General features: G+C 67.5%; 71 protein-coding genes. 37 read left to right on the forward strand and 34 right to left on the reverse strand.

Translation table 11 applies throughout. From position 1 onward, the window contains the following. Positions 1–229: 229 nt before the first annotated feature. The 6 genes from D578_RS0112540 to D578_RS0112565 all read right to left on the reverse strand — a co-directional run bounded on the left by D578_RS0112540 (position 230) and on the right by D578_RS0112565 (position 6,435). A complete protein-coding gene (locus D578_RS0112540; RefSeq protein ID WP_018950286.1) occupies positions 230–727 on the reverse strand; it encodes a GNAT family N-acetyltransferase in 498 nt (165 codons plus the stop codon). A gap of 369 nt (positions 728–1,096) precedes the next feature. Further along, the gene (locus D578_RS0112545) at positions 1,097–1,684 is read right to left on the reverse strand and encodes a chalcone isomerase family protein (protein WP_018950287.1); all 588 of its coding nucleotides are present in this window, start codon (positions 1,682–1,684) and stop codon (positions 1,097–1,099) included. After that, on the reverse strand, positions 1,681–3,024 hold the full coding sequence (locus D578_RS0112550; protein ID WP_018950288.1) for an MFS transporter: 1,344 nt from the start codon (positions 3,022–3,024) through the stop codon (positions 1,681–1,683). The genes D578_RS0112545 and D578_RS0112550 overlap by 4 nt, the downstream gene beginning before the upstream one ends. Position 3,025: 1 nt before the next feature. Continuing rightward, positions 3,026–4,282, reverse strand: coding sequence for a cyclopropane-fatty-acyl-phospholipid synthase family protein (locus D578_RS0112555; protein WP_018950289.1), 1,257 nt, complete (start codon positions 4,280–4,282; stop codon positions 3,026–3,028). Continuing rightward, positions 4,282–5,052: a DUF1365 domain-containing protein gene (locus D578_RS0112560; RefSeq protein WP_018950290.1), complete on the reverse strand. Its 771-nt coding sequence runs from the start codon at positions 5,050–5,052 to the stop codon at positions 4,282–4,284. Before D578_RS0112560 ends, D578_RS0112555 begins: the two co-directional genes overlap by 1 nt. Further along, positions 5,053–6,435, reverse strand: a complete 1,383-nt coding sequence (locus D578_RS0112565) for an NAD(P)/FAD-dependent oxidoreductase (RefSeq protein WP_018950291.1) — start codon at positions 6,433–6,435, stop codon at positions 5,053–5,055. Positions 6,436–6,569: 134 nt separating this feature from the next. Here D578_RS0112565 and D578_RS0112570 point away from each other — a divergent pair, with 134 nt between their 5' ends. From D578_RS0112570 to D578_RS0112585, 4 genes are all read left to right on the forward strand, one after another. Then, positions 6,570–7,364: a DUF3429 domain-containing protein gene (locus D578_RS0112570; protein WP_018950292.1), complete on the forward strand. Its 795-nt coding sequence runs from the start codon at positions 6,570–6,572 to the stop codon at positions 7,362–7,364. 24 nt (positions 7,365–7,388) lie between these two features. After that, on the forward strand, positions 7,389–8,042 hold the full coding sequence (gene folE, locus D578_RS0112575; protein WP_018950293.1) for a GTP cyclohydrolase I FolE: 654 nt from the start codon (positions 7,389–7,391) through the stop codon (positions 8,040–8,042). Positions 8,043–8,303: 261 nt separating this feature from the next. After that, positions 8,304–8,933, forward strand: coding sequence for a class I SAM-dependent methyltransferase (locus D578_RS0112580; RefSeq protein ID WP_018950294.1), 630 nt, complete (start codon positions 8,304–8,306; stop codon positions 8,931–8,933). A gap of 271 nt (positions 8,934–9,204) precedes the next feature. Next, complete coding sequence (locus D578_RS0112585) at positions 9,205–9,417, forward strand: YjfB family protein (protein WP_018950295.1); 213 nt, start codon at positions 9,205–9,207, stop codon at positions 9,415–9,417. Positions 9,418–9,642: 225 nt separating this feature from the next. Here D578_RS0112585 and D578_RS0112590 read toward each other — a convergent pair whose 3' ends face one another. Both D578_RS0112590 and D578_RS0112595 read right to left on the reverse strand, forming a co-directional pair. Then, a complete protein-coding gene (locus D578_RS0112590) occupies positions 9,643–10,281 on the reverse strand; it encodes a YceI family protein (RefSeq protein ID WP_018950296.1) in 639 nt (212 codons plus the stop codon). Then, entirely contained in the window at positions 10,274–11,053 is a 780-nt protein-coding gene (locus D578_RS0112595; RefSeq protein WP_018950297.1) for a CDP-alcohol phosphatidyltransferase family protein, read from the reverse strand. Before D578_RS0112595 ends, D578_RS0112590 begins: the two co-directional genes overlap by 8 nt. 145 nt (positions 11,054–11,198) lie before the next feature. On the opposite strand from D578_RS0112595, the gene D578_RS0112600 reads away from it, so the two are divergent. From D578_RS0112600 to D578_RS0112625, 5 genes are all read left to right on the forward strand, one after another. Further along, positions 11,199–12,203 carry a zinc-binding alcohol dehydrogenase gene (locus tag D578_RS0112600; protein WP_018950298.1) on the forward strand — a complete coding sequence of 335 codons (1,005 nt, stop codon included), beginning with the start codon at positions 11,199–11,201 and terminating at the stop codon, positions 12,201–12,203. A 39-nt stretch (positions 12,204–12,242) separates the two neighbouring features. Further along, positions 12,243–12,641 (forward strand): 6-carboxytetrahydropterin synthase, encoded by a 399-nt coding sequence (locus D578_RS0112605; protein WP_018950299.1) that lies wholly within the window; start codon positions 12,243–12,245, stop codon positions 12,639–12,641. A 5-nt stretch (positions 12,642–12,646) separates the two neighbouring features. Further along, positions 12,647–13,699: a glycosyltransferase family 4 protein gene (locus D578_RS0112610; RefSeq protein WP_018950300.1), complete on the forward strand. Its 1,053-nt coding sequence runs from the start codon at positions 12,647–12,649 to the stop codon at positions 13,697–13,699. Further along, positions 13,696–14,499: a hypothetical protein gene (locus D578_RS0112615; protein WP_018950301.1), complete on the forward strand. Its 804-nt coding sequence runs from the start codon at positions 13,696–13,698 to the stop codon at positions 14,497–14,499. The genes D578_RS0112610 and D578_RS0112615 overlap by 4 nt, the downstream gene beginning before the upstream one ends. Positions 14,500–14,659: 160 nt before the next feature. Continuing rightward, positions 14,660–15,319, forward strand: a complete 660-nt coding sequence (locus tag D578_RS0112625) for a hypothetical protein (RefSeq protein ID WP_018950303.1) — start codon at positions 14,660–14,662, stop codon at positions 15,317–15,319. Positions 15,320–15,426: 107 nt separating this feature from the next. Here D578_RS0112625 and D578_RS0112630 read toward each other — a convergent pair whose 3' ends face one another. Beyond that, positions 15,427–16,827: a sigma-54-dependent Fis family transcriptional regulator gene (locus D578_RS0112630; RefSeq protein ID WP_018950304.1), complete on the reverse strand. Its 1,401-nt coding sequence runs from the start codon at positions 16,825–16,827 to the stop codon at positions 15,427–15,429. Positions 16,828–17,259: 432 nt separating this feature from the next. Here D578_RS0112630 and D578_RS0112635 point away from each other — a divergent pair, with 432 nt between their 5' ends. The 10 genes from D578_RS0112635 to D578_RS0112680 all read left to right on the forward strand — a co-directional run bounded on the left by D578_RS0112635 (position 17,260) and on the right by D578_RS0112680 (position 29,068). Next, complete coding sequence (locus D578_RS0112635; protein ID WP_026289337.1) at positions 17,260–18,468, forward strand: efflux RND transporter periplasmic adaptor subunit; 1,209 nt, start codon at positions 17,260–17,262, stop codon at positions 18,466–18,468. A 129-nt stretch (positions 18,469–18,597) separates the two neighbouring features. Further along, a complete protein-coding gene (locus tag D578_RS0112640; RefSeq protein ID WP_018950306.1) occupies positions 18,598–22,875 on the forward strand; it encodes an efflux RND transporter permease subunit in 4,278 nt (1,425 codons plus the stop codon). Positions 22,876–22,906: 31 nt separating this feature from the next. Beyond that, positions 22,907–23,659 (forward strand): hypothetical protein, encoded by a 753-nt coding sequence (locus D578_RS0112645; protein WP_018950307.1) that lies wholly within the window; start codon positions 22,907–22,909, stop codon positions 23,657–23,659. Between the two features lie 602 nt (positions 23,660–24,261). Next, the gene (locus D578_RS0112650; RefSeq protein ID WP_018950308.1) at positions 24,262–24,702 is read left to right on the forward strand and encodes a sulfur globule family protein; all 441 of its coding nucleotides are present in this window, start codon (positions 24,262–24,264) and stop codon (positions 24,700–24,702) included. Positions 24,703–24,814: 112 nt separating this feature from the next. Continuing rightward, positions 24,815–25,459 (forward strand): ParA family protein, encoded by a 645-nt coding sequence (locus D578_RS0112655; protein WP_018950309.1) that lies wholly within the window; start codon positions 24,815–24,817, stop codon positions 25,457–25,459. A 51-nt stretch (positions 25,460–25,510) separates the two neighbouring features. After that, positions 25,511–26,098 (forward strand): DUF302 domain-containing protein, encoded by a 588-nt coding sequence (locus tag D578_RS0112660; protein WP_018950310.1) that lies wholly within the window; start codon positions 25,511–25,513, stop codon positions 26,096–26,098. A gap of 44 nt (positions 26,099–26,142) precedes the next feature. After that, positions 26,143–26,664, forward strand: coding sequence for a hypothetical protein (locus D578_RS0112665; protein WP_018950311.1), 522 nt, complete (start codon positions 26,143–26,145; stop codon positions 26,662–26,664). Between the two features lie 27 nt (positions 26,665–26,691). Further along, positions 26,692–28,257 carry a dynamin family protein gene (locus D578_RS0112670; protein WP_018950312.1) on the forward strand — a complete coding sequence of 522 codons (1,566 nt, stop codon included), beginning with the start codon at positions 26,692–26,694 and terminating at the stop codon, positions 28,255–28,257. Positions 28,258–28,353: 96 nt separating this feature from the next. After that, positions 28,354–28,497, forward strand: a complete 144-nt coding sequence (locus D578_RS16085; RefSeq protein ID WP_018950313.1) for a hypothetical protein — start codon at positions 28,354–28,356, stop codon at positions 28,495–28,497. A gap of 100 nt (positions 28,498–28,597) precedes the next feature. Further along, positions 28,598–29,068: a DsrE/DsrF/DrsH-like family protein gene (locus D578_RS0112680; RefSeq protein WP_018950314.1), complete on the forward strand. Its 471-nt coding sequence runs from the start codon at positions 28,598–28,600 to the stop codon at positions 29,066–29,068. Between the two features lie 124 nt (positions 29,069–29,192). On the opposite strand, the gene D578_RS0112685 is transcribed toward D578_RS0112680, so the two are convergent. From D578_RS0112685 to hisI, 5 genes are all read right to left on the reverse strand, one after another. Continuing rightward, positions 29,193–30,995 carry a long-chain fatty acid--CoA ligase gene (locus D578_RS0112685; RefSeq protein WP_018950315.1) on the reverse strand — a complete coding sequence of 601 codons (1,803 nt, stop codon included), beginning with the start codon at positions 30,993–30,995 and terminating at the stop codon, positions 29,193–29,195. Between the two features lie 89 nt (positions 30,996–31,084). Further along, positions 31,085–32,161: a nickel/cobalt transporter gene (locus D578_RS0112690; protein ID WP_018950316.1), complete on the reverse strand. Its 1,077-nt coding sequence runs from the start codon at positions 32,159–32,161 to the stop codon at positions 31,085–31,087. Positions 32,162–32,227: 66 nt separating this feature from the next. After that, complete coding sequence (locus tag D578_RS0112695; protein ID WP_026289338.1) at positions 32,228–32,875, reverse strand: DUF1007 family protein; 648 nt, start codon at positions 32,873–32,875, stop codon at positions 32,228–32,230. 2 nt (positions 32,876–32,877) lie between these two features. Then, the gene (gene cysS, locus D578_RS0112700; protein ID WP_018950318.1) at positions 32,878–34,290 is read right to left on the reverse strand and encodes a cysteine--tRNA ligase; all 1,413 of its coding nucleotides are present in this window, start codon (positions 34,288–34,290) and stop codon (positions 32,878–32,880) included. Further along, the gene (gene hisI, locus D578_RS0112705; protein WP_018950319.1) at positions 34,287–34,727 is read right to left on the reverse strand and encodes a phosphoribosyl-AMP cyclohydrolase; all 441 of its coding nucleotides are present in this window, start codon (positions 34,725–34,727) and stop codon (positions 34,287–34,289) included. Before hisI ends, cysS begins: the two co-directional genes overlap by 4 nt. A 242-nt stretch (positions 34,728–34,969) precedes the next feature. On the opposite strand from hisI, the gene D578_RS0112710 reads away from it, so the two are divergent. From D578_RS0112710 to D578_RS0112730, 5 genes are all read left to right on the forward strand, one after another. Then, positions 34,970–37,057, forward strand: coding sequence for a PAS domain S-box protein (locus D578_RS0112710; RefSeq protein ID WP_026289339.1), 2,088 nt, complete (start codon positions 34,970–34,972; stop codon positions 37,055–37,057). After that, positions 37,054–37,488 (forward strand): response regulator, encoded by a 435-nt coding sequence (locus tag D578_RS0112715; protein WP_018950321.1) that lies wholly within the window; start codon positions 37,054–37,056, stop codon positions 37,486–37,488. Before D578_RS0112710 ends, D578_RS0112715 begins: the two co-directional genes overlap by 4 nt. Before the next feature lie 32 nt (positions 37,489–37,520). Then, entirely contained in the window at positions 37,521–41,426 is a 3,906-nt protein-coding gene (locus D578_RS0112720) for an EAL domain-containing protein (RefSeq protein ID WP_018950322.1), read from the forward strand. Between the two features lie 84 nt (positions 41,427–41,510). Beyond that, entirely contained in the window at positions 41,511–42,491 is a 981-nt protein-coding gene (locus D578_RS0112725; RefSeq protein WP_018950323.1) for a M14 family metallopeptidase, read from the forward strand. An 18-nt stretch (positions 42,492–42,509) separates the two neighbouring features. After that, positions 42,510–43,298, forward strand: coding sequence for a sulfite exporter TauE/SafE family protein (locus tag D578_RS0112730; RefSeq protein WP_018950324.1), 789 nt, complete (start codon positions 42,510–42,512; stop codon positions 43,296–43,298). Between the two features lie 122 nt (positions 43,299–43,420). Here D578_RS0112730 and D578_RS16090 read toward each other — a convergent pair whose 3' ends face one another. From D578_RS16090 to motA, 4 genes are all read right to left on the reverse strand, one after another. Further along, positions 43,421–43,567, reverse strand: a complete 147-nt coding sequence (locus D578_RS16090) for a hypothetical protein (protein ID WP_018950325.1) — start codon at positions 43,565–43,567, stop codon at positions 43,421–43,423. Positions 43,568–43,728: 161 nt separating this feature from the next. Then, positions 43,729–44,787, reverse strand: coding sequence for a GTP-binding protein (locus D578_RS0112740; protein ID WP_018950326.1), 1,059 nt, complete (start codon positions 44,785–44,787; stop codon positions 43,729–43,731). A 1-nt stretch (position 44,788) separates the two neighbouring features. After that, positions 44,789–45,742, reverse strand: coding sequence for a flagellar motor protein MotB (motB, locus tag D578_RS0112745; RefSeq protein ID WP_018950327.1), 954 nt, complete (start codon positions 45,740–45,742; stop codon positions 44,789–44,791). A 19-nt stretch (positions 45,743–45,761) separates the two neighbouring features. After that, positions 45,762–46,616, reverse strand: coding sequence for a flagellar motor stator protein MotA (motA, locus tag D578_RS0112750; RefSeq protein ID WP_018950328.1), 855 nt, complete (start codon positions 46,614–46,616; stop codon positions 45,762–45,764). Positions 46,617–46,729: 113 nt separating this feature from the next. Between motA and D578_RS0112755 the strand changes: the two genes are divergently transcribed. Continuing rightward, positions 46,730–48,112: an HDOD domain-containing protein gene (locus D578_RS0112755; protein ID WP_018950329.1), complete on the forward strand. Its 1,383-nt coding sequence runs from the start codon at positions 46,730–46,732 to the stop codon at positions 48,110–48,112. A gap of 169 nt (positions 48,113–48,281) precedes the next feature. Beyond that, positions 48,282–49,847, forward strand: coding sequence for a PAS domain-containing methyl-accepting chemotaxis protein (locus tag D578_RS0112760; RefSeq protein ID WP_018950330.1), 1,566 nt, complete (start codon positions 48,282–48,284; stop codon positions 49,845–49,847). Between the two features lie 550 nt (positions 49,848–50,397). On the opposite strand, the gene ispG is transcribed toward D578_RS0112760, so the two are convergent. From ispG to D578_RS0112775, 3 genes are all read right to left on the reverse strand, one after another. Continuing rightward, positions 50,398–51,624, reverse strand: coding sequence for a flavodoxin-dependent (E)-4-hydroxy-3-methylbut-2-enyl-diphosphate synthase (gene ispG, locus D578_RS0112765; protein ID WP_026289340.1), 1,227 nt, complete (start codon positions 51,622–51,624; stop codon positions 50,398–50,400). 260 nt (positions 51,625–51,884) lie between these two features. Then, on the reverse strand, positions 51,885–52,994 hold the full coding sequence (locus D578_RS0112770) for a hypothetical protein (protein WP_018950332.1): 1,110 nt from the start codon (positions 52,992–52,994) through the stop codon (positions 51,885–51,887). A 54-nt stretch (positions 52,995–53,048) separates the two neighbouring features. Then, positions 53,049–53,903, reverse strand: coding sequence for a hypothetical protein (locus D578_RS0112775; protein ID WP_018950333.1), 855 nt, complete (start codon positions 53,901–53,903; stop codon positions 53,049–53,051). A gap of 162 nt (positions 53,904–54,065) precedes the next feature. Between D578_RS0112775 and D578_RS0112780 the strand changes: the two genes are divergently transcribed. Both D578_RS0112780 and D578_RS0112785 read left to right on the forward strand, forming a co-directional pair. Then, on the forward strand, positions 54,066–54,692 hold the full coding sequence (locus tag D578_RS0112780; protein ID WP_026289341.1) for a TIGR02281 family clan AA aspartic protease: 627 nt from the start codon (positions 54,066–54,068) through the stop codon (positions 54,690–54,692). 48 nt (positions 54,693–54,740) lie between these two features. Next, positions 54,741–56,072, forward strand: a complete 1,332-nt coding sequence (locus tag D578_RS0112785) for an MFS transporter (protein ID WP_018950335.1) — start codon at positions 54,741–54,743, stop codon at positions 56,070–56,072. Between the two features lie 289 nt (positions 56,073–56,361). On the opposite strand, the gene D578_RS0112790 is transcribed toward D578_RS0112785, so the two are convergent. Both D578_RS0112790 and D578_RS0112795 read right to left on the reverse strand, forming a co-directional pair. Further along, positions 56,362–59,550 carry an efflux RND transporter permease subunit gene (locus D578_RS0112790; RefSeq protein ID WP_018950336.1) on the reverse strand — a complete coding sequence of 1,063 codons (3,189 nt, stop codon included), beginning with the start codon at positions 59,548–59,550 and terminating at the stop codon, positions 56,362–56,364. Next, positions 59,547–60,803: an efflux RND transporter periplasmic adaptor subunit gene (locus D578_RS0112795; RefSeq protein WP_018950337.1), complete on the reverse strand. Its 1,257-nt coding sequence runs from the start codon at positions 60,801–60,803 to the stop codon at positions 59,547–59,549. The genes D578_RS0112790 and D578_RS0112795 overlap by 4 nt, the downstream gene beginning before the upstream one ends. Before the next feature lie 185 nt (positions 60,804–60,988). On the opposite strand from D578_RS0112795, the gene D578_RS0112800 reads away from it, so the two are divergent. After that, the gene (locus tag D578_RS0112800) at positions 60,989–61,543 is read left to right on the forward strand and encodes a copper chaperone PCu(A)C (RefSeq protein ID WP_018950338.1); all 555 of its coding nucleotides are present in this window, start codon (positions 60,989–60,991) and stop codon (positions 61,541–61,543) included. Between the two features lie 41 nt (positions 61,544–61,584). Here D578_RS0112800 and D578_RS0112805 read toward each other — a convergent pair whose 3' ends face one another. Together D578_RS0112805 and D578_RS0112810 are read right to left on the reverse strand one after the other, a co-directional pair. Further along, positions 61,585–62,442, reverse strand: coding sequence for a peptidylprolyl isomerase (locus tag D578_RS0112805; protein WP_018950339.1), 858 nt, complete (start codon positions 62,440–62,442; stop codon positions 61,585–61,587). Then, positions 62,442–62,738 carry a YciI family protein gene (locus D578_RS0112810; protein ID WP_018950340.1) on the reverse strand — a complete coding sequence of 99 codons (297 nt, stop codon included), beginning with the start codon at positions 62,736–62,738 and terminating at the stop codon, positions 62,442–62,444. Before D578_RS0112810 ends, D578_RS0112805 begins: the two co-directional genes overlap by 1 nt. Before the next feature lie 412 nt (positions 62,739–63,150). On the opposite strand from D578_RS0112810, the gene D578_RS0112815 reads away from it, so the two are divergent. From D578_RS0112815 to scpB, 5 genes are read left to right on the forward strand one after another with little or no spacing between them, the layout of a single operon-like run. Next, positions 63,151–63,765, forward strand: coding sequence for an L-threonylcarbamoyladenylate synthase (locus D578_RS0112815; protein ID WP_018950341.1), 615 nt, complete (start codon positions 63,151–63,153; stop codon positions 63,763–63,765). Between the two features lie 50 nt (positions 63,766–63,815). Next, the gene (locus tag D578_RS0112820) at positions 63,816–65,180 is read left to right on the forward strand and encodes a DUF945 family protein (RefSeq protein ID WP_018950342.1); all 1,365 of its coding nucleotides are present in this window, start codon (positions 63,816–63,818) and stop codon (positions 65,178–65,180) included. Positions 65,181–65,237: 57 nt separating this feature from the next. Then, the gene (locus D578_RS0112825; protein WP_018950343.1) at positions 65,238–66,458 is read left to right on the forward strand and encodes a tryptophan--tRNA ligase; all 1,221 of its coding nucleotides are present in this window, start codon (positions 65,238–65,240) and stop codon (positions 66,456–66,458) included. 15 nt (positions 66,459–66,473) lie between these two features. Further along, a complete protein-coding gene (locus tag D578_RS0112830; RefSeq protein ID WP_018950344.1) occupies positions 66,474–67,343 on the forward strand; it encodes a ScpA family protein in 870 nt (289 codons plus the stop codon). A gap of 26 nt (positions 67,344–67,369) precedes the next feature. Beyond that, positions 67,370–68,059 (forward strand): SMC-Scp complex subunit ScpB, encoded by a 690-nt coding sequence (gene scpB / locus D578_RS0112835; protein ID WP_018950345.1) that lies wholly within the window; start codon positions 67,370–67,372, stop codon positions 68,057–68,059. Between the two features lie 2 nt (positions 68,060–68,061). On the opposite strand, the gene D578_RS0112840 is transcribed toward scpB, so the two are convergent. Next, the gene (locus D578_RS0112840) at positions 68,062–68,871 is read right to left on the reverse strand and encodes an FKBP-type peptidyl-prolyl cis-trans isomerase (RefSeq protein WP_231364120.1); all 810 of its coding nucleotides are present in this window, start codon (positions 68,869–68,871) and stop codon (positions 68,062–68,064) included. Between the two features lie 258 nt (positions 68,872–69,129). Here D578_RS0112840 and D578_RS0112845 point away from each other — a divergent pair, with 258 nt between their 5' ends. Together D578_RS0112845 and D578_RS0112850 are read left to right on the forward strand one after the other, a co-directional pair. Then, positions 69,130–70,461, forward strand: a complete 1,332-nt coding sequence (locus D578_RS0112845; RefSeq protein ID WP_018950347.1) for a sulfite oxidase — start codon at positions 69,130–69,132, stop codon at positions 70,459–70,461. Between the two features lie 9 nt (positions 70,462–70,470). Beyond that, entirely contained in the window at positions 70,471–70,797 is a 327-nt protein-coding gene (locus D578_RS0112850) for a hypothetical protein (RefSeq protein ID WP_018950348.1), read from the forward strand. 110 nt (positions 70,798–70,907) lie between these two features. On the opposite strand, the gene rlmKL is transcribed toward D578_RS0112850, so the two are convergent. From rlmKL to D578_RS0112880, 6 genes are all read right to left on the reverse strand, one after another. Continuing rightward, a complete protein-coding gene (rlmKL, locus tag D578_RS0112855) occupies positions 70,908–73,130 on the reverse strand; it encodes a bifunctional 23S rRNA (guanine(2069)-N(7))-methyltransferase RlmK/23S rRNA (guanine(2445)-N(2))-methyltransferase RlmL (protein ID WP_018950349.1) in 2,223 nt (740 codons plus the stop codon). An 82-nt stretch (positions 73,131–73,212) separates the two neighbouring features. Continuing rightward, complete coding sequence (locus tag D578_RS0112860; protein WP_018950350.1) at positions 73,213–74,001, reverse strand: ABC transporter permease; 789 nt, start codon at positions 73,999–74,001, stop codon at positions 73,213–73,215. Further along, entirely contained in the window at positions 74,001–74,906 is a 906-nt protein-coding gene (locus D578_RS0112865) for an ABC transporter ATP-binding protein (protein ID WP_018950351.1), read from the reverse strand. The genes D578_RS0112860 and D578_RS0112865 overlap by 1 nt, the downstream gene beginning before the upstream one ends. A 133-nt stretch (positions 74,907–75,039) precedes the next feature. Continuing rightward, complete coding sequence (locus D578_RS0112870) at positions 75,040–75,486, reverse strand: DsrE family protein (protein ID WP_018950352.1); 447 nt, start codon at positions 75,484–75,486, stop codon at positions 75,040–75,042. A gap of 314 nt (positions 75,487–75,800) precedes the next feature. Then, the gene (locus D578_RS0112875; protein ID WP_018950353.1) at positions 75,801–76,247 is read right to left on the reverse strand and encodes a DsrE family protein; all 447 of its coding nucleotides are present in this window, start codon (positions 76,245–76,247) and stop codon (positions 75,801–75,803) included. 197 nt (positions 76,248–76,444) lie between these two features. Then, positions 76,445–77,134 carry an EamA family transporter gene (locus D578_RS0112880; protein WP_018950354.1) on the reverse strand — a complete coding sequence of 230 codons (690 nt, stop codon included), beginning with the start codon at positions 77,132–77,134 and terminating at the stop codon, positions 76,445–76,447. Between the two features lie 76 nt (positions 77,135–77,210). Here D578_RS0112880 and D578_RS0112885 point away from each other — a divergent pair, with 76 nt between their 5' ends. After that, a complete protein-coding gene (locus tag D578_RS0112885; protein ID WP_018950355.1) occupies positions 77,211–78,119 on the forward strand; it encodes an NAD(P)-dependent oxidoreductase in 909 nt (302 codons plus the stop codon). Positions 78,120–78,137: 18 nt separating this feature from the next. Here D578_RS0112885 and D578_RS0112890 read toward each other — a convergent pair whose 3' ends face one another. Together D578_RS0112890 and mltF are read right to left on the reverse strand one after the other, a co-directional pair. Beyond that, positions 78,138–79,439, reverse strand: a complete 1,302-nt coding sequence (locus tag D578_RS0112890; protein WP_018950356.1) for an NRAMP family divalent metal transporter — start codon at positions 79,437–79,439, stop codon at positions 78,138–78,140. Between the two features lie 244 nt (positions 79,440–79,683). After that, positions 79,684–81,237, reverse strand: coding sequence for a membrane-bound lytic murein transglycosylase MltF (mltF, locus tag D578_RS0112895; protein ID WP_026289344.1), 1,554 nt, complete (start codon positions 81,235–81,237; stop codon positions 79,684–79,686). Between the last annotated feature and the right edge of the window lie 113 nt (positions 81,238–81,350).

Below are 81,350 nucleotides of genomic sequence, written 5' to 3' on the forward strand. Positions count from 1 at the left end.
CAAAGACCCTCGTAGGATGCGGACGAGCGTAGCGAATCGCATCGCGTGGGTGGGGTATGCCCCCGCCGTGAGCGGTGCGTTTCGCAGGGCTCCACGCACCCTACGTTTGTGGGCGTTGCGGGGTGAGGGATGCTGCCGATTCGCGGATGAGTCGGCCCCCACAAAGACCCTCGTAGGATGCGGATGAGCGCAGCGAATCGCATCACGGGGAGCGTGGCCCCGGAATGAGCTATAGCGGATGCGCGGCCAGGCCGTGGTTGGGGCGGCTCCAGGGTTGGCTGGGTCGGGGGATCGGGGAGTGGATGCGGTGGAGCATGCGGCGGTGGGGGATGCCGGCATCTTCGAAGGTGTCGCTGATGACGAAGAAGTCGTGGCGGGCGTAGAAGCCGATGCGGGCGCTCTGGGCGTTCAGCCAGACCTCGCGCCAGCCGTGGCGGGCCGCGGCCTGGACGGCGCAGTCCAGCAGGCGCGAGCCGATGCCGTGCCCACGCCAGGGTTCGCGCACGGCCATGCGGCCGATCTGCCCGGAGGGCAGCATGCGCAGGGTGCCGACCGGTTCATTGTTGGGGCCGGTGGCTAGCCAGTGCAGGGCGGCGGCGTCCAGGCCGTCGAACTCCAGTGGTTCGGGCACGCCCTGTTCCGCGACGAAGACTTCGCAGCGAACCTGGGACAGTGCCTCGGTGTCGGCAGGCCAGGTGGCCTCCCGGAAGGCGATGCGATGTTGCATGGCAATCCTCCTCCGGAACGCTGTGAGGGAGAGCCCCAATCCGTACGCGAGCGGACGGGTGGATGAGTGGCTCCCCGGCCTCCCTGGCCCTGGGTCCCGGACGGTAGAGTCTAGTCCACGTTCGGGCAATCTTCCTGTGAGTCAGTTAGCGGATCGTGAGCCGCGCGAACGGATCACTGTGCATGAAACGGAGGTGCCTTTTGTCGTAGCGCGCGCCGCGCGGCCATCCATGGGCGCGTGCGGGTTGCAGGGCGGGGCGATCGCCACGGCGCTTCGCGCCTCGCGATGACGGGTGAACGTTTGGCGCATGGTTTGAGCCTGCGCTGCACTTGCGCGAATGCAACAGCGGGCAACCGGGATGCGACGGATTCAGCGTTGGCCGATCAGGGTGTCGCGGAAGCGGCGGGACAGGGGATCTTCCGGGTGCAGCCAGATGCCGAAGTAGGCCGTGGCGAAGTCGTGGCCGGGGACCTCGACCAGGAGCGTGCCGTTTTGCAGCAGGCGGGTGCCGTGGCCCGGGCGGTATTCCAGGGCGTAGCGGTCACCGGCCTCCATGTCGCGGTAGGCGGCGTTGAAGGTCTCGAGTCGGTCGGACAGGGCCGCAAGGGTTTCCGGAGTCTGCTGGTCTTCGAGCAGGCTGTTGCCGCTCTTGCGGAAGTCGTCGGCGCTGATGGCGCGCAGGTACTCCAGTTCCAGGCGTTTGGGCGCGTCGGCCGTCAGCACATCATTCGGGGCGATGGCTTCCGGGACGTAGAGCGCCCCGACGTAGACGCGGAAGATGGTGTAGCGATAGAGACGCCCGGCGCGCAGCGGGACGGTCGTGTCGTCGATGGTGACCGCGGCGGCAAAGCGGACGCCGTCAATCTCGGTCGTGGCGCTGGCGGGTGCGGCGATCAGGAGCAGCGCAAACAGTAGGGATGTGAACAGGGTCCCGCGGCGGGTGGCGTGGTCATTCATGGGGTGGTTCCTCCGGGCTGGGCGGAAGGTACGGCGCGTTCGCGCACGTGGATGCGTTCGCGCAGGGCGTGCTGGGCGTCGGCGTCGATGGGGAAGCGCCAGATCAGGGCCATCGCCGCCAGCTTGAACAGGACCGGCAGGCCGGCGTAGGCCAGGGCCAGCACCAGCAGGGCGGTGGGGCCGTTGTCGCCGGCGGCGGAGAAGCCGGCCAGGCCCAGCAGCGGGAAGCTGAGGCCCACGGCCAGGGCGAGCGCGAGCTTGGTGGCCATGCCCCACAGGCCGAAGAACAGCCCGGCGCGCTCGCCGCCGCCGTCGGCGGTGTCCTGGTCGATCACGTCGGCCTGCATCGCGGCGGGCAGCGCCAGGTCGACCCCGAGGCTGAGGCCGGTCAGTACGGTGATGGCGTAGAACGCGAGCACGTCGCCGGAACCGAGGAACGGGACCCAGATGAAGAAGGCCGAGGCGAGCAGCATCGAGAGCGTCCACACCCGGTGCTTGGGCAGGCGGCGAGCGAGGCGCAGCCACAGTGGCAGGGCGAGAATGCCGGTGGCGAAGTAGACCAACAGTAGCGGCCCGGCGTGGCCGGGGGCCTCCAGCACGTGGGTGATGAACAGCAGGAACAGGGTGGCCGGGATGGCGTTGGCGGTGCCGTTCAGGACCCAGGCGAGGACCAGGCGGCGGAACGGTCGGTTGGACCGCAGCAGGGTCCAGCCGGCGCGCCAGGCCACGGGGGGCAGGCGCCCCGGTCGCTCCGGCACCCGCCAGAGGAGGATCACGAAGGCGATGGGTAGCAGCACCCACAGCAGCACGGCGAGGGTGGCGAGGGCCGCGCCGGCATCGTCCTGCAGGCCCAGGACCGCGGGCAGCGCCGCGGCCGTTACCGTGCCCAGGACCACGAAGCCTTCGCGCGTGGCGGTGATGCGCGAGCGCTCGTGGTAGTCGCCGGAGAGCTCGGCACCCCAGGCGGCATAGGGCAGGGCGACCAGTGTCCAGCCGAGGTAGACCAGGGTGCTGAAGACCAGCAGATACCAGGCCCCGGCATCGGCCGGCGGACGGAACAGGAAGGGCGCGGCGATCAACAACAGCGGGACGCCGGCGAGCATGACCGCGCGCCGCCGCCAGGCGCCGGGGATGCGGTCGGACAGATGGCCGATCAGCGGGTCGGTGACGACATCCAGTAGCCGCGCCAGCAACAGGAATACCCCGACCAGGGTGACGCCCAGGCCGGTGTGCTCGGCGTAGTGGGCGGGAAGGAAGACGTACAGCGGCAGGCCGAGCACGGCCAGGGGCATGCCCAGGCCGCCGTAGGCGAACAGCCGCGGCCAGCGGAGGGTGTTCACCTCATCGCGTCACGGGGTCGTCGCCCGGCGTGGCGGGCTGGACGGGGCTTTGCAGGACCGCCTGCATCAGGTTCACGCGGGCGGTGTCGAAGCCGACCTCGCAGTAGGCGAGGTAGTAGCGCCACATGCGCAGGAAGGACTGCGAGTAGCCCAGCGCCTCGATCACCGGCTCCGCCTGGCGGACCTCCCGGTGCCAGTGACGCAGCGTGCGCGCGTAGTCCTCGCCGAACAGGGCCTGGTCATCGACCGTGAGCCCGGCGCGCTCGGCCTCCGCGTTGAAGCGCGGGACCGAGGGCAGCATGCCACCGGGGAAGATGTAGAGCTGGATGAAGTCGGCGTTGCGGCGGTAGTACTCGAAGGCCTCCTCCGCGATGGTGATGACCTGCAGCGCCGCGCGGCCGCCGGGGCGCAGGCAGCTGCGGACCTTGGCGAAGAACGTCGGCCACCACTGCTCGCCCACGGCCTCGAACATCTCGATCGAGACCACGTGATCAAAGGTGCCCTGCAGGTCGCGGTAGTCCTGCAGGCGCAGCTCCACGCGGTCGCTCAGGCCGGCGCGTTCGATGCGGGCGCGGGCGTAGTCGAGTTGCTCCTGCGAGAGCGTGACCCCGGTGACGCGGTAGCCGCGCTGTGCGGCCATCTCGGCGAAGCCCCCCCAGCCACAGCCGATCTCCAGGATGTGCGCGCCGGGCTCGGCGTTCAGCTGATCCAGCAGGCGGGTGTACTTCTGCGCCTGGGCCTGTTCCAGGGCCTCGTCGCCGCGGGTGAACAGCGCCGACGAGTAGCTCATGGTGCGGTCCAGCCACAGGTCGTAGAAGTCGTTGCCGAGATCGTAGTGGAAGCGGATGTTGGCGCGGCTGCCGCGGCGGCTGTTGCGGTGCATCCAGTGGCGCATGCGGTCGCTGGCACGCTGCCACGCCGGGCGCTCGGCCATCGCCGCCAGGGCCTGTTCGTTGTCGGTGGCGAAGCGCAGCAGGGCCTGCAGGTCGGGGGTGATCCAGTCGCCACTGATGAAGCCTTCGGCAAAGCCGATATCGCCGTGGCGCAGCAGGCGCAGGATGGCCCGCCACGGGCGGCGGAAGTGCCATACCGCCTCGACGCCGGCCTTGCGCCCGCGCACGGTCATGCGGTCGCCGGAGGGGGCAATCAGGGTGACCTGCCCGGTGTCGATATCTTTCAGCGCGCGGGCGATCAGGCGCAGGGCCCAGTCGGGCCGGGCCGTGCCTTCCTGCGGGGTGTCGAGGTGGTCGAGGGCCATTAGTCGATCTCCTGTGCGGGGGGTGCGGGCCGCGGGTGATAGCGCCCGCCGCGCCACCAGATCCTGAGTGCCTGCCAGTGGATCTGGGGCAGGACCTTGAGGGTCATCCAGGGCTTTTTCAGGAAGGCGGCAAGCAGCGCGCGGTCGCTGAACGGGCGCAGGCGGCCGTGTTGCGAGGCCACCAGCATCAGCTCCTGATCCTGGTATTCGTTGATCGCGATGCGCAGCGACGCGCCGGACTGCAGGCGCGGCGGCGTCAGGGTGAAGGCGTAGCGCGCGTGCATGTCGATGAACGGCGAGACGTGGAAGGCCTTGTTCTTTTCCTGGCGCACGGGGAGGGCCATGGGGGCCCCGTCTTCGTGCAGCAGATAGTGGTGGTGCTCGCCGAAGGTGTTGCGCACCTCCAGCAGGATGGCGCGCAGGTCGCCGTCGGCATGCCAGGCGTACCAGACGCTGAGCGGGTTGAAGGCGTGTCCGAGGACGCGCGGCATGGTCAACAGGTGGATCGGGCCACCGGCCAGGTCGATGGAATGTTCGGCCAGGCGGGCCTCGATCCACGGGCGCCAGGGGCGGCCGTCGCGCGGCCCATGGTCGCGGGTGCGCAGGCTGAACAGGTTGAAGCGATTCAGCGAGAACAGGCGGTAGCTCCGGGTGGTCTCAGCGAGGCGATCAATATCGAACAGCGCGCTGATCACAGGATAGCGAAAGCGGTACCGCTGCGGGAAGAACCGCTGATGCAGCACCGTGCCATGGACCAGGGCGGCGTCCATTCAGGCGCTCCGGGATTGCGCGGCCGGCGCGTGGACCGGCGCCGGGCCGCCGCCGTGGGTGGCGGGTTCCGGTTCGCGCCCGGGGCGGGCGGGGGTGTGCGCAGGGTGCGCCGGGAGCGACCACGGTGGTTCGATGCCCAGCGACTGCCCGACGGCGACTGCCGAGCGCAGCCCATCCTCGTGGAAGCCGTAGCCCATCCACGCACCCGCGAAGTACAGGTGGTTCTCGCCCTGGGTGGCCGCGAGGCGCTGGCGCGCCTTCTCCGCCGCGGTGTCCATGACCGGGTGTTCCCAGTGCTGTTCGCGAAGCACGTGGTTCGGGTGCGGCTCGCGCCAGGGGTTCAGGCTGATGATGTAGTCCTGACGCCGATCCAGGCGATGCAGGCGGTTCATCCAGTAGGACACGGAGACGCTGTCACGTGCCTGGGTGGTGCGCCCGGAGAGATAGTTCCAGGAGGACCACACGCGGCGCGAGCGTGGCATCAGCGCCGGGTCGGTGTGCAGCAGCGCGCGGTTGGGCTGGAAGCGGCAGGCAGCCAGCAGACGCTCGCGGGCCGGGTCGGCCCTGTTCAGCAGCCAGCGCGCGGTGTTCGCGTGGCAGGCGAAGACGACCGCGTCGAAGCCAGCCGCCTGCTCGTGGGTCAGGACCCGCCACTGGTCGGCCTCGGGGATCACTGCGCGCACCGGCTGGTGAACCACGCTGCCGGGTTCCAGACGCCGCGCCAGGCGCTGGACGTATTCGCGGCTGCCGCCGACCACCGTGCGCCACTGCGGGCGGTCGCGCAGATCCAGCAGGCCGTGGTTATGAAAGAACTGCAGGAAGCTGGCGGCCGGGAACTCGCGGATTTCCTCGGGCGGGCAGGACCAGATCGCGGCGGCCATCGGCAGCAGGTAGTCCTCGGTGAAGCCGCGGCCCAGACGGTGCCGGGCGAGAAACGCGCCGAGGGTGCCTTCCGGGCTCTCGCCACGCTCGAACAGGCCCTTGCCCAGGCGGTTGAAGCGCAGGATGTCGCTCGCCATGCGCAGGAAACTCGGGCGTACCAGGTTGCGGCGCTGGGCGAACAGGGTGTTCAGATCCGAGCCGGCGTATTCCACGCCCGCGGGCTGGCGCGAGTAGCCGAAGGACATGTCGGTGTCCTGGGTGGGGGCGTCCAGCTCCGTGAACAGGCGGGTGAGCAGGGGGTAGTTGCGCTCGTTGTAGACCACGAAGCCGGTGTCGATGGCCGTGCGGCCCTGCGGGTCGGGGACTTCCACCGTATGAGCATGGCCGCCGAGCGCCGGTTCCGACTCGAACAGCTGGACCTGGTGCCGGGTCTGCAGAATCCAGGCGGCGGACAGGCCGGCGATGCCTCCACCGATGACGGCGATGCGCGAGCGTTTCATGGTGGTGACTCCTCGAGCCAGAAGGCGATGTACATCTTATACAATAGCTGTACAATTTTTGTAAATGGTGGCGGTAAAAAGTTCCTCGGTTTCCAATAGGGGAGCGGTTCACCGCGAAACAGGCGCTGAGGGAGATGCGGATCGTGAACACAGACGACAAGGCACAAGCGGACGCCCCCGAGTGGCCGGCGGAGCTGCGCGATGCACTGACGACCCACGAGATCGTGGGGATTACCTCCGGGCTGTCGGATTTCCGGGATGCCGAGGCGCTTCTGGAGGCGACGGCAGCGGGGCGCTGGCAGCGGCTGGAGTGGGGCATGGGCTCGGCCCATAACCGCGCGCAGTTCCATGCGTTGCAACAGGCCACCGGCGCCACGGTGCTTCCGCTGTTCGTGTCGCGCGAAGGGGTGATCGGCGGCCTGCCCGAGCTGCGCGAGTACCTGGGCCACAGGGCCCTGCAGGCACGCGGCGAGGGGCCTCGGCCGGACGCGCCGGCACCTGCGCTTCAGGTGCTCGGGTACGCCGGGCTGCTACCCTTTGCGTTCTTCGGTATCGGGGTCTGGATGGCCCAGCCCGAATGGCAGGTTTTCGCGCTGGAGGCCCTGGCGCTCTATGGTGCGGTGATCCTGTCGTTTCTGGGGGCGATCCACTGGGGGATCTATCTGGCGGATCGGCAGCACCGGGTGGGCCCGCTGTCGGCCCCGGTGTGGGCGGTAGTGCCACCCATCCTGGCCTGGCTGGCGGTGCTGCAGCCGCTGCCGGAAGCGCTGATGACCCTGGCGGTTCTGTTTCTCGGGGTGTTGTGGGTGGATCGGCTGGGTCTGCAGCGGCGGGCGTTGCCCCGTGGGTATCTCGCCCTGCGCCTGGTGCTGACGGTGGGGGCGATGCTGGCCCTGGCCTCAGGCCTCGCGGTCACCGTCGCGGCCTGAGCAGGAAAAAGGAAGAACGCGAGAATGAACAAGAACAAGGAACCATCGATGAACGCAGATGCCCGCATGGCCGACGAGCCGACGGCCACCCGTGCCTCGGGCCAGCCGCTGGCCGCCCCGGAACAGCTCGCCGAGCACTATCGCGAGATTCTCGCCGGGCTCGGCGAGAATCCGCAGCGCGAGGGCCTGGTGGATACGCCGATGCGCGCGGCCAAGGCCATGCAGTATCTGACGCGGGGCTATCAGCAGGATCTGGACACGATCGTGAATGATGCGTTGTTCTCGTCCGATAACGACGAGATGGTCCTGCTGCGCGATATCGAGCTGTACTCCCTGTGCGAGCATCACCTGCTGCCGATTATTGGCAAGGTGCATGTCGCCTATCTGCCCGATGGCAAGGTGATCGGCCTGTCGAAGATTGCCCGCATTGTGGATATGTTCGCCGCGCGGCTGCAGATCCAGGAGAGCCTGACCCGTGAGATCGCCGAGGCCCTGATGCAGGTGACGGGGGCCAAGGGAGTTGGCGTGGTGGTGGATGCCAAGCACATGTGCATGACCATGCGCGGGGTGGAGAAGCAGCACTCCTCGATGGCGACCTCGGTGATGCTGGGTGCCTTCCGCGAGGACGGCCGGACGCGGCGCGAATTTCTCCATCTGATCAGCCGCACGGGTCACTGAAACGGGCGCCCAGGCCGGTGTCTTGAGACGGGCCGCACAAAAAAATGGCCCGGCGAAGACGCCGGGCCAAAAAATCATCCGGACACCCGTGTGATGGAGGGTTTGCGTCCGAACGGCGGATCACCGGCTGCCGTTGCCACGAGCCAATGATTTCCGCATCTTGTGTACATGGACAGGCAACCTGGAAACAGGTTCCTGCCACCCGCTAAAAGAACGTGACGAAAGTCGCATTTTCTTTCTAGGGCCATCCACGGAGACGCGATGCGTGGTCTAGAACAGATCCCCTGGCTGTATGACGGCCTGATGGCCGGTGCCGATCTGCTGGGTCTGCGCCGCTGGCGGCAGCGCCTGGTCGAGGGCGCGGAAGGCCGGGTGCTGGAGGTCGGCTGCGGGACGGGGCGCGATCTGCCGCTGTACGCGGATCCGGCGCGGGTGATTGGCATGGACCCGGACCTGGCGGCGCTGCGGCGGGCGCGTCGCCGTGCCCCGGCGGTCCCGCTGGTGGTGGCGAAGGCCGAGGCCCTGCCGTTTGCGGATGGGGTATTCGATAGCGTGGTCTCCGGCCTCGTGTTCTGCAGCGTGCAGGATCCGCCGCGAGCCCTGGGCGAGGTACGCCGGGTGCTGGCGGACGGTGGCGCGCTGCGCATGCTGGAGCATGTGCGTCACACCCGCCCGCTGCTGGGGCGTGCGCAGGACCGGGTGCAACCGGCCTGGACCTGCATTACCGGCGGCTGCCATCCCAATCGCGACACCGAGGCCGCGGTGGAACAGGCCGGGTTCTGCATCGAACCCGAGGATCGCGTGGCCCGCGGCGTGATGCGGCGCTTTGCCGCGCGCGTCTGCCGGGCGCCCGAAGTTCCTGCCGGACGCAACGCCGGGAATGCTGATTGAAGGTCAAGGCTTGTTCACCACGAAGTGCACGAAGGCGCGAAGCAGGGCAAGGGCGGGTTGCACCACGGAGAGCACGGAGAAGGGAAGTATTGGGGGCGAGAAGGTCGGTGTTGATCGCTTCTCGTGAGATGTCACGTCGAGAATTTTCCCAGGCGCGAAAAAATCGTGCATGGAGGCTCAAGTCTTGCGGGATACGGCCGTCACCGGGGGCAGGTCCGTCCGCGTGTTGAGCGCGAGCGGGCCTGTACATTCAGATCTTGGGAGTACCACGATGGACGCAAGTGCGATTGCCGCGATGGCCACGCAGGGCAGCCAGCAGCAGTTGGCGATGCAGAAGGACGTGGCCTTGCAGAAGAAGGCGATGGAGTCGCAGGAGATGGCCGCTCAGTCGATGCTGGAGGCATTGCCCGACATCGGCGAGATGCAGGCCGCCACGCAGGGCCTGCCGGAAAACGTCGGTACCAACATCAACACCAAGGCCTGACGCTCCACAGACCTTCCGTCCAGAAAAGGCCCGGCGCATTCGCCCCGGGCCTTTTCCGTTGTCGGATCTGTATCTCCCTGACTCACCAACCCGTCAGCCGCCCACTCCTCCCGTAGACCCGCTTCGAAGTTCTCCGTGTCCTCTGTGCCCTCCGTGGTGCAACCCGCCCTTGATCTTTCTTCGCGCCTTCGTGAGCTTCATGGTGAATCCAGGTAGAGGTAGGCGCTACTGCCGCTGCGCCTCGAACTCGATCATCAGTTCGACCTCGTCACCAACGAGGTCGCGAATCAGGCCGTAGGACATGCCGAAATCCGAGCGATCAAAGCTGCCGCGCATCGACGCACCCAGCACGTAGGGGCGACTGAACAGCCCGCCCAGTGGGAGCGGGTAGCGCCCGACCTTGTTGATGGTCACGTCGAGATGGATGGTGCGGGTCTCGCCGAGGAGCTCCAGGCCGCCGCTCAGGCGCCCGGTGTTCTCGCCCGTGGGCTGGTAGCGCGTGGCGGTAAAGCGCATCTCCGGGTATTCCTCGACGTTCAGGAAGTCCTCGTTGCGCAGGTGGTCGTCGCGCTCGGCGTGGTTGGTGAATACGCTGTCGGTCTTGATGGCGAAGTAGCCGCCCTCCAGTTCGCCGGAGTCGGTGTCGAAGGTGAACTCGCCCTCGGCCTCCAGGAACATGCCCATGACCTTGGCGTAGCCGGCGTGATCGACCAGGAAGCCGACCGCGAAGTGGTCGGGGTCGATGACCCAGCGGTCGGCATCGGCCAGAGTGGTGGCGGGCAGGACGAAGCTCGCGGTCAACAGGCAGGCCAGGAGCGCGGAGCGCAGGTGGGCGGAAAAGCGGTTGTTGCGGGCGTCAGTCATGACACACCTCCGGTCGGTGGCGGTACAGCCAGTGGATATCCACGGCAAAGGACAGGCCGAGGGCCAGGAGTCCGGCCAGGGCGATGGCAATGGCGGCGCTGGCGGGCAGGCCGGGGATCAGCACCAGCAGCAGGACCACGGTCTGCAGCACGCAGACGGTCTGGCGGCGGCGGCTGGGTGGCAGCGCCCCGGCCAGCCAGGGCCAGGGGCGGGCGGCCAGCACGAAGGCATAGCGCATCAGCCCGATCAGGATTACCCAGGGGCCGACTGCGGTCATCTGCCAGGCCAGTACGGACAGCGCGAGGATCATCGCTGCGTCCAGTTCCATGTCGAAGCGGGCGCCGAATGCGGTGGCGCTGTTGGTGCGCCGCGCGACGGCCCCGTCGAGCCCGTCCAGCAGCAGGGCCAGGCCCGCTAGCGCAATCACCCAGAGCGCCAGCAATGGGTCGCCAGTGGCAGGGGGAACGAATACCAGTGCCCCCAGGGGTGCGGTCAGGGCGGCGCGCAGGAGCGTGACCCGGTTGGCCGGGCCGGGGCCGCGTCCGTCCCGGGCCAGTCCGTCCGGAGGGGTGGTGGTGGCGAGCAGGGCGCCGAGCATGAACCAGAGCACGACAAAGCCGATGATTGCGTGTGGTCCCAGTTCGGCGTGCAGCATCAGTGCCGCCGTGACGACCAGGCCCAGCAGGCCGGCGACGAGCCCGTCGGCTGCCCAGACGCGGAGACCGGTGCGTATCCGCGACGCGGAGCGATGCTTGGCGGTGGATGATTCCATGGGGGGATTGTAGCCCTCCGTTGGAGGTGTCCGGGGTTTTGCCTTGCGACCACGCCGCGCGCCGGGAGTTGCCGCTTGTAATGCGCTTCGCCCACACTGCGCGGATGATGACGCGGCCCCGCACCCCGACCCTGGAGCACCTCTGATGAGTGCCCCGGCCCCTGAACAGGCCTTCTGGGTGGTCGGTCCCGCCACGGGCGAGCTGCGCCCGGAGGCGCTGGCGGAGCCGGCCTCGGGGGAGGTACGGGTGCGCACGCAGTTTTCCGCGATCAGTCGCGGGACCGAGTCGCTGATCTTTCATGGCCGGGTCCCCGCGAGCCAGTATCAGGCAATGCGCGCGCCATTCCAGGCGGGCGAGTTCCCCTGGCCGGTCAAGTACGGGTACATCAGTGTCGGTACGGTCGAGGCGGTGGGCGAAGGGGATGCGCCGCTCGGGCAGCGGGTGTTCTGTCTTTATCCGCACCAGAGCGCCTATGTCGTGCCCGCGGCCGCGGTGGTCCCGATCCCGGACGCGGTGCCGGCGGAGCGCGCGGTGCTCGCGGCCAACATGGAGACGGCGATCAACGCGGTCTGGGATGCACAACCTGGTCCGGGGGATCGCATGGCGGTGATCGGGGCCGGGGTGGTCGGGCTGCTGGTGGCCTGGCTGCTGCGCGCGATCCCCGGCACCGAGGTGACGTTGATCGACCCCAATCCCGAGCGCGAGGCCGTGGCGGCGCGGCTGGGGTTGAGCCTTTGCACCCCGGACGCGGCGAAAGCGAATCCGGACCTCCAGGGACTGGATGGGGTCGTACATGCCAGCGGCAACCCGGCCGGGCTGGAGCAGGCGCTGGCGCTCGCCGGGGTCGAGGCCCGGGTGGTGGAGATGAGCTGGTACGGCGATCAGCCGGTACCGGCGCCGTTGGGCGAGGCCTTTCACTCGCGGCGGCTGACGTTGCGCAGCTCGCAGGTCGGGCGGATCCCGCCGGAGCGCGCGGCGCGCTGGGACTATCGCCGCCGCCTGGCGCTGGCGCTGGCGCTGCTGACCGATCCGGCGCTGGATGCGCTGATCAGTGGCGACGATGCGTTCGCCGACCTGCCGACGGCGATGCAGCGTGTCTCCGGGTCCGAGGCCGCACGCACGCTGTGCCACCGTATCCGTTATTACTGACCCTTTTTCGATGCAACGCAACTCGCGGGGAACTGCCCGATGTACAGCCTGAACGTCCGTGATCATTTCATGATCGCCCACAGCTTTGCCGGCGAGACCTTCGGCCCGGCCCAGAAGCTCCATGGCGCCACCTATGTGGTCGACGTCACCTTCCGCCGTCAGGCCCTGGATGCCGATGGCCTGGTGGTGGATATTGGCCGCGCCAGCGAGGTGGTCAAGGCCCTGCTGGCCGACTTGAACTACCAGAACCTGGACGAACGCGAGGATTTTCGCGGCCAGAACACCACCACCGAGTTCCTCGCCCATGCGTTGCATCAGCGCGTGGCGCGCGCCATTCATGCCGGCGAGCTGGGCGAATCGGCCCGCGAGCTGGACGCGGTGTGCGTGACCCTGAACGAGTCGCACGTCGCCTGGGCCAGCTACGAGGCGGCACCCTGAGCCGAATGCGTGAACTCGGCCTGGTGGTGCCGGGGTCGCTGGAGCAGCGCACCGGGGGGTATCGCTACGATGCCCGCATGGTCACGGGCTTAAGGGCGCGCGGCTGGACGGTGACGGTGCGCGAGCTGGAGGGGGCGTTCCCCGGGCCGGACGCGGCGGCCGAGTCGGCGCTGGCTGGCGCGCTCGCGGGCTTCCCTGATGGGCGGGCGGTGCTGCTGGACGGCCTGGCCGCGGGTGCCTTTCCCGAGGTGCTGGCCCGCCACGCCACGCGCCTGCATCTGATCTATTTGCTGCATCACCCGCTGGGCCTGGAGACCGGGCTGGAGCCGGCGCGGGCCGACGACCTGCTGGCGCGTGAACGCGCCGCCGTGGGTCAGGTAAAGGGCGTGCTGGCCACCAGTGCCTTCACTGCCGGGCAGATGGCCACCTGGGGGGTGTCTTCCGGGCGGCTCCAGGCGATACCGCCGGGGATCGAACCGCGGCCGCAGGGGTTGGGGCCCGGTCCCGGCGAGCGGCCGCTGCTGCTCTGTGTGGGGGCGGTGGTGCCGCGCAAGGGCCAGCTGGAACTGGTGCAGGCCCTGGCACGGGTCCGGGCTACGGACTGGTGTGCGGTACTGGTGGGCTCGCGCGCCCGGGACGCGGAATATGTGCAACGGGTGGAGGCGGCGATCACCGAGGCCGGGCTTGGAGACCGGATCGAGTGGGCCGGCGAATGCGACGATGCGGCGCTGGGAGACTGGTACGGGCGGGCCTCGCTGTTCGTCCTGCCCAGCGCCTACGAGGGCTTCGGCATGGCCTATACCGAGGCGATGGCGCGCGGCCTGCCGGTGATCGGTACCACCGGTGGGGCGATCCCTGCGACCGTGCCGGAGGCGGCTGGCCGGCTGGTGCCGCCGGGAGATATCGGGGCGCTTGCCGAGGCCATTGACGCCTTGTTGACCGATGCTGGAGCGCGCTACCGGATGGGACGGGTGGCGCGCGATGCGATGGCGGAACGTTCGGACTGGGATGGTGCGGTAGCCGCGCTGGAACAGACGCTGGAGGGTTGGCTGCAATGACGGAGTCTTTCGACGCCGACTGGCTGGCCCTGCGCGAGGCAGCCGATCATGCGGCCCGGCCGGAGGCCCTGGTCGAATCCCTGCGCGCGCATCTGGCTGGGTGTAGTGCTGCCGCCCCCCTTAAGGTGACGGATCTGGGCAGCGGCACCGGCTCCAATCTGCGCTACCTCGCGCCGCGACTGCCGCCCCCGCAACACTGGCGGCTGGTGGATCACGATGCCGGGCTGTTGGGCCGCGCCGTCGCTCCGGGCGCCGGGATCGAGCTCGAGCGGTGCGTGAGCGACCTGGCCGACGATCCGGGTGCGGCCCTCGCGAGCGGATCGTCGCTGGTGACCGGTTCGGCGCTGCTGGATCTGGTTTCGGAGGACTGGCTGGACCGGTTACTTGTGGCCTGTGCCGAACAGGGTGCCGCGGTGTTGTTCGCACTGAGTTATGACGGGCGGATTCGCTGGTCGCAGCCGCATGCCCAGGATGCCGAGTTGGAGGACGCCGTCAATCGGCACCAGCGCTCGGACAAGGGGTTCGGCCCGGCCCTGGGGCCGACCGCCGCGCCGGCATGCGCGGCACGGCTCGAGGGGCTAGGGTACCGGGTGCAAACCTGCGCCAGTGACTGGCGGATTGACGCGCATCAGGCGGCGCTGGGCGCGGCCCTGATCGACGGCTGGGTGGCCGCGGCCAGCGCGATCGACCCGGGCCGGGCGGCGGATCTGCGCGCCTGGGGCGAGGCGCGCGCCGTGGCGCTCGCCCGCGGCGAGGTCGAGCTGACCGTCGGGCATCAGGATGTTCTGGGGGTATGGTGAGGCCCGTTTCCCGGGTCTTCTTGGGGAGAATTGGCGCCGATTTTCTGTCCACTACCCTGTTCGCTCTGGAAGGCGATTCGGTGCAGGATAGAAATAGGTAATGGAATGAACGCATGGCGGATGGTCGCTCCGCCAATGGAAAAACCGGAAAAGGTGAGGCATGGAACAGGCAGACAACAAGCAGAGAAGTTTCCTTAATCGTTACTGGATCGTGATCGTGATCGTGCTGTGGCTGATCGCCTGGTCGGCGCGCGATGTGTTGGCCCCCAGTACCGATGCGGTGCCGGAGGGCGAGGACGTCGAGGCCGTCGCGGTGGCCGAGGATGCCCCGGCCCCAGCGGACGCAACGGCGCCGCGCGAGGGTCGTTTGTCGGAGGGCGACATGGATCCGATGACGGGCGAGGCCTACGAGCGTGACGACGAGACCGGCGCGCATCGTCCAATTCCGGACCCGCAGGAACAGGCGCAGGCCCGGGCCACCGGCGAGCCGATGAGCGAGGAAGAGGTCGCGCGGCAGGTGCAGGAGGCACTGGAGGCCGGTCGCGTCGCCTACTGGCGTGGCGGACCCGAGGATGCGGTCGAGGTGCTGCGCACGGCACTGGAAGATATTCCGGCCACCTCGGCGCAGCGGGCCGACCTCTACGGCGAGCTGGGCAACGCCCTGTATGCCGCCGACGATGCCCCGGGCGCTATGCGGGCCTGGGACAGCGCCCTGGGGCTGTTGCCGACGGGTGAGCGGCGCTCGATGATCGAGCGCCTGGCGCCGGTTTATGACCGCCACCACCGTGATGGTGCCCGCCACCTGCGACAGTACCGCTAAGTCTTTTCGCGCGACCGAAAGGCGCGGGCAGGGCAACCGAAAAGGCCCCGGGGGTGTGAACCTCCGGGGCCTTTTCTTGTTGGGGTGGTCGTCTGCCTGCCGCAGGTTCAGACCAGCTGGTACCGGTGCAGCTTGCGCCACAGGGTGCTGCGATCCATGCCGAGGGCGCGGGCGGTCTGCGAGCGATTTCCGGCATGGGCGACCAGTGCCTCGCGCAGGCGCCGGGCTTCCGGGTGTTCGCTGGGCTGGCCTTCGCGGGTCCGGTGGCCGTCCCGGCCGTTTGGTTGGGCGTCGGGGGCGCTGGCCGGGTCATGGCCGTTGGTGTGCGGCGCATGGATCGTGTCCGCCGCATCGGCATCGACCCGGATCGGCTGGGGCAGGGGGAAGTCGTCCACCTGGCCGTTGCGGGCGTGCAGGGTCAGGCACTCGAAGACGTTTTCCAGCTCGCGGAAGTTGCCCGGCCAGGGATGCTCCTGCAACTGCTCCTTCAGGCGCGGTGCGATGCGGATGCCGTGGTGCACCTCGTAGGCCTGCAGGGTGGCCGCCAGGTCCCGGGGCCGCTCGCGCAGCGGCGGGATCTCGACCGTCGCGACCGCGAGGCGGTAGAACAGGTCAGTGCGAAATTCGCCGGCCTCGACGCGGCTGCGCAGGTTTTGATTGGATGCGGAGAGGATGCGCACATCCACCTGCCGGGTGGTGTTCTCGCCGACGCGTTCGAAGGCGCCATCCTGGACTGCGCGTAGCAGCTTGGCCTGCAGGCGCGGGCTCATCTCTCCGATCTCGTCGAGGAACAGGGTGCCGCCGTCGGCCGCCTCGAAGCGCCCGACCCGGTCGTTGACCGCCCCGGAGAAGGCCCCGCGGGCGTGGCCGAAGAGTTCGGATTCCAGCAGTTCCTCGGGGATCGCCGCGCAGTTGATCTCGATGAACGAGGCACGGATGCGGCGGCTGGACTGGTGGATGGCCCGGGCCAGGCGCGTCTTGCCGGTGCCGGATTCGCCCATGAGCATCACGCGCACATCGCTGGCGGCTACGCGCCGTGCGAACTGCAGCGTGGGCCGGCAGTTGGCGTCGTGGGAATGGAAGTGGCTGTCGTCGAGCCCGTCCTGTCCGTCCTCGCTGACGGTTTCCACCGCGGTCGTGCGCCGGCGCTGCGGCTGCAGGGTGATCAGACGCAGGGTGCGCTGGTCGTCGTTCAGGCGCAGTGGCTGGCTGATCACCTCGAGCGGGAGGGTCTCGTCGTCCAGTTCCGCCATTAGCGAGAAGTGCAGGGCGTGCGGCGTGCTGTTGGCATCGGCATCGTGCTCGCCGGCGGCGATGGTGGCCTCTCGCAGGTGTTGTTCGAGATTCAGTGGTCCGAGGTTCGCCAGGGTGAGGCGGGCATCGGAAGGGATTCGCAGCGTCTGGTGAAAGGCTGGGTTGGCGAACAGGACGCGACCCCGGGTGTCGCTGATGAGGTGTGGGTCCCGACTGTGTCGGATGCAGATTTCGGCCAATTCCGTTGTGGTCATCCCGCCTCCTTTTCTTGTTGGAGGGGCCGACGGAAGCGGTGCGGTGTTGCAACATCCGGGGCCACCTGCAACACCCCCGGTATGGCCCGTTTCGCCAATCCCTGCCCCGGTTATAGCGCGAAACGGGGGTGTTGCAACAGTCATTGTATGAATATCAGTAAATCCTAATTAAGTGATTGTTTTATAAGAAAGTCGATATATTGGCATACACGTTGCTTGTAGTTCGGCATGACTTCTTCTACTAATTGGGTAATGGACACCCGCCTCGGTCGTCAGTTGGCAGAACGCCCCCGCCATGCGGGCTTCGGCGCGGCGTGCCCCGGTGCCTGGCCAAGTGCGGCCATGCCCCCGATCCGAGAGCCTGCTCCCGAGTGGGCAGCACGGCCCGACCCCTTCTCCCATCGCGGCGTTCGACGCGAGGTAATGACGATTATGGTTGCGCGAGTTTCCCGACTCTTCCTGGCCCGCACCCTCCTGGGTATCGCACTGGCCCTGCCGCTGTTCGGCATCTCGGCGGCCCAGGCTGCTGGTCCCATCCTCACGGTGGAGCCGGATCAGGCGGCCACCCAGACCGTTAGTGGCACGGTGGTCCCCTATCGCGAAGTCACCCTGACCGCGCAGTCCGCGGGACGCGTGGTGGATGTGGCTGGCGCCGAGGGCGATCGCTTCGAACAGGGCGCAGTGCTGGTCGCGATTAGCGACGACCGGCTGCGCGCCCAGCGCCAGGCGGCCGAGGCCGAGATGCGCACCGCCGAGGCCGCGATCCGCGAGGCCCAGATGCAGTACGGCCGCGAGATGGTCTCGCCGCAGTCGCGCAACATCGGCCAGATGCCGGGCATGGGGGTGCCGTCGATGTTCGACCAGATGTTCACCCAGCCGATGGGCCAGGTCATGGGCATGGGCGATCCCGCGCTGGACCGGCGCACCGATCTCTATTCCCGCTACATCGGCGTGGATCAGGCGCAGGCGCGCTGGGAGCAGGCCCGGGCACAGGTTACGGAACTGGACGCGGCGATCCGCGACACCCGCTCCGAGGCGCCCTTCGATGGCCTGGTGATGCACAAGCATGTGGAAGAGGGCGATACCGTCCAGCCCGGTCAGCCGCTGGTGAGCTTCGGCCATGTCGAATTCCTGCGCGTCGAGGCCCAGGTGCCGGTGCGGCTGGTGAGCGGCCTGCAGGAAGACGACTACGTGCAGGTGCGGCTGGATACCGGTGACGAAGTGGAGGCCCGGGTCGCCCGGATCTTCCCCCTGGCCGACCCGCAACGGCACACCGTTACGGTCAAGTTCGACCTGCCGCAGGGCGTGCGCGGTGGCCCGGGTATGCATGCGGCGGTGCATCTGCCGCAGGGCGAGGTTTCCGGCAACCGGGTCGTGATCCCGCGTTCGGCATTGATCCCGGGCGGCGCCTTGCCGCGCGTGGCCGTGCTGGATGGCGAGGGCCACGTACGAGTGCGCATGGTGCGCCTGGGTGGCGGACGCGGCGACCAGGTGGTGGTGACTTCCGGGCTGGAGCCGGGCATGCAGATCCTCGCCCAACCGGGCGCGGGTGTGCGTTCCGGCCAGCCGGTGGGGGGCGGTTCTCCGGATGCGGGCGTCGGTCGCCGCGACGGCGCCACGGACCCCTGGAGCCGCATGTAGGGATCCATACCCGGCTGCAGGCCGGGGATAACAGCGCCGGTTGCTGCCCCTGGCAGGTGCACCGGTGACGACGCGCCGGCCGAACCGGTGCACGGGACGCCAGACTGACAACAGGACTGTTCAAGCTCGATGGCCGAAGACGACAAACAATCCGATACCGGTTTCCGGAAGAAACACGGCGATCCCGGCATTGCCGGGCGTATGGCGGCGGCCTTCATCCATTCGCCGCTGTCGTCGCTGCTCCTGATCGCCAGTATCGCGATCGGCATCCTCGGCCTGATGGTCACCCCGCGCCAGGAGGACCCGCAGATCTCGGTGCCGATGGTGGACATCATGGTGTCCTACCCGGGCGTCCCCTCGGAGCAGGTGGCGAGCCTGGCGGCACGGCCGCTGGAGCGACTGATGAGCGAGGTCACCGGGGTAGACAACGTCTACTCCGCGTCGCATCGCGGCGAGGCGATGGTGACCGTGCAGTTCGACGTCGGCGAGGACATGGAGTCCTCCATCGTCAAGGTGCACGACAAGCTGATCGCCAATCGCGACCTGATGCCGCCCGGCGTCAGCGAGCCAATGGTCAAGGTCAAGGGTGCGGATGACGTGCCGGTGCTCAACCTGACCTTCTGGTCGCACGAGGTGGACGACGCCTTGTTGCGCCAGATCGCGCTGGATGCGCAGCAGCAGCTGAACGAGGTTCCCGATGCCAGCCAGAGTTTCGTGGTCAGCGGGCGCGAAGAACGCCTGCGCATCGATGTGCTGCCGGAGCGCCTCGCGGGCTATGACATCAGCCTGGATGACATCGCCCAGGCCGTGCAGTCCGCAAATGTCGAGGGCGCGGCCGGGCGCATCGAGAGCGGGGGTCTGAGCACCGCGGTGTACACCGGGCGTTTCTTCACCGGCGCCGCGGATCTCGAGCAACTCCTGATCGCGGTCAGTGATGGCCAGCCGGTCTATCTGCGCGATGTGGCCGAGGTGACCTACGGCCCGGGCGATCTGGAGCGGTTCGTGCGCCACTACTCCGGTCCGGCCGCACCCGAACCGGATGCGGCCCCGGAGGGCGCGGCGGCGGTCACGCTGGCCATTGCCAAGAAGTCGGGCAGCAACGGGGTGACCGTCGCCAATGACGTACTCGAACGCCTCGAGCGCCTGAAGGGCAGCGTGATTCCGGACAACGTCGAGGTGGCGGTTTCGCGGAACTACGGCAAGTCCGCCAACGAGAAGGTCAACGAGCTTCTGTTCAAGCTGTTCATCGCCACCTTCGCGGTGACCATCCTGGTCGGCCTGTTCCTGGGGATTCGTGCCGCGGTCGTGGTGCTGATCGTGATCCCGGTGGTGATCCTGTTCACCGTGTTCAGCGCCTGGCTACTGGGCTACACCATCGATCGCGTCAGCCTGTTTGCGCTGATCTTCTCCATCGGCATCCTGGTCGATGACGCCATCGTGGTGGTGGAGAACATCTATCGGCGCTGGCTGATGAAGCGCGGCATCGATACCGAGACCACGGTGGATGCGGTGCGCGAGGTCGGTAACCCGACCATCCTGGCGACGTTCACGGTCATTGCGGCCCTGCTGCCGATGGGTTTCGTCTCCGGGATGATGGGTCCGTACATGCAGCCGATCCCGGTGCTGGGCTCCGTGGCCATGCTGTTCTCGCTGGTGGCGGCATTTGTATTTACCCCGTGGCTGACTCAGCGCCTGCGCCCGAGCATGGCGTATCTGGAGAAGGCCACCGACAAGGAACATCGCCAGGCGGAAAAGCTGGGCCGGTTCTACCGCACGGTGATCCCGGGGCTGGCCGACAACCGGGTGCGAGGCTACGCATTTCTGATCGCTGTCATCGTGATCTTCTTCCTGATGGTCAGCCTGTTCATGACCACCGACGTCCGCGTGAAGATGCTGCCCCTGGACAACAAGCCCGAGTTCCAGGTGATGGTGAATTTCCCCGAGGGCACGGCCCTGACCGAGACCGCCACGCTGAGCCAGGACATGGCCGGCATCCTGCGCGAGATGGACGAGGTGGTGGCCTTGCAGTCCTACGTCGGGACCGCTTCGCCGTTCAATTTCAACGGTTTGGTGCGGCACTACTACCTGCGCAACGAACCCTGGCAGGGTGACATCCAGGTTCAGCTGGTGGACAAGGGCGACCGCAGCCGGACTTCGCACGAAATCGCCACCGAGGCGCGCGAACGCCTGACCCCGCTGGCCGAGGCCGCCGGCGCGCGTATCCAGGTGGTCGAGATGCCGCCGGGTCCGCCGGTGCTGCAGTCGATTGTCGCCGAGATCTATGGCCCTGACGCTGCCACCCGCCGCGCGGTGGCCCGCGATCTCGAGGGCATGTTCGCCGGTGCCGAGCACGTGGCCGATGTGGACAGCTTCCTGCAGGCGCCACACAACGTCTGGCACTTCGATGTGGAGCGTGACAAGGCGCTGCGCCGTGGCGTGACCGTGGAGACCATCAACCGAACCCTGGAGACCGCGCTCAGCGGGCAGGTCCTGGGCGACGTGAAGGCACAGTCGCTGGTCGAGCCGCACCTGATCGAAATGCGCCTGCCGATGGCGACGCGCAATGACATTCGGCAGCTGGAGATGTTGCCGATCTCCACCCGCCAGGGCGGGTCGATCCCGCTGGCCGAGCTGGGCGAGTTCGTCCAGCGCCCGCAGGACGAGCCGATCTACCACAAAAACCTGCGCCCGGTGGAGTACGTGACCGGCGAGGTGGTCGGGCGTCTGGCCGCGCCGGTCTACGGCATGCTGGAGGTTCAGGAGCAGCTGGAGGACTACCGTCTTCCGGATGGCAGCCAGGTGCAGCCGCACTGGCTGGGGCCGCCGCCCAATGATGGCTCGACCGCCTTCGAGTGGGCCGGCGAGTGGACGGTGACGTACGTGACCTTCCGCGACATGGGGATCGCCTTTGCGATCGCGCTGATCCTGATCTACATGCTGGTGGTCTGGGAGTTCGGGAATTTCGTGCTGCCGGGCATCATCATGGCCCCGATCCCGCTGACGCTGATCGGCATCATTCCCGGCCACTGGTTGATGAACGCCGAATTCACTGCGACCTCGATGATCGGTTTCATCGCGCTCGCGGGGATTATTGTCCGAAACTCGATCCTGCTGGTGGACTTCGGTCGTCAGGCAGTGGATCAGGGGCACGACGTGCGCGACGCGATGATCCTGGCCTGCCAGGCGCGTACCCGTCCGATCATCATTACGGCTCTGGCCTTGCTGGCCGGCTCCAGCGTGATCCTGTTCGATCCCATCTTCCAGGGTATGGCGATCTCGCTGATGTTCGGCACCGTCGTGGCCACTTTGCTGACCCTGCTGGTAATCCCGCTGGGCTGCATTTCCGGACGCCGCGCCTTCTGCCCGACCAGCCTGAACGAGGACGGTGCGCCCACGGCGGGCTGTGGCGATGGCAATGGCAATGGCCATGCTGTGCATGCCGGTGTGACGGCCAGCGCGACCCAGGGTGTGTCTCCGGGGGCATCCGGAGGGGGGGATGACCTGTTTGGCCCGCGCGAGGGCGGGCCGGTCACCCAGGTCGTGCAATACGCGGGGCTCTATCTCAAGTGCCTGGTCGTGGCCTTCATCGAGGGCCTGCGCGATCTGGCGCTCGCCCTGGGGCGCCTGATCCGGTCCTTCATTGAACGCCGTCGCAATGGCGATGGCGGCCCCCCGCCGCCCAGCGGTGGATCGGGCGGTCCCTCCGCCGGGCCTGGCGGGCCGACGGGCGGTGCCCCGGGGGGCGGTGGCGCGTCGGGCACGGGTTCCGGCGGGGCTGCGGCGACTCCGCAGTCCCGTTCGAAACACCCGTCAGCTGACTCGAAGCCATCGGGCCCTGTTGCGCAGGCACCCGAGTCGACCGGCACCCCAGAGCCAGAGGCCTCCACGCCCGCCACCGGGAATGCCGGAGCCCAGGACGCCGGTGCCGCGTCGTCCAGCCGCACTCAGGCTGTGAAGCCCGACTCCCCCGCCGCGGGGACCGCAAAAGAGGCGGCCCCCTCCAGGACCACGTCCCGCGCCGGGGCAGGCAAGACCGCATCGAATATCCCGGTCGGGTCGCGTGCCGGGAAGGCCGGCTCCACGCGGGGTGCTGGCGATACCGCCGAGGCGAAGGCTACGAAGAAGTCGCCAGCGGGCACCTCGGTAAGCGCGAAGGACAAGCCCACCGCAGCCGCGAGCAAGACCTCCGGCGGCACATCCGCGTCCGGTGGCGCCACCAAAGGACGTGCAAGCAGCACCAACAAGGACACGCCGAAGGCGTCCAACAAGAAGATCGGGGGGACGAGCAAGACCGGCACCACGAGCAGCAAGACCGGCCGCAAGGACAGCGGCAGTACCCCCAGGGCGAGCGGCAAGTCGGGTACACCCGGCAAGGGCCGCACCCGACGTGGGATTCGACTCAAGTGAACATACAAGCAAGACCTCCAGGAGGTTCGCAATGAAGAAGCGTTTCAATTCCCGAATGATCGGTACCACGCTGGCCAGTGCCGCCGTGGCATCCGTGCTGGCCCTGGGCGTCGCCCAGGCCCAGGAACAGGGTCAGGGCTACGGCCAGGGTCCGGCGATGGGCCAGCAGGGCCCGGTGCCCGGTCCCTACGGGCATGCCCCGTACGGCTCCGGCATGGGCGCACATCCCGGTGGCGGGATGATGCAGCAGCGCGAAGGCTCCGGTGACTTCAGCTTCGGCATGTCCGGGCGCAGCCAGGGGCAGGGCTACGGTCGCGGCCACGGTGACGGGTACGGCCAGGGCTATGGCCGCGGCCATCAGGGCTACGGTCCGGGCTACGGCCGGGGGTATGGCCCGGGGTATGGCCCGGGTTACGGCCCCGGTCCGCAGCAGGGCGGCTTTGGCCACCCGGGCATGATGCAGCCGGGCTATGGCATGCAGCAGCGCCCGGGCTACGGGCAGATGCCGGAGTTCGATCCGGACAACCTGCCGGAAGACATGCCGGAAGAGATGCGCGAGCGCATCCAGGCCCAGCACGCCGAGCGCCAGGAGCGCATGGAAGAAATGAAAGCCATGCGCGAGCAGCGTATGGAAGAGATGGAAGCCATGCGCGAAGCGCGCCAGAAGGCCATGGAAGCGGGCCGTGCGGCGTACGAGGAAGAGATGGAGCGCCATATGGAGACGATGCAGGAGCGTCGTGGATCCATGCAGGGTGAATCCACACAGGAAGAAGGCGACTACTGATCCGCGGATCAGTAATCGCATGCCGACGGGCGCTGGTGCCCGTCGGAGTGGAACTCAGACGGAGGCAGTTCGCCATGCAGGGCAGGCAGTCCGGTCAACCGAAACGCAGGCGGGTCAGAAACGCCCCGATACTCGGGGTATTGCTGGCCACGGGGTTTCTTTTGCCGGCCGCCGACCTGGCGGCGAGTGATCGCCAGAACCCCTGGGCCTCCGGTACGCCGGAGGTGCAGCGGTCGGCACCCGAGCGTCCTCGAGGGCGCTTCCCCGATCGCGATTACGACCCGTCACGGCGGGACGAATCGCGGGAGACGCCGGCACAGGGGTCGCAGCAGGCTCCACCGTACCGCGGCTACGCGCCGTACGGCCCGTATGGGGTGCCGCCGGGGGCTCCGTCGTTCCACACCCCCGGCGGGATGCCGGGGGGCTATCCATACGGGTATCCGGGGCAGTCCGGTTACCCGGGCATGGGCGGGCCGTCTTCGGTCTTCCCTTGGGGGATGGGTGGTTTCCCGTTCCCCTGATCAGTAAAGCGTGCATTCGGGAAGCCCTCCCCGCGTGGACGTATTCGATTCGAGGGCATGACTCCTTCAGGAGGTAGCACCATGAACAAGCTCGTCAAAGCAGCAGTTCTCGCCGTTTCCCTGGGTGGCCTGGCCGCCCCGATGATGGCGTCCGCCCAGTGGGGCGGACCCGGCTACGGGTATGGCCCCGGCTCCTATGGCCCGGGCTACGGTTACGGCCCGAGCATGCCGTTCTTCGGTGGCCCCGGTTATGGCTCCGGTCGGAACTACGGGATGGGCGACATGATGGGCGACATGATGGGCGACGGTAACTTTGACTTCTCCGCCAGCGGTCGTGGCCGCGGCCACGGTTACGGTCAGGGCTATGGCGACGGCCGGGGTTATGGTCAGGGTTACGGCCATCCAGGCTACGGCTATGGTCCGGGCTACGGCTACGGTCCGGGTTACGGCCCGCAGGGCTACGGTCCTCAGGGCTATGGCCCGCAGGGTCAGATGCCGCAGCAGCAGGGTCAGGGCAACTAAGTCCTGCCTCAGTTCGGGCCTGCCCGGTGTCGGGCAGGCCCCTTTTTTCCGGAGCAGTGCGGATTGGCGGATTGCTCGTAGCCGCCAATCCGCAATGCTCGAAGGAGACGCCATGCAGACCGTCGTCGCCAATCTGAAAGGTGGTACCGGCAAGAGTACTGTGGCCTTTAACCTGGCCCTGTGGTTGCTGGAGGGGCGCCGTCGCGCCCTGACCGTGGATCTGGATCCGCAGCGGACCCTCAGCGATGTGCTGGAGGTGCGCCACGAGGAAGGCTACCAACCCGCGCTGGACGGGGTGAGTGATCTCGATGCGGTCCGCTCCCGGGCGGGCGATTACGACGAAGTGCTGATCGATGTCGGCGCCTCGGACATGGCCTCGCTGATGACCGCGGTGGAGGGCGCAGACCGCGTGCTGATCCCGGTCCCGCCCAGCCAGGCGGACGTCTGGTCGACTTATCGCTTCGTTCAGCGCATCCAGGATCAACGGGGGTCGCGTGATCGTCCCGAGATTCTGACATTCATCAATCGCGCCGATACGCACCAGACTGTGCGCGAGACCGACGAGACGCACGAGGCGCTGCAGCAGATCGAGGGGGTCCGCTTGCTGAAGCCGCGGCTGAAGCAGCGCATGGCCTTTCGCCGCTCCTTCAGCGAGGGGCTTTCGGTGCGCGAACTGGAGCCCCGCGGCAAGGCCGCTGCCGAGCTGGATGCCCTGGCTGTCGCCGTGTTCGGGCGCAGTCGCCGCAAAAAACAATAATGTGTCGCGTCCGGTGATCACCGGACGGCGGGCACCGAGCAGGAGAGCTTCATGCGCTTCATACGCAATGCTTTGGTCGTGATCGGGTTGCTGGCACTGATTGGCGTGGGATATGCCATTTTTGCCTTCGAGCCCTACCTGAGTCAGGTCCGCTCGCTGGATTCGCAGGCGCCCAAGGTCTATTCGCAGATGGCCCGCACGGTGCTGGAGACCGGCGATGCCGCGGAGGCCATGGTCTACAAGCGCAAGGTGGACGAGGGCCTGGCGGTCGAGGATGTCGAGGATATTCTGCGCCTGGTGGCCAACGAGCTGAATATCCGCAACGTCGGCGAACTGCCGATGGGCGAGGAGGTACGCAGCGTTACCGGGGAGGACTTTCCGTTCCTGAAGATCTATATGTTCTGTGATGTGGCGATTGCAGCGCAGATGGTTCGCCACAGCCCGGCGATGGCTGCGTATCTGCCGTGCCGGATCGTGCTGCAGGAGGATGCCGAGGGCAATCTGTGGCTGATGACGCTGGATCTGGACCCGATGATCCACGGAGGGCGCCCGCTGCCCGAGGATCTGCGCGAGCAGGCCGTGTTTGTGAAGGAATCACTGGAGGAAATCATTGACCGCGCCGCCGTCGGCGCCTTCTGACGGGGGCATCGAACCCGTTTCCATGCATCGACAAAGGGCGTTCAATGAGTGACGAGAGTAACAGTGATTTCAACGAGGTCCGCGACGAGGCGGACAAGGCGGATGCCCGCTCGCGGCGTGTGGAGCTGATTGTGTACGCTGCCCTCCTGGCCTTCGTGGTTCTGGCCATCTATGGCTTCTGGCTGATCACGAGCCTGACTCGGGACGTTAGTCAGCTGACCCAGGAGATCGCCCAGATGACGCGGGTGGTGGACCGCGACATGTCCACCATCGCCGGGCACATGGCCTCGATGGACCACCAGATGACCGACATCAACAACACCATGCGGGTCATGAACGAGGAAGTCGCGGCGATCGCGGGAAATACGCACTCGATGGACGCCAACATCGGCTCGATGACGCGCGATACCAGCGTGATGGCTGGCGCGATCACGGGCATGCAACAGGACATGTGGAGTCTGAATCGCAATGTGGGGGCGCCCATGGGTATGATGAACATGTTCAACCCATTCACCGATCAGAGCGGTCCGGTCCGGGGTTCGCCGGGGCCGTATTACCCGCGCTGATCACGTTTTTCGACTGACGGAGTCCGCATGTTCAATCGTCCAGGCCCTCGGGTACGCAAGCAGCTCAAGCTGCTCAGCGACCGCCTTGCCGAAGAGAATCCGGTCCTGAAAGGGGTGGTCGACCCCTTCCGTGATCTGGACCGGGTCGGTTATGCGGCCGGTCTGCTGGATCCCACCGAAGATTCCTACGCCTTCACCATCTCCTGGTGGCCGATGATCGCCATGCTGGGGACGTTCTCCGCTGGCAAGTCCACCTTCATCAACGAATACGTGGGCATGACTGTGCAGCGCAGCGGTTCGCAGGCGGTAGACGACAAGTTCACCGTGATCAGCTACGGCGGCAGCGAGCACGTGCAGGAGCTGCCCGGGCTCGCGCTGGACGGCGATCCGCGCTTCCCGTTCTACCGCGTATCCGACGAGATCGAGCGGATCACCGACGGCGGCGGGCGTACGGTGGATCATTTCCTGGCGATGAAGACCGCGCGCTCGGAGCAGCTGCGCGGGCGCATCATCATCGACTCTCCCGGGTTCGACGCCGACGAGCAGCGCGCGACGATCCTGCAGCTGACCGACCACATCATTGATCTGTCCGACCTGGTGCTGGTGTTCTTCGATGCCCGCCACCCGGAACCGGGTGCGATGCGCGACACCCTGGAACACCTGGTCAATCGCGTGGCCGAGCGCAACGACTTCACCAAGCTGGTGTTCATCCTCAACCAGATCGACACCACCTGGCGCGAGGACAACCTGGAAGAGGTCGTGTCGGCCTGGCAGCGTGCGGTGGTGCGCCAGGGCAATGCCACCGGGCGTTTCTACTGCCTGTACAACGAGAGTGCGGCGGTCGAGATCGGCGACCCGCAGGTGCGCGCCCGCTACGAGGAAAAATCCCGGCGCGACCGCCAGGAGATCCACGCCAAGATCCAGGAGATCAGTTCCTCGCGTTCCTACCGGATCCTTGGCTCGCTGCAGGCGATCGCCGAATCCATCGAGATGGACGTCATGCCGGCGCTGCAACGTGCGCTCGAGCGCTGGCGCCGCCGTGTCGTGCAGTTCGACGCCGGGATGTTCGCGGTCGTCGCGGTGATCCTGGGTCTGATTGGCTATCAGTGGACCGGTGGCGTTGCCCCGTGGACCGATGGCAGCGTCTGGCAGTCCATGGGCGACCGCCCGCTGCTGACGGTGTTCGGCATCGTGGTGCTGGCGATCGTGCTCGGCGGGATTCACTTCTTCAATCGCCGCTGGCTGGCGCGCCGTATCGCACGGACGCTGCCGACCGAGACCCCCGCCGGTAACTGGCGCGCGGCCTTCGAGAAGAACACGCGGCCCTGGCGCCCGATGATGGGGCGTGCACCGCTGGGTCTGGGGCGGCGCATGATCGGCCGCCTGCATCAGCTGCGCGACCGCGCCGAGGCTTATATCCAGCGCCTGAACAACCAGTTCGTGGATGCCAGCCCGGTCTCGCGCCAGGGTGGGCGGGCCTCGGCCACCGATGTCTACGACCCGAAGGAGCCGGAATCCCCGGCCCCCGATCCGACGCCGGGCACGGATGCGCCCCGCGATTACGCCGAGCCGGAGGCGCCGGAGAAGCGCTAGGGGTAGGCATGGTGCCTCCTCCTGCGCCGGCTCGCAGCAACCAGCACGATCAACGGGCGCGGTTACCGGCCGCAAACGTTGTGCAGGAGGAGAACGATGACCATACTGGCGTGGCTTATGTTCGCGCTGGCCATGATCCTGGTGCCCATCTCGGTATGGGCCAGCATGGCGGCGCTGGGGGTTTGTGCCGGTTGTGCACTGATCCGCGACTGGCGCAGGGGGCGTCAGGCGTCGGAGTAGTAGGCCGGCCAACCCACGGGCTTTAACCAACTGGGGACGGATTGCGCGCAGGGGGCTGTGGCGGATCCGGTTCCTGTTACCACTGGAGGAGAAAGTAGAAATGAGTGATCAAAAGAAGATGGCCATCATTGCCACGAAGGGTAGCCTGGACTGGGGTTATCCGCCCTTCATCCTGGCCTCCACGGCGGCCGCCCTGGGCTACGACTGCGAGGTGTTCTTTACCTTCTACGGCCTGCAGCTGCTGCGCAAGAAGCTGGATCTTCAGGTGACCTCGCTGGGCAATCCGGGCATGCCGATGCCGATGCCCATGCCGGTGCTGCTGCAGGCCCTGCCGGGTATGCAGAAGATGATGACCGTGATGATGAAGAAAAAGATGGCGGCGAAGGGCGTCTCCGATCTGGGCGACCTGCGCGATCTGTGCATTGAGGCCGAGGTACGCATGATCGCCTGCCAGATGACGGTGGACCTGTTCGACATGGACACCAGCGAATTCATCGACGACGTGGAATACGCCGGGGCGGCCGCGTTCTTCGAGTTCGCCGGCGAGTCCGATATCTGCCTGTTCATCTGAACCGGCGGCGCGCCAGGCGCGCCCATCAAGGCCCCGCAGCATCGCGCTGCGGGGCCTTTTTCGTTTTTGGAGGTTATTTCCGGCGGGTCAAAGGCCGTTTCGTGGTGGATAAGAAGCGAAAAGATCAGTCGTGGCCGGCGTACATGGCCTCGATGGCGTTGGCGTAGTGCTTGGTAATGACCGGGCGCTTGAGCTTCATGGTCGGGGTCAGCATGCCGTTGTCCACTGACCAGGGTTCGTGCACCACGTGTACGTGGCGGATCCTGGCGTAGCCGGGAAAGTCGCGTAGCTGGTACTGCATGCGCTGGAGCAGGGCGCGCTCGGTGGCGCGCGACAGGCGTCCGGCGGCACTGGGGTCGAGGTCGTGGTCCTCGGCGAAGGTCGCCCAGGCCTCGGGTTCGGGGACGACCAGGGCGGTCAGGAAGGCGTGGCTGTCGCCGACCACCATGACCTGATCGAACAGGGCATCCAGGGCGATGGCCATCTCCATGTCCGCCGGCGGGACCTTCTCGCCGTTGGTCAGTACGAGGATATCCTTCAGGCGTCCGGTGATGAAGATGCGGCCATCGTCGTCGATTCTGGCCTGGTCCCCGCTATGCAGCCAGCGATCTTCGTCGATCGTGTTCTCGGTCGCTTCCTTGTTTTTCCAGTAGCCGAGCATCACGCTGCTGGAACGGGTAAGCAGCTCGTCCATCTCGCCGATCTTCACCTCGATACCCGGCAGGGGTTTGCCAATGGAGGCGGGCAGGTTGTCGTCCGGGGTGTTCAGGCTGACCACCGGGCTGGCTTCGGTCATGCCGTAGCCATGCAGCACCGGCAGGCCCAGGCCGATGAAGAAACGCCCAATCGGCGGCGGCAGCGGGGCGCCCCCGCAAACGGCGAAGCGCAGCTTGCCGCCCAGGCGGTCCAGCACCTTGTGCGCGACGATGCGCTCCAGCAGTGGCCACAGCAGGAATCCGGGGGACCAGGACGCGCGGCCCTGCTGGTACTCGAAGCGGCGCCAGCCGATGGTCACCGTGGCCTTGAACAGGCCGCGGCCGATGGCGGATTTCTGCTTCAGGCCGGCCTGGATGCGGCCATGCACGCGTTCGTAGATGCGCGGTACCGAGATCAGCACGGTGGGCTGCACGGACATCAGGTCTTCGCCCAGACCCTGGATGGAGCGCGCGAAGGCGACCTCGGCGCCGACCAGCATGGGCATGTAGTAGCCGCCCGTGCGCTCCATCATGTGCGACAGCGGCAGGAAGGACAGGAAGCGGTCGGCATCCGACAGTGGCCCGGCGCTGGAGGAGGCGCTGGCGTTGTCGAGGATGTTGCGGTGCGACAGCATCACACCCTTGGGCCGGCCCGTGGTGCCGGAGGTAAACACGATGGTCGCCAGGGCTAGCGGGTCCAGGTCCGGGCGGTGCACGCGGTCGGGGTCGCCGCGCTCCAGCCAGGTGTCGATGTTCAGCACCCGCGGGTCGTCGGGCTCGCCTTCGGTGTGGCCCAGGCAGACGATGCGCTTGAGCGAGGGCATGTTCTCGAAGTGTTCGGACAGGCGGCGGTTGTGCACGCTCTCCCCCAGCAGGAGCAGGCGCGCCTGGGTCTGGCCGATAATGTAGGCGACGTTGTCGGGGCGGTCGTCGGTGTACAGCGGCACGGTGATCAGGCCCAGCTCGGTGGCGGCCTGGTCGAGGGCCACCCATTCGCGCGAGTTGCCGAGCATCAGCGCGACGCGTTCCCCGGGCTTGAAGCCTTCCCGGGCCAGCGCGGCCTGCCAGCGATCCACCATCGCGGCCATTTCGCCCCAGGTGGTCTGCTTCCATGTTTCGTCGGCGGCGCTGAAGTGGCGATAGGCCGGGGCATCCCGACTCATGGACACACGGGTGCGGAACAGCGCCGGCAGGGTGGGGGCCTGCTCCGGGGTGATAGTGGTCGACGACATGAGGGCCTCGCGCGCTGGGTTCCGATGTCCCGGACGTTAGAGGACGTGTCCATCCGGGGCAAGCTCGGCCCCGGGGAGGCGTCGTCTGCCTAGCGAATCCCCAGCGGGTGAGCGACGGGTTGGTAGGCGATCGCGCCGAGGACCAGGCTGAGACCGATCAGGGCGATCACGCCGCCCCCGGCCAGGCCCAGGGACGGGCCGATGTAGGTGAGTCGGCCCATGCGCGTCGGGCCCAGCCAGCGGCGGGTCCAGTCACGCGCGGAGACGGCGAGGGTCGCCAGCACCGAGACCGTCGCCGCCGTGCCCAGCGACATCGCCAGCACGGCGGCCACGCCCGCCCAGGCCAGGCCCAGGGCGGTGGAGACCGCCATGATCAGCACGGCGCCGGAACAGGGGCGGATGCCGACGGCCAGCACCGTGCCCCACCAGGTACCACGCTGGTTGGGATCCACGTGGTGCGGGGTGCCGCAGCCGCAGTGCGCGTCGTGTTCGTGCGAATGATCGTGATCGTGGGCTTGGGCGCGGTGCGCGCAATGCAGCCGCCAGGCATGGCGCAGGGCGCGAACCATCAGCCACAGCCCGAGCAGCGCGACCAGGGCGAAGCTGGCGATCTCCAGGGTGCGCACTTGGCCCAGGGTGTCGCGGGCCAGCCAGCCGAACAGGCCGATCAGCACCCCGACCAGGGCGATGGCGGTGACGCCCTGCGCCAGCGCGGAGACGGTGGACAGCAGGATGCCGCGCCGCAGGTTCTGCGGCTGCGTGAGCAGGTAGGCGCTGATCACCGCCTTGCCGTGGCCCGGGCCGGCGGCGTGGAAGATCCCGTAGAGCAGGCTGACCAGGATGAGCGCCCCGGCGGTCTGGGCGGTCGGGCCGTCGCGCAGGGCATGCAGGCCCTCGGTCAGGCTGCGGTGCAACTGTCGCTGGGTCTGCAGCATCCAGCCGGTCAGGCGTTCCAGATGGCCCGGGGGTTCAACCAGCGGGGTCGGCGCCTGATTGCCGCTGGCCGGCGCGTCGCGGTCGGCTGGCGCCTCGGTAGGGGCAGCACCCAACGGGTGGCCGGTCTCGGCCTGCACGAGTCCGGCACCGCCAAACATCAGGGCTAGCAACAGAAGTCCCCGAAGCAGGTGGAGGGAATGTCGTCGGAACAGGTGTTGGTCGGTGCGCATGGCGTTACTGTATAACACTCTGAGTGCGGTGTGGTGTGCGCGGCGTCCGGTGGTGAGTCGGCAAGATCAGTCGCATTCCAGCGTGGCGGTCTCCGCGAAGTGACGTCCCAGGTCGTTGACCGGGCTGCGGTCCGAACGTTCCAGGGTGGCGGCGTAGCGGATCAGCTGCGGGTCGGGTCGGGGCTCGGTGACGGCGACCTCGCAACCGGGTCGGTTCTCCACGAAGACGATGTCGTCCGGGTCGTGCCGGATCTCGATCCAGTACTCCGGATCGAAGACCCGGTAGGTGAAGGCGTCACTGGCGGTGATGTCGTGCTCGTCCAGCGGCAGCTCGAAGCGCAGGTGCAGGCGCCGGTCCTCCAGGGTCAGACGCGCGTTGCGGGCCTGCGGCACGTCCAGGCGCTCGTCTCCCAGGTTCAGTTCGGTGAAGTAGTCGTAGGCAGCCAGGTTTCCGAGCATGCGTTCGGCGGCGTGTTCCAGCGCCGCGTCGATGCCGGTGGCACCGTCGAGGTCCCGGGTCAGGTCTTCCAGCAGCATGTGGCTGTAGGTCGGGTCGATGCGCCAGGATTGCTCCATGCTCACCAGTTCGCCGGCATCGTCGAAGACCAGCCCCATGCGCAGGTCGATCCACGCATGCGGGTGCGCCAGCGCGCCGGCCGGGAAGAGCAGGCTCAGCACCACTAGCAGCCGCACGAGCCAAGGTCGAAGGCCCATCGTCATCCGGTGGCGCGCTGCCAGCGCGTGCCGTCCGGCGTGTCTTCCAGCTCGATGCCGTGCGCGACGAGTTCGTCGCGGATGGCATCCGCCGCGGCGAAGTCGCGCTCCTGGCGCGCGGCCTTGCGTGCAGCGATGCGCTCCTCCACCCAGGCGGCCAGGTCATCGTCCCCGGCGTCGCCCTGGAACCACGCGGCCGGGTCCTGCTGCAGCAGGCCCAGCAGGGCGGCGCCAGCCAGCAGTTCACCCTTGCGCCGGGCGTGCTCGCCAGCGTCGGATGCCGCCGCCAGGGCGTCGCTCATGCGGTGCAGCGCGGTGATCGCGGCGGGGGTGTTCAGGTCGTCCAGCAACGCTGTGAACACTGGCGTGTCGGCGGCTGCAATGTCGTCGGCCTCGATGTCGGCCACATCGCGCAGTACGCGGTACAGGCCATTCAGATTGTTGCGCGACTGGGTCAGGGTCTCTTCCGAGAAGTTCAGCGGCGCGCGGTAGTGGCGCGACAGCAGCGCCAGGCGCAGGACCTCGCCGGGGTAGTGCTGGAGCAGGTCGTTCAGCAGCCGGAAGTTGCCCAGCGACTTGGACATCTTCTCGCCGTCGATGGTCAGGTGGCCGTTGTGCACCCAGTAACGGGCGTAATGCGTGCCGTGCTCGTGGCAGCCCTCGGCCGCGCAGCCCTGGGCGATCTCGTTTTCGTGATGCGGGAACACCAGGTCGTGGCCGCCGCCGTGGATGTCGATCATCGGGCCCAGGTGGCTGCGGATCATCGCGGTGCATTCCAGGTGCCAGCCGGGGCGGCCGGTGCCCCAGGGGCTGTCCCAGCCGGGCTCGGCCGCGGCCGCCGGCTTCCACAGTACGAAGTCGCCGGGGTGGCGCTTGTAGGCGGCGACCTCGACCCGGGCGCCGGCCTGCATGTCGTCCAGCGAGCGTCCGGACAGCGCGCCATAGTCGGGGTAGGAGGTCACGTCGAACAACACGTGATCGTCGGCCACGTAGGCGTGGCCGCGTTCGATCAGGCGCTCGATCAGCTCGATCATCGGCTGGATGTGTTCGGTCGCGCGCGGCTCGAGGGTGGGTTCCAGCGTGCCCAGTTCGGCGATGTCGTCGTGGAAGGCCCGGGTGAAGCGCTCGGTGAGTACGCCAATGGGCTCGCCGTTGTCGGCGGCGGCCTTGTTGATCTTGTCGTCGACGTCGGTGATGTTGCGGGCGTAGACCACGTGATCCGGGCCGTAGAGCTCGCGCAGTACGCGGAACAGCACGTCGAACACCACCACCGGCCGGCCGTTGCCGAGGTGCACGCGGTTGTACACGGTGGGGCCGCAGACGTAGAGGGTGACGCGCTCGGGGTCCTGTGGCACGAACGGCTCGTCGCGCCCGCCCAGGGTGTTGTGCAGGGTGAGGGTCCGGGCCGCGCTCATTGACCGGTGTCCTTGCCGTACAGCGTCTCGGGGGCGATCTCGGGATCGCTGGTAACCACGACGGTGTCTTGTGCGACCTGGAGGTAGAAGCAGCTGCGCCGTCCGGTGTGGCAGGCGGGTCCGGTCTGGTCGACCTTCAGCAGAAGAGTGTCGCCGTCACAGTCCAGGTGCAGGGAATGCAGCTGTTGCACCTGCCCGGACTGCTCGCCCTTGCGCCACAACGCCTGGCGCGAGCGCGAGTAGTAGCACACGCGTCCGGTCGCCAGGGTCTCGTCCAGGGCCTCGCGGTTCATCCACGCCAGCATCAGGACCTCGCCGGTATCGTGCTGTTGGGCGATCGCGGGGATCAGGCCGTCGGCGTTGAGCTTCAGGCGCTCCAGGACTTCGGGGGTCGGGTGGCGCTCGCCACGGGGCTCGCCTTCGAGTTGCTTGAACATCGCTGGGGTCCGCTTGCGGGAGCGGCAAAGAATAGCATTTTCGAACCGCGCTCCGAAGCCCGCAAACCGGCCCCGCCTGCCTCGGGTTGCGCTTGTGCCACGGGTGGTCGATGCTCGAGACAGGACAGATGGCGGGCAGGGAATGCCGGCCGCGTCTCCATGGCGGTCGGAGGAATGGCATGGCGGGAGGCAACAAGGGCAGCTGGAGACCCAGCGCGGGGCGCACTGCGTTGCTCATCGCCGTGCTGTATCTGGTCATCGGGCTACTCTGGGTCGCCCTGTCCGACCGGGCCCTTCTGCTGATGGTCGACGACGTCGCCCTGCTGGGCCAGCTGCAGGCCCTCAAGGGCTGGGGCTACGTGGCGGTGAAGGCCCTCATCCTGTTCCTGCTGGTGTATTTCCCCCTGAAGGCACGCGACCGCCTCTCGCGCGAGGCGCGCCGGCTCACCGAGATTGTCGAACGTTCCCCGGTGGTGGCCATCGAGTGGGCCTCCACCCCGGGCTGGCCGGTCTCTTTTGTCTCCCCGAACATCGAGCGCTGGGGGGGCGACCGCCATGCCCTGCTGCGCGGCGAGGTGCACTACGCCGACCTGATCCACCCCGACGATATCGACCGCATCGTCGCCGAGGTCACCGCGCACATCGAGCGCGGCCCGGACCGTTACACCCAGCAGTATCGCCTGAAGGACGGGTCGGGCGGCTGGGTCTGGGTGGAAGACCGGACGTGGCTGACCCGTGACGAGTCCGGGCAGGTGACCCGCATCAATGGCCTGCTGCTGGACGTGACCGAACGTCGGCGCGCCGAGCAGGACCTGCGCGATTCCGAGATGCGCTTCCGTGCGATCTTCGACAACGTTCAGGAGGCAATCCTGCTGCAAGACCTGGATACCGAGGCCCTGATTGGGGTGAACGTCGCGGCCGAGCAGATGTACGGCTACAGCCGCGCCGAGCTGCTGGCCCGCAGCGTGGACGATCTTAGCGCGGACGAGACCGGATTCGACGTACAGCGCCAGAAGGCCCTGATCGAGCGCGCCCGGCGCGGCGAACGGCTGGTGTTCGAGTGGCGCGCACGGCACCGTGACGGCCACGGGTTCTGGGTGGAGGCCAACCTGCAGGTCACCCAGATCGCCGGAGAGAAGCTGCTGCTGGTGACGCTGCGCAATATCGAGGCGCGCAAGCAGGCGGAGGCCGCCCTGGCCCGTCAGGTGGATCGCCTGAGCCAGGCGGAGCGTCACGCGGGGCTGGGGAGCTGGGAGTACCTGCTGGAGACCCGTGAGCTGTGGTGGTCGGATCGGTTGTACGGGCTGCTGGGTTGCGATGCCCCCTACGGCACGCCGACGCTGGAGTCCTTTGCCCGCAATTTCTTCGACCTCGAGTCCGAGGACGGGGCGAGCTTCTCCGAGGCGATGGAGACCCTGATCGCCGGCGGCCGGCCCGGGCCCCAGCGGTTGCTCCTGAAGGCCCGGCCCGAGGTGCGCGAGGAGGCCTGGTTCGGTCTCACCATGGAGGCGCCGATCGAGCGCGCCGACGGCCTGCATTACGTACAGGGCACGGTGCTGGAGGTGACCGAACTCAAGCGCAACGAACTGGAACTGCGCAATCTGAACGCCACGCTCGAACAGCGGGTGGCGGAACGCACGGCGGCCCTGCAGGCGCTGAATCAGGAACTGGAATCGTTTTCCTATGCGGTCTCCCACGACCTGAAGGCACCCCTGCGCGGAATCGAGGGCTACAGCCAGTTGCTGGAGGCGGACTACGGCGAGCAGCTGGAGGGTGAGGGCCGCACTTTCCTAAGCAATATCCGCAATGGCGTGGCGCAGATGAACGACCTGATCTCGGATCTTCTGGCCTACTCGCGCATGGAGCGTCGGCCGCTGGAGGAGCGCACCGTCCGCGTGCGCGCGCTGGTGGAGGAGGTGCTGAAGTCGGTGGATCCGGGACTGCGCGAGCGCGCCGAGGTGAGTATCGAGATCGACCCCGATCTCTGCTTCGTCAGCGATCCGGATGGCGTCGCCCTGATCCTGCGCAACCTCCTGGAAAACGCGTTCAAATTCAGTGCCGAGCGCGAGGCCCCGCGAGTAACGGTGCAGGCCGAATCTCGCAGCGCTACACTCGGGATAACGGTGCGGGATAACGGGATCGGTTTTGACATGGTGTTTCGGGATCGCATCTTCGATATCTTCCAGCGCCTGAACCGTGCCGAGGCCTATCCCGGGACCGGTGTCGGCCTGGCCCTGGTGCGGCGAGCAGTCAAGCGCCTGCGCGGCGAGATCCGCGCCGAGGGCACGCCGGGCGAGGGGGCCGCCTTCCACGTGGAGTTCCCGCGATGAGCAACGCCGGCCGTCAGCCCTCCATCCTGGTGGTGGAGGACAACCCGGTGGATATCGATCTGGTGCGGCGTGCCTTCGAGCGGAGAACCCTCTCCAACCCGCTGACGGTCGCGCGCGATGGTGTGGAGGCCCTGGAGTTCCTCGATCGCTGGGAGCGCGGCGAACTCGCGCCACCGGCGGTGATCCTGCTGGATATCGAGCTGCCCAAGGTGGACGGACTGGAGGTGCTCCGGCGCATCCGCGCGCACGAACGCTTCCGGCGCATTCCGGTGGTGATGCTGACCTCCTCCAGCGAGGACCGTGACATCGCCACTGCCTATGACTGCGGCGCCAACTCCTACATTGTGAAGCCGTTGGGCTTCGCCAAGTTCCTGGACGTTGCCGAGCAGGTCAAACTGTATTGGTGCCTGCTCAACCACCCGCCGGTTTGAAGCCGTCGCCCGCCCTTGCAACCCGAGACCCCATGCGAATCCTGCTCGTAGAAGATAATTCGGCAGATGCCGATCTGCAGCGCCGGGCCCTGGAGCGCCAGGTGCCGGGCGCTGACGTGTCCCCGGCGGGTTCCCTGGCCGAGGCGCGAGCGGCGCTGACCGGGGCGGATGTCTTCGACTGTGTGGTGGTGGATCTGCGTCTGCCGGATGGCAGCGGTCTCGAGTTGCTCAGCGAGCTGCACGCCGCGCGTCGCGGCGAGGCCGTGCTGGTGCTCACCGGGCACGGCGAACAGGAAACGGTGGTGGCGGCGTTTCGCGCCGGTGCCGATGACTACCTGACCAAGGCCGATGGCTACCTGGAGCGCCTCCCGGGGCGGGTGGTGGATGCCCGTTCCCGGCGCGATCTGCGCGTGACCGAGGCGCGCGAGCCGCTGCGGGTGCTGTATGTCGAGCACAGCGAATTCGATGTCGGCCTGACCTGTCGCGAACTGGCGCACACGGCCCCGCATGTGCAGCTGGCGGCGGTGCACACCGCCGAGGAGGCCCTGGCGGCGCTGCCGGAGAGTGCCGCCGGGGACCTGGGCTTCGACCTGTTGCTGGTGGACTACCGGTTGCCCGGGATCGACGGTCTCGAGCTGGCGCGTCGGGTGCGCGAGGACCGCGGCCTGGACTTGCCGACCATCCTGGTGACCGGGCAGGGCACCGAGGAACTCGCTGCGCGTGCCCTGCGTATGGGCGTGGAGGATTACACGGTCAAGCACGAGGGCTATCTGAAGACCCTGCCGATGCTGCTGGACCAGGTGCATGCGCGTGCGCGGTTGCGCCGGGAACGCGCTGCGCTGGCGGCCTCCGAGCGGCGCTACCGCGAGGTGATTGAACGCGCTGGCGATATCGTCTTCGAGACCGATGCCGCCGGTTGCTGGCGCTTCCTCAATCCGGCCTGGACGGCCATCACCGGCCATTCGGTGGAATCCGCGATCGGTGAGGAGATGCTGTCGTTCATGCCGCTGGAGGACCGCGGAATGGCGGCACGGCTGCTGTCCCGCGCGGCGGAGGCCGAGGATGGCCGGCTGGAGGCCGAGATCCGCCTGCGCACGGCGGACGGCTCGCTGTGCTGGCTGGATTTACGCGGCCAGGTCAATCTGGATGCGACGGGCCGAGCCACAGGCCTGTCCGGGAGTCTGGTGGATGTGACCCGGCGGGTGCTGGACCAGCGCGTCCAGGAAGTGCGTGGGAATGTGCTGGCGCGGCTGGCAACCGGCGAACGGGATCCGCGCCTGCTGGAGGATGTGGTCAAGGGCCTGGAGTCGCTGGCCCCCGACCTGCACGGTTGCATCATGCTGCTGGATGCCGACAGCCAGGAACTGTACGGCGTGGCGGCTCCGCGGCTTCCGGACCCGCTGCGCAGTGCGACCCGCCGGATCCGCGCTGCGCAGGGGATGGCCTCCTGCGGCGAGGCCGCGTGGGGCGGCGAGCCGATGATCATCGAGGACTGCGGGACGCACCCGAACTGGGCCGGGTTCCGCGATCTCGTGCGTGGGGCGGGCTTTGGCGCCTGCTGGTCGTTCCCCTTCCGGGATGCCGACGGCGGCGTGCTGGGCACTCTGGGCATTTATCTCGGCACGTCACGCGGACCCTACCCCGGCGAACAGGTGCTGATCGACGAGTTCACGCAGATCGCGGGGCTGGCGGTGCAGAAGCTGCGCGTCTCGCAGGCACTGGGCGATCGCGAGCGCGCGTTGCGGACCGCCGCCGAGCTGACCGTGGAACTGTTGCGCGAGGATAACCCCGCCAGCGTGATCCACCGGCTGCTGGCCGAGCTGGGGCAGGAGGCTGGCGCCGACCGGGCCTATGTGCTGGTGGCCGAGCTGGACCACGCGGTGCGCGAGGCCCTGGATATCCACCGCTACTACTGGGTGCGCACGGATACCGAGGAGCCGATCCGCCCGCCGCCGCTGCGCAATCTGAGCCTGGAATCCGTCCTGCCGCGCTGGCACGAGATCCTGCAGGGCGGCGGCGCGGTGGATGTACTGACCCGCGAGCTGCCGGATGAGGAACGCGAGATCCTGGAGGCCTCGCAGAGCCAGGCCGTGCTGCTGGTGCCCCTGTATGTGGAGGGCGAGTACCGCGGGTTTCTCGCGCTCGACCGGGTGCAGCGCGCGCAGCGCTGGACCGACGCGGACCAGAGCCTGGCGCGCATCGTCGCCTCCAGCCTGGGGGCCGCAATGGAGCGGCGCCAGGCCTTGCTGGGCCTGCGGCGCATGGCGGCGGTATTCGAGAGTACCCGCGACGGCATCATCATCACCGACCTGACCCCGCGGATCGTCGCGGTGAATCCGGCCTTCGTCGATATCACCGGCTTCTCCGAGGGCGAGGCCATGGGGCGCAACCCGAGCTTTCTGCAGTCCGGTCGCCACGATGCCGAGTTCTTCAAGCGCATGTGGGACAGCCTGCAGCGCGAGGGCCACTGGCAGGGCGAGATCTGGAACCGCCGACGCAATGGCGAGGTGGCCCCGCAGTGGCTGAGCCTGAACACCGTCTACGACGAGCAGGGCGAGGCCCTGCACTATGCCGGGGTGCTGACCGACATGTCCGCACTGCGCCGCTCGGAGGAAGAGCTGCAGTACCTGGCGCAGTACGACGCCCTGACCGACCTGCCCAATCGCAGCCAGCTACAGGTGATGCTGGGGCAGGCGCTGGATCGCGCCCGCATGCATGGGCACCGCATTGCGGTGCTGAATCTCGATCTGGACCGGTTCAAGAACGTGAACGACTCCATGGGACACCCGGCGGGTGACCAGGTGCTGGTGGAGGTCGCGCGGCGTCTGCGCGGGGCGCTGGGGCCTGCCCATGTGCTGGGTCGGCTGGGTGGCGACGAATTTCTGATTGTGGCGGAGAATCCGGACAGTGACGATCAGGTCGCGCGCTGCGCCCGCAGTTTGCTGGCAAGCTTCGAGCGCCCCTTTACGCTGGAGGACGGGCGTTCGGTCTATCTGAATGGCAGCATCGGCATCAGTCTCTACCCCGAGCATGGCGACACTGTGACTGCGCTGATCCAGCACGCGGATGCGGCGATGTACCAGGCCAAGGCCTCCGGGCGGCAGACCTGGAGTGTCTATACCCAGGCCCTGACACGCGCGGCTGACGAGCGCCTGGAACTGGAGAACCGCCTGCGCCATGCCCTGCAGAACGACAACGGAGAGCTGCGGCTGCATTTTCAGCCACAGGTACGGCTGGAGGACGGGCAGCCCTTCGGCATGGAGGCGTTGCTGCGCTGGCAGCCGGAACAGGGGGAGATGATCCCGCCGGATCGCTTTATCCCGATTGCCGAGGACACCGGGTTGATCGTCGCGCTGGGCGAGTGGGTGTTGCGCGAGGCCTGCGATGCCGGGCGCCGTTTGCTGGACCGCGGCGCCGGAGATTTCGGTCTGGCGGTCAACCTGTCCCCGGTGCAGCTGCAGCGCAGCGACTTCGTCAATCGCGTGGCGGAGATCCTGGCGCTGACCGGCTTCCCGGCCGCCCAGCTGGAGCTGGAGATCACCGAGACCGCGATCATGCAGCAGGGCGAGCAGGCGATTGCACGGCTGGTGGCCCTGAAGGAGCTGGGGGTGCAGCTGGCCATTGACGACTTCGGGACCGGGTATTCCTCGCTGGCGGCCTTGCGGACCTATCCGCTGGATGTCCTGAAGATCGACCGCAGCTTCGTGGATGGTGTTGCCAGCGAGAGCGCCGACCGCGAGATCGCCGCCACCATCATCGCGATGGGCCGCAACCTGAATATGCGGGTGATCGCCGAAGGCGTGGAGACGGCGGAGCAGGCGGCCTTCCTGCAGGAGCGTGGCTGCGCCCTGGGCCAGGGCTATTTCTATAGCCGGCCGCTGGAGATCGAGGCGTTGGACGCCTGGATGATGGAGCATGCGGGTTTACCGTCCGCCTGAGTGTGTTCCCGTGGCGTCACATGGGTGGCTCCGGTAGCCTTTGCCCCGTGTTTCCCCAGTGACTCATTGCCCGGAGCTGTCCCGATGTCCGATTCGTCCCATCCGTCTGTGTTGCGTTCGATCACCTTCCACGGCCTGGAGCCGGGCCCGCGTCTGATCGTGCTGGGGGCGGTGCACGGCAACGAGACCTGTGGCACCCAGGCCACCGAACGCCTGCACGCGGAGCTGGAGTCGGGTCAGCAGCGCCTGCTGCGCGGGCAGCTGACGCTGGTGCCGCGCACCAACCCGCTGGCCTATCAGCTGGAAAGCCGCATGGGCGAGCGCAACCTGAACCGCAATCTGCGCGTGACGGATGACCCGCAGGACTTCGAGGATCGCATCGCCAACGTGCTGTGCCCGCTGCTGGCGGCGCATGACGTGCTGCTGGATCTGCACTCGTTCCACACCGGTGGGCAGCCGTTCATCATGCTCGGCCCGCGCGACAACGACGGCGAGCTGGAAGGCTTCACGCAGGCGGTCGAGGAACAGGCGCTGGCGGCCTGCCTGGGGCCGCAGCGCATGGTCGAGGGCTGGCTGGATACCTACGCCCGCGGGGTCGCGCGACGGATGAAGAACCCGAACGCCAGCCAGCGCGCACAAATGCTCAGTACCGACCCCAGCTACGGCATCGGCACCACCGAGTACATGCGTTCGCAGGGCGGCTACGGCGTGACCCTGGAATGTGGCCAGCATGACGACCCGCAGGCGCCGGAGGTGGCGTACAACGCGATCCGCAACACCCTGGCGCATCTGGACATGCTGGAGGCCCCGGCCACCGCGGGCCAGGCCAGTCCGGAGGTGCTGCGTCTGGTCGAGGTGATCGACCGCGACCACCCGGACGACCGCTTTGCACGGGAGTGGAAGAGCTTCGACCCGCTGGAGGCCGGCGAGCTGATCGGCACCCGTGCCGACGGCACCGAGGTGCGTGCCCCGGAGCCGGGCTTCATCGTGTTTCCCAACCCCAGTTCCTTGCCGGGCAACGAGTGGTTCTACCGCGCCGAGTTTAGTGACCGCAAGGTCGTCTGAGTCTGGACACCGCGCGGTATGGACTTTGCGCCCTCCGGCGTTGCGCTGCTGCTTCTCGCCGCCGGATTCTTCGCCGGCCTGCTGAATGCCGTGGCCGGTGGCGGCAGCTTCCTGACCTTGCCGGCCCTGATGAGCGTTGGCGTGCCGCCGGTGGCCGCGAATGCGACCGGGACCGCGGCGCTGCTGCCTGGCTATCTGGCCAGCGTGCTGGCGGATCGGCGGCAGTTACGCGGGGCGTGGCAGGAGCTGGGCCGGGGGCTGGCCTGGGGCCTGCTGCTGGCGGGGGCGCTGGGCGGGGCCCTGGGGGCGTCCGTGCTGTTGCTGACCGGGGATGCCCGGTTCCGCGCCCTGATTCCCTGGCTGTTGTTGCTGGCCACGGTGCTGTTTGCGCTGGGCCCTTGGTTACAGCACCAGGCCGCGCGGACGCATTCGGGGCCGCTGCGGGTGTTGGGGGCCGGCTTGGGCTGTGCCTACGGCGGCTATTTCAACGGTGGGGTCGGCATCCTGCTGCTGGCCATCCTGCGTGGCCAGGGGATCACCCATCTCGCGCGGGCCAATGTGGTGAAGAACCTGCTCTCCTCGGTGCTGACCCTGATGGCGGTGGGAGTCTACATCGCGGGCGGCCAGGTGGTGGCGACCGGGCTGCTGGCCGTCGGGGCCGGTGCGATCCTGGGCGCGCGGCTTGGCATCGCCCTGGTGCGGCGCATGCCGGAGGCCGGCTATCGTCATGCCGTCACCCTGATCGGCGCGGTGATTACCCTCTTGTTTTTCCTCGATCCCGCCTGGCTCGCGTCGCCTGACTTGTAGGATGTGTTGAGCGAAGCGAAACGCATCGTTCGGGGTGGCGTCTTTCCCTGTAGCGTGCGTCCTGATGCGTTTCGCGGGGCTCAACGCATCCTACGAGGCGTCGATTGGCACCGGGTGGTGGGTCAGATGTTCGGAGTGTGTGTGGCTTCGAGCGTCTGGGCGAGGGTGTCCAGGGCGGAGGTATCGGATTCCGGCAGGATGGCCTCGATGCGGGGGCGCCGTGGCGTGTCCGGGGCGTCCATCGGCTCGAGCCCGTCGTGGCCGTCCACGCGGTTGATGCGGCGTGTCAGCCCTGGTCGGTCTTGTAGGATGTGTTGAGCGAAGCGAAACGCATCGGTCGGCGTGGCGTCTTTTGCTGTGGCGTGCGTTCTGATGCGTTTCGCTTCGCTCAACACATCCTACGAGGCGTCGATTGGCGCCGGGTGCTGGGTCAGGTGTTCGGGGTGTGTGCGGCTTCGAATGCCTTGGCGAGGGCGTCCAGGGCGGTGGTATCGGATTCCGGCAGGATGGCCTCGATGCGGGGGCGCAGTAAGGGGTCTGGCGGGTCCATGGCCTCCAGCCCGCCGTGACCGGCGACCCGGTTGATGCGTTGCCAGCCCTGGTCGGTCTCCACCAGCCCTTTCAGCCGGTCGCCGGTAAATCCGTCGACCAGGCCTGCGAGGGTTGCGTGGTCTACGATCTGCCCCTCGGGCATCAGCCAGCTGCGACCGATGTAGCCGTCGCCGCGGGTGTCGATGGTGACCCATTCGTCCGTCGCGGGAGCAGGGTGATCGTGGTCATGTCCATGAGCGTGGGCGTGGGCATGATCATGCCCGGGGTCCGCGGATTCGGTCGTGGCCTCGAGGAAGGCGCGGGCCTCGGGGAACAGGGCGTCGCCACGCTCCAGCCGGGGTCGATCCAGCCAGTCGCGTTCGATGCGCCCCTGGGTGGTTTCCACTACCAGGGGTCGCGGCGAGGGCATTGCGGCGACGAAGGCATGCAGCGCCTCGCGGTCGTCCTCGCCGTAGAGGTCGGCCTTGTTGGCCAGGAGCACATCGGCCAGGGCGATCTGGTCCTGCCAGGTCGGGTGTTCGCGGTGGCGGGGCGAGGCCAGATGGCGGGCGTCCATCAGGGTCACGGTGGCGCGCAGATCGAGGACGCCGGCATAGGGCGGTTCGGTCAGGGTGCGGATGATCTGCGCCGGGTGCCCGAGACCGGTCGGCTCGATCAGGATGCGGTCGGGTTTCTGGCTACGGATCAGCCGGTTGAGCCCGACGGTGAACATCTGCGCCGAGACGCAGCACAGGCAGCCGCCGGGGATCTCCTCCAGGGCCACGCCGGTATCCGCCAGCAGCCCGCCATCCACGCCGATCTCGCCAAACTCGTTGACCAGTACGGCCCAGTGCTCGCCTTCCGGCCGCTGCGCGAGCAGGTGGCGGATGGCGGTGGTCTTGCCGACGCCGAGAAAGCCGGTGATCAGGTTCAGCGGGATGTCACGGTGCTGGGTCATTTCAGGTGGGGTCGTCCGGTTGCGTGGGCGGTGCGTCGGTGTCGTCGTCTGCGGGTCCCAGGGCATCATCGGGGCGCACGCCATCGCTTTCCAGGCTCTGGCGCATGGCCTCGTCGGCCTGCTGGGACATGACGATTATGGAGATACGGCGATTGAGGGCCGCCTCCGGGTTTTCGCGGTTGAAGGGCACGCTGGCTGCCAGACCGACCACCTGTGCGATCTGTTCGGGGTCGGTGCCGCCGGCGATCAGCGCACGGCGGGCCGCGTTGGCACGGTCGGCCGAGAGTTCCCAGTTGGTGTAGTCCGGGCGCAGCAGCGGGCGTGCGTCGGTGTGGCCGGTGATCGAGACGCGGTTGGGGACCTTGTTGATCAGGCTGGCCAGTTCGCGCAGGATCGCGTCGGCGTGCTCGAGGGGCCGCGCGCTGGCACTGCCGAACATCGGTCGGTTTTCGCGATCGATGATCTGGATGCGCAGGCCCTCGGGCGTGATGTCCAGTAGCAACTGGTCCTTGAAGGGCTCCAGCGCCTGGCTTTGTTCGACCGCTTCCTCCAGGGCCCGCTGCAGGGTCTCGAGCGCCTCGCGGTCGCGCGCCTCGGCCAGGTCGTCCAGGGTTTCGTCGTCGATGCCGCTGGGAGGTGCAACGGATTCGGGGTCCTCCATCAGTTCTGGAAGGCCCTCGAAATCGATAATTGACGGGTCCACTCCGGTGCCGTCGCCGGGTGCCTGTCCGGGGACGGGTGCACTGCCTTCGAAGGCAGATGGGTTCTGAAAGTACTCGGACAAACCGGCAAGCTCTTCGGCCTCCATGGCGGCTATCAGCCACAAGAGCAGGAAGAAGGCCATCATGGCGGTCGCGAAGTCGGCAAAGGCGACCTTCCACGAGCCGCCATGATGGCCGGCCTTGATGACCTTCTTCTTGACGATGATCGGCTGGGTCTTGTCCTCGACGCCCATGGGTGCGGTCCGGGCGGCCTCAGGCCGCCTTCACGTGCTCCTCGAGTTCGGCGAAGCCGGGACGCATCTCGCTTTCCATGGTCTTGCGCCCGAACTCAACGGCCACTTGCGGGCTGTACCCCTGAACATTGGCGAGGATGCAGGCCTTGATGCACTGCAGGAACTTGGCCTCTTCCTGGGAGCGGGCCTCCAGGGCGGCGGCGGTCGGACCGACGAAGCCGTAGGCCAGCAGGATGCCGAGGAAGGACCCGACCAGGGCCGCCGCCACGTTCATGCCAATTTGTTCGATTGAGCCGCCGAGCGCGCCCATGGTGTTCACGATGCCCAGAACCGCGGCCACGATACCGAAGCCGGGCAGGGCGTCCGCCACGCGGTTCACCGCGTGGCTGGGGCGTTCGGATTCCTCGTGGTGGGTTTCCAGATCGACGTCCATCAGGGCGTCCAGTTCGTGCGGATTCATCGAGCCGGAGATGATCAGGCGCATGTAGTCAGTGATGAACTCGACGGCGTGATGGTCCTTGAGTACCCGGGGATGGGCCTGGAACAGGGCGCTCTCCTGGGGCTCCTCGACGTCGCCCTCGATCCCCATCAGGCCTTCCTTGCGGGCCTTGGTGAACAGTTTGTACATCAGCGCCAGAAGATCGAGGTAGTCATCGCGCGAATACTTGGCGCCGCCTTTCAGCAGCTGGGGAAGCGACTTGAGGACGGTAATGACCACGCGGAAGGGGTTGGCGATCAGAAAGGATCCCAGGGCCGCGCCGCCGATGATCATGTACTCGTACGGCTGCCACATCACCATGATGTTGCCGCCATGCAGCACGAAACCGCCGAACACACCGCCGGTCACAATGAATAAGCCGAGAATGTACTTCACTGATGGGGTTCCGGGATGTTGGCTCGAATGATGATTCTGCGGGCCGGTTCACAGTGCCGCAGTTGCTATAGTGACGGGCATAACCATAACGACTCCCCTGCGCGAGGTACAGCATGTCCCTGGACAAGGACGCGCCCTATATGGACGAAGCCGCACGCCTGACGGCCGTGGAATGGCCGATCCTCGAGGCGAGCGATGCGGTGTTTGCCGACCCCGACGCCCTGGTCGAACGCTCGCTGCGCGAGCTGGCGCGCTACGCCGAACGCGACCCCGGCCTGAGCCTGCGCCTGATTCTGCGTGCGAACCGTTCGCGCCGCGGCCTGCGCCAGGAAGTGCATGCGGTGGGGGATGCGATTGCCATGCTGGGGTTGCAGAACGTCCATCAGGAGGCCGCCGCAGCCCCGCGCGTCGAGGACGTCGTCACTCAGCCGCAGGCCTATCGCGAGATGGCGGCGCAATCGCGGTTGGCGGCAATGATCGCGATCGAGATCGCGCGCGCGCGGCACGATACCGAACCGGGCGAGCTGGCCCTGGCCGCCTTGTTGAACCAGCTCGGCCTGCTCGCCCTGCTGGTGGAGGGCGAGCCGCGTCTGTCCCGGCTGCTGGAGATCCTCGAGCTGAATGCCCTGCCGGACGAGGCCAGTTACACGGCGCTGGGGTACGCAACGGACGACCTGTCGCGTGCGATGGCGGAACAAATGGAGCTGCCGGAACTGGTGCAGGGGACGCTGCGGGCGGTGAATGCGGCGCATCACCGGGCCTTCGAGGTGATGGTCGCGAGCGCCGTGGCCTGGCAGGTATTCCGCGGCATGGATACCGCGCGCGGCGACCGCGACCTCGGGCTGCTGGCCGGGTTGATGGGTGTGACCGACAAGGAGGCCGCGGACCGGATCAGCGCGGTGATCGAGCGTTTCAACGAGGATGTCGCGGTCTACCATCGTGAACCGCTGGATCCGCAGACACCCGGGCGGGTCTGGTTGCGCGAGCCACATCGGCCGCGCCTGGCCCTGATGCCGCGGGCCGACCTGCTGGAAGAGGGAATTGGCGCGCTCGAGAAAGAGGAAAACCGCGAGGTGCGCGTACGGCGGATGCTGCGGGTGATGCAGTTCGGTGTGGGCCTGAACCGGGTGGTTTTCGCCCGTCTGTCCCGGGATGGCGAGACACTGCGTGCCGAGCACCTGGTCGGCACGCTGCACGAGCCGGAGTTCAGTCACTTTGTGATCAACCGTGCGGCGCTCGGGCCGTTGGCGCAGGTCCTGGAAAATGACACGCCGCAGTGGTGGGACCGCAAGCGCATCCATGAGCAGATGCCCCCGGCTGTACGCAAGCTGACCGGCGGGGCCGACTGTCTCGTCGCGCGCCTGTGCGACGGCGAACGAGTGCTGGGCCTGGTCTACGCCGACCGGCGTTCGCGTGACCTGGAGCTGACCCCGTTCGCCTTCGAGGGCTTTCGGCGTGTGCTGGCCGCGGCGTCGCGGCCCGTTGAACTCCGGTAGGCCGCCGCCGGGTGCGGTTCAAGTTTGGGGCGTCCGGGTCGATACCTGCGTAAGAGCGGATGTATCCGCCGGGGATAATCCTCGAGAGCGCGGGTCGCAGCGAACGACACGCGCGAGTTTTGGTTGTCGGACACGTCCTGTTCGACACACAAGAATAAGGAAGTACGGCATGCGCAAGAATCTGCCCGTCACCCAGACGGAGTATTCGCTGGATCGGCACGGGGATCTGATCTCGGCCACGGACGAAAAAGGCCGTATTCGCTATGCGAACGACGACTTCGTCGAGGTCAGCGGCTTCGATTGCGAGGAGTTGGAGGGGGCCGCCCACAACATCGTTCGCCACCCGGACATGCCGGAGGCGGCCTACGCGAACATGTGGTCGACCCTGAAGGCCGATGGGGCCTGGATGGGTATCGTCAAGAATCGGCGCAAGAGCGGCGATCATTACTGGGTGGACGCCTTTGTTACCCCCGCCTACGAGAACGGGCGCAAGAGCGGCTACGAGTCGGTGCGGGCGATCCCGGAGCGTGAACATGTCGCACGTGCCGAGAAGGTGTATGCCGCGATCAACCGGGGCCGGACCTTCGCGCGGCGCTGGTATCACGGCCTGACCTGTCGCCTGGCGGGTACCTGGATCGTGGGCGTCCTGCTGGCGCTCGCCGTCGTGTTCTTGGCGTCGTCGCCTTTGGTGCAGGCGGCCCTGCTGGTGCTGATCTTCGCCGTCGGCGGTGTGGCTTCGCTGGTGTTTACCTCCGGGGTACGCCAGGCGGTCAATCGCGCCCAGGCCCAGTTCAACAACCCGGTAATGGAGGCGATCTACACCGGGCGGCGCGATGACAGCGCCTCGCTGGAACTGGTACAGCGCTTCGGCGAGGCCAAACTGCGCACCGTGCTGGGCCGCATCGAGGACAAGGCCGAGGCGGTGAATGACGATGCGCACTCGATGGCCAGCAGCGTGGACCAGACCGCCTCCGGTGTGGAGCGCCAGCAAAACGAGATCGACCAGGTCGCCACGGCCATGAACGAGATGACCTCGACCATCCAGGAGATGGCGAGCAACTCCGCCCGCGCCGCCGAGGCCGCGAACAACGCCGAGAAGGAAACCGGGGCCGGTCAGGAGGTCGTGAACGACACCGTTTCCGTGATCAACCGCATGGCGGCGGAGGTCGAATCCACGGCCGAGAAGCTCGGCAAGCTGGAGGCGAGCACCGTGGAGATCGACAAGATCCTGAGTGTCATCCGCGCGATCGCCGAACAGACCAACCTGCTGGCGCTGAACGCGGCCATCGAAGCCGCTCGTGCGGGCGAGCATGGCCGGGGTTTCGCCGTAGTGGCGGACGAGGTTCGCAGCCTGTCGCAGCGCACCGACGAATCCACGGTGACCATTCGCAACATGATCGAGAGCCTGCAGTCCGGGGCGCGCGAGGCGATGTCCGCGATGCGCGCCAGTCAGGAGCGGGCCGCCGACGGGGTGGAGAAGGCCCGGGCCGCCGGCGACTCGTTGACCACCATCCGCAAGGCCGTCGGCCAGATCACCGAGATGAACACCCAGATCGCCACGGCGGTCGAGGAGCAAAGCGCAGTCTCCGAGGAGATTAACCGCAACGTCACCTCCATTCGCGACGTGGCCACCGAGACCGGCTCCGTCTCCGCTCATGCCCGCGACGCCAGCGCGCGCATGCAGGCCGAGGCCGCCGAGCTGAAGGCGCTGATTCACCGCTTCGAACATAAGTAAGCTCGGCGCCGATTACGGGGTATGGCGTTGGCCGGTACGGTGCGCCGGTGGGAACGGTCGCGCGGCGTCATGACCTGCTGCTCGGGCGATGCCACCGGTGCGCAAAATCTTCTGGCGGGCGGTTGCAGCGCCCAATTCTGGCACCAAATTATGGGCTCTTACTCTCGTCATCCCGGCCGTAGCGCAAAAGGCTTGCCACGTCATCCCGGACACCGCGCAGCGGTGATCCGGGATCTCCCGGGATGGCCCCAACGTTGGAGATCCCGGCTCTGCGCTTCGCTACGGCCGGGATGACGAGGGAGGGTGGCGTGCCGTTGTTGGGCTTTTCACCACAGAGCCCATGGAGGGCCCGAAGAAGGTCAGGGGTGATCGACAGGAAAACGCGAAGATCGGAAGAGGGATTGGGATAAACCGTAAAGGGCGTTGCAGGGGGCCGTGCTAGCCAGTGCCCCACACTCCAATAACCCTTCCCATCTTCCAACCGTCCTGTGATGCGCTTTTGACCTGGCTCTTCTTCGAGCCTTCGTGCGCTTCGTGTTGCACGTGAGCGTTACGCGGTCTGGCGGTAGCGGCGTTCGATGTAGGCCTCGACACGGGCCTGGAATTCCTCGGCGATGTGGTCGCCCTTGAGGGTGACGGTCTTCTCGCCGTCCTCGTAGACCGGGGCGACCGGCTGTTCGCCGGTACCGGGCAGGGAGATGCCGATATTGGCGTGCTTGCTCTCGCCTGGGCCGTTGACCACGCAGCCCATCACCGCGACGGTCATCTCCTCCACGCCCGGATAGCGCTCCTTCCAGGTGGGCATCTGGTGGCGGATGTAGGTCTGGATGTCCTGGGCCAGGTGCTGGAAGTATTCGCTGGAGGTGCGCCCGCAGCCAGGGCAGGCGACCACCGACGGCAGGAAGCTGCGCAGCCCCATGCTTTGCAGAATCTCCTGCGCGACCAGGACCTCGCGGGTGCGGTCGCCGCCGGGCTCTGGCGTCAGCGAGATACGAATGGTGTCGCCGATACCCTGCTGCAGCAGTACCGACAGCGCGGCGGTGGAGGCGACGATGCCCTTGGCCCCCATGCCGGCCTCGGTCAGGCCAAGGTGCAACGGGTAGTCGCAGCGTGTGGCCAGGTCCTGGTAGACCGAAATCAGCGGCTGCACGCCGCTGACCTTGGCCGACAGGATGATGTGGTCATGTGGCAGGCCGATGCGCTCGGCCTCGGCCGCGCTCTCCAGCGCCGAGGTGATCAGGGCTTCCTGCATCACCGCCTCGGGTTCGAGGGGTTCGGCGCGCTCGTTGTTCGCGTCCATCATCCGCGCGAGCAGGGCCTGATCCAGGCTGCCCCAGTTCACGCCGATGCGCACGGGCTTGTCGTACTCGCAGGCGGTCTCGATCATTGCGGCGTACTGGCTGTCGCGCTTCGAGCCGCGGCCGACGTTGCCCGGGTTGATGCGCAGCTTGGCCAGCGCCTGCGCGCATTCCGTGTATTGAGTCAGCAGCTTGTGGCCGTTGAAGTGGAAGTCCCCGACCAGCGGCACGTCCAGTCCCATCGCATCCAGGCGTTCGCGGATCTCCGGTACGGCCTTCGCCGCGGCCTCGGAGTTCACCGTGATGCGCACGACCTCGGAGCCGGCGCGCGCAAGTTCCGCCACCTGCACGGCGGTGCGCAGGGCATCGGCGGTGTCGGTGTTGGTCATCGACTGCACCATCACTGGGTGGTCGCCACCGACGGTGACGTTGCCGACGCGGACGGGCACGGTCTTGTGGCGCTTGGGAATCGTATTCATCAGTATGCGCGGGCGCGAGGTATCGGTGCGCGGAGTGTAACGCAGCACCGCGTTGCTGCCGAGACGCCGCTGTCTTCCCGGGGTTGGACCTTTTCACGGGTGCTGTGCCGCCACCCCCCCCCCCGTCATCCCGGACGCCGCATCGCAGCGATCCGGGATCTCCACGGTCAGGCGGTTTCCCCGGCGCTGGAGATCCCGGCTCTCCGCTTCGCTGCGGCCGGGATGACGGGGTGGTCTGCCCACCCGCAGGTGGGGGGCGATCAGCGTTTCAGGCCGGCCCTCCAGGGCTGGAAGGTGTGCTCGAGCGAGGCGCGGCTGGCCGCATGCCGGGCCTCGACGCGCTCGGCGATGGCTTGCTGCCAGGCCAGGCGGGTCTCGGCGTGCAGGGCGTCCAGGGCCTCGTTCAGGGCCTGCTCCAGGTCTTCGCGGTGGCGGGTCTCGTCGAGCCGCAGGAGCAGCCAGTCCACGCCGACGATGGTGGCCCCGCCGGCGGTGATTCCGCAGCCCAGCGAGAACGGGCCACTCCAGGCGCAGACCCCGGCGCCAATGGCACCCGCGCGTCCGGCGCGACCGAGGCTGCGCGCCAGCCCCGCCTGCGTGGCGCGGGCGGCCAGCCGGGCCTGTACTGCGCGGGCGATTAGCGGGGTCGCGAGCCCAGTGCCGGCAGCGGCCGTGGCCGCCAGGCCGGTGCGCTGATCGAAGCGCTCCAGGTCAATGTCCAGCGCCGCATGCAGGGCGTGGCCGTGTTCGATCTCGACGGCGGAAGTCCCACCAGCGCGCGGTGGCGGATTCGGGATGCGTCCATCGGCCAGGCGATCCGCCAGCTCCAGACGCCAGGCGTCGCGGACCTGGCGTTGTTGCTCGTCCAGGCCCCATTCGACGTGGGTGGCCAGATCCTGCAAGGCGTGATCCCACAGCGCCTCGGGCAGGAGGCGCTCACGCAGCATCCGTGTGGGGGCGTCCGGCTCGGCGTCGCCCAGCCACTGGGTCCCGCGTAGCCAAAGACGCATGTATTCGGCGCCCAGCGAGAAGTACCAGTCTGCGACCTCGGGGATGCGGTCGCGCAGTTCCGCGAAGCGGGTATCGAGTTCGACATCCACGCGGCTCTGCCAGTGGTCTTGGGCCTCGGAATCGCCGGCCTCCAGCCATTCAAGCGTGAAGCGTTCCAGGCGGGTGAGCCGGTCGTGATCGACCTGGTAGCGCTGTTCGCCGAGTTGCAGGGTCAGCGGAGCGGCGTCTTCCCAGGTTCGGGGTTCGTGCTGGCTGGCCAGCCACAACAGGGTGGTGCTGGCCAGCAGGGTCAGGGCCGCCCAGACCCAGGCCGCCCGCCATCTCGGCGCTGTGTTTTGCCAGCCCGTTGCTGCCGTCATCGCCGGTTTCCGGTGGGGGGCTGGAGGCGGAGCGGCGTCATGGGGCGGCCCAGGCTACTCGATAACCGGGGCGTTGCGCGGGTCGCCCAGCGTGTCGTTCGCCGGGCGCAGCGGCAGCAGGCCGTTGGCCAGCAGCAGGAAGCCGAGTGCCAGGAAGGCCTGTTCCGCGAGAACCAGCAGCCAGCCGAGCAGGGCCGGCAGGGACTCCACGCCCTGCGGGAACCACTGCTGGCCCAGCCACAGGCGCAGGGCGTCCTGGGCGGCGGCGAGTTGCAACCCGGCCTCCAGCAGGTGGCTGCGCGCGGCCTCCTGGTGGACCAGGAACCAGACCGCCTGTTCCAGCGTGGCGCCGGTCAGGTCGGGATAGCGGGCCAGCAGGGCCAGCGCCAGCAGCGCGACGATCAGCAGCGTGCCGGCGACCCGCAACGCCCCGCGGCGGGCCAGTTCCGGTGCGAATTGCGGATGGGCATGGCCGCGCAGCAGCCGGGCGAGGATCGCCTCGGTCGTCACCAGCACAAAGCCGCCAATCAGCAGGGCGGCCCAGACCTCCTGCGTCGGGATGCGCGCCAGCGTGATCAGCAGCAAGCCACCCAGCAGCGCGCCGACAATGAGATGGCGCAGGGCCATCAGCGGGCCACCGCGCAGGCGCCGGGGCCACTGGCTGGTCGGCTCCAGGTAGCCGCGCAGGAACGCCGCGCGCCGCACCCGGTGGCGGCGGAAGCCGCCATGGGCGATCAGCAGGGTTACGCCGATCCACAGCGCGACCACCCCGGCCTCGGGCAGGACCCGCAGGTTCATGTGCATCAGCCAAAGCCCGATCACCAGAAGCGTCACGGTAAAGGCATGGCGCAACTCGATATGGCGGGTCGGGAGCGGGCTGGATGCGACGGACGAGGATGAACGGGACACGGGGGCTCCAGAAGGATGTGCACGTCCTGATGGTAGCAGGCGCCGGGGATGTCGCTCGGTGTTCCGGTTTCGTTCAGCCGGAGGCGTTATAACAGCGGCATGACTTGTACTCGTCTCTCTCGATGCGGCCCGCCGGCCGTGCTTGGTCTGGCGGTGTGGCTGATGCTGTGGTGGCCGGCCTCTGTGGCCGCGGAGGAACTGCGCCTGCATGCCGTGTTCGGGGATCGGGCGGTGCTGTCCGTGGGGGACGAGCGCGCCGTGGTCTCTACCGGCGAGAGCGGGCCGGGCGGCGTGCGGGTCCTGCGCACGGGGCCCGGCGCGGCGTTAGTGGAGTACGGCGGCAGGCAGCATGAGCTCCGGGTGCAGCAGCGCGCGGCGCCGGCGCGGCCGGTCGGGCCGGCGGAGGGTGGTGCCGAGGTCCGGGTGCATCGGGATTCGCGCGGGGATCACGCGCTGACCGCGGGGGTGAACGGCACGGCCGTCACGGTCGTCGTCGATCCGCAGGCCGACTCGGTCCTGTTGCGCGCGACAGATGTCGAGAGGGCCGGGATCGATGCGGACCAGGGACGTTCGGTTCGCATCCGCGACGCGCGGGGCACGCAGCATGGGCAGCGCGTCCGGATCGAGCAGTTGCAGGTGGGTACGCTGCGCCGTTCGGGGGTCAGTGCGATCGTGCTGCCCGACGATGCGCTGCCGCGCTCGCGTCTGGGCCGCAGCTTCCTCGAACATTTTGTGGTTGAGACGGACGGCGATGCAGTGGTGATCCGCGAGCGCGAACGTGCGCATTGAGCGGTATTTCCTTAGGATGACGCCCGTCATGGTCCCCGGAAATCCTGCATGCCGCTGATTCGGCGCCACCCCGAGAACGCGCCGGTCCCGCGGCGCGAGATCTTCGGCTGGGCGATGTTCGACTTCGCCAATCAGGCCTACACACTGCTGATCATTACGGTGATCTTCGGCGACCTGTTCACCCGCGTGATCGTCGGCGATGCCCCGGACTATCGCCTCGGCAACCTGCTGTGGAGTGTGGCCCTGGCGGTCAGCTATGCGATGGTGATCGTGGCGGCCCCGTTTGCCGGGGCGATCATGGATGCCACCGCCTCGCGCAAGCGCTTCCTCGCCGCCTCGTGGGTGCTGACGATCATCACCACCGCGTTGTTGTACTTCGTCGAGCCGGGGCTGGTGTTCTTCGGTATGGCCCTGATCATCGCCTCCAACTTCGGTTATGCCATCGGCGAGTCCTTCATCGCCAGCTTCCTGCCGGATCTGGGTCCACCGGAGAAACTCGGCTGGATCTCGGGGCTGGGCTGGGGGCTGGGGTATATCGGCGGGCTGGTGGCGACGGCCTTTGCCCTGGGGCTGCTGGGCGAGGTAAGCGCGGAGAACTTCGAGCGCATCCGCTGGGTCGGGCCATTCGCGGCCGCGTTCTTCCTGGTCTCGGCGCTGCCGACCTTCCTGTTCCTGAAGGAGCGAGGCACCCGCCGGCGCATGGCCCGCAACGTCCAGCTGGGGCTCGGCTGGAAGCGGGTGAAGGCCTCGCTGGTCACGCTGCGCGAGCGCCGCGACCTGCGCGCGCTGTTCGTCTCGATCTTCTTCATGATGGCCGGGATCTACATCATCATCGCCTTCACCTTCATCTACGGTGCGCAGGTGATCCAGTGGGACGAACCGACGCGCGTACTGATGTTCGTGGTGACCCAGGTCACCGCGGTGATGGGGGCGGTGGGCTTCGGCTTCCTGCAAGACCGCGCGGGGCCGGTGCGCATCTATCGCATCACGCTGGCGCTGTGGGTGTTGGCGGTACTGGCAATCTTTGCCACGCCCGCCATCGCCCAGTGGCTGAGCGTGCTGCTCGGCCAGCCGGTGGAGGCGCAGATGGTGTTCCTCGGTGTGGGCGTCCTGGCCGGGCTTTGCCTCGGCTCGGCGCAGTCCGCCGGGCGTGCATTGGTGGCGCTGATGGTTCCGGCACGCGAGGCCGGGCGCTGGTTCGGCTTCTGGGGGCTGTCGTCCAAGGCCGCGGCGATCTTCGGCCTGCTCGGTATCGGCCTGCTGCAGGTCTGGCTGGGCCTCGAGAACGCCATCCTGTTCTGCCTGTTCCTGTTCCTCGCCGCGCTGCTGGCGTCTATTCCCATCCGCCTGGCCGACCGCCGCCGTGCCGAGTCTGCTTGATCAAACACGAAGTGCACGCAGGCACGAAGAAGGTTAATAAGGGCGGCTGAACCACAGAGTGCACGGAGAAATGGGATGGTGGTTCTTGCGGGTGAGAAGGACGGTAAGTGATTCAGCCAGAACCGTGGCGGGAAGTTGATGCGTTTCGCTTCGCTCAACGACATCCTACCCGGCGCGAAACCTTCTTCGGCCTTCTCCGTGTGCTTCGAGCCCTCGGTGGTCCAATCGCCCTTCGTCGTGCCTGTGTGCGCTTCGTGGTGAGAATTCAGAGAGCGACGGGCACAAAGGGCTATTCGGTGGCGTGGTGGGTGGTGGTGGCGCCGCGGTCGAAGCGGCCTTCGTAGAGGCGCAGCAGGGCCGGGATCACGAACAGTACCAGCACGGTGGCGATGGCCAGGCCGAAGACGATGGAGATCGCCATCGGGATCAGGAACTGGGCCTGGACCGAGCGCTCGAACAGCAGCGGCGTGAGGCCGGCGATGGTGGTCACCGAGGTCAGGATGACCGCGCGCAGGCGTTGGCAGGCGGCCTCGACGATCGCCTCCTGCATGGCGAGACCGGCCTCGCGCAGGCCCTGGTAGAAGCTCACCAGGATGATCGAGTTGTTGACCACGATCCCGGTCAGGCCGAACAGGCCGAACAGCGACAGGATGGTCAACTCCACATTCAGGATCCAGTGCCCGAGCAGGGCGCCGAGGATCCCGAACGGGATGATCGCCATCACGATGAGCGGCCAGCCCCAGGAGCCGAAGACCCAGGCCAGGGTGATGTACATGAGTCCCAGCGCCAGGATCAGGCCCGTGCGCATGTCGGCGAAGGTCTCGGCCTGGTCGGCTGCACGCCCCTCGAACGAGTACTCGATGCCGTAGCGTGCCGCGAGGTCGTCCAGCGGGCCGTCCTCCAGCGCGGCGCGGATGCGTGCGGCGTTGTTCACGCTGCGGTCCACCTCGGTGGAGACCTGGATGGCCAGACGGGTGTCGGCATGACGCAGGGTCTCGAAGCCCTGGCGCGAGCGCAGATCGACCACGCTGCCCAGCGGGGCGAATTCGCCACTCGGCAGACGCAGGTTCAGCCGCTCCAGGCTCTCGCTGGAATGGCGCTCGTGGTCCGGCAGGCGTACGCGCACCTCGACCTCCTCCAGCCCATCCTGGTAGAGCTGGGCCAGGTGGCCGTCGAAGGCGTCACGCAGCTGGGCGCCGACGGATTCCGTGGTCAGGCCCAGGGCGCGACCCTCCGGATTGACCTGGAACACCAGCTGTTCGCGGCCGAACGGGGTGTCGTCGTTGGTGGCGAAGGTGCCGGCGAAGTCGTCGAAAATATCCGCCAGTTCCAGAGCCGCGTTCTTCAGCACATGCGGGTCGTCGCCGGTCAGGCGGACCTCCAGGTCGCGTCCGGGCGGACCGGTCTGGCGTTCGTCGATGCTGAAGTTCTCGATCCCCGGGGCCTGGCGCACGCGTTCTTCCCAGGCCTGGATGAACTCGCGGTTGCGGACCTCGCGCTGCTCCGGCGAGGTCAGCTCCACCTGGATGTTGCCGAACTGGTCGCCGCGCGGGGCATTGCCGTCGCCGGGGTCGATGCCGCGTCCGAGGCGGGTGACCGAGGCGCGCACCAGGTTGCCGCCGAGGTCCTGTTCGGTCTCCGCCAGGGCCTCCTCGACGTGGATCAGGAAGGCCTCCACCCGCTCCGGCGGGGTGCCGGCGACGAAGTTGACGCCGGCATTGACGATGGTGCCCTCGGGCGACGGGAAGAAGGTGAAGCCGATGCGCCCGCTGGCGGCCAGGCCGATGGCCAGGATCAGCGCGCCGACCGCCAGTGCCAGGGTGGTGCCGGAGTGGTTGACCGAGACCGTGACCGCGCGGCGGAAGGCGCCGTTGCGGAAGCCCTCGAAGCCGTTGTCGAAGCGCTCGCGCAGGCTGCCCGGGCGCGGCGGCTTGAGCCGGTGCATCACGCCCTTGAGGTGCGCGGGCAGGATCAGGAAGGCGATCAGCAAGGTGGCGATGATCACGCAGATCACCACCAGCGGGATGTCGAACAGGATGTTGCCGATGATCCCGCCGATCAGCATCAGCGGCAGGAATGCGGCCACCGTGGTCAGCGAGGCGGCGATCACCGGACCGACCATGCGCCGGGCGCCGTCGCGCGCGGCGCGGCTGGCCGATATTCCGCGCTGGTGCAGGCTGTAGGCGTGCTCCGAGACCACGATGGCGTTGTCGACGATGATCCCCAGCGACATGATGAAGCCGAACAGCGAGATCATGTTGATCGAGCCGCCGACGACCCACAGCACCACGAAGGCGGCGGTGAAGGCGATCGGGATGCCCAGCGCCACGCGCAGGGCAATGTGGCGGTTGAGGAACAGGAACAGGATTGCCAGGACCAGCAGCAGACCGCCCAGGCCGTTCTTCAGCAGCAGGGTGATGCGCTCGGACAAGAGCTCCCAGAAGGCGTCGGTGACCTGCAGATCAACCCCCGGTGGCAGCGCGGGGCGGGTCTCGGCCAGCCAGTCCTCCAGTATCTCCGCGGCCGCCAGGGAATCGCCGGTCTCCGAGCGCAAGAGTTGCATCTCGATCGCGCGCTGGCCGTTGGCGCGGACGCGTACCTGCCCGTCGCGATGACGCAGCTCCAGGGTCGCGATATCGCCCAGGGTCAGGCGCCCGAGCTCGCCGTCGCCGCGCAGCACCAGGCGCTCGAAGCTGACGATGTCACGCGCCTGTTGCAGGCTGCGGATCTGGCGCGCGGTGTCGTCGCGCCCCACCGAGCCGGCCGGCAGGTCCTGCGCCATGGCGCGGATCTGCTCGCCGATGTCTGCGAGCGTCATGTCCAGGCGGTAGAGCGTCGCGGACGGCACCTGGATGGCCATTTCGTCCGCGGTCAGGCCGGTGAACTCGATGCGCGCGATGCCCGCGTCCAGCAGCTCGCGCTCGAACTGACGCGCGAGGATGCGCAACTGCTGCGGGTCCTCGGGGCCGGTCAGCAGCAACCGCGCTACCGGCTCGTAGCGGATGATGCGGGTGACCACCGGGGTCTCCGCGGCCTCCGGCAGGTTGCGCTGCTGGTTCACGCGGTCGTTGACTTGCTCCAGCGCCAGGGTCATGTCGGTCCCGGCCTCGAACTCCATGGTGACGACGCCGACGCCCAGCGCCGAGGTGGAGGTCATGTTGCGCAGGCCGTCGACGGTGCGCAGGTCCTGCTCCAGCGGGTCGACGATGGCGCGTTCGACATCCTCCGCGCTGGCCCCGGTCCAGGGCACCTCGACGGTGACGAAGTCGAGCTCGAAGTTGGGGAAGAACTGGGTGTTCAGCTTGCTCAGGGCAAACGCACCCGCCAGGATCATCAGTGCGATCAGCAGGTTGGCGGCGAGGCGATGCTCCAGGAACAGCTGGATCGGGCCGCGCGGGGACGAGTCGTTGTCCCGCGCGCCACCGCCGGGCATCGGCTGCCCGGACGCCGGCGCGGGGCCGGGTTCGGACTCGCTCATTGCACGGAATCCTGGGCTTCGACCTCGACCCGCAGGCCGTCAACGGCATTCGGCAGGCGGGTGGCGATCAGGGTGTCGCCAGCGGTGATCGCGTCGCTGCGGATCAGGGCGAGGGTGTTGCCGTCCGCGTCGATGAAGTCGCCCAGGCGCTCCACTTGCAGGGACTCCAGGCGCCCTTCAACCACGCGGAACACGCGATCGCGTCCGAACAGCGACTCGAACGGGACGGCGAGGCTGTCAGCCTCCTCGGGCAGCTGCAGGCGAAGCTCGACGAAGCGGTTCAGCGGCAGCTGCTGGCCCCCCGAGCGGACCTCGAATACCCCGCGCATCCCGGATTCGCCGGTGCGGGTCTCGCCCTCCAGGCGTGCCAGCTCCGTTTCGATTTCGTGGCCGCCGACCATGGCGCGTGCGGGGAGGCTCGTGCCCGCCTGCAGCAGGGCCTCGACCCGGGCGATCAGGTGTTCCGGGAGGCTGGCGCGAATCTCCAGATCGTCCACGGCGTACAGCCGCAGCAGCGGATCCCCCGGCCGGGCGCGTTCGCCAGTGGCGACCTCGACCTCGACGACGCGGGCGTCGAAAGGGGCGCGGATGGTGGTGCGCTCCAGGTCGATTCCGGCCTGCGCCTCGGCGGCGCGGGCCCGCGCCAGGCGGGCCTCGGACTGGGCCAGGCGCATCGGGGCATCGGCCACGGCCTGCTCGCGGCTGTCCACGGTGATGCTGGCCTGTTGCAGGCGTTCGCGGGCGGCATCGACGTCGGCTTCGGAACCGAGGTTGCGTCCGCGCAGGTCGCGGGCCCGCTCCAGGCCGCGTTCGGCAATCGCCAGCAGTTCGCGCTCGCGTTGCAAGGCCTCGCGGTCGAAGCGGGCGCGCAGTTCTTCGCTCTCGACTGCGCCTTCCAGCTCCCGGCGTTCGGCCTCGCGCTGGTCCAGCAGGAGCTGGGCCTCGCGCGGGTCGATGCGGATGAGCGTGTCGCCCGACGCCACCCGCTGCCCTGCGCGCGCCGGCACGTCTTCGATTTCTCCCTCGACCGCGGCACGCAGCAGCGCATCGCGGGCGGACTGGCTGCGTCCGTTCAGGATGATGCCCGGCCGGTGGGTGCCGGGCTCGGCGGTCAGACCCTGCACCGGCCAGGTGCGTTCGCTGGCCTCCGGTGGCGGGGCCGAGGGCCCGGTCGCGCGCAGAATCATGAAGCCCACCACCGCGACGGCGAGGATCAGGACAGGGAGGATGGCTCGGCGGAGGGCGCGCGGCATGAGTATCTCGATTGTGTTCGCGGTACTGGCAAGTCGGGTGTGGCTCGTCGCTTGGAGACGCGCGCGGGCCGGAGGTTCCCGCAGCGGGCCACATCATACCATCGCGGTTTGTGAGGGAACCCCCGCGGTTGCGGTCGGTCCCTGTTGTGCCAATATTACGGTTTGCTTAAATGAGGATAAAGGCGATGAAGGGATCCAAGCTGTTTCTTGGCGGCCTTTTGGCGGCGGGTTTGCTGGCGGGCGGCGTTGCGGCTCCGGTCCTGGCCGAGGAGCCGCAGATCTGCGAGTGCCGCGATGGCCTGGAGATGGAGGGGACGCCGTGGATTCGCCTGATGCCGGGCGACATGACGGGTGGTTACTTCGTGCTCCGCAATAGCGGCGATCAGGATTATCGGATCGTTGCGGCGGAGGCGCCCATCGCGAAGGTGGTGGAGCTACACGAGCATGCTCATGTGGATGGCGTGATGCGCATGCGTCAGGTCGACGGCCTGGAACTCCCGGCTGGCGAGACCCTGGTGCTGGAGCCGGGCGGACTGCATCTGATGTTCATCGGCCTGCACGAGCCGCTGACGGCGGGGGACTGGATCCCGGTGATCCTGGAGTTTGCCGACGGCGAAACCATGGCGATTCATGCCCGGGTGCAGCGGGGCGAGGGTGCCGGTGAGGGCCACTCCCGCGGGCACATGATGGACGGAGATGCTCGCGGCATGGACCACGAGGCCGGGCACGACGGGCACTGAAACGGACGCTGCGTACCCGTTGGGTACACAGCGTTTCGGCCTTACTGGTTGGCGGGCCGGGTCGGGATCTCGACGTCGGCGTCTTCGCGCAGCGCCTCGAGATACTCCTGGATGGCGCGGCTTTCGAGGATCTCGATCAGCTCGGCGCGCACGTCTTCCAGTTCCGGGACCGGGGTATCGCGGGTTTCCTCTAGGCGGATGATGTGCCAGCCGAAGCGGCTCTCGACCGGTTCCGCGGTGGTCTCGCCCGGTTCCAGCGCCATAGCCGCCTCGCTGAACGCGGGGACCATCTGTTCCGGAGCGAACCAGCCGAGTTCGCCACCACGGGCCGCCGAGCCCGGATCGGTGGAATGGGCTTCGGCCAGTTCGGCAAAGTCCGCGTCGGCCTCCAGCTCTTCGAGCAGTTCGCGGGCGCGTTCCGCCTCTTCCACCAGGATGTGCCGAGCGCGATATTCGGTGCCGCGGATCTGTTCGATCTGGCGGTCGTACTCCGCCTCGAGGTCCGCCTGGGTGATGTCGAGCTCTTCGGTGATGCGCTCCATCAGCAGCGAAGCCAGCAGGTTGGTCTCGACCATGCGCAGGATGCGCCGGGTCTCGGCATCAGTATCCAGCCCGCGGGCGACCGCCTCCTGACGCAGTAATTCAAGGCTGATCAGCTCCTCCAGCGTGCCGTCGCTCTCGGCCGGTCCTGGGTCCTCGTCCATGCCGGCGTAGGCGAACAGGTCGGCGCGGGTGATGGCTTCACCGTTGACGATGGCGACGGTATCGGCGTCACCGGTATCCGTGGTGATGTCGTCAGTGGTGGAGTCCGGCGTGGCCTGTTCCTGCGTGTCGCAGGCGGCGAGCAGGCCGGCGAGGGCCAGGGCGCCGAGGGCTGTGGTCAGGATGCGCAGCTTCATCAGAACACCTGCTTGAATGGGCGTACATCGACCGTGGTGTACACGCCCGCGGCCACGTAGGGGTCGGCGTCGGCCCATTCGCGTGCGGCATCCAGCGAGGGGAACTCCGCGACGATCAGGCTGCCGGTGAAGCCGGCCGGGCCGGGGTCGTTGCTGTCGATGGCGGGGCACGGGCCGGCCAGGATCAGGCGGCCGTCGTCGCGCAGGGCCTGCAGCCGGGCGACGTGTTCCGGGCGCGCAGCCAGGCGCGCATCCAGCGAATCGGGGGCATCCTCGCCCTGGATCATGTACAGCATCGGCATTCTCCTCGGTAAGGGCATCATTCTAACGATGTCGGCGGCCGGATGCCGTTAAGGAGACGCTGATTGAATCGCGCGCTCGCGTTGGTGCCCCCTGTTTTCCGAGACAAGGCGCGTCGAGCAGCGGGTAGTGGTTCTACCCGCAAGCGGCGCAACGCAGGATCGGGGAACAGGGGGCACCAACCCCACAAACCATTGAACGTAGGGGCTCGGCCGCTTTTGTGCGCGAACAGCGTTGCGGTTCCTTTGTGCAGAGTGACTGCACGGCAGTCACCGCGCCTTGTTCGCACGCAAAAGCGACTCGAGCGCGAGCGCACGATTCAATCAGCGTCTCCTTAAGGGCTCGTTCTTATGGGTGCGCCGATGGATGCGCTACACTGCGCGGCCGATCACCGCACCGACTTGTCCCATGATCTCGATCCACCCCGATAATCCCCAGCCCCGGCTGATCCGGCAGGTCCTGGACCAGCTGCAGGAGGGGGCCGTCATCGCCCTGCCGACGGATGCCTGTTACGCGCTGGCCTGCCTGCCGGGGGACAAGACCGGGGCGGATCGCATTCGCCGCATCCGTCAGGTAGACGAGACCCATCACCTGACGCTGTTGTGCCGCGATCTCTCGGAACTGGGCGTGTACGCGAAGGTGGACAACACCGCCTTCCGTCTGATGAAGGCCCTGACCCCGGGGGCCTACACGTTCATTCTGCCCGCCACCCGCGAGGTCCCGCGACGGCTGCAGCACCCGAAGCGCCGTACTATTGGCATGCGCGTGCCGGCGAGCCCGATTGTCTCGGCGCTGCTGGAAGAGCTGGGGTCTCCGCTGATGTCGGCGACTCTGCAACTCCCCGGGGATGAACACCCGTTGAGCGAGCCGTGGGAAATCGAGGAGCGCCTGGGCAAGGTGGTGGATATGGTGATTGACGGCGGTGCCGGGACCCTGGAAGCCACCAGTGTGGTGGATCTCACCGGTGACGCGCCCGAGGTGATGCGGCATGGCCTGGGCGATGTGGGATTCCTGGATGAATAGCCCCGGCCGACGGCGGGGATCACGGCGCGGCATGGCCGCAGGGAGGCGCAATGCGTAAGTGGGTGGTTCTTGCGGTGGTGGTGCTGGCAGTGGCGGCCATCTGGCCGGTGGTGATCGGCACGCAGGTAGAGGGCACCGTCGCCGAGACACACGAGGCTCAGCTTGGCGAGGTGTATCTGCGCCACGAGATGCTCGAATACGAGCGCGGCTATCTGGGGGCCAGCGGCCGCAGCCGACTGATCCTGGAGGACCCTGACGGCCGCTTCGAGATCCCCCTGGTGCACGACGTTCGCCATGGTCTGCTGGGTGCACGCGGCGACTCGTTCGTGGACCTGGATACCCTGGTGGCACCGGCGGATTCCCTGATCGGGCACCTGCTGCGCTCGTTGGATCTGCAGGTACATTCCCGGTCGGGGATCGGCGGTGGCGTGACTACCCGCGTTACGTTCGACGACCTGCGCATGGACCTGATGACCGTGCCCGAGGTGGCCGAGTACGCGGGCACGGATACCCCGGTATGGCTGGATCTCGCGGCCGGCCAGGGGCGCTTCGCCTGGTCGTCCGAGCAGATCCTGGTGAGCCTGGACCTGCCGGCGCTGACGCTGTCCGACGAGAGTTTCTCCTGGGAGGCACGCGATGCCCGCTACGCCACGGTGTTCGAGGCCGACGCCGACGGTGTCTTCGGGCGCCTGCCGGACTACGAGGGCGGCCTGGCGGCGGCGCTGATCGAATTGCGCGAGGGCGAGGCGACCCGCCTGCGCGTGGAACGCCCGCGCCTCGACGCCTTCCAACAAACGAACAACGACCGCATGGATTCGCGTCTGCGGCTACAGGTCGATCACGCTCGCGTGGATGACGGCGCCGGGGATGCCTTGACGCTGATGGCGCTGGACCTGCAGGCGGGCATCCTGCGCTGGGATCGTCCCAGCCTGCTGGAGCTTCTGGCCGAACTGGAGTCGATCGAGGCGCGCGGCATCGAGGGCGAGCAGCGCAATGCCCTGATCGGTTCGGCGATGATCGACGCCCTGGGTGGCATGATCGAACACCAGCCGGCGATCCAGTTGAAGGCGTCGCTGAACGGGGAGCCGCCGCGCCAGCTCGCGCTGGACGCCGAGCTCGGCCTGCATGGCACGCAGCAAAGTCTAACGACCCGCCCGCTGGAAACCCTGCGGCTGGACAGCGATCTGCGACTCGGGCTGGAATGGGTGGCCGAATTCGACGCTGCGTATCCCGATATCGACCTGGACGCGCAGCTGCATGCCCTGGCCGCGGATGGCTGGGTCCGTCGCGATGCCGAGGCAGGCTACTGGCACGGCACGCTCGCGATGGCGGACGGCCGCGTGCGGATCAACGACGTGGATCGCACGGCGATGCTGCTGGCCATGCTGTTCGCCTTGTCCGGCGGCATGTTCTGAGACGACTGACCGGGCGTGGACGCGCCCATTTTATTCTGAGAGTAAGGGATAGATTCCGTGAGCAGTAACCAGGGTACCAACCAGCGCGTGATCTCCGGCATGCGCCCCACCGGGCGCCTGCATCTGGGCCACTACCACGGTGTGCTGAAGAACTGGATCGAGTTGCAACACAACTACGAGTGTTTCTTCTTCGTCGCCGACTGGCATGCGCTGACCACCCATTACGAGGATCCGGGTGATCTGCAGCAGCATGTGACCGAGATGGTCATCGACTGGCTGGCGGCTGGGGTGAGCCCGGGCTCCGCCACGCTGTTCGTGCAGTCGCGCGTGCCGGAGCACGCCGAGCTGCATCTGTTGTTGTCGATGATCACCCCGCTCGGCTGGCTGGAACGGGTGCCGACCTACAAGGACCAGCAGGAACAGCTGCGCGAGAAGGATCTGGCGACCTACGGCTTCCTCGGTTATCCGGTGCTGCAGAGCGCCGACGTGCTGGCCTACCGCGCCGGCATGGTCCCGGTGGGCGAGGACCAGGTCTCGCACCTGGAGGTGACGCGCGAGATCGCACGGCGCTTCAATCACCTCTACGGCCGCGAGCCCGGCTTTGCCGAGAAGGCCGAGGCGGCCGCCGACAAGATGGGCAAGAAGGCCGCCAAGCGTTACCGCGACCTGCGCAAGCGCTTCCAGGAGCAGGGCGAGGAAGAGTCCCTGGAGGTTGCCCGGGCCATGCTCGATTCGCAGCAGAACATCTCGCTGGGGGATCGCGAGCGCCTGTTCGGGTACCTCGAGGGTGGCGGCAAGATCATCCTGCCGGAGCCGCAGCCGCGCCTGACCCCGGCCTCGAAGATGCCGGGGCTGGATGGGCGCAAGATGTCCAAGAGCTACGGCAATACCATCAGCCTGCGCACCGAGCCGGCCGAGGTGGAGAGCCTGATCCGTACTATGCCGACGGATCCCGCGCGGGTGCGCCGCACCGATCCGGGTGATCCGGAAAAGTGCCCAGTGTGGGACCTGCACAAGGTCTACACCGATGCGAGCCAGCGCGAGGAGCTGCACGCCGGCTGTACCACGGCCGGCATCGGCTGTATCGACTGCAAGCGCCCGCTGATCGAGGCGGTGCAGGCGGAGCTGGAGCCGATTCAGCAACGTGCGAAGGAATACGCCGAGGATCCGGCGCTGGTGCGCTCCATCATCGTCGAGGGCTCCGAGGCCGCCCGCGAAGAGGCCCGCGAGACCCTGGAAGAGGTGCGCCGGGCCATGGGCCTGGACTACCTGCGATGAATCCGAGTCAGAGGCATGGACCCGTACGCTGACTCGAGCGACGACCTCGAGCGCCCCGCGACCGTCGAGACCGGCGCGCACGGGGAGGTGCTTTATCGGGTGCATGGCGAGCCGGTGGCGGAGCTGCCGGCCGATCTCTATATCCCGCCCGACGCCCTGGAGGTCTTCCTCGACTCCTTCGAGGGGCCGCTGGATCTGCTGCTGTACCTGATCCGCCGTCAGAACCTCGACATCCTCTCGATCCCCATCGCCGAGATCACCCGGCAGTACATGGGTTATATCGAGGTGATGCAGGCCCTGCGCCTGGAGCTGGCGGGGGAATATCTGGTGATGGCCGCCCTGCTGGCCGAGATCAAGTCGCGCATGCTCCTGCCGCGGCCGAAGGAGGCCGAGGCGGACGAAGATGCCGACCCGCGCATGGCGCTGATCCGACAGCTGCAGGAATACGAACAGTTCAAGATCGCCGCCGAGCGGGTGGATGCCCTGCCGCGCATGGACCGCGATGTGTTCGCCGCCGGCGCCAGTGTCGAGGCGCTTGAGGGCCCGCCGCCGCCCGGCCCGACGCTGGACGAACTGATGGAGGCGCTGGCGGCGGTGATGCACCGCGCCAGTCTGATGGCGCACCACCATGTCTCCACCGAACAGCTGTCGGTGCGCGAACGCATGTCGAACATCCTCGACAGCCTGCATCCCGAGCGTTTCACCGACTTCGTGACCCTGTTGCTGGTCGCCGAGGGGCGCCAGGGGGTGGTGGTATCGTTCCTGGCGGTGCTGGAGCTAACCAAGGCCGGGCTGGTCGAATGGGGCCAGAGCGAACCCTACAGCCCCATCCGGCTGCGCCGGCGCGGGGCGCCCGTGGGAGACGAAGGGGGAGAGCCGGCGTGAGCGAACCCACTGGATCGGATGTGCAGATGCCTGCCGGGACCGTCGATGACGAGCAGTTGCGGGCTGTCGAGCTGGCGGTCGAGGCCGTGCTGTTCGCGGCTGCGGAACCGGTGGCGCCGCGCGACCTGAAGGCCGCCTGCGAGGACCTGGGCGAGATCGATCAGGCCTTGCTGGAACGGGCGCTTGGTCGTCTGCAGGAACACTATAGCGATCGTGCCATCGAGTTGGTGCGTTCCGCCGGCGGGTATCGCTTCCGCGTGCGTTCGCGTTTCTCCGCGACCGTGCAGGCCGCCCAGCCCGAGCGCCCGGCGCGGCTATCGCGGGCACTGCTGGAGACGCTGGCGATCATCGCCTATCGCCAGCCGGTCACCCGCGCCGAGATCGAGGCCGTGCGCGGGGTGGCGGTCAGTACCGGGATCATGCGCACGCTGCAGGAGCGCGAGTGGGTGCGGGTGGTGGGGCACAAGGAGGTGCCGGGGCGACCGGCCCTGTACGCGACTACTCGTAGCTTCCTCGACGATCTGGGTTTGCAGCGCCTGGAGGAACTGCCGCCGCTGGACCAGATTCGCGATCTCGCGGATGTGGCCTCCGACGCGGGCCTGAGCCTGTCGTCGCCGGACGCAAAGGAAGACGCCGGTCCGGGCACGAACCAGGGTCTCGACTTCGATGGCGGGGATGCCGATCCGGAGCCGGCACCCCCGACGCACTCACTCTGAGATCAGCACTGGGCCGTTTCGGCCGCTTCCGGGCAGTCGTGCTGCACCAGGCGGTCGTCGTCCAGCCATTCCATGATGCCGTCAGTCACGTTGTAGATGTTCTCGTAGCCAAGGCCGTCGGCCAAAGCGCGGGCGAGAGCGCCGGTGCGGTTGCCCACGCGGCAGATCAGCACGACGTCCTCGTCAGGCTTGACCAGGTTGGTGAACTGCTCGCCAAAGGCCGGGTTGAGCTCGCCGTTCTCGTCGAAGGCGGTAATGCGGTGGCTGCCCTCGATCACTCCGGTCTCCGCCCATTCGTCCGGACGGCGGATGTCGACGATGGTCGCGCCTTCGCGGATCTTCTCGGCCAGGCCTTCGTTGTCCAGCCCGCTAAAGGGCGCGCGTTCGACTTCGAGGATCTCGACCTCGAAGCGCAGGGTCGCGTTGGACGGGATGATGTTGCCGGCCCCACGTTCGCCATAGCCGAGTTCCGGCGGGATGACGATCTCGCGCTTGCCGCCCTCGCGCATGCCCATCACGCCCTGTTCGAAGCCCGGGATCACCTGGCCCGCTCCCAGCGTGAGCGCAAATGGTGCGCCGGACTCGCGGCTGGAATCGAACACGCTGCCGTCCTCTTCCAGCGACCCGGTGTAGTGCAGGATCGCGGTGTCATGCCGCACGATCCCGGGCCCCTCGCCGGGTTCGATTTCGTGGGTCTCGATGGATGCCGTGGGCTCCGCGCTGGCAATGCCGCCTGCGAGCAACGAGCCGATCAGCGCCACTGCGAATATAATAAATCCTGAATATGCGAAATGATAAAACGTGATCTTCATTATGTAGCGTCCGTTTATATTAAAAAGGGTTAATACAAGATTGCGATCAGCAAGTTGCGAGATCCAGTGGGCCGCTATTCTACACCGCATGTCGATGATCGAATACAGGCGTTATGTAGAAGTTTCTGGATCGTGTAAAAAATCCCTATTTTTTATTGCAGGCTTTGAAGGGCTTTGCTACAAGTCCAAATGGCTGTCCCTAATGAGAGAGAGGCAGTACACGAGATTGTGTTCCGAGAACAAGCCGGAGGCTGGCAAATGACTGACCACAAGAGCGATGGTTCCGAGATGGACCGCAAGTCCGAAGCAGAAATCAAGGAGACCGAACAGCTGACCGCGACGGGCGCCGCCCGTCGCGGCTTCCTGGGTCGCCTGGGCAAGGGCGGTGCCGCCCTGGCCGTGATGGGTCTGGGCGCGGAAACCGCCATGCAGACCATGTTCCAGCGCAGCACCCTGTCCAGTGCCGTGGCCGCCGGCATCGAAGGCTTCCACGTGGAGGGCAAGGTGGACGGCGTTATCTGGCTGAATGACCGCCCGATCAACGGTGAGCTGCCGCCGCATCTGCTGCACGACGAAGTGACCCCGTTCCCCAATATGTTCGTCCGCAACAACGGCGTTCCGCCGGAGAAGGCCGGGATCGACGCATCCGCATGGACCCTGACGGTCCACGGCGAAGCGGCGAACGAAGAGAAGTCCTACACCATTGCGGAGCTCAAGGAGAAGTTCGAGCACCACACCCTGCAGATCTGGATCGAGTGTGGCGGCAACGGGCGTGCCGCGTTCGAGCCGTCCCCGCGCGGTAACCAGTGGGATCTCGGTGCGATCGGCTGCCCGACCTGGACGGGCGTGCGTCTGCGCGACGTGCTGGAAGACGTCGGTTACGACGCCGACAAGGCCGAGTACATTGGCTTCAAGGCCGGTGACGCTCACCTGAGCGGCCGTGATGACCTGGATGCGCTGTCGCGTGGCTGCCCCATGCGCAAGGCCGTGGAAGACGAGACCCTCATCGTCTGGGCGATGAATGATGAAGACATCCCGGAACAGCACGGCTACCCGCTGCGCCTGATCACCCCGGGCTTCCCGGGTTCCGCCAGCGGCAAGTGGCTGACCGAGATCCTCGTCCGCGATCGCGAGCATGACGGTCAGGGCATGACCGGCCACAGCTATCGCGTACCGCGTCATCCGGTGGAGCCGGGTGCCGACGTGCCGAACGAGGACATGGTCGTCCTCGAGGAAATGCCGGTGAAGTCGCTGATCACCTATCCGGAGACCGGTGCCGAGGCCTCCGTTGGCAGCACGCTGAAGGTCGCGGGCAAGGCCTGGGATGGTTACGGCGATGTCGAGGAGCTCCATGTCTCGACCGACTTCGGGGTGACCTGGCAGAAGGCCGACCTGAAGCGTCCGGTGAACAAGTTCGCCTGGCAGACCTGGGAGGCGGATATCGAGTTCTCCGAACCCGGTTTCCATCAGGTGTGGGCCGTGGCCACCAACAGCAAGGGCGATCGTCAGCCGATGGTGCTGCCGGGCTGGAACCCGCGGGGCTATGGCAACAACAAGGCCCACCACATCGACGTCCGCGTCAAAGCCTGAGGAGTACCAATGAAGTCGAAGATGGTCCTGTTGTTGCCGGCCATCCTCGGCCTCCTCTGGGTGGCACCCGCATTTGCGGGCGACCACGTCGAGGCCGCCGAGGAGTACAAGACCGACTCGGAAACCGGGCTAATCAAGGCCCCGGGATTCGATACGGTCAAGAACAATTGCACGGTATGTCACTCGGCCCGGTTGTTCACCAGCCGTGGATACACGCGCAAGATCTGGCTGGAACAGATCCGCTGGATGCAGGACACCCAGGGGCTCTGGGAGTTTTCTCCCGAGGTGGAGGAAGAAATCCTGGATTACCTGGAAACCTTCTACCCACCGAGTTGATCGTGACACGGTGAAGACAAAACGCCCCGGGTTTCCCCGGGGCGTTTTTTGTGTGCTCTGTGCAGGGCGGTGTGCCGTTGCTGGCTGATTGGCCTCGGCGACCCGCCTTTTTATTCGCGACCTTCGTGCGTGATGGCCCAGCAGCGATGAGGCGGGGGCGGGCGCCGGTAGTCCTCGTCCAGGGTCTCGCGGGTGATGTCGCGGGCAACAAGCCCGGTCAGGGCCTCGTGGTCCAGCTCGAAGCGTCGGCGGTTGGTCGAAAAGTAGAGCACGCCGTCCGGGGTGAGCAGCCGCGCCGCCAGGAGGATCAGGTGGGCATGGTCGCGCTGCACCTCGAAGTCGTCTTCGGTGCGCTTGGAATTGGAGAAAGTGGGCGGGTCCAGGAAGATCCGCTCGAAGACCATGCCGGGCGTATCGGTGGCCCCTTCCAGCCAGTGGACCACGTCCTCGCGCAGGAGGGCGTGTGTGCCGGGCTGGCGACGGCTTCGGCCATCGCGGATCTCGGCCTCCAGGCCGTTGGCGCGGAAGTTGTCTGCGGCCCATTCCAGATAGGTGTTGGACAGATCCACCGAGACGGTCTGGCGCGCACCGCCCACCGCGGCATGCACGCTGACCGCGGCGGTGTAGCAGAACAGGTTCAACAGGCGCAGGCCACGGCATTCCTGTTGCAGGCGCAGTCGCATCGGCCGATGGTCCAGGAACAGCCCGCTGTCGAGGTAGGCATCCAGGTCGACCCACAGGCGGCAGCCGTGTTCGTGCACCGGAAACGGTGCGGGCTGGGCGGTTTCCGCGCGCTGGTACTGCGAGCGACCCTTCTGTGCCCGCCGCTGCTTGTAATGCAGATGGGCGGGTTCGACGCCGGTGACCTCCAGCATGGCGGCCAGTGCGCCGCGCAGGCGCGCCTCGGCGCGCGCGGGATCGACACTGGCGGGGGCGGCGAACTCCTGCACATGCAGGTGAACCGTGCCGTCCTCGGCCTCGTAGCGGTCGATCTGCAGGGGGTATTCGTCCAGGTCGGCGTCGTAGATGCGATAGCAGGTGATCTCCTGACGCCGCGCCCAGCGGGTCAGGTGGCGCAGGTTCTTCTGCAGGCGGTTGGCGAAATCCGGCGCCGGGGCCGCGGCCGGCTCGTCGCGCTGATGGATTTCGAACTGCAGCAGGTGGCAGGCGAGGGTGCCGTTGTAAAAGCGGTGCTTGTGGCTGGCGCGCAGGCCCAGGCGTTGCGAGTCCGTTGTGTCCGCCACCAACAGGGCGATATGCCAGCCGCCGAAGGCGCTGCGCAGGCGCTCGCCCAGCAGGCTGTAGAGCTTGATCAGTTCCGGGGTGTTGCCAATGCGCTCGCCGTAGGGCGGGTTGCTGACCAGCATGCCGTGGTCGGCGGGCGGCTCCAGGGTCAGGGCGTCGACCTGCTCGAAGCGCGTGCAGTCGGCGACCCCGGCGGCCTGCGCGGCCTTGCGCGCGGCCGTCACCGCGCCACGGTCGCGGTCGCTGCCGAGCAGCGGTGGACCTTGCCAGGGGCACACGGCGTCGCGGGCCTCGGCGACGCAGCGGGCCCAGAGCTCGGCGTCGTGGCCGGACCAGCCGTGGGGGCGGAAACCCTCGCGCAGCAGGCCGGGGGCGGTGCGGGTGGCCATCAGGGCCGCCTCGATCACTAGCGTTCCGCTGCCGCAGAAGGGGTCGAGGAACTGCGCGCCGGGCTCGGCCTCCAGATGCTCCGGCCAGCCGGCACGTATCAGCAGGGCGGCGGCGAGATTCTCGCGCAGCGGGGCCTCGCCGCCGCTGCCGCGGTAGCCGCGGCGGTGCAGGCCACCGTTGCCGAGGTCCAGGCTGATCTGGGCCTGTCGGCCCTGCAGTTGCAGCAGCACGCGCACGTCCGGGTCCTGGGCGTCCACATCCGGGCGCTCGCCGGTCGCGTCGCGGAAGGCGTCGGCGATGCCGTCCTTCACGCGCACCCCGGCGAAATGGGTATGCCCGATGTGCGAACTCTTGCCAGTGACGTCCACCGCAAAGGTGGCTCCGAGCCCGAACAGGGCGGGCCAGTCCAGCATCTGGCTGGCGGCGTAGCAGGCATCGCCGTCGGGTTCGTCGAAGCGGGCCAGCGGCAGCAGGATGCGGCTGGCCACCCGGCTGCCGAGCAGGCAGCGGTACAGCGTGGCGAGGTCCGCGTGGAAGTGGATACCGGCGCGGTCCTCGCGCAGATCCAGGGCCCCGAAACCCTCCAACTCCCGAGCCACCAGCGGGGCGAGGCCGCCGGCGGCGGTCGCCAGGTACTCGCGGCGGTCGGCCGTTGGGTCGAAGGCGGCGATTGGTTCGCCAGAGGAGGGTTCGGTCATCGTGGGCTCAAGCAGGCTGGAGAGGCTGCTATTTTGGCATACCCGAGCGCAGGCACGGCGCGGGATCTGGGATTACGCGGGTTCAGCGCAGCAAGCGCCGGCGAATCAGGTAGGTGGCCAGCACGATGGCGCTCCCGCCGTAGGCGGCGATCACGGCCAGGTGCGGCAGCCAGGCGGTGGGCCAGGCGCCGGTCATCAGTGGGCGCACGATCTCGAGTACATGCGCCAGCGGCAGGGCCAGAGCCAGACCCTGCACCCAGCCGGGCAGCTCGGTCAGCGGGAAGAACACGCCGGACAGCAGCAGCATCGGCGTCACCGCCAGAGTGAAGTAGTAGAGGAAGAAGTCGTAGCTGCGCGCCAGGGCGGTGATGACCAGGGCCAGCGCGCCGAAGGTGAAGGCGGCGAGGAAGATCACCGGCAGCGCGAGCAGGGCGCGGGCGTCGGCGACCAGCCCCAGTACGCTGGCCACGATCAGGATGGTAATGGCGCTGATCAGGCCCTTGGTGGCGGCCCAGCTGGCCTCGGCGAAGACGATGTCGTCCAGGGTGAGCGGGGTGGCGAGCATGCCCAGCCAGGTGTTTTGTTCCGCCATGCGGGTGTAGGCGGAGTACATGCCCTCGAAGCTGGCGGTGAACATCGCGGACGAGCAGATGATGCCGGAGGCGATGAAGACCATGTAGCGCATCCCATCGAGGTCGCCCACCAGGCTGCCGAAGCCGTAACCGAAGGCCAGCAGATACAGGATCGGCTCGCCGAAGTTGCCAAGCATCGACGGCACGATCAGCTTGCGCCAGACCAGCAGGTTGCGCCGCCAGACGGCGACGAAGCGCAGGCTGGGGCGCGGCAGCAAAGGCATCGCGGGCTTGGCCATCAGTCGCGCAACTCGTGTCCGGTGAGTTTCAGGAAGACGTCTTCCAGGTCGGCGTCGCGCAGGGTGGGCTCGTGGCCGAGCGCGCGCAGGCGTTCGCGCAGGCGTTCCGGCTCGGCGGTGTAGACCAGCCAGGTGTCGGCCACCTGGTGGGCCCGGTCCTTCGCGCCCAGCTCGCGCTGCAGGACCTCGCCGGCGTTCACGCCGCCGACGGTCAGCACCCAGGGTTCGATATGCTCGGCGATCAGCCGGCTCGGGGCATCACAGGCGATGATCCGCCCGTGGTCGATGATCGCGATGCGATCGCACAGCTCCTGCGCCTCTTCCATGTAGTGGGTGGTCAGCACGAGGGTGACGCCCGAGGCGCGCAGCGCCCGGAGCTGGCGCCACAGATGATGCCGGGCCTGCGGGTCGAGACCGGTGGTGGGCTCGTCCAGCACCACCACCTCGGGTTCGTTGATCAGTGCACGCGCCAGGGTCAGGCGGCGCTTCATGCCGCCGGACAGGGCATCGATGCGGGCACTGCGCTTGTCGTTCAGGTTGACCTGCCCCAGCAGCCGGTCGATGCGCGACTCCACCTCTGGCCCGGCCAGGCCGAAATAGGCGGCGTAGGTGCGCATGTTCTCGATCACCGTGAAGTCGGGATCGAGGGTGTCGAACTGGGGCACGATGCCCAGGCGTTCACGCACGGCGCGTTCGCCCTCCGGCATGGGCAGGCCCAGGACCTCGACCTGCCCGCCGTCGATCGGCGTCATTCCCAGCAGCATGCGCAGGGTGGTGGTCTTGCCGGCGCCGTTGGGGCCCAGTAGCCCGAAAAACTCGCCCGGGGCGATCTCGAGATCCACGCCGTCGACTACGGCGGTGCCGTCGTACGCCTTGTACAGCTGCTGGATGCGAATGGCGGACACGGCGGGACTCGTGGCGGATAGAGAGTGCATACCATACCGGTTCGGGGCAGCACCCCCAATGTCCCTCTGCGACGCCATGAAAAAGGCCCGGATCTTGCGATCCGGGCCCGTCGTCGGGCGCGTTTTCGGGATGTTATGGCCGGCTGTAGCTGTAGCCCTGGTGCTGCAGCCAGGAGATGTGCGCCACGCCGCTGGGGATCACGTCCTCCTCGGAGGCATCGAACAGTTCGCCGAGCTCGATGTTCCGCCCGCGCAGGGTGTTCGCGCAGACCTGGAACGCCACGTCCTGCATCTTCAGGTTCTCGATGCGGCCGCGCAGGTTCTCGTTGCTGTTGGCGGTTTGCAGCAGGCCGAGGCCGTCGCCGTGCATCACGACCTTGATCTCCATGTTCTCGGCGCCAACGGCGTTGATGTGATTCTGGATGTTGCCCATCGCGCCCATGTAGCGCCGTTCGTCATCGTAGTTCACGTGGTAGACGACCTTGTGGAAGCCGTAGTCGAACTCGCTTGCGGCCGCCAGGCCGGGAATGCTCAGTACCATGGCGAGCAGGACGGGCAGGATCCGTTTCATTGCGTTCATTGCACAGGTTCCTCCTGAAACAACAACGAACCCGGGCGGGTTTGAGGTGCGCCACGGGGCCTTGCGCCGGGGATGGCGCCCTGCGATCGGGGACTTCGCGGTGAAGGCGATTGGCAGGTATGGATAAGACGCATCAGGCATGCGCCTATTCCCGTTTGCAGCGCCACAAAGTGAGTCATGTGCCGTGCGGGGTGGGTTTACGAGTGGGGTCTACTTGCACAAAGAAAAGGGCCCGGGATGACCCGGGCCCGAAGCGACAACCGGGAGATGGCGGCCGCCGCGGTACTTGCTTCAAGGATTACGAATGTAGTGGGTTACGGGCGCACGTAGGTGTAGCCCTGCTGCTGCAGATGCGACAGGTGGGCCACGCCACTCGGGATGATGTCGTCTTCGGACGCATCGTAGAGATCGTTGTGGATGTCGATGTTCCGGCCCACCACGGTGTTGTTGCAGACTTGGAAGTCGACGTCCTGCATCTTCAGCTGGTCGACGAAGGCCTTGAGATCTTCATTGGTCTTCGCATGCTGCAGCAGGCTGAGCCCGTTGCCGTGCATCACCACCTTGATGCTCATGCGGTCGGCACCAACGGCGTTGATGTGATTCTGGACGTTGCGCATTGCGCCGATCTGTCGTTGCTCGTTGTCGTGGTTCACGTGATAAACCACTTTTTGTTCGGAATAGCCATTGTCGGCCAGGGCGGTACCCGGCAGGGCGAATACGGCGGCGGCCATGGCCAGCGGAAGGATGAAGCGTTTTTTCATGATCGGGTTCCTGCGTTTGTTCCCGTGTGTTCGTCTTTGATACGCCCGAGGCGTACGTCGCGTTGCAAACAGCAGACCGGATGCGGTGGAGGGCGTCCGTGCCTTTCGTATCCGGTTATTGGTAAGACGGGAACCGTTCGCGATTATTCCGATAAAATACAAGATAAGCATCTGATATATAGTTGAAAATTAGAATATTAGGACGTGCCTTTTTGGCGTATGCCCCAGGCCGCGTGCACCGCCAGGCTGAGGAGGGCCAGGCCGCCGGCCAGGACCGCGAGGCTTTCGAGTCCGATCGCGAGCGGCGTGGCGAGTGGCCACGCGATCAGGGCGGCCAGCATCCCGCCGGCCGCGATCACCGCCAGTCGGTCCACCCTCGGCGCGCGCCGCAGCAGAGTCAGGTTGATGCCGACCACGAGCGCGGCAAGCAGGGCCAGGGCGTCACCCAGCCAGCCACCGGCCTGCAGCGACCCCGCAAACACCCCGATGATCCCGCCGAGGCAGACCAGCATGGCGACCCAGGTGCGCAGTGGGACCCACTCGCGCAGCAACAGCCCGGAGAAGATGGCGGCGAACAGCAGCGAGGCCGCAAGGATGACCACCACGTTGGCCACCGTGGTATGCAGGATGGCGAGCACGAACAGAATGGTTGTGGCTGCAAAGCCGGCGGATACCCAGCCGGCATCCACACCGCCGAGGCGCAGGTGGGTCCAGGCCCAGCGTCCGTCCACGGTGCGCAGCAGCAGGGCGAGGGCCATCAGTAGCCCGCGCCAGAATACGATGTTCATGCCGTGCGTACCGGCCAGACGGACCAGCAGGCCGTCGAAGCTGAGCGCCATGACGCCGGCGAAGGCCAGGAGCGAACCGTTAAGGTGATCACGCTGCATGGTCGGGTTTGGCCTCCTTGCGCCCGTGCGTGGGCCGGGTTGCTACAGTGCCCCGATACCGTTTCAGGAGACCCGCATGTCCGTACCCACCATACCGCCCGAATTGCAGCCGATCGGGGCCGTTGGCCTTGGCATCATGGGGGCGCCCATGAATCGAAATCTCCTCGCGGCCGGTGCCGACCTGCTGGTCTGGGCACGCCGCCCGGAGGCGGCCGCCGACCTCGAGAAGGAGGGTGCCCGGCCGTGCGCGACACTCCCGGAGCTGGTCCGGAACGTGTGGGTTCTGGTCCTGAATGTGTCCGATACGCCCGATGTCGAGGCGCTGATGCTGGGGCCGGACGGGATCCTGGAACACGCCTGGCCTGGCCTGATCGTGATCGACCATAGCACCATCGACCCGATGCGCACCCGGGCTCTGGCGCGTGCCGCCGCCGAGCGCGAGGTGACCTTTGTCGATGCCCCCGTTTCCGGCGGCGAGCCGGGTGCGCGGGCGGGCACGCTGAGCCTGATGGTGGGCGGGCCGGTAGCGGCTGTCGACACGCTGCAACCCATCTTTGAGGTCGTCGGTTCGACGCTGACGCATGTCGGCGACAGCGGGGCGGGGCAGATCGCGAAGGCCTGCAATCAGCTGGTTGTGGGCGAGACCCTGGTCGCGGTGGGCGAGGCCTTTGCTCTGGCGGAGCAGTCCGGCGTCGACCCGGCGCGGGTGCGCGAGGCGTTGCTGGGCGGCTTCGCCGGCTCGCGCATCCTGGAGGTGCACGGGCAGCGCCTGCTGGATGGCGACTTCGAGCCGGGCTTTCAGGTCGGGCTGTACCAGAAGGATCTGGGCATCATCGCCGACCTGAGCCGCGACCTCGGGCTGGCGACGGAGGGCCTGAAGCCGGTGCGGGACGCCGTGGATGCAGCCCTGGAGGCCGGGCAGGCACGGCAGGACGTCGCGATCCTGGCCCGCTTCTGCGTGCGTGCCCGCGACGACCTGAAGTAGCGGTCCCCGGGCCGCGGATCAGAACGCGAAGCGCCAGACCAGCCAGGCCAGCGAGAATCCGCCGAGGAACACGATGCCGGCCCAGGCCAGGCCGCGCAGGCCGGGGCCCGGACGCGCGTCCGCCGGCATGTCCGGCGACATCACCACGCGAAAGGTGATCCACGCCAGGATCGGGGCGGACAGGAACGACAGGGTGGTGGCGATGTCAACGAAGCGCGTGAACTGCTCGCCGGCCTGCCAGATCAGGGTCAGGGCCCCGGTTGCGACGACCAGCAGGGCGATGCGATAGCCCCACCAGTCCAGGCCGCGCTCGCCCCGGGGGGGCGGCTCCATGTCCTGTGCCTGGTGGCCGTTTTCCCGCAGGGTGCGGATGATCGCCATGATCACCCGCGGATAGGCGTCGGTGACCGCCAGGGTAGTGGAGAACATGGTGGTCAGCGCAGCGATCGCGATCAGGGACCGGCTCCACTCGCCCAGGCTATGGGCGTAGAGATCCACCAGCTGTGCCGAGAAGGCGGCCGCCCCCGGGGCGAAGCCGACGCCGGTGCCGTACATCAGCAGCGCCCCCAGCAGCATGAACGCGAGGGCCAGCAGGGTCGCCCCGAGGTAGCCCAGGCGGAAGTCGAAGACCGCCTCGCGCACGCTGGGATGATGCCCGGTCATGCGCGCGCGTTCCTGCGTCCATACCGAGTGCCAGGCGGCGACATCCAGCGGGATCGGCATCCAGCCGAGCAGGGCGAGCACGAAGGCCAATCCGGCCAGGGTCCACAGGTTTGACCATTCCGGTGCGCCGGAGAGGGCCTGCCAGTCCGGTGCCTCCTGGAAGGCGAGGGCGACCGCGACCACGGTGGAGACGCTGAGGGCCGCCATGATGATCTTCATGCCCAGATCCAGGCCCTTGTAGGCCTCGATCATCAGGAACCCGATGCAGGCCGCCAGGATCAGTGCGGAGAGCGCGACCATGGACAGGTCCAGCCCGAACACCAGCGCGAACAGGCCCGCGGTGGTCAGGGTGACCACGGCCTGGATGATGAACAGGGTGCCCAGGGTGACTGCGATGTAGAGCCCCAGGGCCCAGTTCCCGAGGCGGTGGTAGCCGGTGAGCAGGTTGTGTCCGGTCGCGGCGGCGTAACGCGGGCCGAACTCCAGGAAGGGGTACTTGAACAGGCAGGCCAGCAGCACGATCGGGATCAGCAGCAATCCGTATTCGGCCCCGCCCCGGGTGGCCTGGACCAGATGCGAGACACCGACGGCCGCTCCAGCCATCAGCAGGCCCGGTCCGATGGCGGCGCGCAGGGAGGCGCGGGTGGTAGCGGTCATGGGCCTGGGTCCGAGGGTGATGGTGTGAGGGTGCGGATTCTAGGGAAACACTGATCAATGTGCATGTTCGCGTTGGTGCCCCCATCTTCCCCGATCCTGCGTTGTGTCCCATGGATGGGCAGGGGACCGTAGAACGTTACGGGCCCGCACAGCGCGTCTTCTCTCGAAAAACTGGGGGATCAACGCGACTCATCAGCGTCTCCCTGGGGAAACAAGGGCATGCGCGGGCCGCGCCCGCCACGGTTCAGAGCGATAGCGGGACGCGACGGTAGACTTCGGGTGCGTTGGGGGCATGGTCGCTGCTTGCGGGGAAGCGCTGGACCAGCTTGTCGTAATAGCTGCGAATGTTCTGCACGTAGAGCACCGGCTCCCAGCCGCGGGCGTAGCCATAGCGGGTCTGCTCGTGCCACTCGCGCTCCGCCAGGCGTGGCAGCCACTGCACCACGTCCAGCCAGCGATCCGGATCGTCGCCGTTAGCATCGGCCAGGCGCCGGGCGTCATGCAGGTGCCCCAGCCCCACGTTGTAGGCCGCAAGCGTCATCCAGGTGCGATCCGGTTCCGGGATGCGTTCCGGTAGGCGCTCACGCAGGTCCAGCAGGTAGCGGGTGCCGCCGTCCACGCTGGATGCCGGGTCGGTGCGGTCTTCGACGCCGAGGCCGGACGCGGTGTTCTGGGTGAGCATCATTAGCCCGCGCACCCCGGTGGGGGAGATGGCATCCGCGTTCCAGTGTGACTCCTGGTAGGCCACCGCGGCGATGAAGCGCCAGTCCAGGCCGTATTCGTCGCCGGCGCGTTCGAACAGGTCGCGAAAGCGATCCAGCTGGTTTTCCACCCGCCGGGCGAAGGTCAGCGCGTCCACCAGGTCGTGGGTCTCCAGATGGCCCAGGTAGCGGTCGATCATCGATTCCAGCCTGCGGTTCTCTCGCAGACGCTCGATGTAGGCCTCCGCCGCGTCGTTCAGGCTGCGATCGAAGCCGGCCGGGAACAGCCAGGTGACGGCTACCCCGTGCTCGAATTCATAGGCGGTACGCAGATCGGGATGCAAGCGTTGCAGCCGGCCGAACTCCAGGGAGTTCATCAGGGCATAGTCGATTTCGCCCGCGGCCAATGCCTGGCGCAGCGCTTCGGCGGTCCCGATCCGGACCAGCTCGACCGGCGGGTCTCGCGGCTCGTACCCGAGGGTCTCGAACACGAGTTCATTCGGGATTTCGGACTTTGGATCCCCTGCCCGGACCGATTCCTGTTGCCGCGCCGCGTCGGCGTGGGCCAGGTGAGCCCGCAGGCGTTCCGGCAGCGGCGACTGGGCGGTGAAGCCCAGGCGGGTGCCGGCGGGCAGGGCGGCGAGGGCGGGCAGGGCGGTGGTGGACTCGTTGCCGCGCCAGAAGGCGAGGATCTGCTGGATGGCGAGGATCTCCGGGCCGCGTTCGATCGTCGGCTCCCCTGGTTCCACCAGCAGGCCGGCGGCCAGATCCGCACGGAATTCGCGCAGATGTTGGTGGGCCTCGGCGGCGGTCTCCACGCGGGTCACACGGATGCGCGTACCCAGTTCCCGCGCGAAGCCATGCAGCAGGTCCAGTTCCAGCTGGTCGTGGCCAGTGGTGGCCGCCAGCTCCGAACGCCCCAGCGCGTTCTCGACCAGAACCACCTGCAATTCCTCGCGGAAGGTCAGTTGCTGCAGGGCGGAGGGCGGCTGGAACCAGACCCGCAGGCCGATCATCACCAGCAACACGATGAACACGCCCAGCTCGATCTGGCGCCATATCGAGCTCGGGGGGCGAAGGTGGAGGTGTGGGGACATGAACCGATGATACCCAATCGGCAGTGCAGGCAGTGCTAGGGAAGCACTGATTAATGTACACGTTCGCGCTCGAGTCACTTTTGCGTGCGAACAAGGCGCGGTGACTGCCGTGC

Origin of the sequence: Thioalkalivibrio sp. ALMg11 (assembly GCF_000377905.1) — a bacterium.
Taxonomy (GTDB): domain Bacteria; phylum Pseudomonadota; class Gammaproteobacteria; order Ectothiorhodospirales; family Ectothiorhodospiraceae; genus Thioalkalivibrio.

What these genes read in the sequence shown, in the direction of transcription:
- D578_RS0112540 (WP_018950286.1), bottom strand. Translation starts at nt 727, where the DNA reads ATGCAACATCGCATCGCCTTCCGGGAGGCCACCTGGCCTGCCGACACC.
- D578_RS0112545 (WP_018950287.1), bottom strand. Translation starts at nt 1,684, where the DNA reads ATGAATGACCACGCCACCCGCCGCGGGACCCTGTTCACATCCCTACTG.
- D578_RS0112555 (WP_018950289.1), bottom strand. Translation starts at nt 4,282, where the DNA reads ATGGCCCTCGACCACCTCGACACCCCGCAGGAAGGCACGGCCCGGCCC.
- D578_RS0112560 (WP_018950290.1), bottom strand. Translation starts at nt 5,052, where the DNA reads ATGGACGCCGCCCTGGTCCATGGCACGGTGCTGCATCAGCGGTTCTTC.
- D578_RS0112565 (WP_018950291.1), bottom strand. Translation starts at nt 6,435, where the DNA reads ATGAAACGCTCGCGCATCGCCGTCATCGGTGGAGGCATCGCCGGCCTG.
- D578_RS0112570 (WP_018950292.1), top strand. Translation starts at nt 6,570, where the DNA reads ATGCGGATCGTGAACACAGACGACAAGGCACAAGCGGACGCCCCCGAG.
- folE (WP_018950293.1), top strand. Translation starts at nt 7,389, where the DNA reads ATGAACAAGAACAAGGAACCATCGATGAACGCAGATGCCCGCATGGCC.
- D578_RS0112580 (WP_018950294.1), top strand. Translation starts at nt 8,304, where the DNA reads ATGCGTGGTCTAGAACAGATCCCCTGGCTGTATGACGGCCTGATGGCC.
- D578_RS0112585 (WP_018950295.1), top strand. Translation starts at nt 9,205, where the DNA reads ATGGACGCAAGTGCGATTGCCGCGATGGCCACGCAGGGCAGCCAGCAG.
- D578_RS0112590 (WP_018950296.1), bottom strand. Translation starts at nt 10,281, where the DNA reads ATGACTGACGCCCGCAACAACCGCTTTTCCGCCCACCTGCGCTCCGCG.
- D578_RS0112595 (WP_018950297.1), bottom strand. Translation starts at nt 11,053, where the DNA reads ATGGAATCATCCACCGCCAAGCATCGCTCCGCGTCGCGGATACGCACC.
- D578_RS0112600 (WP_018950298.1), top strand. Translation starts at nt 11,199, where the DNA reads ATGAGTGCCCCGGCCCCTGAACAGGCCTTCTGGGTGGTCGGTCCCGCC.
- D578_RS0112605 (WP_018950299.1), top strand. Translation starts at nt 12,243, where the DNA reads ATGTACAGCCTGAACGTCCGTGATCATTTCATGATCGCCCACAGCTTT.
- D578_RS0112610 (WP_018950300.1), top strand. Translation starts at nt 12,647, where the DNA reads ATGCGTGAACTCGGCCTGGTGGTGCCGGGGTCGCTGGAGCAGCGCACC.
- D578_RS0112615 (WP_018950301.1), top strand. Translation starts at nt 13,696, where the DNA reads ATGACGGAGTCTTTCGACGCCGACTGGCTGGCCCTGCGCGAGGCAGCC.
- D578_RS0112625 (WP_018950303.1), top strand. Translation starts at nt 14,660, where the DNA reads ATGGAACAGGCAGACAACAAGCAGAGAAGTTTCCTTAATCGTTACTGG.
- D578_RS0112630 (WP_018950304.1), bottom strand. Translation starts at nt 16,827, where the DNA reads ATGACCACAACGGAATTGGCCGAAATCTGCATCCGACACAGTCGGGAC.
- D578_RS0112635 (WP_026289337.1), top strand. Translation starts at nt 17,260, where the DNA reads ATGGTTGCGCGAGTTTCCCGACTCTTCCTGGCCCGCACCCTCCTGGGT.
- D578_RS0112640 (WP_018950306.1), top strand. Translation starts at nt 18,598, where the DNA reads ATGGCCGAAGACGACAAACAATCCGATACCGGTTTCCGGAAGAAACAC.
- D578_RS0112645 (WP_018950307.1), top strand. Translation starts at nt 22,907, where the DNA reads ATGAAGAAGCGTTTCAATTCCCGAATGATCGGTACCACGCTGGCCAGT.
- D578_RS0112650 (WP_018950308.1), top strand. Translation starts at nt 24,262, where the DNA reads ATGAACAAGCTCGTCAAAGCAGCAGTTCTCGCCGTTTCCCTGGGTGGC.
- D578_RS0112655 (WP_018950309.1), top strand. Translation starts at nt 24,815, where the DNA reads ATGCAGACCGTCGTCGCCAATCTGAAAGGTGGTACCGGCAAGAGTACT.
- D578_RS0112660 (WP_018950310.1), top strand. Translation starts at nt 25,511, where the DNA reads ATGCGCTTCATACGCAATGCTTTGGTCGTGATCGGGTTGCTGGCACTG.
- D578_RS0112665 (WP_018950311.1), top strand. Translation starts at nt 26,143, where the DNA reads ATGAGTGACGAGAGTAACAGTGATTTCAACGAGGTCCGCGACGAGGCG.
- D578_RS0112670 (WP_018950312.1), top strand. Translation starts at nt 26,692, where the DNA reads ATGTTCAATCGTCCAGGCCCTCGGGTACGCAAGCAGCTCAAGCTGCTC.
- D578_RS16085 (WP_018950313.1), top strand. Translation starts at nt 28,354, where the DNA reads ATGACCATACTGGCGTGGCTTATGTTCGCGCTGGCCATGATCCTGGTG.
- D578_RS0112680 (WP_018950314.1), top strand. Translation starts at nt 28,598, where the DNA reads ATGAGTGATCAAAAGAAGATGGCCATCATTGCCACGAAGGGTAGCCTG.
- D578_RS0112685 (WP_018950315.1), bottom strand. Translation starts at nt 30,995, where the DNA reads ATGTCGTCGACCACTATCACCCCGGAGCAGGCCCCCACCCTGCCGGCG.
- D578_RS0112690 (WP_018950316.1), bottom strand. Translation starts at nt 32,161, where the DNA reads ATGCGCACCGACCAACACCTGTTCCGACGACATTCCCTCCACCTGCTT.
- D578_RS0112695 (WP_026289338.1), bottom strand. Translation starts at nt 32,875, where the DNA reads ATGGGCCTTCGACCTTGGCTCGTGCGGCTGCTAGTGGTGCTGAGCCTG.
- cysS (WP_018950318.1), bottom strand. Translation starts at nt 34,290, where the DNA reads ATGAGCGCGGCCCGGACCCTCACCCTGCACAACACCCTGGGCGGGCGC.
- hisI (WP_018950319.1), bottom strand. Translation starts at nt 34,727, where the DNA reads ATGTTCAAGCAACTCGAAGGCGAGCCCCGTGGCGAGCGCCACCCGACC.
- D578_RS0112715 (WP_018950321.1), top strand. Translation starts at nt 37,054, where the DNA reads ATGAGCAACGCCGGCCGTCAGCCCTCCATCCTGGTGGTGGAGGACAAC.
- D578_RS0112720 (WP_018950322.1), top strand. Translation starts at nt 37,521, where the DNA reads ATGCGAATCCTGCTCGTAGAAGATAATTCGGCAGATGCCGATCTGCAG.
- D578_RS0112725 (WP_018950323.1), top strand. Translation starts at nt 41,511, where the DNA reads ATGTCCGATTCGTCCCATCCGTCTGTGTTGCGTTCGATCACCTTCCAC.
- D578_RS0112730 (WP_018950324.1), top strand. Translation starts at nt 42,510, where the DNA reads ATGGACTTTGCGCCCTCCGGCGTTGCGCTGCTGCTTCTCGCCGCCGGA.
- D578_RS0112740 (WP_018950326.1), bottom strand. Translation starts at nt 44,787, where the DNA reads ATGACCCAGCACCGTGACATCCCGCTGAACCTGATCACCGGCTTTCTC.
- motB (WP_018950327.1), bottom strand. Translation starts at nt 45,742, where the DNA reads ATGGGCGTCGAGGACAAGACCCAGCCGATCATCGTCAAGAAGAAGGTC.
- D578_RS0112755 (WP_018950329.1), top strand. Translation starts at nt 46,730, where the DNA reads ATGTCCCTGGACAAGGACGCGCCCTATATGGACGAAGCCGCACGCCTG.
- D578_RS0112760 (WP_018950330.1), top strand. Translation starts at nt 48,282, where the DNA reads ATGCGCAAGAATCTGCCCGTCACCCAGACGGAGTATTCGCTGGATCGG.
- ispG (WP_026289340.1), bottom strand. Translation starts at nt 51,624, where the DNA reads ATGAATACGATTCCCAAGCGCCACAAGACCGTGCCCGTCCGCGTCGGC.
- D578_RS0112770 (WP_018950332.1), bottom strand. Translation starts at nt 52,994, where the DNA reads ATGACGGCAGCAACGGGCTGGCAAAACACAGCGCCGAGATGGCGGGCG.
- D578_RS0112780 (WP_026289341.1), top strand. Translation starts at nt 54,066, where the DNA reads ATGCTGTGGTGGCCGGCCTCTGTGGCCGCGGAGGAACTGCGCCTGCAT.
- D578_RS0112785 (WP_018950335.1), top strand. Translation starts at nt 54,741, where the DNA reads ATGCCGCTGATTCGGCGCCACCCCGAGAACGCGCCGGTCCCGCGGCGC.
- D578_RS0112790 (WP_018950336.1), bottom strand. Translation starts at nt 59,550, where the DNA reads ATGAGCGAGTCCGAACCCGGCCCCGCGCCGGCGTCCGGGCAGCCGATG.
- D578_RS0112795 (WP_018950337.1), bottom strand. Translation starts at nt 60,803, where the DNA reads ATGCCGCGCGCCCTCCGCCGAGCCATCCTCCCTGTCCTGATCCTCGCC.
- D578_RS0112800 (WP_018950338.1), top strand. Translation starts at nt 60,989, where the DNA reads ATGAAGGGATCCAAGCTGTTTCTTGGCGGCCTTTTGGCGGCGGGTTTG.
- D578_RS0112805 (WP_018950339.1), bottom strand. Translation starts at nt 62,442, where the DNA reads ATGAAGCTGCGCATCCTGACCACAGCCCTCGGCGCCCTGGCCCTCGCC.
- D578_RS0112810 (WP_018950340.1), bottom strand. Translation starts at nt 62,738, where the DNA reads ATGCTGTACATGATCCAGGGCGAGGATGCCCCCGATTCGCTGGATGCG.
- D578_RS0112815 (WP_018950341.1), top strand. Translation starts at nt 63,151, where the DNA reads ATGATCTCGATCCACCCCGATAATCCCCAGCCCCGGCTGATCCGGCAG.
- D578_RS0112820 (WP_018950342.1), top strand. Translation starts at nt 63,816, where the DNA reads ATGCGTAAGTGGGTGGTTCTTGCGGTGGTGGTGCTGGCAGTGGCGGCC.
- D578_RS0112830 (WP_018950344.1), top strand. Translation starts at nt 66,474, where the DNA reads ATGGACCCGTACGCTGACTCGAGCGACGACCTCGAGCGCCCCGCGACC.
- scpB (WP_018950345.1), top strand. Translation starts at nt 67,370, where the DNA reads ATGCCTGCCGGGACCGTCGATGACGAGCAGTTGCGGGCTGTCGAGCTG.
- D578_RS0112840 (WP_231364120.1), bottom strand. Translation starts at nt 68,871, where the DNA reads ATGAAGATCACGTTTTATCATTTCGCATATTCAGGATTTATTATATTC.
- D578_RS0112845 (WP_018950347.1), top strand. Translation starts at nt 69,130, where the DNA reads ATGACTGACCACAAGAGCGATGGTTCCGAGATGGACCGCAAGTCCGAA.
- D578_RS0112850 (WP_018950348.1), top strand. Translation starts at nt 70,471, where the DNA reads ATGAAGTCGAAGATGGTCCTGTTGTTGCCGGCCATCCTCGGCCTCCTC.
- rlmKL (WP_018950349.1), bottom strand. Translation starts at nt 73,130, where the DNA reads ATGACCGAACCCTCCTCTGGCGAACCAATCGCCGCCTTCGACCCAACG.
- D578_RS0112860 (WP_018950350.1), bottom strand. Translation starts at nt 74,001, where the DNA reads ATGGCCAAGCCCGCGATGCCTTTGCTGCCGCGCCCCAGCCTGCGCTTC.
- D578_RS0112870 (WP_018950352.1), bottom strand. Translation starts at nt 75,486, where the DNA reads ATGAACGCAATGAAACGGATCCTGCCCGTCCTGCTCGCCATGGTACTG.
- D578_RS0112875 (WP_018950353.1), bottom strand. Translation starts at nt 76,247, where the DNA reads ATGAAAAAACGCTTCATCCTTCCGCTGGCCATGGCCGCCGCCGTATTC.
- D578_RS0112880 (WP_018950354.1), bottom strand. Translation starts at nt 77,134, where the DNA reads ATGCAGCGTGATCACCTTAACGGTTCGCTCCTGGCCTTCGCCGGCGTC.
- D578_RS0112885 (WP_018950355.1), top strand. Translation starts at nt 77,211, where the DNA reads ATGTCCGTACCCACCATACCGCCCGAATTGCAGCCGATCGGGGCCGTT.
- D578_RS0112890 (WP_018950356.1), bottom strand. Translation starts at nt 79,439, where the DNA reads ATGACCGCTACCACCCGCGCCTCCCTGCGCGCCGCCATCGGACCGGGC.
- mltF (WP_026289344.1), bottom strand. Translation starts at nt 81,237, where the DNA reads ATGTCCCCACACCTCCACCTTCGCCCCCCGAGCTCGATATGGCGCCAG.